Raw genomic sequence first — 115,343 nt, 5'->3', positions numbered from 1 at the left:
GCTGGAAGTGCTGCGCCAGAACGTCAAACCGCTCGGTTCGCCCATCACGTACCGTCCGGCCGTCTACCCCGACGCGCACGCGCAGGCCATGCCGGTCAGCGCCTACCAGCCGGGCGGCCCGGCCGACCGCGAGATCCGCCGCGCGGCCGACGAACTCGCCGCCGTACTCAACCTGAAGGTGGCCCGGGCATGACCCGCCGCAAGAGCGCCGTCGGCGCCCTGAACGGCATCGTGGCGAACATCGCCGCAGCCGACGCGGGCAGCGTCGCGCCCGAACAGCGCCTGCCCGTCGAGAGCATCCGCGTGAACGCCCACGTGCAGCCGCGCCGCGACTTCGCGGACGACGCGCACCGGACCCTCACCCAGAGCGTCACGGAGCGCGGCATCCTGCAGCCGCTACTCGTCCGCCCCCTCAAGGCCGGCGGGTACGAACTCGTGGCCGGCGAACGCCGACTCCGCGCCGCTGTCGCCAGCGGCCTGACGGACGTGCCGGTCGTCATCCGCGAGATGAGCGACGACGCTGCGCGCGAGGCCGCCCTCATCGAGAACCTGATGCGCGAGGACCTGAACGTCGTGGACGAACTCGACGCGACGCTCGTCCTGATCGCGGGCCGCCTGAACCTCACGCCGGACGCCGTGCCGGGCCGCCTGCAGGCCCTGCGCCGCCCCACCGAGGACGACGCGGCAGACCTCGCCGTGCTCGAGACCCTGTTCACGCAGCTCGGCAGCGGCACCTGGACGTCCTTCGCGAAGAACAAGCTCCGCATTCTCGGCTGGCCGCAGGATGTGCTGGCCGCGATGCGTTCCGGCGGCCTCCCCTACTACCTCGCCGGACAGATCGCCACCGCTGAGCCCGCGCTGCGCCAGGAACTGCTGCAGATGCACCAGGACGGCCGCTCACGCGCGGAGCTGCTCGCGCACCTGCGGGCAGGCCGCACCGGGACCGCACAGCCAGCTCGGATGAAGCGCCTCGGGCAGACGCTCTCCTCGGACCGCTGGTACGCGCGTCTGGCGGCAGATGAGCAGCGCGCCGTACAGGACTGGCTGGCCTCCGCTCCCGGCGTGATCCGCAGCCTGCTCGCCCCCGAGGTCAGCGACACCTGAAGCTCCACTCCAGATCCGTCCGGGGCGTGCTTTGATCAAAGCACGCCCCGCTCACGTTGGGGATCTGAACAGCGACGGAGACTGCAGTCTCGGGGCGCCTCTCCCGAATCTCGCTGTGCTTTGATCAAAGCACGCTTCGGCGATGGGATTGGTCGGGATGGAACCATGCTCGAAAATCCAGATGTGCCTGAATGCACCGAATGCCGTGCTTTGATCAAAACACAGGCTGTTGTGGCGTCCGGTCCAGAGGTTGATCCAGACGGGCAACAGTGCATTTGCAGAAAGACGGTGGCTGCGCCGATCAGAACGGATAGTCCGGAGTCTGCGCTTTGATCAAAGCACATCCAGCCTTCTGTCGCTGAGGCGATTCGAGACGTCGGACCCTGTACCGCCTTATGCCTGGAGACTCCGCGCGAGTGTCCCCCTGACCATGTGCTTTGATCAAAGCACGAAAACTGAGGCCCGCCATGAACAGGCTATCTACGGTTCGAGCAGAGCCGCGCACAGGTCAAAAAGGATGCGCTCCGTGTGCTTTGAACAAAGCACATACGCTGCCAGCCCCAGTGGTCGGGTGGTGTACTGGCCTGAAAAATCCTCCGGCATGCCTGTGCAGGCCTCGTTCCTGCCTGTGCTTTGATCAAAGCACGCTTGATGGACTCGGCTGGGCTGCCGGGTCGCCGCGCCTCTGGGACGCATGAAGGCCTGCCGGGCACCGGATACCTTAGCCTGAGGCATGACACACGCCCACAGCATCTCCTCGCCATCAGAAGTCCTGCACGACCGGGACGCGTCCCTGCTCGAACACGCCATGCGCGGCCTGGGTGGTCGGCAGGCGCAGAACGTGCTGCTGCTGCACGGCGACCGCCTGATCGCGAACAGGCCTGAACTGCTGGACGCCTTTCAGGTGACGCGCTTCGTGCCGCACCCCGTCACCGGGGAGTACCGCTTCGCGTCCGGGGCGCAGCTGGCGGAGGGCGGGCTGGCCTCGCTGCTGGGCGGGCTGTCGCGGCTGTTCACGCCCCATCAGGGCCCGGACACGGACGGGAAGCGCGGGGTGCAGGTCGAGTGCCGCCCCGAGAAGAGCGGACCGTACCGCCGGGTGTTCAGTCGGCCCGGGTACAGCTTCCAGTCGGCGCGCGTGTACCTGCCGGGCGAGGCGGCAGGAGAGATGCACGAGGAGAAGGCCGCCGGGAAGGGCGACACCGCCTTCATCTACATGGGCGGCTGGGGCGGCAAGGGCGGCGCGGTCGACGCGGGCTTCCAGCACGGGCACGCGGGCGGCGGGCCGCAGGACGACTGGGCTCCGTTCTTTCTGGTGCAGCAGGTGGGCGCGGCGAGTGCCGTGACCGTCTCTGACCAGAAGCAGAGCGGCGGGAGCCCCTGGCGGCTGCTGCCGTCGAGCGAGGCGGAACTGCATTTCTGGGTGTCTCAGGAGGGCGACGTGACGTACCTGAGCATGTTCGCGTCCGGCATGACCAGCGTGGACCGCACGCCCAGCACCCTGACGCTGCGCGCCCCGGTCGACGCGAGCTTCGGGTGGGACGCGGCAGGCGGCGACAACATCCTCAAGCGCATGACGACCATCGGGCAGAACTACGGGCAGGAACTGCTGTCGAGCGGGTCGTTCATGAAGGGGGTGCGCTGGATGGACAGCCGCGCCGGGACGAGCGAGGCGGGCGCGCACGCCTGGACGGCGGACGACACCGGTGGGTACTGCAGTTACCCGGACCCGAAAGCGCCGGAGGGCCAGCGGCAGGACGGGCAGGGGAGCGTGTGGACGGTGGAGTTCCGCGACCCCGCCAACGAGACCGACAGCGTGGTGATGAAGTGAAAGGCCGCGCCGCGATGCAGGCCCTGCTGCTGGCGGGCCTGACGCTGCTGCCGGTCCCGGCGACGGCGCAGGCGGCCCAGGGCCCAGCAGTGACGGGCCAGGGAACGGTGCTGCAGGGGCGGGCGCTGCTGCGCTTCGGGCCGCTGGTGTGGGTGTACGCCGCGCCGGGCCTCCCGGAACGCGTGAACGGGCGGACCGTGGTGCCGCTCGCGGAGACCTGCGACCTGCTGGGCCTGACCTGCATGGCAGAGGAGGCCGGGGCGGTGACGGTGAACGGCGTGCCGGTGACGCGTGCCCCGGGTGGCGGGACGGGCGCGCGGGTGGAACTGCGTGCGCTGGCGGCCGCCGCGCACCTGCCACTGACCTTCGACGCGGCGTCCGGTCTGGCGGTCCTCCCCCTGCCCGAGACGGGCGCGGCGCACGACCTCGCCGCGGCGCTGGAGGAGCGGAACGTGACGCTGTCCGCCACGGCGCCCCAGTCCCCCCTGACGGTAGGTCTGGGGGCAAGTGTGCTGGGTCGGCCGTACCGGAGCCTGTCCGTGACATTCAAAGGGGCAGGCGCCTCCCTCATGACGCTCGCGGCCCGCGTGAACGGTCAGGGCAGCACCCTGACAGGCGACGGGCTGGGGTCGTCGCCGGACGTGCAGCCGGGCGCGGCGGCCTGCAGCAGCACGGCCTGCACGGCGCTGGTGGACCGGGCCAGCAGCGTCGTGCTGGCCGTCATCCGTCCGCGCCCCTGACGCCGGGGCACAGCACTGCACGGGAGGGAGGGCCGCTCGACATGAGCGGCCCTCCCTCTGCTGTTTTGCCCTACCGTGCCAGAACTATTCGCCGTCCGCGTTCTCTGGTCAGCTGAGGACGGCGCGTTTGCGTTCCAGCAGGCCGGCGGCGCGTTCCGCGGCGGCCCGCACGAGGATGCCCATCTTGTGCGGGTTCGCTTCGAGGTCGAAGGGGAGGCGCAGCTCGCCGAGCGCTTCGCTGCAGGCCGGGCCGATGCTGGCGACCACCATGCCGCGCAGTGCCTGCCGCAGTTCGGTTTCCAGACCGAGTTGCCGCGCGCAGCTCAGGTAATGCACGGCCTGCGTGCCGCTCGACAGCAGCAGGACCTGGAATTCCCCGGCGACCGTGCCGCGCACCGCGGCTTCCAGCGGGCCGGGGTCTTCGGGGAAGGCGCAGCGGTACACGGGGACCGGGTAGGGGAGGGCGCCCTCTTCGTGCAGGGCGGTCGTCAGGGCAGGCGGGGTGCGCTCGCCGTACTCCAGGATGGTGATCTCCTGGCCGCTCAGCGTACGTTCCAGCAGGCTGTCCTGCACTTCGCGGTACGTGTGTGGGCGGGCGGCCGTCTGCGGCGTGAACCCCATCGCCTTGAGGACCTGGGTGGGTTTGGTGCCGCGCGACAGGATCGGCAGGGTACTCAGGGTGTCATACACGTCGGGGGCGTACTTCTTGAGGTCCAGCAGGAACAGGCGCGTGCCGATGCCGGTCATGCACACCAGCACCTGCCGGTCCGGGTGATTCCGTACGCGCTCCGCGAAGGCTTCGAGGCGTTCGGAGATGTCCTGCTTGTCCTCGCGCATGCTGGGGGCGGTGGTGGCGATCCCGCCGTACTTGGTGATGAGGGTGGCCATTTCCGTGCCGCGCCGGGTTTCCAGGGACAGTACCTTCAGTCCGCCGAACCAGTCCATTCGTCTCCTATCCAGACCCGCGTGCCGGGCAGGTCGTTCTCGACCCGGACCCGGTAGGTGGGGACGCGCACGCTGGCGTCCGAGAGGCAGACGCCGCTCTCCAGGTCGAAGGTGTGCTTGAGCAGGGGGGAGGCGACCTTGAAGCGCTCCTGTCCGTCCACAGTGTAGCTGCCGGTCAGGCCGCGTGAGAGGACGTTGGCGTTCGTGAAGGGGTCGAGGTTGGACAGGGCGAAGACGCGTCCCGCGACGCGGAACACGGCGATCTGCTTTCCGCCGACGAGGGCGCACACGCCGCTGCCCGGCAGGATGTCGCCGAGCGCGCAGACGCACGTCCAGTGCAGTTCGGGGGTAGAGGCGGAGGTGGTGGAGGTGCTGATTTGCGTCATGTGGGCTCCTGATGGTGCACGGGGCGGGGGATCGTCAGTCGTTGGCGATCATGGGGAGGGGCGTCATTTCATGCGAGGGGGCGGGGCGCGGCTGCTGGCGTTCCGTGACCCACTGGATGGCGGGATCGGTGTCGTCGCTGTTCACGAAGTGCCGGAAGCGCGTGAGGCGGCTCTTGTCAGCCAGCGTCTCCTGCCACTCGCAGGCGTACGTGTCGATGTGGTAGCGCATGGCGGCCTCCAGTTCGTCGGCCAGCCCGAGCGTGTCGTGGATGATCACGTCGCGCAGGTGGTCGATGCCGCCGTCCATCTTTTCGAGCCAGGTGCTGGTGCGCTGCAGGCGGTCGGCCGTCCGCACGTAGTACATCAGGAAGCGGTCGAGGTAGCGCGTCACCGTTTCCTCGTCGAGGTCCTGTGCGAGGAGCTGCGCGTGCCGGGGCGTGACGCCGCCGTTGCCGCCCACGTACAGGTTCCAGCCGTGCTCGGTGGCGATCAGGCCGAAGTCCTTGCTCTGCGCTTCGGCGCACTCGCGGGTGCAGCCGGACACACCCGCCTTGAACTTGTGGGGGCTTCTGAGGCCGCGGTAGCGCAGTTCGAGGTTCACAGCGAGGGTGGTGCTGTCCTGCACGCCGTAGCGGCACCAGGTGCTGCCGACGCAGCTCTTCACGGTCCGCAGGCTCTTGCCGTAGGCGTGGCCGCTCTCGAATCCGGCGGCGATCAGTTCGCTCCAGATGCCGGGCAGCTGGTCGAGGCGCGCGCCGAGCAGGTCGATGCGCTGCCCGCCGGTGATCTTGCAGTACAGGCCGTACTTCTCGGCGACCTGCCCGAGCGCCACGAGTTTGGCGGGCGTGATCTCGCCGCCGGGGACGCGCGGGACGACGCTGTAGGTGCCGTTCTTCTGGATGTTGGCGAGGTAGGCGTCGTTGGTGTCCTGCAGGGGCGCGAGGGCGGGGTTCAGGACGTACTCGTTGTGCTGCGTGGCGAGGATGCTGGCGACGGCGGGTTTGCAGATCTCGCAGCCCTGGCCGCGCCCGTGCGCATGGAGCACGTCGTCCCAGCTGCGGTGGCCTCTCACGCGGATCAGGTCGAAGAGTTCCTGGCGGGTGTACGGGTAGTGCTCGCAGAGGCTGAGGTCGACCGTCTGTCCGAGCAGGGTGAGCTGCGCGTTGAGGATGTCGCGGACGTTGGGGAGGCAGCCGCCGCAGCCGGTCCCGGCGCGCGTGCAGGCCTTGAGTGCGGCGACGTCGTGCGCGCCGCCCTGCACCGCGGCGCACAGCGCGTCGTGGCGCACGCCTTCGCAGCTGCACACGGTTGGGTTGGCGCTGAGGGGCGCGTGTCCGGCTGCAGCCGGGACGATCAGGCTGGCGGCCGGGACGTTGAGCGTCTCGCCGTCCCGGGCGAGGCTGGCGAGGTCACCGTACTGGCTGGTGTCGCCGACGAGCACGCCGCCCAGCAGGCGGTTGTCGTGGCTGAGCACCAGTTTCTTGTAGGTGCCGGCCACGTTGTCGTGCATGGCGATCTCACGCGCGCCTTCTGTGCGGGCGAAGGCGTCCCCGAAGGAGCCGACGTCCACGCCGAGCAGTTTGAGTTTGGTGCTCATGTCGGCGCCCTGGAAGGTGACGGTGTCGTCGCCGAGGATGCTGGCGGCGGCGACGCGGGCCATGGTGTAGCCGGGCGCGACGAGGCCGTAGATGCGGCCCGCGTGCAGGGCGCACTCGCCGACGGCGTACACGTGGGGGTCGGAGGTGCGGCAGTGGTCGTCGATCATGATGCCGCCACGCTCGCCGACCATGAGGCCCATCGTGCGGGCGAGGTCGTCGCGTGGGCGGATGCCGGCGGAGAAGACGAGCATGTCGGTGAGGAGTTCCTGTCCGTCAGCGAACTTCAGGCCGCGCAGGCGGCCGCGTTCGTCGAGCAGCAGTTCCTGCGTGGCGGCGGACGTGAGGACGCGGATGCCCATCTCCTCGATGAAGCGTTTCAGCAGGGCGCCGCCGGCGTCGTCGATCTGGGCGGGCATGAGGCGCGGCGCGAACTCCACCACGCTGGCTTCCAGGCCGAGTTTCTGCAGGGCGGCGGCGGCTTCCAGGCCGAGCAGGCCGCCGCCGATCACGGTGCCGCTCCTGGCGGTGGCGGCGTGGCGCTTCATGGCGTCGAGGTCGTCGAGGGTGCGGTACACGAAGATGCCGGGCGCGCCACTGTTCGCGAGGGGCGGTACGAAGGGGACGCTGCCGGTCGCGAGGACCAGGGTGTCGTACGTGACGGTATGCGTGGCGGTGCGGACGGTGCGTGTTTCGCGGTTGACGTGCTCGGCCCGGCCGTGCAGCCAGGTGACGCCGCGTTCACGGTAGGCGTCCCGGGTGGTGAGGGACAGGTCGGGGCGGGGGTCGTCGAAGTGGTGGCTGAGCTGGACGCGGTCGTAGGCGACGTGGCGTTCCTCGCTGATGACGGTGATCTTCAGGTCCGGCTGGCGGGCGTGGAGGTCTTCGGTGAGGCGGTGGCCGACCATGCCGTTGCCGATGATGACGATGTGCTGCATGTGCGCTCCTGTCGGGGTGGGGTTCCTGTCGTGCGGTGGGGGTGAGGGTTTCGGTCCGGAGGGTGAGGTCCGGTGTGTAGGTCCATCATGACCAGATGATGCACGGTGTCAAGACCAACGCGGATAATTTGCATATTCTGGCCGAAATAATCTGGACAACTTCATAAAATCGTGCAGGTCGTCGAGATTTTCGGTGACAAAATACACGCGTTGCCCTTGACAAGCTCCCGGCGTTCGCTCAGGGTGAAAGACGTGAGCAAGACCGTACGCACCACCTGCCCCTACTGCGCCGTCCAGTGCAACTTCGACCTGCACCTGGAGGACGGACTGGCGGTCAAGATCACGCCCACCAAGGAATGTGCCGTGGCCGGCGGCACCGTCTGCAAGAAGGGGCTCGCGTCCCTGTCCGACCTGCGTCACAAAGACCGCCTCACCTCCCCGCTGCTCCGCGTCAACGGCGAACTTCGCCCCGTCAGCTGGCAGGAAGCGCTGGACGCGTTCGCCGCACGCGTCGGCCCGCTGCTCGACTCGGACCCGGCGCAGCTCGGCGTCTTCGGCAGCGGCGCCCTCACCAACGAGAAGACCTACCTGCTCGGCAAGCTCGCACGCGTGGGGTTCGGCACGCCGAACATCGACTACAACGGCCGCTTCTGCATGAGCAGTGCCGCCACCGCCATGAACCGCAGCTTCGGCCTGGACCGGGGCCTGGGCTTCCCGCTCGCCGACATCGCCAAGTCCGACCTGATCCTGCTGTTCGGTGCGAACGTCGCCGAGACGCTCCCGCCCGTCATGCAGTACCTCAAGGCCGCGAAGGACCGTGGCGCGCGCATCGTCAACATCGACCCGCGTGCCACGCCGGGCCTCGCGCAGGTGCAGCTCAGCCCGCTGCCCGGCACCGACCACCTCATCGCGGGCCTGCTGCTCAACCTGTTGAACGGCTGGGGCCGCCTGCGGCCCAGCGCGCCCGCCGACGGCACGGACGAGGTGCTGGCCGCCGTGCAGGACCTCACCCTGAACGGCGTGGCCGAGAGCTGCGGCGTGGACGCCGCCGACCTGCTGCGCCTCGCCCGCTCCTACGCGCAGGCGCACCTGCCGCTCATCCTGAGCGGGCGCGGCCCGGAACAGCAGGTCAACGGTACCGACACCGTCAGCAGCCTGATCAATCTCGCGTTCCTGTCCGGGCACTTCGGGCGGCCCGGCGGCGGGTACGGCACCCTGACCGGGCAGGGCAACGGGCAGGGCGGCCGCGAACACGGTCAGAAGAACGACCAGCTGCCCGGCTACCGTCACCTGAAGGACCCGGCCGACCGTCAGTTCATGGCGGACTTCTGGGGCGTGCCCGAGACGGGCCTGCCCGGAGTGGGCCTCAGCGCACAGGAACTGTTCCTGGCGTGCGGCGAGGAGGTTCGCGCCCTGATCGTCATCGGGAGCAACCCGGCCGTCAGTGCGCCCGGCGCGGCACGCGTCCGTGAACGCCTCGCCGCGCTCGACTTCCTCGTGGTGATCGACGTGCTGCCCTCCGAGACGGCCATGATGGCCGACCTGGTGCTGCCCGGCAGCATGTGGGCCGAGGAGGAGGGCACCACCACCAATCTCGAAGGTCGTGTGCAGCGCCGACGCCGCGCCATGACCGTCCCGGGCCTCGCCCGTGAGGACTGGCGGATCATGTGTGACCTCGCGCACGCCGCGGGGCGCGGCGAGAAGTTCACGTACCCGGACTTCGCGGCGCTGCAGGCGGAGTTCTTCGCCGCGACGCGGGGTGGACGCGCCGACTACAGCGGCCTGAGTGCCGCGCGACTCGACGTTCAGACCTACCAGTGGCCCGTCACGCACGACGCCCATCCCGGCACGCCCCACCCGTACTTCGCGCCGTACCGCACCCCCACCGGCCGCGCCCGCCTGCACCCGGTCGCCATGCAGACCCCGCCGCGCGCGGCCCTGACCCTCACGACCGGCCGGATCGCCGGGCAGTACCAGAGCGGCACGCAGACCCGCCGCAACCCCGGCCTGAAAGGCGTGGCGGACGTTCAGATGCACCCCGACACGGCCCGTGTACACGGCCTCATGCACGGCCAGCCGGTCGTCCTGAGCGGCCCGGACGGCGAGACGACCCTGCCCGCCAACGTCACGCCAAAGGTGCGGCCCGGCGTGGCCTTCGTCGCCTTCCACTGGCCGTTCAGTGCCAACGAACTCACGAGCGCCACCACCCTCGACCCTCACAGCCGCATGCCGGCCTTCAAGTCTGCCGTCCTGAACGCGAGCGCCACGTCCCGCGCCTCCAGTCCCGCCCTCAGCACCGCCAGCCCCCCCGGATCACAGGTCCGGACCGCGTACCGCAAGGAGCCCTCATGACCGTGCCCGCTCACCCCACCCAAGCCGCGTCTTCTGCCCGTATCGTGACCGCCTCGACCGCCGGGTTCACGCTGATGTTCGCCGTGTGGGTCATGTTCGCCATCATCGGCCTGCCCATGCGCAAGCAGTTTCACCTGAGCGACGCGCAGTTCACGCTGCTCACCGCCCTGCCCGTCCTGACGGGATCGCTGCTGCGCCTGCCCGGCGGCATGCTCGCCGACCGCTTCGGGGGCCGCCGTCCCTTCGTGCTGCTCACGGTGCTGTCGGCCCTGGCGTCCCTGGCGGTCGCCTACGCACCGGACTTCCGGACGCTGCTGTGGCTCGCGCCGCTCGTGGGGCTGTCCGGTGTGAGCTTCGCGGTCGGCAGCGCCTGGATCGCGCAGTGGGTCAACGGCGACCGGCGCGGCCTGGCCCTGGGGACCTTCGGGGCGGGCAACGCCGGGGCGAGCATCACCAAGCTCGCCGCTCCCCTCCTCATCGCGGTCGTCCCGCTCGGCGCGGCGGGCGGACTGCTGCCCGGCGGGTGGCGGGTGGTGCCGCTGCTGTTCAGCGTGCTGCTGCTCGCCTCGGCTGCCCTGATCTGGCGGTCCACGCCGGACGACCGCGCCCGGGCGCGCGCGCCCCGCCCCCTGAGCGCGTGGCTCAGCCCGCTGTGCCTCCCGCAGGTCTGGCGGTTCGGTCTGTACTACGTGGTGTTCTTCGGCGCGTATGTCGCCCTGAGCCTCTACCTCCCGAAGTACTACGTGGATCACTACCGCGTGGCGCTGCCGCAGGCGGGCCTGCTCACGGCGCTGTTCATCTTCCCGGCGAGCCTGCTGCGACCACTGGGCGGGTATCTCTCGGACCGCTTCGGGGCGCGCGGCACCACGATCGCCGCGTTCGCGGTGATGCTGCTCGCCCTGCTGCCCCTGGCCCTCACCGCTGAGTTCGCCCTCCTGCCGTTCCTGATGCTCACGCTGCTGCTGGGCGTCGGCATGGGGATCGGCAAGGCCAGCACCTACAAGCTCGTCAGCAACCACTACCCGCAGGAGATGGGCGTGGTGGGCGGCCTGGTCGGCCTGCTCGGCGGTCTGGGCGGCTTCTTCCTGCCGCTGATGTTCAGCGCCCTCAAAGGACAGACCGGGCTGATCCAGGCTGCACCGATGGTGCTGTTGCCGCTCACGGCCCTCAGCGCGGCCGTCTTCCTGACCGGAATGCTGCAGGTTCGTCGCCGCGAGACGGGCACCGCCGTGCTCCCCGCCGCATCCGACTGACCCCTCCACCGACGGCCTTTCCTTCTGTCCGCACACTCCCACCAAGCTGAGGTGCCCCCATGACCCAGACCACCCTGTCCCTGCCCGCCGCTGCCCCGACCACCCGTGCCGACGTCACGGCCCTGATCCTCACGGCCCGCCGCACACTCGGCCTGAGTTACACGGCCGTCGCGGAGATGCTCGGCACGCCGCGCGTCTGGACGACGGCCGCGCTGCTCGGCCAGCACCCTTTCCCGCAGGCGGTCGCCGCCCGCCTGTGCACGCTGCTCGACCTGCCCGCCGCGTGCGAGGTGATCCTGCAGGAAGTCCCGATGCGCGGGTCCTTCGAGACGCTCCCGCCCACCGATCCCACCGTGTACCGCCTGTACGAGGTGCTGCAGGTGTACGGCCCGGCCCTCAAGATGCTGATCCACGAGGACTTCGGGGACGGAATCATGAGCGCCATCAACTTCGACCTGCAGCTCGGCCGCATGCCCGGCGAGGACGGCGAGCGCGTACAGATCACGCTCACCGGCAAATTCCTTCCGTACAAGTGGTGACGCCGCTCACCTGACGCCCCCCGACCTTCATTCCCGTTCAGGAGCCCCCATGACGAAGCGCGCCCCCACTGCCGACACCACCGCCCTCCCCACCGCCCCTGCCGACACCGGCCGCCGCGCCTTCCTGAAGACGGCGGGCACCACGGCCGCCGCGACCGTCGCCGCGTCCAGCCTGCCGCGCGCCTTCGCGCAGAAAAAGGCCATCAACATCGGCTTCATTCCGCTCACCGACTGCGCCAGCATCGTGATGGCCGAAGAACTCGGGTACTTCAAGAAGTACGGCGTGGAGGTCAACGTCGTCAAGCAGGCGTCGTGGGCCGCCGTGCGCGACGGCCTGCTGTCCGGCGACCTGCACGCCTCGCACCTGCTGTACAGCCTGCCGCTCAGCGTGTACACCGGCGTGGGCGGCGCGCCCGGCAAGGAAATCCCCATCGCGATGGTCCTCGACAACAACGGTCAGGCGATCACGCTCTCCACCAGCCTCGCCGCCGCCGCCGGAACGGACCTCAAGAAGAGCGGCGCGGCCATCAACGCCATGATCGCCGCGAAGAAAGCTCCGACGCTGGCCGTCACCTTCCCCGGCGGCACGCACGACATCTGGATGCGCTACTGGCTCGCCGCGATGGGCGTCCCGCAGAGCAAGGTCGGCATCATCGTCGTGCCGCCCCCGCAGATGGTCGCGAACATGAAGGTCGGCAACATGGACGGCTTCTGCGTCGGCGAGCCCTGGGGCGGCGTGGCCGTCGATCAGGGCATCGGCTTCACGGCCCTCACCACCCAGCAGCTCTGGAAGAATCACCCCGAGAAGGTCCTCGGCCTGAACAAGGACTTCTCGGCCCGCACCGACGAGGTCAAGGCCGTCATGCGCGCCGTGCTGGACGCCTCCGCGTGGCTCGACAGCCTCCCCAACCGCCGCGCAGCCTCCAAGATCATCAGTGCCAGCCGGTACGTGAACGCGCCCGAGGACGTCATCCGCGACCGCCTGGAGGGCCGCTACCAGATGGGCGCCGGGCAGGGCACCCGGCAGTTCCTGGGCGACCAGATGATGTTCTCGCGCAGCGCGCAGACGAACGCGCCCCGCCACGCGCACGCCATCTGGTTCCTGGCGCAGTACGTGCGGTTCGGGCTGCTCAAGCAGGCGCCCGACTACCAGGCCGTCGCGAACAGGCTCCTCATGACGGACCTGTACGCGCAGGTCGCCAAGGAGGCGGGCCTGAAGGTCCCGGCGGACGACATGACGCCCTTCACCGTCACGCTCGACCACGCGAAGTTCGATCCGCGCAACCCGGCCGCGTACATCAAGGCCAACCCCATCCCCGTCTGAACCGGCCCCCGCCCAGTCACCGCCCCGCTTCCCGCCCGCCAGGAGACCCCATGACCACCAGACCCGCAGGCCGCACCGCCCAGCCGCAGCCCACCCCGCCCAGACCCGCCGCGCGCGTGCCCGCGCCGGTCCAGAACGCGCTGTACTTCCTGCTGAGCCTCGCCCTGCTCGTGCTCGTCTGGACGATGCTCACCGCGCTGCGCCGCGACCTGCCCAGCCCGGCGGTGATCGGCGCGTCCCTCGCGGAACTCTTCGCGCGCCCCTGGTACAACGACGGCCCGAACGACCAGGGCATCCTGAACCTGCTCCTCAGCAGCCTGACGCGCGTCTTCTCCGGCTTCGCCATCGGCGCCGTGATCGCCGTCCCGGTCGGCATCCTGATGGGCTCCGTCCCCGTCTTCCGCCGCATCCTCGACCCGGTCGTGCAGCTCATGCGGCCCGTGTCGCCGCTCGCGTGGTTCCCGATCGGCCTGACCCTCATGAGCAAGGCCGAGCCCGCCACGGTCTTCATCATCGCCATCACGGCCCTGTGGCCCACCATCATCAACACCAGTTTCGGCGTGAGCGGCCTGCCCGCCGACTACCGCAACGTGGCGCGCGTCTTCAACTTCTCGCCTGCCCAGTACGTGACGCGCGTGCTGCTGCCGTACGCGCTGCCGCACATCGTGACCGGCATGCGCATCAGTTTCGGCATCGCGTGGATGGTGATCGTCGCGGCCGAGATGCTGAGCGGCAAGAGCGGCATCGGCTTCTACGCCTGGGACGCCTGGAACGCCGGGAACCTCGCGCACGTCGTGTGCGCCATCCTGATCATCGGCGTGACCGGCTTCCTGTTCGACCAGCTCTTCAACCTCGTCCAGAAGAAGGTGTCGCATGCTTGAGACGCAGACCGTCACGCCCGCCCCCACCCTCACGCCCGCCCTGTCCGTGAGCGGCGTCCACAAGAACTTCGGGGCCTTCGTGGCGCTGGAAGGCGTGGACCTCGACATCTGGCCGGGCGAGTTCATCAGCATCATCGGGCACTCCGGCTGCGGCAAGAGCACCCTGCTGAACCTCGTGGCGGGCCTCGACCTGCCCAGCACCGGCCGCGTCAGCCTCTTCGGGCGCCCCATCGAGGGGCCGGGACCGGAACGCGCGATGGTCTTCCAGAACTACAGCCTCCTGCCGTGGCTCAGCGTCCGCCAGAACGTCCTCGATGCGGTGCGCGCCTCCGTGCCGCAGATGCCGCGCGGGCAGCGCGAAGCGGTCAGCGAACAGGTCCTGAAGATGGTGGGCCTCTGGACGCACCGCGACAAGAAGCCCGGCCACCTCAGCGGCGGGCAGCGCCAGCGGGTCGCCATCGCGCGCGCCTTCGCCGTCCAGCCGCGCGTGCTGCTGCTCGACGAGCCGTTCGGAGCGCTGGACGCCATCACCAAGAGCAATCTGCAGGACGAACTGCTGCAGATGTGGAGCGGCCCGGAGAGCGGCATCAGCAACGTCCTGATGGTCACGCACGATATCGACGAGGCCATCTACCTCAGTGACCGGATCGTCGTGATGAGCAACGGCCCGCGCGCCCACATTCACGAGGTCCTGAAGGTGGACCTGCCGCGCCCCCGCGAACGCGCGCAGCTCGTCACGGACCCCACGTACCTCGCCCTCAAGGCACACATGCTCGACCTGCTCGGCCGCGTCCTCGCGCACTGATCCGGCCTGGAGGCGCCGGAAGCGGACAGGCGTCCTCTCCTGCGGAGCTGGACCCGTCACGCGGAGCTGAACACTGACGTTCAGCTCCGCGTGATCTCATGCCGGGCTCGGCGCGTCTGCACAGGGTATCTGCGGCACCTTCCACCTTTACGCCTGAGCATTTGCTCAGATATACTGACGTCATGCCGACCTCCTCCTCACTGGAATACTTCGTGGAGAACATGGACTGCGCCAGCTGCGTCCAGAAGGTCGAACGGATGGTCGGCACGCTCCCCGGCACGGCCTCGGTCCACACCAGCTTCACCCGGCAGACCCTGAAACTGACCCTCGACGAGGCGCAGACCTCCCGCGAACGGCTCGAACAGAACCTCAAATCCATGGGCTACACGCCGACGCCGCTCGTTCAGGCGACGCCCGTCTCTGCCAGCACCCTCGACTACTTCGTCGAGAGCATGGACTGCGCCACCTGCGTCCGGAAGGTCGAGGGCATGGTGGGCGGTCTGCCCGGAGCGGCCGACATCCGGGCCAGCTTCAGCCGGCAGACCCTCACCCTCACGCTGGACGAGGCACTGACCCCCAGGAGCACGCTCGAAGGAAACCTGAAGGCGATGGGGTACACGCCGTCACCCCTCGTCACCCCCGGCACGCAGGCGGACGTCCAGGCTGCGCCCGTTCCGCGCAGACCCTGGTACGCCAGCAGTCAGGGCCGACTCGTGCTGATGTCCGGCGCGCTGCTGACCCTCGCCTTCATCTTCAGCTTCATCGAGCCGAAGTTCTCGCTCTACGGGTACGTCGCGGCCACCCTGCTCGGCACCTGGCCGCTGCTGAAGAAGGCCGTCGCCAGCGCCCGCTTCGGCGACCCGTTCAGCATCAACATGCTCGTCAGCCTCGCCGCCATCGGCGCGGTGCTGATCGGGCAGGCCGCCGAGGGCGCGGTGGTGGTGTTCTTCTTCGCCGTCGGCGAGCTGCTCGAAGGCGTCGCCGCAGGGAAGGCCCGTGCGGGCATCCAGGCCCTGACCGCGCTGGCCCCCAGGACCGCGCTGCTGCTCGAAGGCAAGCAGACGCGTGAAGTGCCGGCCGAATCCCTTCAGGTCGGGGACAGGGTGCAGGTCCGGCCCGGGGCACGCGTACCGGCCGACGGGCGCGTCGTGAAGGGCTCGTCCAGCCTCGACGACAGCCCGGTCACCGGCGAGAGCGTCCCGGTGCTCAGGACCGTCGGCGATCAGGTCTTCGCCGGCAGCATCAACACCGACGGCGTGCTGACCGTCCTGGTCGAGAAAACCGCCGCGGACAACACCATCGCCCGGATCATTCACATGGTCGAGGAGGCCGAAGCGAGCAGGGCGCCGACCGCCCGCTTCATCGACCGGTTCAGCCGCGTGTACACCCCGGGCGTGGTGGCCGTCTCCACCCTGGTCGCCGTCCTCCCCCCGCTCCTGTTGAACGGGGAGTGGCACACGTGGCTGTACAAGGGCATCGCCCTGCTGCTGATCGGCTGCCCGTGCGCGCTGGTCCTCAGCGTCCCGGCGGCCATCACCAGCGGCGTCAGTGCCGGAGCGCGCCGCGGCCTGCTGATCAAGGGCGGCGCGGCCCTCGAGACCCTCGGCAGCGTCAGGACGGTGGCCTTCGACAAGACCGGCACCCTGACGGCCGGCCGGCCGAGCGTCACGGACGTCACCGGGGTCACGGTGGACCGGGCCGAGGTGCTGCGGCTCGCGGCGGCGGTGGAGTCCGGCAGCGACCACCCGCTCGCGCGGGCGATCACCCGCGAGGCCAGGCGGCAGCAGCTGCCGGTCCCCGAGGCGACGGACGCCCAGGCCCTGCCGGGGAAGGCCGTCAGCGCCACCGTCGAGGGCCGCGTCCTGAGCGTCTCCTCCCCGCGTCACGCGGCCAGCCGCACCACCCTGGACGCCGCCGTGCAGGCGCAGATCGACACGTCCGAAGCGCAGGGCCGCACGACCGTGCTGCTGATGGACGGCCCCTCCGTCCTGGGCGTGATCGCCATGCGCGACGAGGCCCGCGCCGACGCCCGCACCGCCGTCGCCCAGCTGAAGGCCATGGGGGTCCGGACCGTGATGCTGACCGGTGACAACGCCCGCACCGGGCAGGCCATCGCCGCCGAGCTGGGGGTGGACGTTCAGGCCGAACTGCTGCCCGAGGACAAACTCCGCGTCGTCGCGGACCTGCGCGCGCACGGCCGCGTGGCGATGGTCGGCGACGGCATCAACGACGCGCCCGCCCTCGCCCGGTCGGACGTGGGCATCGCGATGGGCGGCGGCACCGACGTGGCCCTCGAAACGGCGGACGCGGCCCTGCTGCGTGAACAGGTGATGGGCGTGCCGGACCTGATCGGCCTGTCGCGCGCCACCATGAGCAACATCCGCCTGAACATCGCGTTCGCCCTCGGCCTGAAGGCCATTTTCCTGATCACCACGCTGCTCGGGTACACCAACCTCTGGATGGCTGTCCTGGCCGACACCGGCGCCACCGCCATCGTCACCGCCAACGCCCTGCGGCTGCTCGCGTGGACACCCGGGACGGGCGCGCCGGCGACGGCCCGGGCCGTCCGGGAGCCTGTGCATGCGTGAGCCGGGTCGTTCGTGAGCGCGCCCCTGACGCAGATCTTCTCGCTGACCCTGAATCCGGTGGCGGCCACCATCCTGGGCGGCGTGGTCGCCGGTGACCGCGTGCCGGGAGAGAAGCTGCACAGTTTCGTGCAGCACTTCGCGGCCGGCGTGGTCTTCGCCGTGGTGGCCGGGGAACTGCTGCCGGAGATCACCGGAGAACACCGGCCGCTCGGCATGGTGATCGGCTTCGCGCTCGGGGTGCTGGCGCTGCTCGCGGTGCGGCAGTTCGCGCAGGGCCTGGAACGCCGGGAAGGGCGGGAGCGGCCTGATCGCCGCCGCGGGGATCGACGTGTTCATCGACGGCCTGCTGACCGTGGCGCTGACGCTGGAACTGCTGTTCCTGGGCATGTCGGTGGCCTCCAGTTTCGGGGAGTCCGGCGCGGGTCGGCGGCGCACGGTCCTGACGGTGACGGGCCTGAGCGGCGCGGTCATCGAGGCGGCCCTGCTGTACCTCGTCACGGAAGAACTGCTCACCGAGGCGCACGAGGTCAAGGAGACGCCCCTGATCACGGCCGCCTTCTTCGCGGGATTCGTCCTGCTGTACCTGATCGAAGCCTGCACCTGAAGGCGGTCTCACCATGACTCACGACCACACGGCCCACACGCACGCCGGGCACTCGCACGGCCACTCGCACGCCCCCGCTGATTTCGGGCGGGCCTTCATCATCGGGATCCTGCTGAACACCCTCTTCGTGCTGTTCGAGGTGGTGTACGGCACCCTCGCGAAATCGCTGGCGCTGGTGGCCGACGCCGGGCACAACGCCTCCGACGTGCTGGGCCTGCTGCTGGCCTGGGTGGCGTACCTCGCCGCACGGCGCCGCCCCACGCGGCGGCACACGTACGGCTTCCGGCGCAGCAGCATCCTGGCGTCGCTGACCAACGCGGTGCTGCTCCTGATCGCGCTGGGCGTGATCATCTGGGAGGCGATCCACCGCTTCGCCGAGCCCGCCCCGGTCGCGGGCGGCACGGTCATCTGGGTGGCGACGCTCGGCATCGCCATCAACGGCGTCACCGCGTACCTGTTCGCCTCCGGACGCAAGGGGGACCTGAACCTGCGCGGCGCGTACCAGCACATGTTCGCGGACGCCCTGGTGTCGGCGGGCGTGGTGGTGGCCGGCATCGTGATCCTGTTCACCGGCTGGAACTGGCTCGACCCGGTGGTCAGTCTCGCGCTGGCGGCCGTGATCCTGTACGGCACGTGGGGTCTGCTGCGCGAATCGCTGGATCTGGCGCTGGACGCCGTGCCGGAAGGCGTCGACCTGAACGAGGTGCAGGCGTTCCTGACGGCGCAGCCGGGCGTGACCGGCGTGCACGACCTGCACGTCTGGGGCATGAGCACCACCGAGACAGCGCTGACGGTGCACCTGGTGGTCCCGGACGGACTGCCGGACGAGGGGCTGCAGCACCTGCGGCACGAACTGCACGAGCGGTTCGGCGTGGAGCATGCCACGGTGCAGACCGAACAGGGCCGCGTCCCCTGCGACCTGCTTCCCGACGAGGTGGTGTGATGGGCGTCCCCGACGATGCCCCGGACATCGGCTATCCTCGGGACGTGATTCTCGCTTCTCAAGAAGACGCCTGTGAGGTGAGCTGCGTTCATCCGGAGGCGGTTCAGCACGCCAGGCGGGCGATGCCGGACGATCTGTCGGTGGAGCAGGCCAGCGCCCTCCTCAAGGCGGTATCCGACCCGACCCGGCTGCGCCTGCTGAGCGCCCTGAACACCGGCGAACTGTGCGTCTGCGACCTCGCCGCCGTGGTCGGCATCAGCGAGAGTGCCGTCAGCCACCAGCTGCGCCTGCTGCGCGCCCACCGGCTCGTCACCTTCCGCAAGGAAGGCCGCATCGCGTACTACCGCCTCCTCGACCAGCACGTCACGGTCCTCATCGGCAGTGCGCTTGACCATGCCCGCGAGTGAATGAACCGGGCTGATACGATTTTGAGCTGAACGTTTGGAGTTCAGCCGAGCGAAGCGAGCACCAACAAGTACGGTTTGGAGGAGATGGAAGCGGGCAGGCGTCCTGCAGGGCGTCCGTTCTGCCCAAGAAGGGATGTCGGCGTTGTTTCCGTCATCCCTGGAATCGGACCAGTTCCGGATGAGACGCGGCCAGAACGGCATGCCCCAGTCCCTCGCCGTGCGTCAGGGTGGGAAGAGTCGTGACCCTCAGCGGGCGGCCCTGAAGCGACTCGCGGTTCAGCGGGTGAGGGCGTAGGGAATGACGTGCGGTCGCCCGGTGTCCGGGTCGCTGAGCAGGTGCGCCTTCAGGCCGAACACGTCACGCAGCATGTCGTGCGTCAGCACGTCCGTGGACGGGCCGTGCGCGTAGATCTCGCCGCCTTTCAGGGCGATCAGGTGGTCGCTGTAGCGGGCTGCCTGGTTCAGGTCGTGCAGGACCATCACGACGGTCTTGCCCTGCTCGCGGTTGAGGCGCTGCGCGAGGTGCAGCACCTCCAGCTGGTGCGCCGGGTCGAGGTACGTGGTCGGCTCGTCGAGCAGCAGGATGTCCGTCTGCTGCGCGAGGCTCATGGCGATCCACGCGCGTTGCCGCTGCCCGCCGCTCAGGTCGTCGAGGGTGCGGCCCGCGAAGACGCGCATGCCGGTCTGGTCGAGCGCCCACGCGACGGCGGCGCGGTCCTCGGGGCGGCGCACCGGGAAGCGGCCCTGGTGCGGGTGGCGGCCGAACCACACGAGTTCCTCGACGCTCAGGCCTTCCGGCGCGACCGGTCCCTGCGGGAGGATCGCGAGGCGGCGGGCGATGTCGCGGGCGGGCAGGGTGTGCAGCGCCTGCCCGTCCAGCAGGACGCTCCCGCGCCCTGGTGGGAGCAGGCGGGCGAGGGCGCGCAGCAGGGTGCTCTTGCCGCAGCCGTTCGGGCCGATGATGGACGTGACCTGCCCGGCGGGAATGTGCAGGTTCAGGTCGGGGATGATGACGGTCTGCCCGTACCCGAGCCGCAGGTCGCGGGTCGAGAGGGGCGAGGGCTGTCCGCTTTCTGCGGGGTCTTGGGGGTGGGGGCCGGTCATGGGGTTCGCCTCAGAAGGTACAGGAAGTACGGTGCGCCGACCAGCGTGGTGAGCAGGCCGGCCGGGACGTCCAGCGGGGGGAGCAGGGTGCGGCCGAGCGTGTCGGCCGTCAGGACGAGCAGCGCGCCGAGCAGCATGGACACCGGCATGGTGCGGGCGTGCCGGGCGCCCACCAGGAGGCGCGCGACGTGCGGGGCGAGCAGGCCCACGAACCCGAGGATGCCCGCGCCGGTCACGGCGGCGCCCGCCAGCGCGACGCCCACGCCCAGCGCGAGGAGCCGGGACGGCTGGACGCGCGTGCCGAGGCTGGTGGCGAGGTCCTCGCCGAGGCTCAGCACGTCGAGGGTCCGGTGCAGGATCAGCGCGGCGGGCAGCAGCACGGCCGCCCACGGCAGCAGGCGCACGGCGCGGTCCGCGTCCGCGCCGTACACGGTGCCGGTCAGGAAGGTCAGGGCGCTGCTCAGGCCGTCCGGCGCGCGCACCAGCACGAGCTGCTGCGCCGCTCCGAGCGCGGCAGCGACCGCGACGCCCACCAGCGCGAGCCGCACCGGGTGCAGTCGCCCGCCGCCTTCCCGTGCGAGCAGCAATACCAGCCCGAAGCCGCCCCACGCGCCGGCCAGGGCCGCCCACGGCAGACCGCCCGCCGGCGCCTGGGGCCACGCGAGCAGGAACACGGTCGCGGCGAGGCCCGCGCCCGCCCCGACGCCGATCAGGTCCGGGGACGCGAGCGGGTTGCGGATCACGCCCTGCATGACCGTGCCGGACGCGGCGAACATCGCGCCGCACAGCAGCGCGACCACCACGCGCGGCGCGCGCAGGTCCAGCACCAGCTGCCGCGTCAGGGCGTCCCCGCCGCCCAGCAGGACCCGGACCACGTCCCCGGCCGGAGTGCGGACGGCCCCCAGGCCGAGGGCCAGCACGCCCAGCGCGGCGCACAGGGCCAGCAGGGCCGCGCCGATCAACAGGGCGCGCCGCGCCGTGAAGCGGGGCCGGACCGGGAGGGCCGCCGTCACGGCTGGTACTTGAAGGGGCCGTTCGGCGCGGCGTCCTGCAGGAAGCGGCTCTGAATGGTCTGCGCGATCATCAGTTTCAGGGCGGTCGGGCCGCGCCCGCGTGTCCAGTCGTCCCGGTCGAAGGTGTACACCCGGCCGCGCTGCACGGCGCTCAGCTTCTGCCACAGCGGGTTCCTGGCCCAGGTGTCGGTGATGGGCTTCTCGTCGGGGGCGGTGAACAGCACCAGCGTCTGCGGGTCGAGGGCCACGAGTCCTTCGAGGCTCGTCTCGTACTGCGTCTGGCCGTCCCGGACCGGCACGGCGTTGCGGCGCCCGACCGCCTCGAGGAAGCTGCCCGCGAAGCTGCCCTGCGTGTGCACCGTGAAGGAGGTGGGCGTGACGACGCCCGCCACGAAGGTCGGCGCGTTCTTCTTCGTGAAGGCGCGGGCCTTCTGGATCAGGCTCTTCTGGTCGGCGAGCAGCTGCCGGGCGGCAGCCTCGCGGCCCACGAGTCGCCCGATCTGCAGGGTCTGGTCGTTCAGTTCGTCGAGGTTCGCGCGGCGGCTGGCGAACACGCCGGTCGGCGCGAGCCGCGAGAAGCTGGCGGCGCTGTCCTTGTGAATGAGGGCGTCCGCGAGGATCAGGTCCGGCCGGGCGGCCGCGATGGTCTCCAGGCTCGGCTGAGCGCGGCTTCCGGCCTGCGGGATGCCGCTCACCTTGCCGCGCAGGTACGGGGGCGCACCTCGGTCGCCGCCCTGCGTGCCGAGCGCGGCCGCGACGGGCCGCACGCCCAGCGCGAGCAGGGTGTCCACGAAGGAGTATTCGAGCGCCACGACGCGGCGGGCGGGGGAGGGGAGGGTCAGGGCGCCGCGCTCGGTCTGCGCGGTGACGGCCGCGGCCGTCACGCTGCCGAGGGCCGCGACGAGAAGGGCGGAAACGAGGCGGGAGGAATTTCTGGGCATGGTTGAAGTCCTTGATGGGGGTGAGGGGATCAGTCGCGGCGTCCGGCACGGCGGGCGACGAGGACGAAGAAGGGCGCGCCGACCGCCGCGACCAGCACCCCGACCGGCGTCTCGGCGGGCCGGTCGATGAGGCGGGCGGCGGTGTCGGCGAGCGTCAGGAAGGCCGCGCCGAGCAGCGCGGAGAGCGGGACGCTCAGGCGGTGGTCCGCGCCGATCAGGGCGCGGGCGGCGTGCGGGACGATCAGGCCGATGAAGCCGATGGGGCCGCACACGCTGACGGACCCGGCGGCGAGCAGCACGCCGAGGAACGTGACGATCATCCGGTCGCGTCCGGTCCGCGCGCCGAGGCTGCGGGCGACGTCCTCACCGAGCGTGAGGACGTTCACGCGCGGGGCGACCAGCAGGGCGAGCAGCAGGCCGCCCGCGAGCCACGGCGCGATCTGCGCGAGCTGCGCCCAGGTGCGCCCGGCGAGCGAGCCGGACAGCGCGAACAGGGCGCCCTGCGCGCGGTCCTCGAAGAGGAGCTGCACGGTGCGCGTGGCCGCCCCCGCCAGGGACGCGACCGCCACGCCCGCCAGCGCGAGCCGCAGCGGGGTCACGCCCACCGTGCGCGCCGCGCCGTAGGCGGCCAGGGCGGCCAGCACGCCGCCCAGGAACGCGGCGGGCACGAACAGCGCGGCGGGCGCGGCCGGGTAGAACACCACCATGATCAGCAGGGCGAGCGCGCCGCCCGCCTCGACGCCCAGCACGCCCGGGTCGGCGAGCGGGTTGCGGGTCACGCCCTGCAGCAGCAGGCCCGACACGCCGAGCGCGGCGCCCGCCAGGACGGCGACCAGGGTGCGCGGCAGGCGCAGCGTGTGGATCACGAGGCTGTTCGTGCTGTCGTCCGGGCGCAGCAGCAGGCGCGCCGCTTCCGGCAGTGGAATGTCGCTCGCTCCGAGCGCGAGCGACACCAGCACGCACAGCAGGAGGACGGCGGCCGAGAGCGGCAGCAGCAGGGCCGCGGCCGCCCGCGGGCGCACGGCGGTCATGGGCCGCTCCTGGCGGCGTCCGGCTGCAACTGCTCGACCGGTCCGAGCCGATACTGCGGCACGCGCGAGCGGGCGGCGTCGTGGCTGGAGCCGCGCAGGTGCAGGTCCGGCGCGGCCGTCACGGTTGCCCGGTAGGTGGCCGGGTCACCGCTCCCGTCCCCCGGTGCGCCGACGTGCAGGGTGACGCGCGTGCCGTCCGGGGCGGCGGTCAGGGTGGCGCGGCGTTCGCGGTCCAGCCACGACCAGCCGTGCTGCAGCAGCAGGTGTCGGTCGAGGACCTGCGCGAGCGGCGGGAGGCCCGCGAAGCCACGCAGGTGCCGTGCGGCGTGCTCGGGCGGCACCTCGCGCCGGGCGACCTGCACGGCCAGTTCCGGCGTCAGGTGCGCCCACAGCAGCCCAGCGGGCAGGTCCACGGCCGTCGCGGCGAAGCGGTGACCGCCGAAGTGCCCGGTGCGCCACGCGCGCACGCCCGCGTCCTGCAGCGCACGGTACACGGGAATCCCGGCTCGGCCGCACGCGGCGTCCACCGTGCCGTGCGTGCAGACGTGCAGGTCCGGGCCGGGCACGGCGGGCGGCCGCGCCCAGTCCCGCAGGTTCGCCGGGTCGATCAGGGTGTCGTGCAGACCGCGCGCCCACTCGCTCTGAGGCCACGTGCTCAGGTAGTCCTGCCGGACGTAGCCGCCGCCCGCCAGCGTGTAGTGCCGCACGCGCAGCGGCCCGCCGGGCGTGACGGGCGCACTCATCAGCAGCCCGAAGCCCGCGCCGCTCGCCTCGACCCGCTCGCGCAGCGCGGCGAACACGTCCCGCTGCGCGGGCGTCCAGGCGTCCGCGTCGCGCACGCGCGCCCAGACGGGGACGTCGAGTTCCAGCACCGTCACCTCCGCCCAGTGCGGCGCGGTCCCGATGGGGTCCTCGCCCGCGGCGATCGACTCCGCGGAGCACAGCGGCAGGCGGGTCACGCCTCCGGCGTCCTGGCCACGCGCGGGGCCGCCGTGCCGCCGTCAGCGGCGCTCCGTGAGGACGGCGTCCCGGTTGTGGTGGAGCAGGTCACTTCACCTTCTCCAGGATGACTTTGGTGAGGCCGCTGCTGTCGCGGATGGACACGAGCGGACCGGCCCAGGGGCTGTTGGGTTCCTGGGTGTACAGCACGGTCTGGTCCTTGAGGCGCTGGCCGACGGCGCTCTTCAGGAAGTCCTGTGCGCCGTTGTACTGCCCGCCGGGTGGGAACACGATCACCAGGGTGTCCTTCGGGAGGGCGAGGAGTGCCTCGTCGCTCACGACGCCGCCCACGCCGAGCGTGCTGGCGTCGGACTTCATGCCGTCCCGGAAGCCGAGGGCGCGCACGTCCTCGATCAGGCGCGTCTTGGTGTACAGGTAGGTGCCGCCGCCCTTGAAGGGCGAGACGACCACGGCCTTCGGGTACTTGCGGAACACGCCGGCAGCCTGCAGGGCGCGGCCGTTCGTGCGGTTGGTGTCGGCGACCTGCCGGATGACGTTCTCAGCCTGCTGCTGCCGTCCGAAGATACGGGCGAGGTCGCGCAGGCCCTTGCGCCAGTAGCCGCTGTCCTGTTCGCTGTACCCGAGGGTGGGCGCGATGCGGCTGAGCTGCGGGTAGTTGCCGTTGCCCTGCCAGGTGGCGCGGACGATCAGGTCGGGTTTCAGGGCCAGGATCGTTTCGAGGTTCGGCTGCGTCCAGTTGCCCACGAAGGTGGCGTGGCTCAGGTCGCCGCGGGCGAGGAAGGTGCCCCGGATACGTTCGGGTTTCACGTGGCCGTCCGGGGTGAGGTCGGCGGGCGTGAGGACGGCGCTGCCGAGGCCCACCAGGCGGTCACTGACGCCCAGGGCGTAGATCCAGCCGAGGGCTTCCTCGTCGAGAACGATGACGCGTCTGGGGTCGCGGCGGACCTGGGCGCTGCCCTCGTCGTGCTGGACCGTGAGGGTGGCGGCGGGGCGCGGGCTGGTCTGGGCGGCGCCGAGGCCGCTGAGCAGGGCGGCGGTGAGGAGCAGGGAGCGATTCACCCGGCCAAGTTAAATAAACCTAGCGGAATAGTCAAGTATTGGCGTCCGTCTCTCGGGACGGCGAGGCGGTTCCGGCAACGCCGGAACCGCCACCGGCACCCGTTCTTCGCCACCCGGCGCCGGTGAAGACGCCCGTGCGGCCATCCCCGGTGCAGTCACCGCGGCTTCACGTGCGGCCGGGAGAGAGCGGACAGCCGTGCGCCACGGTCGACCCCGCAGGTGACCGTGGCGCACGGCTGGTTTCGTGGTGACGTGGAGCGTGCTTAGATCTCGAAACCTTCGGGAAGCTGCGGTGCCCTCAGGCAGAGGATCGTGAAGGCGAGCAGGCAGACGAGGTTGAACAGGACCAGGCCGGACAGTATTTGTGAGTGCATTGTGAACCTCGTGTGACTCAATATTAACACAGCAGCGGGGTCCGTTCAAGGGGCAGATCTTCATGAATTGCCGTCTCATACGCTCTCCGTCCGGTTCCGGAGAAGACGGCCCCCCCCGCCGGGCAGACGGGCACCCATGACCGGCACCGCGCCGCAGGAGGGAACGCCCGCACGCATCCATATCCTCCAGACCGGAGCTGTCGGTCCCCCTGGCGCTCGGCTCAATCCGGGATCAGCTCAACTGGGTCCCACACGCCGGCCCCCCGCCCCGCTCCCGCCCGTCCGTCTCCACGGCACGGTCCTCCCCGCACCGTGCATCACGAAACGCCCCACGTCCCTCAGCGGACCGGTGTGTTCACCGACAGCAACTCCAGCGGGAACGCCTCCGGTGCGACCGGCCGACCCAGCAGATACCCCTGCAGCACCTCACAGCCGATCCCGCGCAGGAACTCCGCCTGCGCCTGCGTCTCCACCCCTTCTGCCGTGACGCTCAGGTGCAGGCTGTGCGCGAGCGCCACCACGGACCGCACGATGTTCTCCCCGGTGCTGCCTCGCCCATCCGGATGGAGGTCCAGATTCGTCATGAACGACCGGTCGATCTTCAGGCCCGTGAACGGGAAACGCTGCAGGTACGACAGGCTGCTGTACCCCGTCCCGAAATCGTCGAGGTCCAGCTCGATCTCCAGTTCCCGCAGGCGCATCAGGACGTCCTGCGCGTCCGGCACGTCCATCAGCAGGCTCTCCGTCACCTCCAGCACCAGCGTGCCGGGCCGGATGCCGCTCTCCTCGACGATCGCCTGAACGTCCTGGACGAGGTCATTGTTCCGGAACTGCCGCGCGCTGAGGTTCACGCTGACCGTCAGGTGCGGGTACTGCCGCTGCCACAGGGCGAGCTGCCGCGTCGCCTCACGCAGCACCCACCGCCCGATCTGCACGATCAGACCGCTGTGCTCCGCCATGGGAATGAACACTGCCGGAGGCACGACGCCCTGCACCGGATGCAGCCACGACAGCAGCGCCTCCGCACCCACCAGCCGCGAAGCGGCATTGAAGGTCGGCTGATACGTCACCCGCAACTCACCGCGGTCCAGCGCGCGGTACAGGTCCGCCTCGAGGTGCAACTCCGTCACGCTGTCTCCGCCCCGCTCATCGAACAGCGTCACCGTCTGCCCGCTGCGTTTCGCCTGATACATCGCCACGTCCGCCTGCCGCAGCAGGTCCACGCCGGTCAGTGCGTCCTCCGGATACAGTGCCAGGCCCAGACTGCCGCGCACGAACACCTCCCGGCCGCCGAGCAGGAACGGCGACTCGAAGATCCGCTGCAGCTGCCGGACCGCGCCCGCCCTCACCTGATCCCGCTCCCCGTGGAACGACAGCAGCAGCGTGAACTCGTCGCCGCCCATTCGGGCCACCACGTCCTCCTCCCGGAACATCGAACGCAGGCGGGACGCCACCTGTTGCAGCAGGTCGTCCCCGGCGTCGTGGCCGAGCGTGTCGTTGATGCCCTTGAAGCGGTCGAGGTCCAGCAGGCCCACCGCGAAGCGGTGCCCGTCGCGCTGCGCGCGCTGCACCTCCTGCGTCAGCAGCGCCTGGAACTGCGAGCGGTTCGGGAGGCCCGTCAGCGGATCGAACAGGGCCAGGTGCTGCAGTTCACGCTGCGCGCGGTCCCGCTCCAGGATCAGGCTCGTGAGGTGCGCCGCGTCCCCGATCAGGCGGCGTTCCTCGGCCCCCGGCGCTCGGCCCTCCGGGACGTACACCGCGATGGCACCGGTCGGCTGCTCGTGCGGACCGTGCGTCGGGACCGTCCAGATGCCCTGCACGCCCAGTGCCTGGAAGGCGTCGCAGTACCGGACCGGGCCGGGGTAATCGTGGATCTCGGTCACGATCACCGGCGCGTTGCGCTGCATCGCCAGGCCGATACTGCCGCCCTCCGCGCCCGTCCGGAACGGCTCCAGCGTCCGCAGCTGATTCAGCAGGTCACGCGAGCGGACGTCCGACGCGAGCACCATCACCTCCTCTCCGACCCGCGCGGCCACCACGGCACTCGCCCCCTGCACCTGCGTCGTCACCATGCGGCACACGGCGTCCAGCACGTCAGAGAAGGCGCGTCCCTGCACGGCCATCTCCAGCACGGCGCGCGTGTCGAGCGCGACCGTCTCGGCCCACACCTCCGCGTTCGCGTCGCGCAGCATCACCATCCAGGTCGTCCTGCTTCCCGAACGGCTCACGACACTGAAGGTCAGGTCCGTCCACATGAGCTGCCCGTCCCGGCGACGCAACTGCATGCGCTGAGCGGTGATGGTTCCCGCCATCACACGCTCCGCGACGTCCCTCAGTTCGGCGGGCGTCATGGTCGCCTCGATCAGGAAGATCGGGTGGCGTCCCACCACCTCCGGCGACCCGAAGCCCGTCAGGCGCGTGAACGACGGATTGACGTAGATACACGACGCCTCCCGCGTCCGCAGGTCCAGGTCACACAGCAGGATGCCGTCCTGCGCGTGATTCACCGACTGCTCCATCATCTTCAGGCGCTCGTCCATGCGGCGCTGCGCCGTCACGTCCCGGATCAGGCCGATCCAGCGGTCCGGCATGTCCGCGAACGGCATCAGGCGGATCTCCAGCACGCGCGCGTCCCCCTTCGGTCCGGCCGGCCGCGGGAAGTCCAGCGTCACGCTCTGCCGTTCGCGCAGCGCCGACTGACACGCCTGCCACAGTTCGGAATTGCCTGTCAGGTCCGGTGACAGCTGCAGCGGCCGTCCCACGATCTCCCCGGCCGGGATGCCTGTCCGTTCGGTGAACGCCGCATTCACGTACCGGACGATCATGCTCTCTGGCGTCGGGCCGAGCACGTCGATCAGGATGATCGAATCGCTCGCGTGCCCGGCCACGCCGCGCAGCATCTGCATGGTGTCCGTCTCGGCGCGGGCGCGCGTGAAGTCCTGCACGACGTGACGGTGCCCGGCGACGATCCCGTCCTGCAGGACCGGGACGGCCGTGCGCCGCACTGTCAGGACCCGCCCGTCCCGGCGCAGGTGCGTCTCCTCCGGCACGCCGCCCGGCGTGGTGTGCAGGTGCGTGACGAGCGACCACAACGGCTGCCCCACATGCGCGCCCGTCAGGCCGTACAGGGTCGCCGCAGCACGGTTGAACCCCGTCAGGGTGCCGGCCGTGTCCGTGCTGAGCACCGCGTCCGACAGCGCGTCCAGCAGGGCGAGATCAGCCGCGATCACCGCCCACCTCCCTGCCGTCCTGTGCCGGACACCGCCCTGCCGGGAGCGTTCGTACCGGCGACCCGGGAGACGAGGGCGGCCCTCGCCGCGCAGGAGACGTTCATGCTCCCAGAATCATACGCGAGCCTCCCGCCCGGGCGCGTCACGACGTCCTCCTGCCCCGCACCGGGACAACGCACGCGCACCCCACCGGTCTCGAAGACAACGATCACGAGCACTCCTCACGGACCGGGCGGATACGGCGCCCGGCCGACACCTTCACTCTAGAGCGCCGCCCGTCACAGGTCTCTCACCCCTGCCTTCACGAGGCTGTGAAGCCTGCCGCGGCGACCGCTCCGCCGTTCCCTCCTGCATTCGTACCGCAGGGCAAGCTGCGCCTCCGGTCCCCGACCTCCCCGCGACCGGGCCGCACCCTCTACACTGCCCTGCATGCTGCGTTCCGTGCTGCTGTTCGCCCTGGCAGGCCTCGCCGAGATCGGAGGCGGCTACCTGATGTGGCTGTGGCTGCGCGAGGGGCGCCCCGTCTGGGTGGGCGCGGTCGGCGCGCTCATGCTCGTGCTGTACGGCGTCCTCCCGACCCTGCAGGCGCAGAGCCTCGACTTCGCGCGCACGTACGCCGCGTACGGCGGGCTGTTCATCGTGTTCTCGCTGCTGTGGGGCCGGGTGGTGGACGGCCACGTGCCGGACGCGCCGAGCCTGTGGGGTGCCCTTCTCGCCCTGGTGGGCGCGGCCGTCATCGCGTACTGGCCCCGCTGAACCCGGCCGGGCGACCGGCCGTGCGTTCAGTCACCGGCGGCTCCGCCCCCCGTCCGCGGCTCGCCCTGCCGCACGCCCTCCGTCCCGAGCCGGACCGTCCCGAGCCGTTCGAGCTTGCCCCAGCCGACCGTCCCGCCACGCAGCGCGGCCAGCGTCGCCCGGATCGCCACGACGTACAGCAGCTGCCGGTAGAAGAACCGCTGCAGCGGCAGCCACAGCAGCAGACTCCAGCGCTCGCCCGGCTCCAGCGCGAACGCCAGCACCCCCGCGAACAGGTCCACCCCCACGAACAGCAGGTAAAAGGCCAGCACGTGACCGCTCATGCCGGGCGAATCCGGATGGAACCTCGCCTGCTGAACGTTCCACGCCGTGCTGATCAGCATCGCCGCGTCCAGCAGGGCACTCACCAGCGGCAGCACCACCTGGAACACCAGCACGTTCGGCAGCGTCACGAACGCCAGACGCCGCTGCCCGGCCCGCACCGCGCCCCGCTGCTTCCACGTGGCCTGCAGGATGCCGTACATCCAGCGGAACCGCTGCTTCAGGAAACCGCGCACCGTCTGCGGCGCTTCCGTGAACGCCACGGCCCGCTGCTCGTACGTGACGCGCCACCCCGCCGCCAGGACCCGCAGGGTCAGGTCCGCGTCCTCGGCGAGCGTGTCGGTGGCGAAGCCGCCCACCTCCAGCAGCACGTCCCGGCGCCACGCGCCGATCGCGCCCGGCACGACCGACACGCTGTTCAGCAGGGCCAGCGCGCGCCGCTCCACGTTCTGCGCCGTGATGTACTCCAGCGCCTGCCAGCGCGTCAGGAGGTTCACGCGGTTCCCGACCTTGGCGTTCCCGGCCACCGCGGCAACCGAGCCGTCCGCGAAGGGCCGCGTCAGGGCCGCCAGGGCGCCCGGCGCGAGCTGCGTGTCCGCGTCGATCACGACCACCACGTCCGTCCGCGCGAGCCGCAGCCCGTGGTTCAGGGCGCTGGCCTTCCCGCCGTTCGGAACGCGGTGCACCTCCACCTGCGGGTGCGTGCCGTACGCGTCCAGCGCCACCTGCGCCGTCCTGTCGCTGCTGCCGTCGTCGATCACGAGGACCCGCACCTGCGAAGCGTCGCCCTGCGTAAGGAGGCTCGCCACGGTCGCCAGGATCACGCGTTCCTCGTTGAAGGCCGGGACGAGCACCGTGACCGGCACGAGGAACGCCGCCACACCCGGCGCGTCCCTGTCCTGTCGTCCGCGCCCGGCGGCCTCCAGCAGGCCCAGCACGCTGATGAACGCCAGCCGCAGGCAGCTGAGCACGATGCCCGTCACGAACAGCGCCGCGAGCAGCACCCCGAACGCCGTGACGAGCCCGAACCCGAAGCCGCCCGCCCGCGTCAGCCACGCACCGACGCCGGTGGTGGGCGGCATCACCTGCTCGCGCGACAGGCCCGCCAGGGCCGACACCGTCACCAGCCGGTACCCGTGGGCGCGCAGCTCACGGATGATGCGCGGCAGGGCCGCCACCGTCTGCGCGCGGTTCCCGCCCGCGTCGTGCAGCAGCACCACCTGACCCGCCCCGTCCTGCACCTGCTGCAGCACGGCCCGCACGATCGCGTCCGTGCCGGGCTTCGCCCAGTCCTCCGGGTCGACGCCCATCCCGACCGTCGTGTACCCCAGGGCGCTCGCCTGCTGCAGCACGCGCGCCTGCTCCGGCGTGGCCGGCTCCACGTCCTCCGCGAACGGCGGCCGGACGAGCAGCGTGCCGCGCCCCAGCTCGCTCTGCAGCAGGCGCTGCGTCGCGTCCAGCTCCAGCCGCACCTGGGTGGGGGAGACCATGCTGAGGTTCGGGTGCGTGAACGAGTGCGAGCCGACCTCATGCCCCGCGCGACCTCCTGACGCACCAGGCCCGGGTACTGCTGCGCCTGCAGGCCCACCACGAAGAACGTCGCGGGCGCCTGCGCGGCATGCAGGATGTCCAGCAGCTTCGGCGTCCAGGTGGGGTCCGGACCGTCGTCGAAGGTGATGGCGATGTCCCTGGGGTGCGTGCTCCCCCAGCGGCCGATCACGAAGGGACTCGCGGGACGCACCGTGCGCTCGCCCGTCACGAGGCCCCGCCCCGCCTCGAAGGTCAGGGCGCGCAGCCCGTCGCGCGGCTGCGACACCACCCGCAGCAGCTCGCCACGGCCACGGTACGCGAGGTCATACCCGTACGGCAGCGGCCGCAGGGCGCCCACCACGTCCTGCCCGAGCAGGCCGGGCGTGCCGAGCGCCGTTCTGTTCAGCACCCTCCACACGCGCGGATCCTCGGTCCCCATCCGCCACAGCGCCACCTGATTCACCCCGAGCCGCCGCGCCGCCTGCACCGAATCGAAGGTGCTGACCGCGTCCAGGTACCACACCGTGTGCGCCCCGTCTGCCGCGCGGTACGTGTACGTCGGGTTGAGGCTCCCCGCGTCCAGGTGCGGCGACACGCCCGCCGACTGCGCCTGCGTGACCGCGTCCTGGTACGACAGGGTGCTGCCGCCGTGCGCGCCCCAGTCGTACCCGTAATTGCCGACGTCCAGCACCACCTCGCCCGCGGGCAGCTGCGCCAGCCGGGCCTGCAGGGTGTCCTGCAGCCAGCCCTGCGCGGCGACCGGGCCGGGCGCGCCGCCGTCATCGTGCTCGTCGTACGCCATCAGGTGCACGCGGTCTACGGCCGCTCCCAGCTGCGCGTACGGGTAGTTGTCGTCGTCCAGCGGGAGCGCCACGTTCAGCCGCCACCCGTTCGCCCGCGTGCGCGCATGCAGTTCATGCAGGAACGCCACGTACTGCGGCTGCACGTCCGCCGGCACCTGCTCGAAGTCGATCATCAGGCCCGCCCCGCCCACCTGCCGCACGTACCGCAGGAGGTGATCCTCCAGCGCCCGCCGCTCGTCCACACTGCGCAGCATCCGCGCGAGCGGGGCACTCTGCCACGCCTGCGTCCGGTTGTCGTAGTTGTTCACGAGCGGCACGAGCCGCACCCCGCGCCCCGGCTGGGCGTGCAGGAACGCGAGCAGGTTCGCGGTCTTCACCGGATCGTCCGGGAGGAGCCCCGCGTCCGTGAAGTGCAGCGCTTCCGGGTCGAGTTCCGTCAGGGACGAGAGGTGCTGCCGGAGGGAACTGAAACTGTTGTCGTCCCAGTTCACGTAGAAGCCCGTCACCTCCGGCGCGCCCCGCGTCCCGTGCGCCGCCGGGAGAGCCGGGGCGAACGCTGCCACGGGCGTGCCCGGATGCACGCGCTCCATGAACGTGCGCCGTTCCTGCGCGGGCGCCGTGTCGAGCAGCGCCAGTCCCGGCAGGGCAGGCCTGAACGCCACGCTCACGCCCAGCCCCGCCAGCAGCAGCCCCACCACGCCCGCACACACCAGCAGCACCAGCCGCAGGGTGCGCCATCGCCGACCGCCGGGGTCCGCGAACACGAAGGACACAGGCTCGGCAGACGGCACGGGATCAGGTCGGCGCTCGAACGTCATGCGCGGAAGGTAGGCCCCGAAGGTAAAGCCGCGCTAAAGCGCCGGACGACACCGGCAGCCCGTCCGCCCAACGTGAGTGACAGATGACCTGACAGGGTGAAGAAATGAAGATATCTTTAGAATCGCAGCTTTATTGCCTGTCACTCTCCACGCCACGCGAGGTCGCCGTTGAAGAACATCCTGTCCACCCTCCTCCCCGTCACCGCAGGCCTGGCGCTCCTCGCCGCCTGCGGCCCCACCGCCGCACCCACCACCCCCACCGTCACCCCCGCCCCCGGACTCGGCGCACTGTACGCCATCACCTTCCAGGGCGTCACCGACAAGGCCCCCACCGTCAGGGCCAGCAGCGTCGGCCAGCACCTCGGCACGCAGGGCCTCGTGGCCGGCCCCGCCACGCTCACCGTCAGCAGCGCCCCCATCGCCACGTCCGCCTTCACGGACCCCGCCACCCGAACCCGGCACATCCAGGCGACCTTCCAGGTCACCAACACCACCGCCGCCACCCTCGACAACCTCGTCTTCCTGCCGACCGTCACCACCGACACCGACGCCGACCCCGGCAACAACGGCGCCCCACCCACCATCACCGGCACCCCCTTCCAGTCGGTGCAGTACTTCGACGGCAGCGACGCGGCCGCCCGCGCCACCACACTCGCCCCGGAACGCGCACGGATCCTCAATGCCGCCACCGGCACCAGCAGCGACGACCCCGGCAGCAACCCCTTCCTCACCGGCCTCGACGCCACCGGCATCACGCCCACCCCGCCCGCCGGACTGAGCGCCGCCGTACAGAACCAGGGCTGGCAGGTCTCCCCGTCACTCGCGCCCGGCCAGAGCACCACCGTCACCTTCTCCGTGAGCGAGCAGGGCATCGACCTCAGCAACCCCAAAGCCAACCCCTACAACTTCACGCTGCTCGTCACGGCCGCGCAGGACGACCCCTCCACCGCCGCAAGCGGCACGGCCGTCAACCCCGGCAGCATCCGCGGCACCCTGAACGACTCCGCCGTGTACGGCGGCAGCCTCAGGCTCGTGAACGGCGTCAGCTTGCCCCGCAGCCAGTTCGGGGCGCAGACCGTCATCGGGACGGCCGGCGCCGTGAATCTTCCGGTCACGGACGTGCCGCCCTCCGCGGACCTGACGCTCGCCGTCCCGCCCGCCGGTGACCCCTGCAAGTACAGCGGCACCGTCAGCGACTCCAGAGCCCTGTTCGCCCTGTACGCCGGACTGCTCGCCTCGAGTGCCGACGGCGACCCGGTCGCGACCGTGCAGGAAACGATCGTCAGCCACGCCAAGGTGAACGGCGCCATCGTCGCCCGCGTGTACAACCCAGGCCGGGAGACCCTGGTGCTGCAGGCCAAGGTCAGCTGCTCCAACCGCCCCCTCACCACCGACTACGACCTGCACCTCAAGCCCGGTTGGAACGCCATCGAGATCAGCGGCACCAACCAGGCGCAGGTCATGAAGGACCTCGACCCGCTCGCCCGCAGCGTCCTGACCCTCACGCGCCGCCCCCCCGGCGTCACCGCCACCCTCACCGACAACTCCACCATCACCCTGCACCCCGGCGAGCGCGTCACCCGGAACGCCCGCTTCCTGCAGGTCGGCGCGTACAGCGGCACCGTCACGCTCGGCACGAACGTCCCCGGTGTCACCGTGGAACCCTCCACCATCACCCTCGGCCGCCTCGGCACGCAGGCGCTCTCCACGCCCATCACCTTCATCGCCGCGCCGGACGCGCCCGCCCACACCTGGTACACCTTCACGGACGCCCTCACCGTCAGCGACACGGGCGGCACGGTCCTCGGGAGCACACCCATCAACGTGGATCTCAGCGTGCCCGGCGTGTACGCAACCCTCAATACTTCCGATCTGATGCTGCCTCAGGGTGGAACGACGACTGTATACGTGACCCTATACGGTACGCACGGCCAGAACGGTCCAGTCATTGTCAGCCTTTCCGGCTTGCCGCGAGGCGTGACCGCGACACCGCAGACGGTCCAGGTGAGTGGCCCCCCAGGAAACGCCCTGGCGAGCCTGCAGGTCACGGCCACTGCGGACGCGCCCACCGGGCCCAGCACCATCACACTGCAGACTGACCGGCCGAACAGCGCTTCCTCCTTCACCACTGCCACGCTGGTTGTCACGTCTTCTAACCCTTGAACCGAAGAACTTCCTTCCTGCCCTCCCGGAGAGACACTCTTGAACATCCGCCGATCCCTTCTCGCCAGTCTCGGCCTGCCGCTGCTGCTGGCCGCATGCTCGACCCCTCCGACTCCCACGGCGACCAGGCCGACCCCAGCGACCCAGCCGGGCAGTGAAGTTCACGCTGCCGGACCGCTGTACGAGGTTGCCTTCCAGTCGGTGGGCGCCGACACGCCCGCCGTGAAAGCGCAGACGCTGACGCCCTCCCGCATGACTGCCCAAGGCCTCGTGAACGCGCCCGACGAGGCGATCGCCATCACGCCCACGCCGATAAGCGTGGCGTCGTTCACGGACCGCGTGCGCAAGGTGCGGCACGTGGAGGCGACCTTCCAGGTCACCAACACCACGGCGGCCACCCTGAGCAACCTGTACTTCCTGCCGACCGTCACGGCCGACACGGACGGCGACCCCAGCAACAACGCGTCCACGCCCACCATCGCGGGCACCCCGTACCGCGCCCTGACGTACTTCGACGGCAGCGACGCCTCCGCGAAGGCCGCGAGCCTGCAGGCCACCTCGGGCGAGACCCTCGACCCGGCCACCGGTGAAATCACTTACACCGGGAACATCTACCGCTCTGACCTCGACGTGAGCGGTGTGGTGCCGGTCCCCCCGGCGGGCCTGAGCGCCACGGTGCAGAACGCCGGGTGGCGGGTCGCGCTCGCGCTCGCACCGGGTGAGCACACCACCGTCACGCTCGGCGTCGACATCGAGGGCATCGACCCGGACAGCCCGAAATCCGACGTGTACAACTTCCGCCTGGTGTTCACGCCCGTCCAGGACGACCCGGCGCTGACCGCGACGGGTTCCGTTCCGGACGCCACGCGTATCCGGGGCCGCGTGACCGACACGGCGCTGTACGGCGGTCGGGCGACGTTCGGTTCGCTGTACACCGCGCCGGGCTTCGACATCGGTGCGGCCGGAGAGGTGGACTACGCGCTGCCCGCCGTGCCTGCCGCTTCGGATTTCACGCGGGTTATCATGCCGAGCAACTACTTCTCGTTCGGGTGCTCCTTCTCCGGCACGATCTCCGACTCCGACGCCGAGATCGCGGTGTACGACGCCCTGCGGACCACAGGCGTGCAGGGCGACCCGATCGGGACGCTGCAGGAATCCATCGTGGCCGGGGGGCGTCGTTCCACGTCCAGGGTCGCGCACGTCTACGCCAAGGCGCCGGTCGACATTGAAGGCAACGTCTGGTGCTTCGGGAACACCTACTACTCCGTTCACCTCAAAGCAGGCTGGAACGCCGTGGAGGTCTTCGGGTCGAACGTCTACGACCTGAACAGCGGGGCCCGCAGTGTCCTCACGGCGGTACGCAACGCCGCTGGCGTGAGTGCCTCCGTCACGGACACCAGTACCATCGTCCTGCATCCCGGCGAGCGCGTGACCCGCAACGTGAAGTTCCTGCAGCTCGGCGGGTACAGCGGCACGGTGCGCCTCTCCACCACGGTTCCCGGCGTGACGGTCGAGCCGTCCACCGTGAACCTCGCGAGCCTCGGCACGCAGGGCCTGCGCGCGCAGGCGCTCAGCACGCCACTCACGTTCGTCGCGGCCGCAGACGCGCCCGACCACCCTTACTTCCTGTCCTCCGATGCGCTGGTCCTCAAGGACGGCAACGACGCGCCGCTCGGGCAGATGCCGCTCTCGCTGCAGGTGCTGACCCCCAGCGTCAGCCTGTCCTCGTACGGGACACCCTTGCCCGTCAACGTCGCACTGGGCGATTCGGGCAGTGTCACGCTCAGCCTGTACAGCGTGAACGGCCTCAACGGCCCGGTCACGGTGGGTGTGAGCGGCCTGCCGACGGGCGTGACGGTCCCCCCGCAGACGGTGCAGGTCACGTCCAGCGGCCCGACCACCGTGACGCTGCCCCTGCAGGTGGCGGCGGACGCAATGGTCGGAGCTTCGAAGGTCACGTTCACGTTCAGCGTCCCCCTCTCCCAGTTCTCCTACCCTCAGGCCGCGTCGTTTACCCTGAACGTCCTGCCGAAACGCACGGCACTCCCCGTCAACAACGGCGTGTATCCTGCCGCGAACGGACTGTGGGTCCGGACCACCAGTCCGTACAGTGGTACGCAGACCTTGACGTTCACGCGCTACGTGAATGGCGTGGCAGCCGCCAGCTTCACGCTCGACACGATTCAGGACTACCGGATCATATGGACGGTCCTGTCTGCCCCTTCGGGTGACCTGATCGCCTACGGTGGTCCGGACGGACAGCGCCTCCGGACGTACCACGACGACGGCAGCATGCAGGAGACGGTGTACGCGGAGAGCCTCACTGCTGCCTCCGGCCCGGTGATCGACGCGCAGGGCCGCTTCTGGTACGCCCAGAACCCGGCGGGCAGTCTGGTCCACACCAACCCGGACGGGACCGTCACGGTGGTGGACGCCACCCGCGACTACCGTTCCCTCACCTGGACGGTCAGCACGGACGGCCGGCGCATCGTGGCGTCCCAGTACACCGGAGTGGCGTATCTGATCGACACGGCGGCCGATTCGGTCACGCCTGTGGGCGGCAACTACGGGCGGTACGGGGCAGTGTATGCCAATGACGGCACCGGCTGGTTCTGGGATTACGGCACGCTGCGTCAGGCGCTCCCGGACGGCAGCACCCGTACCCCGGTCATCACGCTGCCGTACATCGACTCGCTGATCGGGTTTGACGCCGTCCAGCCCGGAGTCCTCTGGGCGAAGACGTCGAATACCGTGGTCCGGATCGACGTGAATGCCCTGACGAGCAGAGCAGTCAATCTCGGGACGGGTTTCGACTCCACGGTCCTCAACCGGCAGGGCGGTGTGGACGTGATCTTCTCGTCTCCGACCCCTGCGACTTCGCACCTCGACTGAGCTACATCATGCCAACACGGCCGCCCCGGTGAAGGGCGGCCGTGTTCGTTTGAGCTCAGGTTCAGCGTGGTTGTGCCGATGTCAGGGGAGGGTGTTTCCGGCGGCGAGCAGGATGCCGTACCAGTCCTCGCGGGAGAGCTGCACGTCGGCGGCGCGCACGCAGTCGCGCAGGCGGTCGGGGTTGGTGGTGCCGGTGACGGGCTGCATGTGCGCCGGGTGGCGCAGCAGCCACGCGATGGCGATGGTGGTGTTGCTGACGCCGTGACGGGCGGCGACCTCGTCGATCTTGGCGTTCAGTTCCGGGAACTTGGGATGGTCGAGGAACACGCCCTCGAAGAAGCCGAACTGGAAGGGCGACCACGGCTGGATGGTGATGTCGTGCAGGCGGCAGTAGTCGAGGATGCCGCCGTCGCGGTCGACGGCCTCTGCGTTTTCCATGTTGACGTTGAAGCCGCGCGTGATCATGGTGGCGTTGGTGATGCTGAGCTGCAGCTGGTTCGCGACGAGCGGCTGGCGCACGCTGCGTTTCAGGAGTTCGATCTGCATGGGCGTCTGGTTGGAGACGCCGAAGTGCCGGACCTTGCCGCTGCGCTCCAGTTCGTCGAAGGCGGCGGCGACCTCGTCGGGTTCCACGAGCGCGTCGGGGCGGTGCAGGAGGAGCACGTCGAGGTAGTCGGTGCGCAGGCGTTCAAGGATGCCGTCCACGGACGCGAGGATGTGTTCCTTGCTGAAGTCGAACATGCCTTTGCGGATGCCGCACTTGCTCTGCAGGATGAGCTTCTCGCGGGTGCTGGCGGACATGCCGACGGCGTCGGCGAAGATGCGTTCGCATTCGCCGCCGCCGTAGATGTCGGCGTGGTCGAAGAAGTTCGCGCCGACGTCGAGGGCGGACTGCACGAAGCGTTCCGCGTCGGTGCGGCTGAGCGAGTCGAGGCGCATGCAGCCGACGGCGACGACGGGGACCTGCAGGTCACTGGAACCGAGTTTCATGGTCTTCATGGGTGCTCCTCGCCGGTGGTCGGCGCTGGTGGGGTGTGGTGGTGGTGGGCCTGTGACAGGGTCCGTATTGGACCATACGCCTCCTGGCACCGCAAGGTGGGGGTGGTGCCGGGAGGAATTCCGAGTTGGCCCATAGGTTTGCTTATTGAGAATTGTTCCTGATAAGCTCCGTTCATGACCGCGCCCCAGCCCCGACCCGGCACCACCCAGGGCCTCCCGCAGGCCAACGTCACCCCCGAAAGCGCTCCCAGCCACACGGACGACCAGAGCTTCATCCTCCAGAAGATCCAGCCCGCCCTGCTCGGCCTGATGGACGGCTCCGTCAGCACCCTCGCCCCGATCTTCGCGACCGCCGGCCTGACCGGAAAACCCCTCGATGCCTTCTACGTCGGCCTTGCCGCCAGCGTCGGCGCGGGCATCAGCATGGGTCTCGCCGAAGCGCTCAGCGACGACGGCGTCGTCTCCGGACGCGGCCACCCCACCGTGCGCGGCATCATCACCGGCATCGCCACCATCCTCGGCGGCATGCTCCACACCCTCCCGTTCCTGCTCCCCGACCTGCGGACCGCCCTGATGCTCGCGTACATCGTCGTGCTCATCGAACTGATCCTGATCAGCTTCATCAAGTACCGCTACATGCGCAGCCCGCTCGTACAGACCGTCCTGCAGGTCGTGGTGGGCGGAGCCGTCGTGTTCGGCGTGGGCGTCTGGCTCGGCAGGCTCGGCGCGGCAGGCTGAACCTCCCCCGCCCGGCGCCTTCCGCAGCGTGCTGCGCCGCCCGCGAGGCCCTGAAGGTCCGGCGAGCCCGGCCACGGTCGACAGTTCCTGGTCGGAACGCGCGGGCGGGCATACTGTGCAGGATGAACGGCGAGGGGAGAGGGTGGACTTGGAGCTGGGCGTGGTCGGCAGTGGCCGTGCCGCTCGTGGCGATGCTGCCGCTCGCGCACGGGTGGGCGGGCGACCAGTCGCTCCTGAACGCACTGGCGACCGGGCACAGCACGCCGGGCACGCTGCTGGCGGTGCTCGTCACGAACCTCGGCAGCCCTCAGGTGGTGCTGCTGCTCGCGGTGCTGCTGGCAGCCGTCCTGTGGTGGCGCGGGCGTCGCCGCTGGGCCGTGGTGCTGCTCGTGAACGTGCTGCTGGTGAGCGCCGCGAACGAGGCCGTGAAGCAGGTGGTGCGGCGGCCTGTGGCGCAGGTGCAGGGTCAGACGGTCCGTACCGCGCGGCAGGCCCACATCCGCGAGCACCTCACCGTGCAGTCGCCGCCCCTGCCGCGCACCGTGTACGCCTTCCCGAGCGGTCACGCGGCCGGATCGTCCGCACTGCTGCTCAGCGTGGCGGCATTCGGGTGGCGCTCGCCGCGCCGCTGGTGGTGGGCGTCCGGTGCAGCTGCACTCGTCCTGCTGGTCGGGTGGAGTCGCGTGTACCTCGGCGCGCACTACCCGACGGACGTCCTGGCGGGGTGGTGCCTGGGCACGGCGACCACCGCCGCGACCCTCCTCACGCTGCGCGGTGTCGCCCGGAACCGGGACTGACGCGGCATTACCGGGCCGGTCCGGCGGGCGTACGGGTGTCCTGACGGCCGAGCGGGGACTGCCGCAGGTGAGGCCAGCGCCGCACCATCAGCAGGTGCAGGCCGGTCACCCACGCCACGCTGGCCGTCCATCCGGCGAGCACGTCCGACGGGTAGTGCACCCCCAGGTAGTTGCGGCTCACGCCGACCGCCACGGCCCACAGCGTCCCGAGGATGGTGGCGGGCCACCCGGCGCGAGACCTCCAGAAGATCAGGGCGATCGCCGCACCGAAGGCGGCGTTCGCCATGGCGTGCCCGCTGGGGAAACTGAAGCCGGGTTCCGCCAGCACCGACAGGAGTTCGTCGGGGCGGGGCCGCCGGAACACGACCTTCGCGGCGACGTTCAGCAGGGTGGCGCCGCTCACGCTCAGGACCAGGAACCACGCGTGCGGGCGTCCGCCCACCCGCGCGAGACCCCACGCGATGGCCAGCACGACGAACGGCAGGACCGCCGTGCCGCCCACCACGCCGAGCGTCTCGGCCACGCGCGTCAGGGCAGGCGTCCGGTGATTCGCGTACAGGTTCAGGACCGCCTGATCCCAGCCGAAGCCGCCCTCGCGGAAGACCTCGTGCACGAGGTGCGCGAACAGCCCGAGCGGCACGAGCACCAGCGCCAGGAGCGTGAGAAGGGCGCGCCAGTGCGTGCGCACGAAGGGCAGGAGGTCGTCGCGGGTACGGGAAAGCATCCCTCATTGAACGCCGCGCACCCCTGCGAAACCGGCAGGTGCGGCGTACGAAAACCTTTAGGTCCGGCAGTTCTTCAGGGCAGGGCGATCGCGGTGGGCGGCGCGGGCCGCGCGAGCAGGAAGCCCTGCACGTGCGTGCAGTCGCAGCCGAGCAGGAACTCCAGTTCCGGCTGCACCTCCACGCCCTCCGCCACCACCTGGAAGCCCAGCTCCAGCCCGAGCCGGACGGCGTTTCGCAGCAGGACCTGCTTGGTGTGGTCGAGGTGCACGCCCTGCACGAACTGCCGGTCGAGCTTCAGGATGTCGATCGGGAGGCGGTTCAGCACCGCGAGGCTGGAGTGCCCGGTGCCGAAATCGTCGAGTGCGACCCGCACCCCCAGGCGTTTCAGGTGCTGCAGGTGCCGGGTCACGTTCGGCAGGTCGTTCACGGCGACGGCCTCCGTCACTTCGATCGTCAGGTGGTGCGCGGCGACGCCCGCGCGTTCCAGCGCGTCCCGGACCTCCTCCGGGAAGGTCGCGTGGTGCAGCTGCGAGGCGCTCACGTTGACGTTCACGCTGACCGGGTGGGTGGCCGCACTGTTCCATTCGCGCACCTGCCGCAGCGCCTCTCGCAGCACGTACTGTCCGAGCGTCCGGATCAGGCCGGTGCTTTCCGCCACGGGAATGAACTCGGCGGGGCTGACCACGCCAAGTTCCTCGTCCGTCCAGCGCAGCAGGGCCTCCAGCGAGGTGATCCGGCCGTTCTGCAGGCAGGTGACCGGCTGGTAATGCACGTGCAGGCGTTCCTGGGCGATGGCGGTCTGCAGGTGCGTCTCGATCCGGTCGCGGCGGTGCCGTGACGCCGCGAGGTCCGGCGTGAACCGCTGCCAGTGGCCGTCCAGGCCGGACCGTCCCTGCTGCAGGGCGAGGTCCGCGTGCCGCAGCAGTTCGCCGGGCGTGAAGCCGTCCTGCGGGTGTAGCACGAACCCCGCCCGGAAGGTGGGCGTGACGTCCACCCCGGCCGCCTCGTAAGGCAGTGCGAGCGCGCCCAGCAGGGCGCAGGTCAGCTGTTCCGCGTGCCCCTCGTCACGCACCGGGTGCAGCACCACGAACTCGTGCCCGGACAGGTGCGCGACCGTCCCGTTCGGCGCCAGATGCGCCTGGATGCGCCGCGCGACCTTTTGCACCAGCGTCTCCGCGACCTGCTGCCCGTGCCGGTCCGAAATGCGTTTGAAGCGCTCGATGCAGACGAGCAGCAGCATCGTCTGGCCCTGCGCGTCCTGCAGGCACAGCTGCTCCAGCAGGACCTGCAGGGCCCGGCGGTTCGGAAGGCCGGTCAGCGGGTCCTGCATGGCCTGCGCCCGTAACTGCGCCTGCAGGTGATGCCTCGCGGTGATGTCCACGAACGACACGACCGCGCCCCGTCCCGTCTGGTCCACCACGAGCGGCGTGGCGTTGATCGACACCACGATCCGCCGACCGTCCGGGCGGACGTACATCGCCTCGATGTCCCGCACCGACTGCCCGGCCCGGATGGCGCTCGCGACCGGGTAGGCGTGCATCGGGAGGGGGAGGCCGTGCACGTCCATCAGCCCCCAGCGGTCATCGAAGGCGCCGGGCAGGTCGCCGTCCCGCTCCACGCCCGCGATGCGCCGAGCGGCCGCGTTGGCGCGCAGCATCCGTCCCGCCGGGTCGAACAGCAGCACGCCCTCCTCCAGCACCTCCAGCATGGTGTCGGCCTGCAGTTCGCTGCGCTGCAGCTGCGCTCCCCGCAGGTCCGGCAGCAGGTCGCGGCTGGCATTCAGGAGGTCCGCCAGGACCGCAGCGTCCGGCAGGCCGTGCGGGACGTTCAGGGCCACGAGGGCCAGCAGTTCGCCCTGCACGTCGACCGGCAGCATCAGCACCGGTCCCAGCTGCGCGGTCAGCGTGCGGTCCAGGCGGCTGCCCGGCGGCAGCTCGCCGCGCATGGCGTCTGACAGCAGGAAGGGCCGCGCGGTCCGGACGGCCGCCGTGAGTTCGCTGCCCGGCAGCAGCGTGAAGTGCCGCAGACGCTGCAGCAGCCCCGGCGACACGTTCCGGCTGGACAGGATCTCGAACGGCCCGCCCACCCGGACGGGCGCGGCGATGAGCCCCCGGACCGCACCGGACAGGTCCACCATCCGGTCGAGCACCCGGAAGTAGGTCGCGGCAGCGTCACCGTCCTGGGCAGGAGGGGCGACGCTGGAGGTGGAGGATCGGTGCATCGGGTCTCCGGAGAACGGTGGGTCTGGACGGCCGGGAAGGGAAACGCACCATCGTCTTTGGAACTGTCGCCGAGTTTAGCGGAAGGGGACCTGTCCCTCCCGTACAGCGTGCTTATGCAATGTTCAGGAAGTGTAGCCTTGGATACGGAGTTTCACTCGCGCGACTCAGAAGCTCTTCTCGACGACCGCGGCGGCCGTGCTCGAAACGGCGTCCTCGGCGCCCGGCCGGCGCGTCGCGATGAGCGTGAAGAGCGCCTCCAGCACCAGCATCTCGCTGATCTTGCTGGCGACCGACCCGCCCGCCAGCGGTCCCTCCGGGCGGGCGGAATGCAGCACCACGCCCGCCAGGGCCGTGACCGGACTCAGCGGACGCTGCGTGACCGCGATGGTGTGCAGGTGACGCTCGCAGGCGATCCGCAGGACGTGCACCGTGTCGATGGTGCTGCCGGACCGGGTGATACCGATCACGGCGCCGTCCGCCGGGAGGGTCGCGGCGAGCATCGCGGCGAGGTGCGGATCGGCCGTCGTGGTGACGTTCAGCCCGAGCCGCAGCAGCTTGTACGCGTAGTCCTGCGCCGTCACGCCGCTCGCGCCCTGCCCCGTCACGAGCACCTGCGACGCGCCCGAGAGCGCCTCTGCCGCCCGTTCGAGCGCCTGCGGGTCGAGAACCTTGAGGGTGTCGGTCACCGCGCCGTGCGCGAGCTGTGCGCTGCGCGCGAGGATGCCGTGCGCGCTGACGGGGTCGCCGTCCTCCTGCGGCGTGACGGCGAGGTCGGCGGCCAGCGCGAGCTTGAAGTCCTGGAAGCCCTTGAAGCCCAGCTCGCGGCACAGGCGGATCACGCTCGCCTCGCCCGCGTGGGCCGCGAGGGACAGTTCCGTCACGCTCTGCAGCAGCACGCCCTGCGGGTGTTCCAGGATGCGCGCACCGATGCGGGCAAGGGCGGGCGGCAGGCGGTCCTGGGCGCGCAGCCGCACGAGCGCGCCGCCCTGCGCGGGGTTCAGGACGGCTCCCACGCCCAGAGGGCCGCGCCGATCAGTCCGGCGTCCCCACCCAGCTCAGCGGCCCTCACCTCCGGCCGGTACCGGGCGGGGAAGGCCCCGAGGGCCTCGCGGACCTGGTGCAGGTACTCGGGGCGCAGGCCGACGCTGCCGCCCAGCGCGACGCGCGTCACGCCCAGCAGGGCCGCCGCGTCCGCGCAGCGCCACGCGACCAGCGCCGCGCTGCGCTGCACGATCGCCGCGCCCGCCGGGTCGCCCAGCAGGGCCGCGTCCGCGAGTTCCCGCGCGCCCGGCAGGCCCAGCCGGGTGGCCGCCCGGCCCAGGGCCGTGCCGCTCGCCTGGTGCTCCAGCGCCGCGAGCGTTCCCACGCCAGTCAGCGTGACCGGCTCCGGACTCACTCCTCCGTCCTCGTCCCAGGGAGGAAGCGGCAGGTACGTGAACCCGAGTTCGGCGTCCAGGCCGTTCGCGGCCAGGTGCAGCCGCCCGCCCAGCACCAGGCCCGCGCCGACGCCGGTGCTGACCGTCACGAACATGAACTCGCTCACGCCGCGCCCCGCGCCCGCCCGCGCCTCCCCCCACGCGGCCGCCCGCGCGTCGTTCAGCACGCGGGCCGGCAGGCCCAGCGCCGACGTGATCCGCGGCGCGAGCGGCACGTCCGTCCACCCGGGAAACGTCGCGACGGCCGTCGCGGTCACGTGCCCGTCCGTCACGGCGCCCGCACACGCCACCCCCACCGCGTCCGCCCGGCCCGCCAGCGGCGCGGCAAGCGCCACGGCGGCGGCCAGCACGGCGTCCGGTGTGGCCGGCCTGGGCGTGACGACCTGCGCGCGCTCCAGCACCACCGCGCCGTCCACCAGGGCCACGCGCGTGCCGGTCCCGCCGATGTCGAAACTCAGGACCGGCATCACGTCACCTCCAGCGGGAACACGCCCGTGAAGAGGCGCGGCCACGCCAGGTGCGGCTCCCCCCACCCGAGCGCGTGCCCGCTCCCCGCGAAGTGCCGCTCCCACAGCGCCCGCGCGAGCGGCGTGATCCGCGCCCGCAGCTGCGTTTCAGCCTCGCCGCGCTGCTCCCCCAGGTCGAACGGGGAAGGGTCGCGCAACTGTGCGCGCACCTCCGGACGCACGAACGACTGGTACAGCGCGTCGTCCACCATCCGCGCGAACACCGCCTCCAGCTGAGCGCGCCGCCGCTCCGGGCCACGCGCGAGCGCCGCGAGACGACCGAAGGCGATCGCCGACCCGAGCGTGTTCCCGGCCGTGTTCCACGCCGCGTACCCGCTCAGCTGCGCGAGCGGCACCGCGTCCAGCAGCGTCCACAGGCGGCGCTCCGCGCCGTTCGGGTACGCGATGTCCGCGACGCTCACCGCGCGCCCCGCCGCGAGATCGTCCCGCAGGTCGTCCACGAAGGCCGGCAGGTGCCGCGCGGGCGTGTCCACCACCGCGAGGTCCGGCTGCCGGTTCGCCTGCCGCTCGCCGGGCGTGTTCACGGCCAGCACGAACTCCGCGTCCTCCGGCCGGGCGACGGGACGGCAGTGCGCGGCCCGCAGGTGCGCCCGCACGAGCTCTCCCGCCGGGCGGTCCTCGTAGATCAGGCCCGCGCCCGCGCCGAGTGTGCCGCTGTACCGCACGAACACCCGCGACGGCCCCGGCAGCAGGGCGCGTGCCATCAGGGTGGCGGGCACCTCGTCCGCGCCGGGGTAGATGTCGAACCTCTCCCACACGCCGAGCGCGTCCGCGCGGCCTTCCAGCGCGCGGCGGTCGTGCGCGGCCAGCCCGTACTCGCTCGTGTCGTCGAGCGTCAGGCACAGGTGCGCGAGCGTCCCGCGCGCCAGCAGGTCCAGCGCCGCGACGTGCAGCGCGTGATTGCGGGCCCGCGTGCCCACCCAGTCGGTCAGCACGTCCGGCGGGACGGCCGCGCGCGCCCCGTCCAGAGCGGCACGCTCCATGTCCCCGTGCCGCGCGTGCCGGTCGAAGGCCGCGCTGTACGCCCGCAGGGCCGCGCCCCACTCGCCGTAGTACGGCTTCTCCTCGTGCGGGTCGTTGTCGTGCGCGACGCGCACCACCACCCCGAACGCCAGGATCCGCAGCGCCGGATGCGCCGCGTGCAGGCGCTCCAGCAGCGTCAGGCGTTCCAGCACCGCCTCCAGGGCGTCGTTCACACGCCGGGCCGGGATCATCCCGCCGAGCGTCAGCGTCTCCAGGCACACGATCAGCACGTCCGCCGAGCCCGCCTCCCGCTCCAGCCACGCGGCCAGCGCGCGCACATCGCCCGGCGTGTGAAAGGACGGCAGCGCCTCCGGCGGCGGCGTCCGCACCTCCGCGCCCGCCAGCGCGCCCAGCTGCACCGGGTGCGACAGGGTCGGCGGGCGCGTGTCCGGCGGGACGAGCAGCACCCGCGTCATACGTTCGCTCCCAGCGCCCGCAACTCCACGCGCAGGCGGGCAGCGTCCACGGCCTTCACGTTCCCGCCGTGCTCCCGCGCCGCCGTCGCCGCCGCGAGCCCCGCCGCCTCCCCCATGCTGTGGCAGTTCTGCTGCACCCGGATCGCGGACTGCGCCTCGAACGTCGCGCTCGCCGTGCGGCCCGGCACGAGCAGGTTCGTGACGCCAATCGGCAGCATCGCCCGGAACGGAATCTCGTGAAAGGTGTCCTTCCGGAAGTACGGCGCGTCGCCCGTCGTGGTGTGCTGCAGCTTCTCCCGCGACCGGACCGTGTGAATGTCCACCGGGTAATGGTTGCGGCACACGGCGTCCGGGAAGGTCCGGCACTCCAGGATGTCGTCCAGCGTCAGCACGTACTCACCCCGGATGCGGCGCGACTCGCGCACCCCCACCATCGGCGCGTACGCCGCGAGGTACGCGTCCTCACAGCCGGGCAGGAACGCGCGGCAGAACGCCAGCAGCCGCTCCACGCCCTCCCGGCCGTCCACCTGCGCGTCACTCAGGTGCCACGGGTCCGCCCCGTCGTTCAGGTCCGCGCGAATCCGCGGACAGTTGAAGCTCAGCTCCCCCGGACGGCCCGGCATGCTGAACGCCTGGAAGTAATCCCCGTCGCGCTCCAGCAGCACGCCGCGCGCCACCGCCTCCCGGAACAGCGGCTCCAGACGGCTGCCCTTCTCCCACACCATCCAGAAATGCAGGAACGCCGCGTCCGAACTGCCCTGCCCCAGCGGCCCCAGGAAATCGTTCAGGCGCGCCAGGTTCACGCCCGCCAGCGTGAACCGCAGACTCATCGCCTGATGCACGCCGTCCTCGTCGCCCGCCATGAACGGCACGCCCGCCGCCACCGCGAGGTCCGCGTCGCCCGTCGCGTCCACGAACACGTCCGCCCGCAACTCCTGCAGGCCGCCCTTGTTGTGCACGATCACGCCGCTCAGCCGCTCGCCGTCCAGCATGGGCGCCACGACGTGCGTGTGGTACAGCACCCGTGCGCCCGCCTCCAGCAGCATCCGTTCCAGCACGTACTTCATGCCTTCCGGGTTGAACCAGTTGTCGTTCCCGTTCGGGTCGACGGCCCCGTCGCCGCGCGCGATCATGCGGCGCTTCAGGTCGTCGGTCAGGCCCCGGTTGAGGTTCACGCCGCTGCTCACGTTGCGCATCAGCGGCGTCACCTGCGCGTTCGTGCCGCTGCCGCCCACGCTGCCGAACGCCTCCACCACCAGCGTCCGCGCGCCCGCCCGCGCGGCCGACACGCCCGCGAACACCCCGGCCGTCCCGCCGCCCGCCACGATCACGTCCCAGCGCTCCCCCGGCACGGCGACCGGCAGCGGCACCATCCGCGACTCGCCGCTCACGCCTCCCCCAGGGACCGCTCGTGCTCCCTCAGGTACGCGCCGAGCGCCGCGCGCGTCAGCCAGTCGAAGTCCTCCGGCGTGCCCGCCAGCCGGGCCGGCAGGGCGCGCCGGTCCACCCACGTGTGCCCGCCCGCCTCGTCGCCATGCGTCGTCAGCGTGCCCTGCGCCTCCACCCGGAAGTAGAAGCCGACGCTGTCCACCGGCCCGCGCGTCGTCTGATACACGAAGGCAGGCTTCAGGCACTCCACGCTCGCCTCGTCCGAATCGGTCACATGACGCCCGGGATCATCCAGCACCCGCGTGACGCTCAGGCCCGTCTCCTCCTGCACCTCGCGCGCCAGGGCCGCCAGGATGCCCTCGAACGGGTCGAACTGCCCGCCCGGGAACTCCCAGCGTTCCGGGGGCTTCTGGCGCCGCTGCAGCAGCACCTGCGTGCGCCCCTCGTGCAGACGCTCGATGATCGCGCGGGCGTTCACGTAGAACCGCTGACCGGCGGACATCAGCCTTTCACCGCGCCTTCCAGGCCCCGCATGAAGTACCGCTGCCCGAACAGGAACACCACCAGGATCGGCAGGACGGTCAGCACGGCGCCCGCCATCACGGCGCGCGAGTTCGTGCTGAACTGCCCGCTCAGGTTCAGCAGGCCCGCCGACAGCGGCAGCATCTGCCCGTCGAGTGGCAGGATGCGCGCCCACAGGAAACTGTTCCAGAACGCCACGAACTCCAGGATCGCGAACGCCACGATGGTCGGCAGGGCCAGCGGCAGCATCACGCGCCGCCAGATCGTCAGTTCCCGCGCGCCGTCGATGCGGGCCGCCTCGATCAGCTCCTGCGGAATCCCGAGGTACGCCTGACGGATCAGGAAGAGGCCCACGATGCTCGACAGGCTCGGCAGCACGATCGCCGCGTACCCGCTCACGGTGTTCAGCGCGTCCCCGAACGGCCCGCCGTGCACCTGCAGCAGCCCCAGCTTGATGGTCGTCACGTAGTTCACGATCAGGCCCGCCTCGTTCGGCAGGACCATCAGGGTCAGGATCCCGATGAATACCGCGTCCCGTCCCGGGAACCGCATCTTCGCGAGCGGGTACGCCGCCAGCGCCGCCAGCGCCACGCTGCCGCCCACGCCCGCCGCGCAGATCACGAGGCTGTTCACCACCATCCGCCAGAACGGCACCGTCGTGCCCGTGAACACCGCCGCGTAGTTCCGCAGGCTCAGGCTGCCGGGCAGCAGTTTGGCGTCGTAGATGTTGCCGGTGTTCTCCAGACTGGTGATGAACGTCCAGTAGAACGGGTACAGCGTGATGACGGCGATCACGCCCAGCACCAGGTACGCCGCGGCGTTCCCGAGGCGCGTGCGGCGCGCCCGGCGGCGCTTCAGGTCGCTCGCGCTCGGCGCGGCCCGGACAGGGGAAGAGGAAGTGGTCATGCGTCGCTCCGTCCGCCGCGCGTGAGGCGGAAATTGATGGCCCCGAAGATCAGGCTGATGACCGCGATCACCAGGCCCGCCGCGGCGGCGTACCCGTACTGGAAGTCCTGGAAGGCCTTGGCGTACGTGAAGAACAGGGCCGTGTACGTGCTGCCGACCGGCCCGCCGGACGTCATGACGTACACCTCCTCGAAGACCTTGATGGCGCTGATGGTGCTCAGCAGGCTGCACACGAGCACGGTGGGACGCAGGGCGGGCAGCGTCACGTGCCAGAACACCTGCAGGCGCGTCGCGCCGTCCATCTCGGCCGCCTCCTCCTGGTCCTTCGGAACGCCCTGCAGGCCCGCGAGGTACAGCACCATGTAGTACCCGATGCCCTTCCAGAGCGTCACGAACATTACGGCATACAGGGCCTTGCCGGGGTCGTTCAGCAGGCTGTGCGGTTCCTTCATGAGGCCCAGGTGCTGCAGCACGAAGGTGACGGGACCGTCCTGCTGGTACATCCACGTCCAGATGAGGCCCACCACCGCGAAGCTCGTCACGACCGGCACGTAGTACGCGGTGCGGAAGAACCCGATGCCCGGCAGGGGCCGGTTCACCAGCATCGCGAGCCCGATGGACGCGAGCTGCAGGACCGGCACGACCATCAGGTACTTCAGGCTGTTCACGACGCCGCTCCAGAACTGGTCGTCGTGCAGCAGCCGCTGGAAGTTCGCGAGGCCCACGAAGCGCGGCGGGCTGATCACGTTGTACTCCGTGAACGCCAGGTACGTGCCGAACAGCACCGGCCACGTGTGGTACACGGCGAGCAGCACCAGGAACGGCAGCATGAACGCGTACGCGAGTGCCGTGGTGCGCGCCGTGACGCGCCGCGACGTGCCGCCGCTCCGGACGGGTGCGGCCGCCTCGCGTGGAGCGCGGGCGCGCGTCACTTCGCGGCTCCCGTCAGGGTGAGGCCCAGCACGGCGAGTGCCGCGCCCGTCCCCTCGCTCACGAAGGTCACGCTGCGCACCGGGCGTTCCGGGTGCGGGTTCGTCCACGTCAGGGTGGTGAGGTTCACGGCGAGGCCGTCCCGGGTGCTGCCGCTCCAGGCGGGCGCGGGGATCATGCTGCTCGCCTGCGCGTCCGTCCAGGCGCGCACGTGCCGTCCGTACTGGATGGGCTGCGTGACGCTGCTGCCGTCCTCGTACGTGAGGACGTACCGTCCGACGGTGTCGCGGTCTGCGGGCGTCGTCCACGGCGTGGCGTGCAGGACGTTCAGGGCCGTGAAGGTCCGGTGCAGCGGCACCTCGACCTGCACGGGCAGGGACTGCACGTTCGCGCGCGTGCCGCGCAGCATGACGGCGCCGCTCACGAGGTACCGCGTGTCGCCCAGGCGCACGTCGCCGGTCGGGACGGCCGACAGGTCCGTGCCCGCGCCCTTCCCGATCCAGCCCTTGCCGTCCGGGTCGCGCAGGGCGCGCGTCACGTAAGGGGTCAGGTCCACGAGTGTGCCTGCCTGCGCGCGGTACGGTTCCGGGCGGTACAGGTCACGGTACGTGGCCTCGGCGGGGGAGGGGAGGGCCGCACCGGGATTCCAGGCGGCCTGCGCGCCGCGCACGTACGCGACGCCCTGCGCGGCCGCGCCGTCCCACACGCTGGGATTCCCGAAGTACCCGGTCCAGCGCGTCTGGATGTACCCGGCGTTCGCGCTCTGCGCGCTGCGGCCCATGGCTTCCGGGTTGCCGGGTTCCGCCCACGCGGCGCCCAGCACCGGGAACCCGAGCGCCGAGATGCTCTGCAGCGCCGGGTACGCGGGTGCGGGCAGGTAATTCCAGTACGCGACCTGCAGGTCCTTCGGGAGGCGGGCGGGCAGCGTGGCGGCGAGCGCGTCGCTGAACGCCACGTCGTGCCAGATCATGGTGCCGACCCCCATCCCGGCGAGCGCGTCGTGCAGGCGCACGGTGTCGTCCACGTACAGCTGCTCGAAGCCGACAGCGGCGCCGTTCGGGCGGGCGGGGAACCGGTCGCGGTTGCGGACCTCGTCATGCCCGATGTGCACGACCTTCGGGCGGAACACCTCCACCGCTTCCTTCAGGACCGGCAGGATCACGCGGGAGTACGTCTCGGGGTTCAGGGTGTCGTAGGCGTAGTTCGCCTGCCCCTGCGGGTCCTGCAGCAGGTCGAGGTTCCGGCCGTTCCCGAACATCCAGCCGACGTGCGACAGCGTCTCGATGAGCGGAATGACTTCCAGGCCGTGCGTCCGCGCGAGGTCCGCGACGCGGGCCGCTTCGGCCTTCGTGGCGCCCTGCGGGTTCGCGTACCCGCCCGCCTTCGCGGCGTCCCACTGCACGTAGTCGCTCATGACGAGCACCGCGTTGTACTTCAGCCGTGCCAGGAGCGGGATGAGGGCGTCGTTCACGCCGCTGCTCGCGTCGAGGTAGATCATGGCGACGCGGCGTTTCACGGCGGGCGCGTCCTGAATGCGGGCGTAACGGACGCCGCCCGCCGTGAGGAGCTGCGCGAGCGTCTGCGCGCCGTGGTACGCGCCCGCCGGGTCCGCGCCGATCATCGTGGCGCCCGCCGCGTCCACGGTCAGGGCGTAGCTCCCCGGCGCGTCCGGCTGCAGGCCCGCCGCCTGCGCCTGCGCGGCGAGGGCCGGGTCGGCGCGCGTGCCGATCACGATGCGCGGCGACGCACCGGCCGCGGCGGCCTTGAGGTCCTGCAGGGTCAGGCCGAGCCGCGTCTGCCATTCCTGCCGCAGGTCACGGGCCGCCCACGCCAGTTCCGGCGCGTCGCCGCGCACCTCCAGGCGCAGGCCGTCCAGCGGGAGCAGCCCCGCCGGGTAGGTGGCGCGCGTGGGGGTGGGCGTCACGGTGGTCGGCGGGGCGTGCACCACCGCGTCCGGGACGGACGTGAAGGCCGCGCCCTGCGCGCCCGACGGGGGCGTGAGCAGCAGCGCGGTGAGGACGGTCAGCAGGGTTCGGCGCATTCGGACTCCAGGGAACGGGGTGGGGGTGCGGCGACCGGGCGGGGAGGCGGCACGCTCGCCCCTCCCCGCCCGGCCAGCCGGGACGGCGGGTCAGAGGCTGGCGTTCCAGGCCTTCACGATGTCGTCCAGCGCGGCCTTGCTGGTCTTCTGCCCGGCCATCGCGGCCTCGATGTTGTCCTTGAAGACCTTGAAGAGGCGGCTGGAGTCCGGCACGACCACCGTCAGGTCGCGCGCCTTGCTGAGTTCCACGCTGCTCACGAGGCGGCCCTGGTCGATGGCGTTCGTGCCGCCCGTCTTGAAGAAGGGGTCCACGCTGGCGCGCACGGTGCTGGGGAAGGTCGTCTTCGTGACCTTGCTGAACGCCAGCTGGTTCAGGTCGTTCGTGATGAAGGTCGCGAACTTCTGGCTGAGCGCGCGGTCCTGCACACCCTTGGGGATGCTCATGCCCATCAGCGGCGTGTGGATGACGTTCCCGGCGATGTTGATGGGGTACGGCGCGACGCGCGTCACGTCGTACACGGCCTTGTTGTCGTTCGCGACGCGCAGGATGAACTGCGGGCCGGTGATCAGCATGGCGAGCTTCCCGGCGCTGTACAGTTCCGTGGCCGCCGTGAAGCCGCGCCGCATGGTGTCCTCGGGAATGTAGCCCTTCCGGTACAGGTCCACGTACTGCTGCAGCAGCGCGACGTGCCTGTCGCTGTTGAACACCGCCTGCGAGCCGTCCTTGCTGAGGATGGGGAGGCCCGCTTCCTGGAAGACGTTCAGGAAGTTGGTGCCGTTGATGTTCGGCATGAAGCCGTACAGGCCGGTCTTGTCCTTGATCTGTTTCGCGGCCGCCATCAGCGTCTGGATGGTGCGGGGCGGGTTGGCGGGGTCCAGGCCCGCCTTGCGGAAGATGTCGGCGTTGTACGCCACGACCTTCGGCGCCCAGTACCACGGCACGCCGTACACCTTGTTGCCGAAGCTGAAGGTGCCGAGCGCCTTGGCGAAGTACGTCTTGCTGCCCGCGCCGAGGTCCATCGCTTCGAGCGCGCCCTGCTGGTACAGCTTGACGGTCTGGTCGCTCGAGAGGTTCACGACGGCGGGCGGGCGTCCGGCCGCGACGGCGGCGAGGAGCTTCTGCTCGATGGCGGCCTGCGGCACGTCCACCCACTTCACGCTCACGCCGGGGTTGGCCTTCTCGAAGGCGTTGGCGACGCGGTTCATCTCGTCGTTGAAGAGCGGCGCGAGGCTGATCGTCCAGAACTCCACGACCTTCTGGGCGTGGGCGGCGCTGCCGGACAGCAGGAGGGCGGTCATCAGGATCTTCTTCATGGGGACTCCAGGGATGGGTGTGGGAACGGCACCGGGCCGGTGAAGGATGGACGGAGGATCAGGGCGTGTACGAGGCCGGTTCGGCCGTGAGGCCCGGCAGGAGCGCGTGGTCCGGCCCGGCGGCCGTGCCGAGCGCGTCCGCGTACCAGCGGGTGACATGGTCGGGCCGGGTGATGGCTGACCCGACCACCACCGCGAACGCGCCGCAGGCCTGCGCCTGCAGGGCGTCCTGCACTGTCTTGACGCGCCCCTCCGCCACGAACGGCAGGCCGCGGGCATGCAGGGCGCGCATGAGCGCGAAGTCCGGCGCCTCCTGCTGCGGGCTGTGTGGCGTGTAACCGCTCATGGTGGTACCGACCGTGTCCGCGCCGAGGTCCAGGGCGTGCTCGGCCTCGTCCTCGGTGCTGATGTCGGCCATGACCTGCAGGCCCGCGTCGTGCGCGGCGCGGATCAGGTCCACGAGCGGTTCGGGCCGCGTGAGGCGCGTGGCGTCCACCGCGACGATGTCCGCGCCCGCCCCGGCGACCTCGCGCACCTCGCGGGTGGTGGCGGTGATGAAGGCGTCCACGCCCGCGTGCCGGGTTTTGGTGAGACCGATGATGGGGAGCGCCGTCAGGGCGCGCGCGGCGCGGATGTCGTCCGCGCCGCGGACGCGCAGGCCGCCCGCCCCGCCGGTCAGGACGGCGCGGCATAGGGCGGCGATGATGGCCGTGTCGCGCAGGACGCTGTCGTCGTCCGCCTGGACCGACACGATCAGCTGTCCCTGCAGGCGCGCGAGCGGTGTGGGTGCGGGTGGCTGGGCGCTGGGGGGTGGGGTGGGCACGGGGTCCTCCTGCGTCCGGAAGGTGAGGCATGGATGGCGGTGTGGAGTGCCACTCCAGATTTGACTTCTCGGGTAGAGAAATCCTACATTCGGGGGGCAACACTGTCAATCCCGTCACGATTGCCGAGCGCACCGCACCGGCACGCCCGCTCCACCCCAGGAGTCCCCGATGACCATTCACGCCGGCCAGCTCGTCATGGTGGACCTCCCCGGCCCCACCCTCGACGACGACACCGCCCAGTACCTGCAGGACCACCACATCCGCTCCGTGTGCCTGTTCGGCAAGAACGTCGAGAACGAAACGCAGCTGCGCGCCCTGTGCCACGAGCTGCGGCGCGTGATGGGCCCCCACGCCCTCATCGCCATCGACCACGAGGGCGGCGCGATCCTCCGCACGCCCTTCTGGCCCGCCCCGCCCAGCGCCATGGCCCTCGGCGCCGCCGACGACCCCGCCCTCACCCGCGACGTGCACCACGCCCTCGCCAGGCAACTGCGGTCCGTGGGCATCAACTGGAACTTCGCGCCCGTCATGGACGTCAACGTGCAGAGCGAGAACCCCGTCATCGGCGTGCGCGCCTTCGGCGCCGACCCCGCCCTCGTCACGCGCCACGCGCTCGCCGCCGTGGACGGCCAGACCGCCGAGGGCGTCGCTTCGTGCGTCAAGCACTTCCCCGGCCACGGCGACACCCGCCAGGACAGCCACCTCGCCCTCCCGCGCGTGGAACGCTCCCGCGAGGAGCTCGAAACGACCGAGTTCGCGCCGTTCCGCGCCGCCGCCCAGGCGGGCGTGCCCGCCTTCATGACGGCCCACATCGTGTACCCGGCCCTCGACGCGCAGCACCCCGCCACCCTCAGCCGCGCCATCCTGACGGGCCTGCTGCGCGCCGAGTGGGGCTACGACGGCGTGATCGTCACGGACAGCATGGGCATGCGCGCCATCGACGACCACTACGGGCGCGGCGAGGCCGCCGTCCTCAGCCTCGCGGCCGGCGCCGACCTCGTGATGGCCCTCGGCCGCCGCGACGCGCAGCTCGCCACCCTCCAGAGCGTCACCGCCGCCATTCAGGACGGCACCCTCCCGCACGACGCCCTGCGCTCCAGCGTCACGCGCCTCGAGACGCTCGCCCGGACCTTCCCCGCGCACGCCGCCCCCGACGCCCGGCACGGCAGCGACCCCGCCCTCTTCCGCACCGCCTGGGCGCGCGGGCTGACCACTGTCGGCCCGGCCACGCCCCCCGCGCCCGGCAGCGCCGTCACGCTCGTCGCCCGCCGCGAGGAAGCGCGCGAGAACGTCAGCGAGGCCGGACTGCCCGCCCGCGCGCTCGCCCGCACCCTCGCCAGCCTCTACGACCTGCAGACCTTCGAGTACGACGACGCGCACACCCTCGACTGGGACGCCCTGCGCGCCGAGGGCCGCACCGTGCTGCTCGCCACCGCCGGACGCCACCGTCAGGCAGGCCTGCACGGCGCGCGCCCGCACCTGCACCTTTGCCTGTACAACGCGTACAGTGTCCTTGACGTGGACGCGCCCGCCCTCGTCAGCTACGGCACGCCACCCGAAGCGCTCGGCGCCGTGACCGGCTGGCTGCGCGGCGAGACGCCTGCCACCGCCCACCTGCCCTACGACCGCCACCGCCCGGGAGAGACGACCGCCGAAAAGCGCCCGCGTCCTCCGTCAACCTGACGAGCGAAACAAGGCCCCGACCGAACACCCGAAGCGCAGCGCCGATACCCGCTCCACGGCACCATCCTCACGGATGCGGCGCGGAACTGAACGCCCGGAGGTCGGCCGAGCGGAACACCAGACCGCCCCCGGCTGAAAGCGCCGGAAAGGACGCCCCGAACGAGACGGAAGCGGGCAGGCGCCTGCCCGGCGCCGAGCGGTCCACGCCGGGAGGCTGGAACCAGCGCCGACACCCCTGAAACCAGATCGACACCGGACCGGGGACCGGCTGCGAGACGGGCGACCGTCACCTGCCCGGCGTGAGCCGGAGTTCTCCGAGCTTCAGCTCAGGTGCGTCGGCGCCGAGTCGGACGCGCTGCCGAACGCCGGCCTCACCGGACTCCCCGTACAGGCCGTTGCTGTTGCGGTCCTCGCCAGCCGTCAGATCGAATGTTCCGGAGGGCAGGAACGCCTCGAACGCCCCGTCGGTCCGGACTTCGGCGGTGTAGACGTTGCCGTCGTCCCTGCGGAACGCCATGCCGTACCCGGCAGAGATTGCGGGCGCGTCCAGTGCCGCGCGCGGGTTGATCATCCCGAATCCGTAGAACGGGTCGCGTCCGGGCGTTCCGAGGTCGGTCGCGGTCTGTTCGATGCGCTCGGTCGCCTGAACCGCGCTGCCCGTCACGCCCTTCGCCAGCAGGAGGGCCGTGAGGACCGACACCTGCGGGGTCGCCTGAGACGTGCCGATCATGGTGGAGTACACCGGCAGGTTCCGCTCGTAGTCCCAGTCTGTCGAGAGGATGTCGTCCGGAAAGGGCGCGTCGTTGAAGCGCGAACCGTTGAAGTACGTCTTCCCGGACGCCAGGTCCGACGCACCCCCGCCGGGCGCGCTGAGTCGCACGGCCGAGTAATGGCTGCTGAACGAGGAATGCGCCACCTGCCCGCCGTGCGTCAGGGTCACGGCCCCGACCGCGACCGCGTCCGGGCACGCCGCAGGGTAATGGACGCGCTCGTCCCCGGTATTGCCGGCCGCGGCAATCACCGCGGTCCCCCGCTCGCGCGCTGCATGAATAGCGCCGCACAGGGGCGCGGCCGTCTGCTCGTCCATGGGTCCGCCCAGGCTCAGGTTGATGACCTGCGCCGGATTCGGGTTCGCGTACACGCGTCCCTCGACCTCGGTCGGAATGCCGGCCGCGTACAGAACGGCATTCGTGACGGTGGCGACGTCGCTCTGGCCCCGCGCGTCAATGGCGCGCACCGGCAGCAGACGGACCGGCGCGCGGTACGCCGCTCCGGCGACGCCCCGGTCGCTGCACGCGCCGCACGGCGCCTCGAAACGGTTCCAGCCTGCCGCCATGATGCCCGCGACATGCGTCCCGTGACTCCCACGGGTGCGCCCGAAGAAGTCGGGGTCGGTCGGGTCCGTGTCGGGTCCGTCACCGTCGTCCGACGCGCCTGCGGGCAGCAGATCGAGTGCTCCCTCGATACCGGTGAGCAGCGCGGCACCGAGGTCCGGGTGATCGTACCGGACGCCGGAATCGATCACGGCGATCACGGCGCTGTGCGTGTACGTCCCGCTCTCCATGTCCCGCCAGACGGCCGGGTACCCGAGGGTCCTGAAGTGCCACTGGTTCGCGTAGAAGGGGTCGGCGGGCTCCATCGGCAGGGCCGTGACCGGATCGCCGAGCTCGTGGAGCGCGGCGTTCGCGGTGACGGTGATCCCCCCGAACGCCGCGCTCAGCGCCGCCCGTTCACGCCCGTCCAGCGTGGGGCCGTCCATCACCACGCTGGACGGCCCCAGACGCGAGAAGGACGCGCCGCGCAGGCGCAGCGCGGTGAGGGCCTGCATACCGGAAGATCCACGGGCCGCCCTGACGAAGGCGTCGGCGTCGGCGACACTGCCAAAGGACAGAATCTGGCTGTCCGCCGGGCCCGTGTCCGGGACGTCCGGACGGCGCTGCAACTGAACGTCCTGCCCGCTGCTCTGCGGAGAGATCGTTCCGGACACCCGGTAGAACGAGAAGCTGACGTCCCATTTCGCCTTGCCGCTGCTGCGGCCGTCGCTCGCGGCCCAGTACATGTCCACCGTGCCCTGCACGTTCGCCTGACGTGTGGCGTGATCGGCCACCCTGTCGCGGTCGACACGCAGGGTCAACCGGTCCGGCGTGTCGGTCCGGTCGATCCTGAGCCATGAAGGAGTGGTCAGGGCACGCCAGGCGTACCCGGCTGGGAGGTCGAGCGTGACCGCTTCCTTCGCACCGAACCCGATGGTGGCGTTCGTGAGGAATTGCCGGGATTCGTCCGGGGACGAGGGCGCGCTGCAGGCGGTGAGGCACGCGGAGATCAGGAGCAGGGGGCGGAGATCAAGTCGCTTCATGGGGCTCACCTTTCTGGAAATGGGGACTGTGTTCCCGTTATACGGGCAGGTGCTTAAAGGGCCACGAGGGCCGGGTAGACCGGAATGGGGGGCAGGCTGCTGCACCGCGGGATTCGTGCAGGCGGAGGCCAGGGTTCAGGCTGCCGCACCTGAACCCTGGCCTCCGCCGGGTGAACCTCCGGTTACTTGATGGAGTAGAGGAACGATTCCGTTCCGGTCACCTTGATGTAGGAGACGCCCTTCCAGCTCACGAGCTTCTCCACGTAGTTCGAGAAGGTGCCCGAGTTGGCGCTGTACGTGAAGCTCCCAATCAGCTTCTGCTGAGCGTCATAGGCTTCGTACGTGCCGGATCCGGCCAGCTTGATCGCCGTGACGTTGAAGAGCTTGTCGGCCCCGAGGGCGCTGCGGATGTAGGACGGCGTTTGGTTCAGTTCCAGCACCACGATGCCGGGGGGAGAGAACTGTTCCCAGTTCTTGAGGGCATAGATCTGCGGGGACGTGAAGGTCAGGTTGCCGACGGTCGTGCTCGTTCCCATGTTCACCCGGGCCTTGGGAGTCGTCGCGGGGATCAGCGCGTCGAAGGCGATGTTGACGTCGTGGGCGGGCGGGGTCGGCGCGATCACGATCGAGGCGTTCTGGTTCGTCTTGACCCCGAGTTCGTCGCTGACGTACGCCGACACCGTGTACGGGCCGTCCGCGGCGAACTTGAAGTCCGCGAAGCACCTGCCGTTTTCTGGTACCTTGGAGACGTTGACGGTGTACTGCACTGCACTGGAGTACCAGCCGACCTTCTCGCAGGTCAGGGTCTCGTTCACGTCGGCGACCGTGGCGTAGGCCCGGACGAGGTTCTCCTTCGCGGACCACTTGGGCGCCTCGAGGGCGACGGTGGGCGCGGAGTTCCGGACGACGATCTTGAGGGACTGGTCGGCCTTGCGGTCGAACACGCCGGACGCGAGGCGGGCGCTGGAGTTCACGGTCATCTGGCGGCCGACCGTCGAGGCCGGGAACGTGAAGGTCTTCGTACCATCGGCCGTTCCGGCGGTGGGCGCGGCGCTGTCCAGGCTCCAGTCGTACAGGTAGGAGGCGTTCGGGTCCTTGTTGTCGATGACGTTCCGGAAGAGGGCCGTGCCGTAATCGACGGCCAGCGGCTCCTCGTCGGAGGGGTTCTCGATGAACGTGCCCGCCGAGCTGTACTGGATCTTCGTCTGCAGCGGCACGGAGAACGTCCCGGAGTTCGAGTAGAGGCAGCCCGAGTACACTTCCTTGGACGCGCCGTTGACCTTGAACGACTTGACGACCAGGTCCAGCTCGAAGGGATTGATGCCGACGTTGGCCTTCTGGCAGATCTGCGTCTTCCAGGTGCCGGCGGAACCGTTCACCGTGAAGTAAGCTTCCGGACCGAACTCGCCTTCCGCGAAGATGCCGTACTTGCCGTACAGGTCAGCGGTGTACCGGCCGACCAGTTTCGCCTTCGCGTACGCCTCGGCGTTGAGGGCGTAATTCTGCGTAAAGTTGTTGGTCAGCTCGTTGATCGGCACGAACGACTGGCTGCGGGAGCTGTCGTAGTCGATGCCCAACTTGTAGGACAGCGAGTGCTTCAGTTCGTACTTCGCCTGCCCCTTGAAGCCGCCTTCGAGGTTCAGGTACACCTCCAGCTTGTGGATGATCACGATCGGCACAGGACCGGCCTGCGCGACGATCGGCTTGAAGTTGATGGTGCCGAGCAGCGTCTTCTTCAGGAACTTCTGGTTGACCTTGCCTTCCAGTTTGACGTTGGCGCTCTCGCTCACCTGGGCATAGGACTTGATCTTGATGCTCGGGGTGATGTTCGAGAGGAGATTCGATGCGGAATTGTACACGCCGCTGGCAAAGTTGCCTAACGTTTTCCCGACGTTGACTGCAAGTTTCCCGATACTACTTCCAGTACTCGCCACAGCGTTGCCGAATTTTTTGAGACCTTTGCCAATACTCCCAAAAAGCCCCGCAGACTTCAGCTGTCCGTTCTCGTTCAGGGCCAGACCCTGCAGCGTGTACGTTCCGTTCGTGCTCGCCTGCAGGCCCAGGGCGCTGACACCGAGCTCGTACGTCAGTTTCGGTTTCGCGACGGTCACGGTGCCCTTCGCGGTCAGGTAGTTGTTCTTGTCCTTGCGGTCTCCGAGCAGCAGCTCGTCGAAGGAGTACTCGACCAGGTTGTCGCCGGTCGCCGCCTGCATGGTGACGCCTTCTGCCGTCTTGGACGCGGCGAAATCGATGTTGGCAGCGGTCGGGTCGGTGACGTTCTTGATGTCCGCCTCGGTGAAGACCTTCGAGAGGTCCGCTTCCTTGAACAGCACCTCGACCGCCCCGCCGACCGTGTTGACGGCCGTGGCCTCCAGCAGCATGCCTTCCGGCGCGACCCCGTCGATGGGACCGGACGTGATGACGCTGCCGACCTTCAGGGACTTGGCGAAGTCCGACGTGCCCTGCATCAGCAGGCGGCCCGCCGTCTTGTCGTACGAGATGACAGCCGGGTAGAGGGCCGCCGGCAGGGTGAGCACGTTGTCGCTCGCCAGGACCACCTGCGGGTCGCCCGCGACGGGCGGCACGTCCAGACACTCGAAGGAGATCTTCTGCGTCTTGACCTGGTTCGTCTCCTTGATCGTCACCTCGACGTTCTTCTCGACGAGTCCGGCCTTGTCCTGGCATTTGGCGTAGTAGGCGATCTCGGTGCTGACGCCGGCGGGCAGGACCGTGTTGTAGTCGATCATGTCGCCGACGAACAGGTAACCGTCCCCGGTGTTCTCCGGCTGGCGGATCGTGATGTTCATGGGCGCGTTCGTCTCGTTCTTGAAGTTGAGCACGCCGACGCCCGGCTGACGCGTCTCGAGCGTGTTGCCGCTCAGGTCGCCGGTGATGCTGATGCTGCGGTCCACGCCGACCGGTTCCTGGACCTTCGGGGCACCCTGCGCCATCGTCAGCATCATCGAGGCGGCGTAGGGGTCGCCTTTCGGTCCTTTCTGCCGGTCCATCGGGATGTCGAGGCCGAAGGTCGCCGTGAAGACGTCACCTTTCTTCAGCACGTCGACGCCCGGCTTCCAGCCGGAGTCGGCGTAGGGGTTGGCGCTCGTGAAGCCGGGCGGGAGGTTGAAGGTCAGTCCGGACAGGTCGAGGCCGACCGCGTAGGGGGTCGCGTCGAGGTTGGTCTCGACCTTCAGCGTACCGGTGTTGAAGAACTTGGCGCGGCCGATCGTCATGGCCGTCGCCTTCTCGCTGGCGGGGCTGCCGTCGTAGTACTTGACGCTGCTGAACGGCGTGCCGTCGATCGTGCCGAGGGCGGTATCGCTGCTGCTCACGTTGACCGGCACCAGCACGGGCGCCGTGATGTCCTGATCGCCGTTGTACGTGAATTCGATGGTCGTGGCGACGTGCCGCCGTCCCGTCGTCTCGTCGGTGAAGGTCTGCACCGAGAGCACCTTCTGGGTCAGGTTGTTCGAGCCGTTCGAGATGCCCTGGCCGGTCACGGTTGCGGGCTGCAGCGACTGTACGGTGGCGGTCGCCTCCGAGTTGAGGTTCTGGAAGTTGATTTCGAGCAGGTCCGCCGGGCGATTTACGGTCGGGGCGGGCTTCTGCGGCGTGGCGGGCGACGTGGCGACGGGTGCGGGCGTGCTGGCCGTCTGTGGGTTCTGGCAGCCGCTGAGGAGGGCTGCGGTCAGGATCGCGCCGGTCAGGTGGATTCGTTTCGTATTCACGGTGTGACCTCGTGGCAGGGCGACGTGTCGTCTCGGAGTGGGCGCAGGGCTCTGGGTCCGGGGATGGTCAGAAGTCGTTTCTGGGGGTGAATCCGCTGCCTGGACCGATGGGGATGACGATGGGGGCGCTGAAGGCCTGCAGGGTGATCGACTGCCAGGCGCCCAGGTCGGTGACGGCCGGAGTGACGTAGCGCTGCTTCGTGACCTGCGGCGGTGCTGGGGTCGTGCAGATGGGTGAATTCATTCGTTCTCCTGAACGTGAGGGTGGTGATGTCCCGCCCGCGGGGCACCGACCTTCGCCGCACCGGTGTGCGGGTTGGTGGGTGGCGCGCTGGTGTGCGGCAAGGACCCTCGGAGCGGCATGATATGAGATCTGAATTAAATGACAGTGGAAAAGATGAACGATCAGCCCTGGCTCTTCTCATCTCCTGCGCCGTCCTGACCGGTCAACTTTGCCGAACGATCAGTCCGGTCCAGGGGGAATCCGATCGACACGGCTCAGGAAGCAGGGAAAGCTTGCCCAGGCCGTGCGCGAACCGGCACCCGTCACTGGGACAGCTCCGCAGAAGAGGACGACGGTCCAGCCCTACCGCCAGCCCGTCCTTCCTGACGCGTGCGGGCGGGTGGTGGCTGCGCGTCCCGAGGCTGGGAACGTCAGCTCAACGCCATATGCCCTACCGCACTCCACGTTCACGCCGTGGCCGCCTGCACCGGGCACGGCATGTCGTCAGTCGTCACGCGCAGACGCCGGTCAGTGCCGCGGCACTGTACAGGCGCACAGGGGAAAGGGCACTGCAGGACCCGTGGCATGACGAGGCCCGGGCACCCACGTCAACCTCCCGCCGGGGACTGCTGGCCTGCTGCACCCCGACGCGTCGGCTGGACGGACCGACGTCGACATCCATGAACGGCCCCGGACGTGCCGGGCCGCGCAGGATGAACCGGGTCGGGTGCCGAACGTGTGCGCCGACCCACCGGACGACCCCTGCGGAGCGCGGCGAGGCCGGTGGCCACATGCGCCCCACAGGGATTGGCCGCCGGTACGGTTCGTCATGCGCGCCGTGCTGCTGCGCCACGAACGAGAGGGTGAACGCCTCCAGCTCCTCAGATGTTCCGAGCGCGATGAAGCGCACGTCCGGCCAGTTCAGCTGCAACAGCGTGACCTCGTCCGGCTGCAGTGAAGGAGCGTCGAGGACGACGGTCTGCGTCGCAGACCTGTCCTGAACGAGCCGCCCGACCGAATCACTCAGGGCGCGCGCCGTCGTGCCGGGCCGGACGGCGAGGCGGTGGACGGGCAGCGCGTCGAGCTCAAGGGTGCGCGTCATCTCGCTCAGTGCGGCCGTCACCGTGGCGGCCGCGCCTTCCAGCCGGACGAACCCGCCGTCCAGCCACCACGCGAGCAGCGCCTGCCCGGCCGACGCGCCGTTCGGCGTCAGCCAGCCGTCCGTCAGGTCGGCGAGTTCCTGCCGGACCAGGCGCTCCACCTGCGTTCCACTGCCGCACAGGCACAGGAAGCGCGCCAGCGTCCGCGCGTCCGGCAGCGGAGCCCCAGGCACCTGCCAGGCCTGTTCGGTCAGCTGCGCCTGCCGGTCCGGGCAGCGTTGCGCCTCGTTCAGCAGGGCGTCCTGCCGCTGTCCGGCCAGCCGCTCACGCTGATCGAGCACCCAGCCCTCCAGTTCCGCCCCGACGTCCCGCAGGGGCACGTTGCCGAGAAAATCGGACTCGACGAGACCGCGCCGGAGCGCTGCGCCGCACGTCTCGCTCACCCGGACCGTACCGTCCTTCACCGTGAGACCGACCTTCCACTTCCTGAGCTTGCTCAGCGCGACGTTGAGGTTGTTCGCGGGCTGGTCCGAAGACGGCCAGAACAGACGGCCCAGATCACTTCTCGTCGCCTCCCCCTCGAGCAGCACGTAGGCCAGCATCAGCAGGGGCTTCGTCTCCCCCTGAACCCTGAAGGTCAGGAGGTCGGACGTCGTCTCGTGTGGAATGGGCGGCTGGGTGCTGAACATGACGTGGATTCCTGACATCCACCCTAACGATCCACTCATGGAGTCTCATGTCCATTCAGTCACGCCCTGTGGCCGGATGGCCAACCCGGTACTGTGCCCGCCGCACCGTCTGCGCCATCTGTCATTTCCGCCTGAGGCCGTCCATGTCACCCCTGCCCGGGCTACACTGACGCCCGTGGAAGGGCAAGGACACGACCTGCATCTGCTGCACATCACCGGTGATGAGCGGCGTTCGTTCGAGGAGAAACGCTGGATCTTCGTTTTTCTCACGCTGGCCCCGCTGATCGGGCTGACCGCGACGTACGCCGTGCAGCTCACGCAGCCGGTCCGTGAACCCTTCGTGATGTACTCGTACCCCGTCATGGCGCCCATCATGCTCGGCAGCATGCTCTGGAACCTGCTCGGCGGGTACAGTCGATTGGCAGAACGGATCACGGTGGTGTTGCTGGCCGTCCTGGCCGTCCTGCACAACCTCTCGTTCGCGCTGAAACCGACCCTGCCGGAATCCCCGTCCTTCGTGGGCAGCGCGTCGTACTGGACGCTCGTCCTGCATGCCTGCGTGATCCTGCTGCTGCTGCCGGTCCGTCAGGCCGGTCATCTGGTCGGCACTCTGTACCTGATCTGCGTGGCGCTGCCGTGGGTGCTGAACGCCGAGACCTTCACGCCGTACCTCGGGGCGATGATCCGCACGCAGGGCGCCACCTTCTCGGTCCTGCTGGCGATCCTGTGCCTGGCGTGGTACCGGCAACGCTACGTGGACCGCGCTCGGGAGGCCCTGATGCTCCGGCAACTGGCGATCAGTGACCTCTTCAGTTCCAGCGGCACGCAGGACAGTCACCGGCCCTGACGCCGGAACGGCGAATCCGGATCAGTCGCGCTCGAGGGGAAGGCAAAGGCGGAAGGTCGTCCATGGGTGATCAGAAACGCTGCGTTCGTAGGTGAGGGTGCCGCCGTACCGTTCCACGATGCGCCGGGCGAGGTACAGCCCGAAGCCGGTGCCGCTGCCGCGGGTGGACGTCCGGAAGCGTTTGAACAGGTGAGGGATCTGGGTGTCCGGCACGCCCGGCCCCTGATCCATCACTTCAATCAGGGCGTGCTGCCCGTCGCTCCTCAGGTGGACCCGCACGAAGAGACGCTCCGGGCTGAACTTCACGGCGTTCTCCAGCAGGTTCTGCACGGCGCGGCGCAGGTCGTAGGCGTGACCGAGCACGTGGCAGGACTGCAGGTGCAGCTCGAAGTGGATGCCACGCTCGCGGCCCCGCAACTGTACGTCGCCCACCACGCTGCGGATCACGCTCTCCAGGTCGATCGGAGTGCTGGGCTCGCCTGTCAGGTCACCGCTCTCGTACTCGGCGAGCAGCATCAACTGGTCCGAGACCGTCAGCAGGTCACGGTTTCCCTGCTGTGAGTGCTGCAGGAACAGGGCGAGGTCCGCGTTGAGCGGGCCGTACGCACCGCTCAGGGCCGCCTCGGCATGCAGGATGTTCGCGGTAATGGGGGTTCGCAGGTCGTGCGAGAAGGCGTACACGAGGTCGCGCAGCAGTTCGCGCTGCACGCGCACCTGCTCGAACAGAGCGAAGCGTTCGATCTGCATCTGCAGGACATGGGCCGCGTCCCCGATGAATGGCACAGGCGCGCTGGGCCGCGTGAGTTCCACCACCGTCTCCCCCTGCCCGGGCGGCGCGAAACGGACGTACACGTTGCCCTGCACATCACGCCACACGTCACCGGGCGCTGCAGGAACGGGGGCTGGCAGCCGCGCCTGTGAGAGGCGCAGTCCTGCCCGGCGGACCGGGGGGAGCGGCGTGATCAGCTGCTGCCGGGCGATCCACGCAGCGGCATTCTCGACGTGGTGTAGCCGGTGACCGTGTGCGCCGGACAGGTGAGCGAGCGTGCGCGCGGCCCGCTCGGTGGGGTGCGCCGTGCCGCTCTCGATGTCGGGCACGTTCAGGACCGGCACGTCCGGCGTGATCACCGCCTCCGCCCGCCGCGCCTGCCACGTCGCCCAGATACCGCTGAGCAGGACGAGAACCGTGACACCCATCCGCAGCAGCACCACGTCCGTGTCGGACCCGCTCCGCAGAATTTCGTAGAGTCCGGTGGCGACGCTGCCCATCACCGACAGGGCCGTGAGGCGCGCGGTGAGGCGCTCGGAGCGCGCGATGAGCGACGCGGCCAGCAGGGCCGGCAGTCCCAACGAGAGCGGCGTGTGGGCCGGGGTGAGCAGATCCCCGACGAGGACGCAGAACAGCGTGATGACGCCGGCCCGCCAGATCGGCACGTGATCCGGTCGCTCCAGCAGGCGGACGAGTTCTCGGGTGGCTGGGGTCATGTTGCGGCTCCGTTCCTTCAGATGAGTCCGGCACGGAAGGCCTTCACGGCCGCCTGCGTCCGGTCGTTCGCCTGGAGCTTTTCGAGGATGTCACCGATGTGCTTTTTCACCAGACCGACACTGATGTCGAGTGCCGACGCGATTTCCTTGTTGCCGCAGCCGTCCGCCACCAGACGCAGGATCGCCGTGTCCCGCTCCGTGAGGGGGGACAGGGCCGAACTGCCCTGCACCGTGTGCAGCAGGTGCTTCGCGCTCTCCGGGTCGAAGAACACGGCGCCCGTCGCGGCTGCCCGGACCGCCTGGAAGAGCACGTCGGGCGGTGCGGACTTCAGGCAGTACGCCACGGCCCCGGAGGCCAGCGCCGCGAAGATCTGATCCCGACGGTTCGACGCGGTCAGCATGATCACCTGCGTGCCCGGATGCGCGGCACGCACCTCGGTCGCGGCCTGAATGCCGTCCATGCCGGGCAGGTTGATGTCCATCAGGACCACGTCTACCGTGGAGCGCGGCAGCTGTTCCAGACCCTCCTCGGCGGTGCGCGCCTCCGCCACCACCCGGAAGTCCGGCTGGGCGCTCAGCAGGGCACGCAGGCCGAACCGGGTCAGGTCGTGATCCTCGACCAGTTGAATGCGGATGGGAAGTTCAGGGATGTCCATCAGGGGGTTCCTTTCCTGACTTGAGCAGGAAAGCATTCCGTTCTCAAGAAGAGGCCGGGTCCAGCCTGAGCGAGGACCACGGCCGCCATTGTAAGGTGCGGGACCTTAACGGTTCCGTCCCACTGCCCTCGCACGCACCAGCATCCTCGGTCGAGTCGGCATCAACCGCGCGCAGCGGTTCTGGTCGGCCCGGACACAGGTCTTTTAGGGCTGTCGCCTATCCTGGCGACGTGCCGCCCCAGTCTCCTTCCGCCGCTTCACGCCTGGTGACCCACCCGGGCCGACTCACCCTGGACGCGCTTCCCGAAATGCGTCATCTGAACCTCGAAGGATACGTGTATGGCCAGCTTCCCGCGCACCACGCGCTGCGCCAGCACCTGCGCCCGGCAGCGCTGCAGCAGGCCCTGCGCCATCAGGTGATCGCGCACGAACTGCGCGCCCTGCTGTGCGTCTGGACGGCCGAGGAGATTCCCGTCCTGCTCACCAAGGGCTTCGCCATGGCGGAATTCGAGTACCCGGAAGCCTCACAGCGGTACTACGGCGACGTCGACGTGGTGCTGCCCGACGATCCCGCCATCGTCACCCGCGCCGTGCACCTCGCGCTCGCGCACGGCTGGCGCACGGACGAGCACTACGCTGACCCCGGCCGCTGGACGCACGAGACGGCCCACCTCTTCAGTCCGAGCGGCCACGTCCGGCTCGACGTGCACCGCTTCGTCATCTCCTGGACGTCCGGACCGCAGCGGCACATCCGGCAGATCACCCGGTCCGTCTGGCAGGAGAGCGCCGTGCAGGAGTGGCGCGGCCTCCCGGTCCGCCGCCCGTCCCCCGTGGATCAGGCGGTCGTGACCCTGATCCTGGCGCGCACCTGGGGTGGAGACGCCGGAGGCCTGAAGGCTGCCGACTACACTGACCTCCAGCAGCTCCGGACGAACCACGGCCTCACCGTCCAGGCGCTGACGGACAGAGCAGACGCGTTCCGGGCCAGGCACACGGTCCGTGCCTTCCTGCGGGTGTGCGATCCCTGGCGCGGCGCGTTCACGCTCGGCGAACCCACGGCCCGCCGCACCCTGCTGCGCGGCCCCCTCCTCGACGGACGCTTCACGCTGGGCGACGTGTGGATGACCCGCCTGTGCGCCCTGCCGGACCGTGCGGCGCAGATGAACCGCGTGTTCCCGCACGTCCGGGCGGGCCTGCAGGACGCGCGGCGCGGGGACTCGCCCGGCAGCACGCCGCACGTGCGCCACGCCTCCTCACCCCTCCGTCATGCCGAGCGGTTGTCGCTCGAAGCGGCCGGACGCTGGCTGACAAGACTTCACCGTCCCTGGCGCCCGCTCGGCGCACTGCACCGCGAACGGGCGTACGTGACCTTCCGGATCCTCCGTGAAGCGGGTGACGACGTGGACCTCGTCCTCGGCCAGTCACCGCAGACCGGGCAGACCCGCGTGTGGATCGAGGACCGCCACGGCATTCCCGACTGGTACGGCGACCCGCGTCCCACCCGGAATTTCCGGGAAGTGAAGCGCTGGTCATCCCGGCCAGCACACCCGGACCCGCACCACCCCTGAAGGCGGGACGGTCACCGTGTGACCGGGACGCTCCCGGACAGGGCGGCCGTCACGTCGTCCAGCACGCTCTCCCGCGTGACCCCCACGGCATGGACCAGCGGCATCAGCCGCGCCACGCCACGCTGAGCGACATCCCGGGAACGCCCGGTCAGCGGCACGCCGCTCATCTCCCAGACCGCCCGGACCCTCCGGGCCGCCGTGAGTTCCTCGCCCGGTGCGAACAGAAAGAGCCGGTCCAGCCGCGCGTCCTGTTCGGAAGGCGGAAGTGGCAGCAGTCCCTTGCCCTTCGCGTCCCGCCCCACGAACCCGGCCCGGCCGGGTGGCGGGAACCGCGCGACGCTGTCGTCGAAGACCCTCAGGCACCGGTCCAGTCCGGCCACGCGACCACTGTCGACATGCCAGAACGTCCGGTCCTCCGCCACGACCCGGAACCCCCGGTTCCAGAGCCGCAGCACGGCGGTGCTCTTGCCGGCCCCGCTCACGCCGCTGATGGCCACGGCCCGGTCGTCTCGCGCCACGGTCGCGGCATGCAGCGGCAGCCAGCCGCCCGCGCGGTGGGCTTCCGTGAACGCCAGTGAGAAGAGCTCCAGGTGGGTCGAGGTCTGCCCGAGGAGGGCGTCTTCCACACGCAGTTCGGTGTGCCGCTCGCCGATCTCGGCCTGAAACAGGCCCGGCACCCAGAAGGCATTGTCGCGGTGGTGGACGTTCCAGGCTTCGGTCCCTGATCCCGGGAGCTGCACCTTCAGCCCTTCACGGCTGTCCGTCACGCGACCGACCGTGATCCGGAAGGTCCGGCCATCGTGGCCCGCACCGCTGCCGTTGCCCCCGAGATGCTGTTGCAGCAGCTGATCGACCGGTTCAGGCAGGTCGGAGATCACACGCGCGTCCAGCGAGGACCACCCGGCGTTCAAGACCGGCGTACCAGATCCCGCGCGGCGAGCTCACGGAGGAGGGCGTCCACATCCGCTTCCGCCTCCGCAGTCGTCACATCGAACGCGTCCGTCAGTGCTGCCACGAGCGCTTCGGCCGTGCCCGGAAGGGCACGCCAGATTACCCCTCCGGCCGCGTTGAGGCTGAACATCTCGCTCCTCAGGGGATGCAGCAGCACAAGTTCGTCGTCCAGATCGGTCACCAGTACGTCAGGATGGATGTTCCACACCGGAGCAGCCTAATGCAGGCGACTTAACCGTCCGGACTGGTGCCCGGACGAGGGGCCGTGCACGGCAGGGGAGAACGCCCGGTCGGGAGCAGTCTGCGGTGTTCGCCGCTGCGTTCAGGGCGGTGAGAGTGAAGGTGTAGAGTTCCGCGCCGTCGCTGCTGCTGGTGTGCGCGCTGAGCCGCCAGTTGCCCACCTGGACGGGAGCGAGTTCGAGTGGGCTCTGCGGGGCTGGGGCCGAGCGGGTGCAGTTCACGGTGACGGTGCTGGCCGTGACCGGGGTGCCGGTTCGGTCGAGGATGCAGACGGAGGACAGCGTCAGCCGGAGGGGAACGGTGGCGCGCGCGACCTGGGCCGGACCCGCCAGGAGGGCCGGCAGCAGCAGGGGCTTCATGCTTCCAGTGTCCGGGTGAACGCTGACGGCCCTGTCATGGCGCAGGCCCGTGAAGGTCCAGAGGTGCGGAGGGACGACCCGTGTTGAAACATCGTACGTCCTATGTTATCGTTCCTTCGTTCCCGCACCGACCTGCTGCCCGGCCCTGCCCGGCAGCCCACAACCCGCAGCTCACCTCCAGGGAGACCCGCATGTCTGTAGCCCCACCGCGCCCGCCGACCCCCGGTCCGGCGACGTCACACCCGTCGCCTGCCACCGCGACCGTCGCAGGCCACAGCCTCATCAAACGCTTCTCGAGCGTCACGGTGCTGCACGGCATCGACGTCGGCTTCCTGCCGGGCCGCATCCACACCCTGATGGGCGAGAACGGCGCCGGAAAATCCACCCTCTTCAAGGTGCTCTCCGGCATCCATCAGCCGGACGGCGGCCGCATCGAGGTCCTGGGTGTCCCCACCGTGCTCCGTACACCACGCGCCGCGCAGGCCCAGGGCATCTACCTCGTGCCGCAGGAACCGGCCCTGCTCGGGGAACTCACCGTCTGCGAGAACATGGGCCTCGGTCACCTGCCGACCACGGGCAGCTTTCCGCGCCGCGTCGACTGGAAACGCACCCGGGCCGAGGCGCAGTCGGTCCTCGACACCCTCGGCCTGAACCTCAGCCCGCAACTGCTCGCCCGCGACCTCAGCATCGCGCAGCAGCAGCTGGTCGAGTGCGCCAAAGCGCTGCTGCGCGGATGCCGCACCATCCTCTTCGACGAGCCGACCTCGCCACTCACCGTGCGTGAAGTGGACTTTCTGTTCGGCGTGATGGACCGTCTGCGCGGCGAGGGCTACACGCTCGGCTTCATCAGCCACCGGATGGACGAAGTCCTGCAGATCAGCGACGAGATCAGCGTCCTGCGGGACGGTGTGCTCGTCGAGACGCTGGCCCGCCCGCAATTCGACCGCAAACGCCTCGTCGACCAGATGGTGGGGCGCGACGTGACGGTCAGCCGCCGCCGCACCCCCATCCCGGCGACCGACCGCACCGAGCAGGCCGCGCCCGTCCTCGAAGTGCACGACCTGACAAGCGAACCGGCCTTCCGGAACGTGACCTTCCAGCTGCGGGCAGGTGAAGTGCTCGGCCTGGCCGGCCTGGTCGGTGCGGGCCGCACCGAGGTCGCCGAAGCGATCTTCGGGGTGCGCCCCAAGACCGGACGGGTCACGCTGCGCGGGCAGGACATCACGCCGCTCCGCGTGCAGGAGATCGTGCGGCAGGGACTGGTGTACGTCCCCGAAGACCGTGCCCGGCACGGCGCGATCCTGCCGATGTCACTCGCCGAGAACATCTCCGCCGGGGCGCTCGACTCGGTCCGGCACCGCCTTGGCTTCCTCGACCTCGCGCTGGAACGCCGCGTCGCCGAGGACCTCATCCGGCGCTTCGGGGTGCGCGCCCACAGTCCCGACCAGCCGATCCGGACCCTGTCCGGCGGCAATCAGCAGAAGGTGGTACTCGCCAAATGGATGAACACCCGGCCCACCGTCGCGATTCTCGACGAACCGACGCGCGGCGTGGACGTGGGCGCCAAGGAGGAAATCTATGACCTCATCGAAGGACTGGCCCGGGAGGGACTCGCGGTGATCGTGATCTCCTCCGACCTCGAAGAACTGCTGCGGCTCTCGGACCGGGTGCTGGCCCTGTACGAGGGCGACGTGGTGGCCGAACTCAGCGGCGACGACGTGACCGCCGACCGGGTGGGCCGCGCCTTCCTCGGTCACGCCGACCCGGACCCCGGCCAGACCCCCGAACCCCCCCTCGCCGCGACCGACGGCCGGATCAGCGCGTGAAGGCGCACCCCCTTCCGCTCGCCGGTCCGCCCCTCGCCCGCCCGCTCCCTGGCCCCGACTGGCGCCGGATCCTCACGTCCCGCGAACTGATCCTGATCGCCGCGACGCTGCTCGTGACGCTGCTGGCCGGCCTCGTCAACCACGACTTCCTCGCGGGCAGCAACCTGCGCTTCATGCTCCTCAACTCGGTGGTGCTGGGCCTGGTGGCGCTCGGGCAGACGCTCGTCATCATCACGCGGGGCATCGACCTCTCGGTCGCGCCGGTGCTGGGCCTCGCGGCGGTGGTGTCGGGACTGCTCGCCACCCGTCAGGGCCTGCCGCTGTGGGGGGCGGTGCTGCTGGTGCTTCTGCTGGGGGCCGTGCTCGGCCTCGTCAACGGCACCCTCGTGTCGCGCGTCAGCATTCCGCCCATCATCGTGACGCTCGGCACCTACAGCCTGTACGGCGGCCTGATCTTCCTGTACTCCGGCGGCGATCAGGTCAACTCGGTCCCGGACAGCTACGCGCACTTCGGCAACGGCGTCCTCGCCTCCTGGTTCCCCGTCCCCATCCCGATCCTGGTGCTGCTGCTGGTGACGCTGGCCGTCTGGTTCCTGCTCGGGCACCTGCCGTTCGGACGCAACATCCTCGCCATCGGCAACAATCCCGTCGCCGCGCACCACGCCGGAGTTCCGGTCCGCGCCACCCTCACCTCCGCGTACTTGATCGCCGGGACCCTCGCGGCCCTCGCCGGACTGATCTACGTCTGCTACACCGGTTCGGCGACCGCCACCACCGGCACCGGCGACCACTTCGAACTGCAGTCCATCGCGACCGTGCTCATCGGCGGGACGGCCGTCTCCGGCGGGCGCGGCAGCGTGCCCGGCACGGTGCTCGGCAGCACCTTCCTGAGCGTGATCCTCACGGCGCTGGTGTTCCTGCACGTTCCCGCCATCTGGTACTCGGCCGGTGAGGGCGTCATGATCCTGCTGGCCGTCACCAGCAGCGCCCTGAACCGCACGGGCCGCGGGCGGGCCGCGTGACCCGCTCCCTGCGCGAAGCGCCCGCCCCGGCCCGCCGCCGGGCACGGATCGGCGGCTGGGAGCTCGCCCTGGCGGCCCTGCTGCTGCTGCAACTGCTGGCGTTCTCGGCGCTGGTGCCGGGCTTCTTCGACGGGCTGGGCGGCCTGCTGAACGTCACCACCAACTTCCTGCCGTTCGGGCTGGTCGCGCTGGGCCTCGTGCCGGTCATCCTGACGGGCGGCATCGACCTCTCGGTCGGCGCGGTGGCCGGGTTCAGCGCGGTCCTGATGGCGGTCCTCTGGAAGCACTTCGGGCTGAGTCTCGGCGTGGCCGTACCGCTGGCCCTGCTGGCGGGCGCCCTGCTCGGCGGCGTGAACGGCCTGCTCATCACCCGCACCCGCACCGAGCCGCTCATCGTCACGCTCGCCACCAGCTTCGTCTTCACGAGCGTCACCACCGCCCTGGCCGGCGCCGAACCGCCCTCCGGCTTCCCCGACCGCTTCAACGCGCTCGGCACCGGCGCGCTCGGCGGCGTCCCGTACCAGCTGATCCTGTTCGCCGTGCTGGCCGTCGTGTTCAGCCTGCTCGTCACCCGCACCCGCTTCGGCCGCAGCGTCGTGATGGTCGGCCACAACCGCGACGCCAGCCGCTACTCCGGCATCGACGTGAACGCCACCCTCGCCTGGGTGTACGTCCTGAGCGGCGTCATGGCGGCCCTGGCGGGCGTGGTGCTGGCCGCGTACTACAGCGCCGTGCGCAGCGACATGGGCGACATCCTGCTGCTCAGCGCGCTGACCATGGTGGTGCTCGGCGGCATCAACATCTTCGGCGGCGAGGGCAGCGTACTCGGCGCGGTACTGGCCGTCCTGCTGCTCGGCTTCCTGCGCCAGGGTCTGCTGATCGCCGGGTTCTCCGACATGGTCACCACCATGGTGACGGGCGCGATCCTGCTCGTCGCCATCACCGCCAAGAACCTGCTGGCGGGCGGCAGCTTCACTGCCCGGCTGCAGGCACGCTTCCGCCCCGCGTCCACCGGTTCTCCCTCCCCACCGGAGAACGCCATGAAATAGCCACGTTCACCGCCCGCCGCTGTCCGCTTCCCGCCCCCACCCCCAGGAGTTCACCATGACCAAGCCATCCTGGAAGTCCGCCGTCCTGATCGCCACTTCCGCCCTCTGCGTCGGTGCCGCCCTGGCCGCCGCGCCCGACACCTCCAAACGCCTCAAGGTCGCCATGGTCCCCAAACTGCTCGGCCTGTCGGTCTTCAAGGCCAACGAGAAGGGCGCCATCGCCGCCGCGAAGGACCTGAACATCGACTTCCTGTACACCGCGCCCGTCACGGCCTCCGCGCAGGGCCAGGTGGAGATCTTCAACAGCCTGATCGCCCGCAAGTACGACGTCATCACCACCACCTCCAACAACCCCACCCAGCTCGCCCCCGCCCTGCGCCGCGCCATGAAGATGGGCATCAAGGTCGTGTCGTACGACTCGGACGTGTCCGCCGACGCCCGCGACTTCTTCATCCAGAACACCTCGTACCCCGAGATGGGCAAGGCCCTCGTCGACTCGGTCGCCAAGTACATCGCGCCCGACGCCGAAGTCGCGATCCTCTCCAGCACGCCCGACGCCACCATCCAGAACGAGTGGATCAAGGCCCTGACCGCCTACATGAAGACCGCCTACCCCAGGATGAAGATCGTCACCACCCAGTACGGGTACTCCAATCCCACCCAGTCGCTCACGGCAGGCGTGAACATCCTGCAGGCCAACAAGAACGTCAAGGCGATCATCGCGCCGGACGGCGGGGCCGAGGTCGGCGCGGCCGCCGCAGTCGAGAAGCTCGGCCTGACCGGCAAGGTCTTCGTGACCGGCTGCAGCAACCCCGACTCCATCCGCGCCTACGTCAAGAAAGACATCATCAAGGCCAGCCCCCTCTGGGACGAGGTCAAGGAAGGCATGCTCGTCATGCACGTCGCCCGCCTCGCCGCCAACAACGCCCTGCAGAAGAACGGCAGCTTCACGGCCGGCAGCCTGGGCAAGTTTGACGTGAAGGACGGCGTGATCGTCTTCAGCAAACCGCTGGTCTTCACCAAGGCCAACATCGACCAGTACCGGTTCTGAACCGGACGCGGTGCCGGGCCACCCCCCGGCCCGCACCCACGGACCCGCAACGACACTCTCCTCAAGGACGGAACCCCATGAAACGAATCATCATGACCGGCGGCAGCGGCAAGGCAGGCAAGTACGTGGTCCGCCACCTGCTCGACCACGGCTACCAGGTGCTCAACCTCGACAGTCAGAAACTCGACGAGCCGCGCGCCCGGACCGACATCACCGACATCACCGACTCCGGACAGGTCTTCAACGCCCTGACGAGCTACATGGGCACGCACGAGTTCGACCCGGATCAGCGCCCCGTCCGGCCCGACGCGGTCGTCCACTTCGCGGCCATCCCGCGCGTCCTGCTGCGGCCCGACAACGAACTCTTCCGGATCAACGCGATGGGCACCTACAACGTGATCGAGGCGGCCGTGAAACTCGGCATTCCCAAGGTGATCATCGCGTCCAGCGAGACCATCTACGGCACCACCTTCGCGTACGAGCACCGCGACCCGCTGTACTTCCCGCTCGACGAGGAATACCCGGTCGATCCGATGGACAGCTACGCCCTCTCCAAGGTCGTCAACGAGCGCACGGCGCGCGCCTTCTCGCTCCGGAACGGCACCGACATCTACGCCCTGCGGATCGGGAACGTGATCGAACCGCACGAGTACGCGCAGTTCCCGGACTTCTTCCGTGACCCCGGCTTCCGGAAACGCATCACCTGGAGCTACATCGACGCCCGCGACCTCGCGGAGATCACCCGGCTCGCCGTCGAGACGGACGGCCTCGGCTACCAGGTCTTCAACGCCGTCTCGGACGACACCTCCTCCGACCTGCCCACGAAGGAACTGCTGGCCCGCTACTACCCGGCCGTGCCGGTGAAGGGCGAACTGGGCGAGTACGAGACGCTGCTCTCCGGACGCAAGGTCCGCGAGGTGCTGGGCTTCCGGCAGGCGCACCACTGGCGGGATTACGTGGACCCGGTGCACCAGCCGGCCACGCAGGGAGAGGGCCGATGACCACCGAAACGCACCCGCAGCAGACGGTCGTGATCGTCCACACCGGCCCCGTGACGGTCGCCCCGCTCGCCGCGCAGGCCGCCGAACTCCTGCCCGGCGTGCGGATCGTGAACCTCGTCGACGACAGCCTCCTCAAGGACGTGATGGCCGCCGGTGGCGTCACGCCCGCCGTGAACAGCCGCATGCAGCAGTACTACCGGATCGGGCAGGAAATGGGCGCCACGGCGATCCTGAACGCCTGCTCGTCGGTCGGCGAGGTCGCGGACGCCGCCATGGACAGCCTGGACATCCCGCTCGTGAAGATCGACGTGGCGATGGCCGAGGCGGCCGTGTCGCGCGCCAGCCGCATCGGGGTGGCCGCCACCGTCGCCACCACCCTCGACCCCACCGTGCGCCTGATCGAGAAGACGGCCGCGCGCCTCGGCCGGGACGTGACCGTGGTCCGCAAACTGTGCGAGGGAGCCTTCGACGCGCTGCTGGCCGGTCACACCGACGAGCACGACCGGCTGGTGGGGGAGGGGCTGGCCGACCTGGCGTCACAGGTGGACGTGATCGTACTCGCTCAGGTTTCGATGGGCCGCGTGGCGGACGCGCTCGGCGACCGGATCGCGGTGCCGGTGCTCACCAGCCCCAGGCTCGGCATGGAACGGCTGGCCGGCGTCCTGAAAGGTCTGGAGGCGGCCTCGCCGGACGCGCCGCCCGTGTCGCCCGGCGCCGCGCCCGCACGATGAATCCGGCCGGTCACGCCAGCCCGGACGCCGCCGGAACGCTGAGCGGCACGCTCCCGTCCTGGCTCGCGCCACAGGCGACGGACCCCGCCCTGCTCGGCCAGCTGCGCAACGGCAACGGCCGCTGCCGACTGGTGGTGCTGGACGACGACCCGACCGGCATGCAGACGCTCTACGGGATACCGGTCGTGCTGCAGTGGCAGCAGGGCGAGATTCGCGCGGCCCTGCAGCAGGACTGGCCTGCCGTGTACATCCTCACCAACTCGCGCAGCATGGACGCCGCCACCGCCGCCGCGACCGTGCGCGACGTGATGCGCCGACTCGTCACGGCCGCGCAGGAACTCGGCCTGCAACTGCGCGTGGTGAGCCGCAGCGACTCCACCCTGCGCGGCCATTACCCACTCGAGACGGACGTCATGGCCGAGGAACTCTCGGACGTGCATCCAGTGGCCGGCACATTGCTCGTCCCGGCCTTCATCGAGGGGGGGCGCGTCACGCACGGCGGCGTCCACTACCTCATCGAGAACGGCACGCCCGTCCCCGTCGGGCAGACCGAGTACGCCCGCGACCCGGCCTTCCCGTACCGGGCGTCCAGCCTGCCGGACTGGGTGGAGGAAAAGACCGGAGGGCGCGTGCCCGCCGCGCAGGTCCCGGTCCTTCCCCTGCACCTGCTGCGGGAGGGCGGACCGACGGCCGTCGCCGCCTGGCTGCAGCGTCTGCCGGTCCCCTTCGTCGCGGCGGCCGACGCCGTCTGCCAGGGCGACCTGGAGGCCATCGCGCTCGGCGCCCGCCTCGCCGAGGCGGCGGGCGTGAACGTGCTGTTCCGCACGGCCGCCTCGATGGTCCGCGCGCTGGCCGGACTGGAGGACTGCGGCCCCCTGCCGCCCGCCCGTCTCACGTCCGCGCGCTCGCGGGCAGGCGGCCTGTGCGTCGTCGGATCCTTCGTCAGCCGCTCCTCCGAGCAGCTCACGCAGCTGCTGGCGCTGCCGGACGTGCACGCCACCGAACTCGACGTGGGACGGATCCTCGGCGGTGAAACGGCAGCCGAAGTCACGCGCGTCGCGGCCGAACTCAATGCGCAGCTCGGGCAGGGACGGCACGTGGTGCTGTACACCAGCCGTCAGCTGCACACCGGCCACTCGGCCGACCGCAGCCTCGACATCGGCCGACAGGTGTCCACCGCCCTCACGGACGCCGTGCGGCAGCTGAAGGTCGAACCCGGCTTCCTGATCGCCAAGGGCGGCATCACCTCCCACAATGTCGCCCTGCACGGCCTGAACGTGCACGTCGCACAGGTGCTCGGACAGGCGCTCGCAGGCGTGCCGGTCTGGACACTCGGGCCGGAGACGCCCTTCCCGGGCCTGCCATACATCGTCTTCCCGGGCAACGTCGGCGGACCTTCGAGCCTGGTCGAACTGTTCGCGGCCCTGCAGGCGCAGCGGCAGGCTACACCGGACGCGCCGTGACGGCCCATACCCACCACGGCAGCACAGTGCCGCTGTTCCGGACGGTGCTCACGGCGGCCCGCCAGGAGGGCCGCGCCGTGCTGGCCTTCAACTGCTACAACCTGGAATCCGTCTCGGCCGCCGTTCAGGTGGCCGCGCAGACCCGGCAGCCGGTGATCGTCGCGCACGGCGAGAAGTACCTCGAGAACATCGGCCTGCGGCCCATGCGTGCCCTCGTCACGGCGCTGGTGCAGGACGCCGGCTGCGAAGGGCGCGTGCTCCTCCACCTCGATCATGCCGCCAGCCCTGACCTCTGCCGGGAGGCCGCGCAGGCCGGGTACGACAGCGTCATGTACGACGGTTCGCACCTGCCCTACGCCGAAAACCTCGCCTTCACCGCGCAGGTCGTCCGGGACGCGCACGCCCTGGGGGTCGGTGTGGAGGCGGAACTCGGGGCGCTCGGCATCGGGGACGCCAGTCACGAGTTCGACAGCGGTCAAGAGGCCCTCACCGACCCTCGCCAGGCCAGGCATTTCGCAGCCGAGACGGGCCTGGACGCCCTCGCCGTCTCGGTCGGCACGGTGCACGGCCTGTACCGCAGCGCCCCCAGGCTCGATCTGCACCGGCTGCAGCAGATCGCTCACCTCGTCTCACGGCCACTGGTCCTGCATGGCGGCAGCGGCACTCCCACAGATGCGCTGCAGGCCGCCGTGCGGCTCGGCATCGCCAAGATCAACGTCAACACCGAGGTCGCCCTCGCCGGCACGGCCGCCCTGCTCGCCCACGCCCACGCACTCGGCCCGGCCCACGCGCATGCCGCCGCCCTCGGCCTCGCCGCGCAGGCGGGGATGACTGCCAGCATGCTGAGCTGCCTGCAGCAGGTGACATGGCCTGCCCAGGCCGTCCCGGCCCCACAACCGGGACGGCCTGGTCCGCTCTGAACGCTATGCTGCACGACAAGGACCCAGGCCCGCCACGCCGTACCAGCGCGAGGCGGCCCCGTGTTCACGGAGGAGAACTGTGCCCGCAGAACGCACCCCCCCGCCCGGGACGCCCCGGACGGTGAAGGAAAAGACCCGGCAGGTATCCGAGATCGTCGCCGACGACATCATCGCCTTCATCAAGCAGCAGGGCCTCAAGCGCGGCGACCGCCTCCCCACCGAGCCGGAACTGATGGAACGTTACGGCGTGAGCCGCACCGCGCTGCGCGAGGCGATCAAGGTCCTCGCGTCGTCCGGCGTCATCGAAGTCCGGCACGGCCACGGCACCTTCGTCCTCGAGACGCAGAGCCTGATCGTCACGCCGCCCCTCGACCTGGGCGCGCTCTTCACCCGGCAGACGTACATGGACGTCGCCGAAGCCCGCACCGCCATCGAATCCGAGGTCGCCAAGCTCGCCGCACAGCGCGCCACCGAGCAGGACCTGCAGGACCTCGAACGGCTCCACGCGCAGATGAAGAGCCTCCCCGAAGACGCGGCCTTCACCGACCACGACGTCCGCCTGCACCTGATGCTCGCGCGCATCGCCGGAAACGCCATCCTCCTGCAGATGATGGAAGTGCTGCGTCAGGCGCTCTCCGAATACATCTACCTGACCGTATCCCGCCTGCAGACCGTCGCGGACCTGCTGCGCGAGCACGAAGCCGTGATCAACGCCGTGCGGCGACGCGACCCGGAAGGCGCCCAGCTTGCCATGCGTCACCACGTGCAGAACGCCGCGAGGCGCCTGGAGCAGGTCCTCAACGTGGAGATCGAAGCCTGACGGGAACCGGCGGATCCCGGCGGCAGGTCATGGTCCGGAACACGACGAACGCTGGGCGGCCGCACGCGTTCCCCTGCGGTTCCCGGGAGTATTCTTGGCAAATGTCGAACCCGATGGCTTCCAGGTCCAGCGCCCGATGACCGGACCGCTCCAGATCTCCCAGGACGCCTTCGCTGCTTTCATGACGCTCAACGAGGCGGTCGGCACCGAGACGGACCTCTCCCTCCTCGCCGTGCGGGCCGTCAAGGTCCTGGATCTCTTCCTGCCGGGCCTGACCTCCACGTACTACAGCCGGGACGGAAACCTCTGGAACGCCATCGCCGTCGGGGCACACGTTCCGCCGGACCTCGCTGCCGTTGTGACTGAAGGGCTGCCGCTGGACACGCCCGCCTTCGCCCGCGCGGCCGAGGTGCACGGCCCGGTCTTCATCGACCGCTGGGACGTGCAGGCGCAGGAAGTGCCCGGCTCTGAAGACATCGGGGCCGGGGCCCTCTACCCGTACTTCCTGAACGGCGAGCCGTACGGCATGCTCACCACCGGCAGCCGCCGGGGCCGGGTCCTGACGGTCCAGGACCGCGAGCACTTCCTGGCGGTCGCGCGCAGCCTGGGACTCGCCATCGACCGGGCGCACCAGACGGCCCAGCTGCTGGAGCAGCGGCGCGAGGCGGACAGCCGCGCCCAGGCACTGGAGGCCTTCGCGCGTCTGAAGGCGGACCTGAACGTCCTGGGTGACCGGTACGCATTGATCCGCCGCGCGCAGGAGGTGGTGCTGTCCCTGCTGCCGGACGGGTACGCCGCGTACTTCGAGGCGGAGGACGGCCGCTGGCGCGTCCGGTCACAGGTGGGCGAAGCGCGCGGCGAGACGCTGCAGGCCGCCATCAACGACGGCTTCCCGGTCGGCGGGACGCCCACCCTCGACCTTCCCGCACAGACGCGCCAGCCGCACTTCATCGACCGGTACGACCAGGCCACCGACACCGACGCAGACGTCGGACCTCACCTGAAGGCCGCCGTGGTCCTCCCCGTGCTGCTGGACGGGAAGGTGATCGGGCTCTTCAACGTGCCGCTGTTCGAGACTCGGCGCTGGTCAACGGTGGACCGCGCGGTCCTCACCACCACCGTCCGCAGCCTGGAACTGGCACTGGAACGCGGACAGCAGGCCGAGCAGCTGCTGGCCCGCAACGCCGAACTGGAGGCCCGCACCCGCGCGCTCGAGGCGTTCGCGCAGCTGACCACCGACCTGAGCGTGCAGGTCGACCCGTACGCCCTGGTGCGCCGGGCGCAGGAGGTGGCCGTGTCGCTGCTCACGCCCGGGTACGCGCTGTACTACGAGCGCGACGGTGACCGCTGGCGCAGCCGGGTGCAGGTGGGCGACGTCGGTCACCCTGACCTGCAGGCGTTCATCGACGCCGGACCGCGCGTCGGCGAGACGCCCAGCGTCGACCGGCCCTGGACGACCGGTCAGGCGTACTACCAGGACGTGTACGCCCAGGGCAGCGACACCCCGCCCGAGATGGTCCGGCACGTCGGGGCGGCCGCGTCACTGCCGGTGATCCGCGACGGGCAGACGGTCGGGGTGTTCATCGCCGCGCTGTTCGACCAGCGACAGTGGACGTCCACGGACCGGGTCACGCTGGAAACAGTGGTCGGCAGCCTGGGTCTTGCGCTCGCCCGGTCCGTGCAGACACAGGCACTGGAAGGCGAACGGGCCGGCCTGGACGCCTTCGCGGCGTTCACCGAGGCGGTCGGCAGCGAAACCGACGTGGTCCGCCTCGCCCAGCAGGCCGTGAGGACCGTGAACACCGCCCTCGACGACGTCAGCATCGCCTACTACGAACTGGACGACGATCTCTGGAAGGTCCGCGCGTGGTCGGACGACGTCGATCCACGTACTGTCGCCGAGATGACCCGCGGGGTCCCCAGCGACGCGCCGATCTTCGCCGAGGCGCTCCAGTCCGGGACAGCCGTCTTCGAGAACGGCTGGGATGCCGCCGCCAATCACCTGTCGAGCGCGACGGCCTACGGCATGGCGGCCCTCCTGCCCCTGGTGGTCGGTGGTCAGTCACGCAGCATCCTCGCGGCCGGAATTCCGGCCGCGAGGGGCTGGACGACACGGGAACAGACGATCCTGCGGGCGGTGGCGCGCGGCCTGGCTCTCGCGCTGGAGCGTGCCGAGACAGCCCGGCAGCTCCGGGCGCAACGCGACGCCCTCGATGCCCGCACCGCCGATCTCGCCTCCGCGAACGAAGAACTCGAAGCCTTCACATACTCCGCTTCCCACGATCTGCGGACCCCGGTCCGGCACATCTTCGGCTTCACGGAACTCGCGCAGAAGGCGCTGCTGCAGACCCCTAACCCCCAGGCGGCCCGGCACATGGACATCGTCAAGCAGAGTGCCCTGCGCATGACGGCCCTGATCGACGGCATGCTGATGCTCTCCAGGGTCGGTCAGGAACAACTGCGGCCCGGCTGGGTGGATCTCGGACAGCTCGTCGTGCAGGCCCAGCGGGACGTGAATCTGGAGTTCGCCGAGCGTGCCGTGCAGTGGAGGCTCGGGCCGCTGCCGCGCGTCTGGGGCAGCCCTGACCTGTTGCAGCAGGTGATGACCAACCTGATCAGCAATGCCGTCAAGTACTCGGGCGAACGGCCTGTCGCGCAGGTTCGCGTCTGGACGGAGGAGAACGCTGCCGAATGGACCGTCTCGGTGCAGGACAACGGCGTGGGATTTCCGTCCGCCTATGCCAGTCGGCTGTTCGGGGTGTTCCAGCGTCTCCACAATGAGAAGGACTTCGGCGGGACCGGCGTAGGCCTCGCCACCGTCCGGCGTATCGTCCAGAAACACGGTGGCCGCGTCTTCGCCGAAAGCACGGGCAGCACCGGCGCGACCTTCGGCTTCACTCTCCCGAAACCCCCGGGTCACTGATACGGTTTTGAGGAGGTGGAAGGGATGTCGGTGCTTTTCCATGCATCCCTGAAATCGGATCAAAACCGTACTTGTTGATACTCGCTTCGCTCGGCTGACCTCCAAAAGTGCAGCTCAAAACAGTACGAGGTGTTGAGAAGATGGACGTGGACAGGCGTCCGGCAGGGCGTATCGTCGTAAACGGACTCGTCTGGCCACGCCACACTTCCCACGCTGCTCAACGAGGGATGTCGCTGATCCTCCCAGTTGTCGCGGACAAGCCTGGAAAGGCGTGCCCGCCTCCCTGGAAATCGGATCAGTACCGGCGCAGCACCTGCTGCTGGGTCGCCTGTTTCTCGATCACTTCCTGAATGGTCGTCAACCCCTCAAGATCCAGGGGCTGCGGCAGTGGACCCGCGAAATCCAGCAGCCGTCCGTGCAGCCAGATCTCCAGCCACGCCATGCCCGAGTCCAGCGGTTCGGCACTGGACGTGAGGCCTTCCGGGACGCGCCACACGAACTGGCACCCACGCTCCTGAAGTGCGTCGATCCGCACCTGAAGTTCCGGGTCGAAGGTGGAGAGCCAGGCCGTCATAGGACCAGCGTACCGAGGGACCTTCCCGGTCGTACGAGCACAGCACCAACCGGACTTCACGGGCCGATCAGCGATTCTTTAGAACGCTCCCAGCCCCGCCCTTCGGGGTGGAAGGGCGGGGCGTGACCTGTGCCGCGGCACCGGGTTGGTCGGGGCAGACCGGGCCAGCCGGACACGCCTGGCCGGTGCGCTGCGTTCGGGCACGGGACAGCAGGTCTTCGGGCGTTCAGTGGGCCGACTCCGCTGCGGGTGCGCCGGGTTTGTCGTGCACGGCCAGCCGCGCCAGCAGGGCTGCGGACGCGTCGTTCAGCCCGACCAGCGCGACGGGCACCCCCTGCCGCCTGTACTTCAGCATCACCCGGTCGACGGCGTCCACGGCCGAAGCGTCCCAGAGGTGGGCGTGCGTCAGGTCGATCTCCACCGGCCGGCCCGGGTCGGCCGGACCGAACTGCTGCAGGAAAGCCTGAACGCTCACGAAGAACAGCGGGCCGCGCACGCGGTACACGCGGGTGCCGTCGGCGCGGTCCTCGGGCGTCACGGCGGACGTCGCGGAGACCTTGCGGGCGAAGAGAAGGGCGCTCAGCACCACGCCGACGAGCACGCCGAGGGCGAGGTCCTTCGTGGCGACGGTCACGGCGACCGTCGAGAGCATCACGAGCGTCTCGCTCTTCGGGTGCGTGCGCAGCTGCGCGAGGCTGCGCCAGTCGAAGGTGCTGACGCTGACCACGATCATCACGGCGACCAGGGCCGCCATGGGGATCCGGACCAGCAGCGGCTGCAGCAGCAGGATCAGCACCAGCAGGAAGGCGCCTGCCACGAAGGTGGAGAGGCGGCCGCGCCCGCCGTTGTTGACGTTGATCATGCTCTGCCCGATCATCGCGCAGCCGGCCATGCCGCCGAACACGCCCGTCACGATGTTGGCGACGCCCTGCCCGCGCGACTCGGCGTTCTTGTCGCTGCCGGTGTCGGTCCGGTCGTCGATCAGCTGCGCGGTGAGGAGGCTCTCGATCAGGCCCACCACGGCCAGCGTGAGCGACACCGGCAGGATGACGGCGAGCGTGTGCAGGTCCAGCGGCACCTGCGGGATGTGAAAGACCGGCAGGGCGGTGGGCAGCGCGCCCATGTCCCCGACCGTCTTCACGTCCGCATGCGTGACGACGGCCGCCCCTGTGAGCGCGACGATGGCGACCAGGGCGCTCGGGACGGCCCGGAAGATGCGCGGCAGCAGCACGATGATCGCCAGCCCCGCCGCCACCATCAGGTACATCTGCCAGTTGGCCCCCACGAACTGCGGGAGTTGCGCCAGGAAGATCAGGATGGCGAGCGCGTTCACGAAACCCGTCATGACGCTGCGCGGCACAAACTTCAGGGCGCGGGCGAGCTTCGCCCAGCCGATCAGCACCTGCATGACGCCGGTCAGGACGGTCGCCGCGAACAGGTACTCCAGCCCGTGATCCTTGACGAGGGTGATCATCAACAGGGCCATCGCGCCGGTCGCGGCACTGATCATGCCGGGGCGCCCGCCGACGAAGGCCGTCACCAGGGCGATGATGAAGGACGCGTACAGGCCCACCTGCGGGGAAACGCCCGCGATGAGGGAGAAGGCAATCGCTTCCGGGATCAGGGCCAGGGCCACCACGATGCCGGAAAGCACGTCTTTCCTGGGATTGAGCAGCCACTCGCGGCGGTACTGCCGGAAGGTGTCGGGTCGGGGGGTGGGGGAGACGGTCATGTGCACCTCTTGGGGGTGCCGGGATCACCACCTGCAGCGGCACGGGGGTGCTGGCAGGGCAGTCCGCGACCTGGATCGGTCGCCTTGTCGGGATGGGGTGATCATCAGGGGCGTCTCTCGTGGGACGCCGCACCTGCGGCCCACCGAGTATGCCGCACTCTGCCGCACGGGGCAAGTCGAATGCGTATTCGGGTCAGCGCAGGAGCCGGGTCACGCGGATCAGGTCGGCGGCGGAGAGCGGCTGTCCCTGCTGCTGGCAGCGTTCGAGGTACTGCATGAGCACGGCGTCGCCGGTGGAATCCAGGGCACTGCGGATGCCGGCCAGCAGCGTCAGGATCTCCTGGCAGTCGCGGTTCTCGTCCACCATCCGGTGCAGGCCCCGGACCTGTCCTTCGAGGCGGCGCAGACGGTTGAGGATCTTCTGTTTCTCGGCTGCCTCGGGGGTGGACGTCCCGGGCTGGATATCGGTCTGGCTGAGGTCACTCATCACGTCTCCTTATACCCCCCTGGGGTATTTGACTTCATCTTGCGCCGGGGGCTAGGGTCGAGTCAACGGGCACCGGCACCCCACCGGCACCCTCAGGAGACCCATGTACTTCAAACGCATCTATGACACCGATCTGGCCCAGGCGAGCTACATCGTCGGCTGCCAGAAGAACGGCACCGCCATCGTCATCGACCCCACCCGCGACACCGAGCAGTACCTGACCCTGGCGCGGCAGGAGGGCCTCAAGATCACGCACGTCACCGAGACGCACATCCACGCCGATTACCTGTCCGGCGGCCGTGAACTGGCCGCCCAGACCGGCGCGGCCCTGCTGCTCAGCGACGAGGGCGGCCCCGACTGGAGCTACGCCTTCCCGCACGAGAGCCTGCACCACGGCTCGGTCATCACGCTCGGCAACATCACGCTCAACGTGCTGCACACCCCCGGTCACACGCCCGAGCACCTGTCCTTCCTGATCACCGACGGCGCCCGCGGCACCGAACCCGGCATCCTGCTCACCGGTGACTTCGTGTTCGTGGGCGACCTGGGCCGCCCCGACCTGCTCGACGAGGCGGCGGGCGGCATCGACACCCGCTTCGAGGGCGCGAGACAGATGTTCGCCTCACTGAGGGACCAGTTCCTGACCCTGCCGGACTTCGTGCAGGTCTGGCCCGGACACGGCTCCGGCAGCGCCTGCGGCAAGGCGCTCGGCGCGGTCGAGAGCACCACCGTCGGGTACGAGCGGGCGCTGAGCTGGTGGGCGCCACTCGTGCAGGCGAACGACGAGGCGGCCTTCGTTGACGAACTTCTCTCGGGTCAGCCGGACGCGCCCGCGTACTTCGGTCGGATGAAGACCCAGAACAAGGCGGGACCGGCCCTGCTGGGCGCCGTCAGGGCCCTGGACCAACTCTCCACCCTTCAGGTGCAGCAGGCCCTGGAAGGCGGCGTGAGACTCCTCGACACCCGTCCCCGCGACGACTACCGGCAGGGCGCAGTGCCCGGCTCCATTCACCTGCCCGCCGGGAAGACCTTCGAAACCTGGGCTGGCTGGCTGCTCGATCCGCAGAACGACTACGTCCTGTTCGCACGGGACGCCGAGCAAGCTGAATCGCTCCGCCGACGCCTGTGGATGGTCGGCGTGGACCGCGTGCAGGGCTTCGCCGGCTCCTTCGAGGGACTGGCTCTGGAAGCGCAGGAGGCCGTGCCGTTCACGGAGATCCCGGACCTCGCGCACGCCTGCGTCCTCGACGTGCGGGCGAAGAGCGAGTACGCGGCCGGGCACCTGCCGAACGCGCACCAGCTTCACGCGGGCCGCCTGATGACGCACCTGGCCGACCTGCCCCGTGACCGACCCCTCGTGGTGCACTGCCAGGGCGGGGCGAGGAGTGCGGCCGCCGTGAGCCTGCTCCGCGCCGAGGGCTTCGGCAACGTCACCGAACTCGCAGGCGGCTATGAAGCCTGGGCCCGCGCCCAGACCGTGGACGCCTGAGATGCTCAGATGGCTCAGGGGACTGCTGGGAGGGGGTGCTGACGGCGTCAACGTCTCGCCCACCGAGGCACATGAACTGACCAGTGGCGGCGCTCTGCTGCTCGACGTGCGTTCGAAAGGGGAGAGGCAGGCCACCCTGATCCCCGGCAGCAGGCACGTCCCGCTCGAACAGCTCGCCGGGCAGCTCAAGCAGCTTCCGAAGGACCGCGTGATCGTCTGCCAGTGCGCCAGTGGACACCGCTCCGGCATTGCGGCGCGGCAGCTGCGCGCAGAGGGCTTCGACGCCCGCAGCCTGTCGGGCGGCATCACCGCATGGAAGAACGCCGGTCTTCCCGTCAGGAAGGGATGATGCAGGACATCTTCGCGAACGAAGTGGGCCGGTGGCAGGGGCGCGGCGCGCTCGTCATCGACGTGCGTGAACCGGCGGAGTACGCCGCTGGACACCTGCCCGGAGCAGTCAATCTGCCGCTCGCCAGCCTGACGCTGACCACGGAAATCAGCGCCTCACCGCTGATCGTCGTCTGCGCCAGCGGTGGCCGCAGCGCCCGCGCCGCCGGCCTGCTCACACGGGCCGGACACCCCGAGGTCGCCAACCTGCTCGGCGGCACCCTGGGCTGGCTGAGGGAGAACCGCCCGGTCGAGTTCTCGGACGCTGATGACCGGCACTGAACCCGGCGGTCTGGCGTGACCCTCACGATCCTGGGCGCCCTGCTGATCGGACTGTCGCTCGGGCTGCTCGGCTCGGGCGGCTCCATCCTGACTGTGCCTGTCCTGGTGTACCTCGTCGGTGAGTCCGGCAAGCTCGCCATCGTCGAGAGCCTCGCCGTCGTGGGCCTGATCGCCCTGGTCGGTGCCGCACCCCACCTCAGGAAACGCTGTATCGACGCCCGAGCCGTCCTGCTGTTCGGCATTCCCGGCCTGCTCGGCACCTCACTCGGGACCCTGCTCAGCCACCGGATGCCCGCCGCCGTACAGCTGCTGATCTTCGCCGTGGTCATGCTGATCGCCGCCGTGCGGATGTTCAGACCCATGCCGGAACACCTTGGCTCCCGGCCCCGCGCGTGGTGGCAGGTGACGCTGGCCGGACTGGGCGTCGGCGTGCTGACCGGCGTGGTCGGCGTGGGAGGCGGCTTCCTGATCCTGCCCGCTCTGGTGCTGCTGCTTGGACTGAGCATGGCCCGCGCAGTCGGTACCAGCCTCGTGATCATCGCCATGAACTCCGCGCTGGGCTTCGCCATGCACGTGACCGGACAGGCCACGCCACTGCACTGGCCGGTCATCGGCCTGATCGCCGGGATCGGCATCCTGGGCAGCCTCGCGGGCGCTCAGCTCTCCAGCCGATGCTCACCCCTGCTGCTGCGCCGCTCATTCGCGGGCTTCCTGGTGCTGCTCGGCGGCTACATCCTCCTCACCAGCCTGCCGCACGCCCTGCATGGAAGTGTTCAGCGTGCTGCAGCGGTGCAGACCTCCACACTGGTGAACCGCCCATGACCGACCTTCTGACCTCTCCCTGGCCCTGGTATGTCGGCGGCCCGCTGATCGGGCTGATGGTGCCGCTGCTGCTGCTCGGCAACAAGACCTTCGGCATCAGCGCCAACCTCCGGCACGCCTGCGCCATCCTGCTGCCCGACGCCGCCAAACCCGCCTTCTTCCGCTACGACTGGCGCAAGGAACGCTGGAACCTGATGTTCGCCGCTGGACTGGTGCTGGGCGGCCTGCTGGCCGGACTGGTGTTCGCCAACCCCCACGCGACCCACCTCAGCAGCCGGGCCGTTCAGTCCCTGCATGACCTCGGAGTCTCCCTGCGGCCCGGACTGCTCCCGCCAGAACTGCTCGACCTGCACCGCCCGGTCGTGTGGCTGATCCTGTCGCTCTCCGGTCTGCTGGTGGGCTTCGGTACGCGCTACGGGGGCGGCTGCACCAGCGGGCACGCCATCACCGGGCTCAGCATGCGGCAGTTCCCGAGTCTGGTGGCCACCGTCAGTTTCTTCGCGGGCGGCATCCTGAGCGCCAACTTCGTCCTGCCGCTGCTGCTGAAGTAGCCCGGCGACCCACTTCCAGAGGACCCTCACCTTGACGTACAGCCCGACCACTTCCGTACGACGGACCCGTTCCCTTCCCGCCGCTCTCTCTCTCCTCGCCTATCTGCTGGCCGGCACCTTCTTCGGCGTGGTCCTCGTGAAGAGCGAGGCGGCCAGCTGGTACCGCATTCAGGAGATGTTCCGCTTCCAATCCTTCCACATGTACGGCCTGATCGGCTCGGCCGTCCTGACCGGCCTGCCCACCACCTGGCTGCTCAGGCGCTTCCAGACCCGTTCGCTGACGGGCCAGACCATTCAAATCCAGTCCAAGGATCCCGGCCTGCCCCGGTACGTGCTCGGCGGCCTGATCTTCGGGCTCGGCTGGGGGCTGGCAGGCGTCTGTCCCGGCCCGGTCTTCACCCTGCTCGGCAGCGGCGTGTGGGCCATGCTGATCGTGTTGTTCTTCGCTCTGCTCGGCACCTGGCTGTACGGCGTGCTCCGCGACCGCCTGCCGCACTGACCGCCCTGCCGCCCCCGGCGCTGGAGGAACCTTGAACACCGACCTGCACGACCACTGGAACACCGTCTATCTGACCAAGTCCGCCGACACCCTCAGCTGGTATCAGGCCGAGCCGCACCTGAGTCTGGAGTTGATCGCTGGCGCGCAGCTGAACCCGGACGACGCCATCATCGACGTGGGCGCAGGAGCCTCGGCACTGGCCGACGCCCTGCTCCGGCGCGGGGCACGCGACCTGACCCTGCTGGACCTCTCCGAGCAGGCGCTCGCCGTGACACGCTCCCGCCTGGGAAGCGCGCCGCAGGTACGGTACCTGAGTGCCGACCTCCTGAACGCCGACCTGCCACAGAGCCACTACGCGCTCTGGCATGACCGTGCCGTGTTCCATTTCCTGACTGACGAGGCCGACCGTGCCCGCTACGTGCACCAGGCCAGCCGTGCCGTCCGGCCAGGCGGCACACTGGTGCTCGGCACGTTCGCCCCAGACGGCCCGAAACGCTGCAGCGGACTCGAAGCGCGGCAGTACGGTCCCGAACAGCTGGGGGGGATCTTCGCTCCCACCTTCCACCTGACGGCGGCCCGGCACGAACAGCACCTGACGCCCGGCGGTCAGGTGCAGACCTTCACCTTCGTCGTGCTGAACCGCCTGCTCTGAACGCTGCACCCGAACTGTGGCGAAATCTGAAGTTCAGGTATCAGATATAATCGCAGACGATATTGCCTGACCAGACTCTGGTATGCTCGGCAGGTGCGCGTCAATCCGGAATCCCTGATCACCTTCAGTGCCGTGGCGGAACTCGGCAGTGTCAGCAAGGCTGCAGAATTCCTGAACCTCAGCCAGCCGGCCGTGTCCGGACAGCTGCGCGCACTGGCCGACGCTGTCGGCGCGCCACTCTACACCCGGCATTCGCGCGGCGTCGTGATCACCGCCGACGGACTCGACCTCCTCCCGCACGCTCAGGCAGTCGCCCGCAGCATGCGCCGCGTCAGTGACCTGGCTCACCAGAACCGCCACCACCTGAAGAAACACGTGCGGCTCGGCGTCTCCTGGACGCTCGCCGCAAGGGCCGTGCATCTCGCCGCGCGGTACTCGGACGACACCCTCAAAGTCAGCCTGCATTCCGACCACACGCCCAGGCTGATCCAGCAGGTCGCGGAAGGCGAACTCGACGCGACCCTGGCCGTGGACGCCTCGCACGCCCTGCCGGACGGACTGGAGGCACGGCGCTTCTCCAGCGAGGACCTGCGCCTGATCGTCCCGCACGATCACCGGCTGGCCGGACAGGGCTACGTGCCTCTGAGCACCCTGCAGGGCGAAACGCTGCTGTGGCCCATGCCCGAATCCTCGGTGCGCCGCCGCGCTGCCCGCCTCCTGCAGGTGAGCGGCATCACTCCACGGCACGAACTGGAACTCGGCAGTTTTCTGGCCCTCAGGGCCGCACTCATGGACGGCGTGGGCGTCGCCATCCTGCCCGGCAGCATGGTTCGCCCGGAACTCGCGACCGGACTCGTCAGCAGCGTCGGACTTGAAGCCAACGACATCACACTCGGGTACCACGTGGTGTCCGCGCCGCTCTCCATGCTGTCCGGTCCGGTCCGTGAAGTGCTCGGCGCCGTGTGATCCGGATCATGGGTTTGATCCGATGACAGGGATGCCCGAAAGTGCACCGGCATCCCTCCCTGGGCAGATCAGGGCCCCTGACTGGCACAGCTGCGCAGGAGAGGACGCTTGCCCGCTTCTTGGGCAGAACGGACGCCCTACAGGACGCCTGCCCGCTTCCATCTCCTCCAGGCCGGACGTGTTGGTGCCTGCGGCCGGGCGGCGGCTCCGCGTTCAGCTCAATTCGGTCTGACGCACCGCCCCGGCGTGAACGATCAGGCGCGTTCGGCCGTGTTCAGGCGTCGGTCCAGCCCTCGACGGACACGCCCCCGAACACCGCCTGCCGTAATCCCGCCGAGAAGAAGTCCGGTCCCGGCGAGCTGACCCGGTCCAGCGTCTCAAGCTGTGAGGGGGTCAGGTGGACGTCCAGGGCCGCGAGGCTGTCCTGCAGCTGCGGCAGGGTCCGCGCGCCGACGAGGGTGGAGGAGACGCCCGGCTGCGCCAGCGTCCAGGCCAGGGCCACCCGGGCGGGGGAGTGCCCGACCTCCACCGCGACCGTGCGCAGGGTGTCCAGGATCTGCCAGTTGCGTTCGGTGAACTTGGTGAACGGTCCCTGGAAGGGGTTGCTGCCGCTCAGCCGGCCCTGCGGGCGGGTGAGATCGTCCCGGCTGTATTTCCCGGTCAGGAAGCCGCCTGCCAGCGGACTCCACGGCATCAGGCCCTGGCCGCCGTCCCGGGCGCTGGGGCGGTGCTCGGCTTCCAGCTGACGGGCCACCAGCGAGTACTCCAGCTGCACGGCGACGGGGCCGGGCACCCGGTCGGCCTGGGCCAGTGCGGCCATCTTGGTGGCGTACCATGCGGGCATGTCGGACAGGCCGAAGTAGCGGATCCGTCCGGAACGGACCAGGTCTCCCAGGGTCTGCAGGACCTCCTCGACGGGCGTGACCATGTCGTAGACGTGCAGCCAGTAGAGGTCGACGTACTCCGTCTGGAGGCGCTTCAGGGAGCCCTCCAGGGCCGCGTGGATGTGTTTGCGTCCGTTGCCGCCCGCATGGGGATTGCCACGCTGGGCGCTGAAGCCGAACTTGGTGGACAGCACCACCCGGTCGCGCACACCATGCTCGGCGATGAACTGACCGACGAGTTCCTCGCTGCGGCCGCCCGAGTACACGTCGGCGGTGTCGATGACGTTGCCGCCCGCGTCCAGGTAGGCGCCGAGGATCTGTCTGGAGACCTCGTCGGTGGCGCCCCATCCTGCCGCGCCGAAGGTCATGGTGCCGAGGGCCAGCGGGCTGACGATCAGGCCGGAGCGGCCCAGCGTGCGGTGATCGGTGAGCTTCACCGTGTCTCCAGCTGCGCTGAGGGCCTCGGGGACGTGAACGCCGGGGTCCGGGGAGAGCGGTTCAGAACCGGAGCCTGGCGCTGTTCATGCCGCCGTCGACGTCGAGGATGCTGCCGTGGACGAAGGCGGCCTCCGGCGAGACCAGGAACCGCACGGCGTAGGCGATGTCCACCGGGCGGACGGGACGACCGGAAACCGTCCCGGCCGTCATGGCGTCCAGGGCGGCACCGAAGGCCGCGTTGCCCGGCGTGAGGGTCGCCCCGGGGGCCACGGTGTTGACGCGCACGCCGCGCGGGCCGTACTCGGCGGCCCAGTTGCGGGTCAGCTGCTCGATGGCGGCTTTCGACGCGGTGTACATCGCGCCGCTGGACGTTCCGACGCGGCCCATCCAGGAGCCGATGTTCACGATGTGCCCCTGGCCCCGTTCGGCCATCCCCGGCGCGATCTCGGCCACGAGCACGTGCGGCGCGCGGATGTTGACGTTCAGGATCGCGTCCAGGTCAGGGTCGCCGAGTGCTTCGGTGGCGGTCACGGGGTAGACGCCCGCGTTGTTGACGAGGAGGTCCACCCGGCCGCCGAGGGCAGCGGTGGCCTGACGTGCGAAGGCCCGGAGGTCGCCGGTGGTGCCGGTCAGGTCGGCCGCCACGGCCACGGCCAGACCGCCCGTCCGGGTGATGGCGTCCACCACCTGTCGGGAGCGGCGGGCGTCGCGGCCGCTGACGACCACGTGGGCGCCGGATGCGGCGAGCACCCGGGCGATGGCCTCGCCGATGCCGCTGCTGGAGCCGGTGACGATGGCGTTGATCCCGGTCAGACGGCTGTCGGTGGGGAGGGTGTCGAGGAGTTCGGCGTTGGTCTGCAGGTTGGACATGGGGACCCTCCGGGGCAGGCGCGGACGCCGTGGTCTTGCGCCTCTTAAAGCAGTTGCGTTTTACAACCAGTTGAACCTTATCCTGACCGGTGCAACAATGCAAGCAGTGAAGGCAACGGTGAACGAACCCCACACACAGGACCACCCCAGATCCGGCTGCCCCGTCAGTCTCGGACTCGACATCTTCGGGGACCGCTGGACACTCCTGATCATCCGCGACCTCATGTTCAGCGGCAAACGCCACTACCGCGAGATGCTCGCCTCCGACGAACACATCTCCACCAACATCCTGGCCGACCGACTCAAACTCCTGCTGGCCGAAGGCATCATCACGAAGGCCGCAGACCCCGGACACCAGCAGAAAGTCATCTACAGCCTGACCGAGAAAGGCGTCGCCCTGCTGCCCGTCCTGATGGCGATCAGCGAATGGAGCCACCAGTACCGCCCGGTCGGCGAACCCTACCGGCAGGCAGACGGACCGCCGCCATTCGCCGCTGCAGCGACCTGGTCACAGGAAATGGAACAGGTGCGGCGCGTCCACCTCACCCTGGACCAGCCGTGAAACGCTGACCCCCACCACCGCCGCACTCATGCAGCCCCGTGAAGAGCGGTTCCCTCCCCATGCATCCACTACCCCCATGCATCCACTACGCTCAGTGGATGCGCGTCAACCCGGCGTACCTCATCACCTTCAGCGCGGTGGTGGAGCTCTGCAGCGTCAGCAAGGCAGAGGAAGAGACTCGCACGGCATCGTCCTGAATGCCGACGGGCCCGAACTCCTCCCGCCCGCCCAGGCAATTTCCCGCACCATGAGGCGCGTGAATGACCTGGCCGTGGAAAAGCGTCACCAGCTGAAGAAACACGTGCGGCTCGGTGGGTCCTGGATGCTCGCTGCGCGGGCCCTGCCTCTGGCCGCCCATTTTTCGTACGGTTTTGAGCTGAACTCCTGGAGTACAGCCGAGCGACAAGGGCGCCAACAAGTACGGTTCGGAGGAGATGGAAGCGGGCAGGCGTCCTGTAGGGCGTCCGTTCTGCCCAAGAAGCGGGCAGGCGTCCTCTCCTGCGGAGCTGTCCCAGTCATGGGCGCTGATCTGCCCAGGAAGGAATGTGCCGTTCCCGGCATCCCTGGAATCGGATCAACACCGTATCAGCAGGTCCCCTGAAGGTCAGCCTGCACTCCGACTACACTCCCAGACTGATTCAGCTGATCGTCCCGCACGATCACCGTCTCGTCGGGCAGAGCGACGTGACCCTGAACGTGCTGCAGGACGAGACGCTGCTGTGGCTGATACCGGAATCCTCAGTGCGTCGCCGCGTCGCCCGGCTCCTGCAGGTGAGCGGTACCACCCCACAGCGCGAACTGGAACTCGGCAGTTTCCTGACCCCCAGGGCCGCTCTGCAGGACGGGCTGGGCGTGGCCGTCCTGCCCGTCGGCATGGTCAGGTCCGAACTCGGTGCCGGGTTCGTCGGCAGCGCCGGACTTGAAGCCAACACCATCACGCCCGGGGACCAGGTGGTGTCGGCGCCGCTCGCGACGTTGTCCGCCTCGGTCCGCGAGGTCCTCGGCGCCGTGCGATTCGGATCAGGTATTCGCCGGTCCGCGCGCACCGTCCGGCCCGTACGTGAGCAGCATCACGCCCCCGCCCATCTCCCGCGAGGAGAGGAGACGCAGCGGCACCCGGTCCCCATCCGCGAAGAGCCGTTTTCCGCTCCCGAGGGCCAGCGGGTACACCAGCAGGCGCAGTTCGTCGACCAGGCCGTGCCGCAGGAGCGTCTGAGCGAGGGTGGCGCTTCCGTACGTGAGCAGGTCGCCGCCGTCCTCCCGTTTCAGGGCCTGGACGGCCCCCGCTACGTCGCCCGTCAGCGGTGTGGCATTCCATTCCAGGGCCGTCAGGGTGGTGGTCGCGACGTACTTCGGGAGGGCGTTCATCCGCTCCCCGAACGTCCCCGTGCCGGTCGCCGAGGGCCAGTAACGGGCGAAGCCGTCGTACGTCACGCGCCCCAGCAGCAGCGCGCCACAGCTGAAGAGTTCCTCTCGCTTGAACGGCCCGATGTCCGGCCCGTCATATCCCTGCTGCCACGCGGTGGAGTCCTCCATCACGCCGTCCAGGGTCAGGAATTCCGTCACGATCACTCTGCGCATCTTCGCTTCTCCCGAGGCAGTACGGTGGTGTCCGTCCCCCATCCCCGTTCTGAACCTCGATCCCCTCACGGAGATCCGCCTGTCGGGACGCCTGCCCGCGCCTCCGCCGGTGCCGAGAGTATGCCATGCCCGTGAGACGTGCGGTCAGGGACGCCCTGTATCGCTGTTCACCTCCAGTCCCTCCAGCGTCATGAGACGGGCCACCACGTCCGGTGACTGTGGGCGGCCCGTCAGGTACCCCTGCGCGATGTGGCACCCCAGGGACCGCAGGGCACTCAGCTGCGCCGGGGTCTCCACGCCCTCGACCACGATCGGCAGCTGCAGGCTGCGCGCCAGGGCCATCAGGGCCTCGATCACCTGCCAGGAGGCGGGGTCGTCCGTGACGTTCGCGAGCATCGACCGGTCAAGCTTCAGTTCGTGCAGCGGGAGCCGCATCAGCGACGCGAACGACGACTGGCCCGCCCCGAAGTCGTCCAGCGACAGCCGCACGCCCAGTTCACGCAGGCGGCCGAGCTGACGGGCGGCCAGTACCGGATCGCGGATCGTGAGCCGTTCCGTCAGTTCGAGTTTCAGCAACTGCGGCGGCAGGCTGTGCAGTGCGAGCGTGGTCGCCACCACGTCCGGGAAATCCTCACGGTTCAGCTGCACCGGCGAGACGTTGACGGCCACCGGCACCGTGAGTCGCCACAAGGCCGCCTGACGGCACGCTTCATCCAGCACCCACGCGCCGAGCGGCACGATCAGCCCTGTGTCCTCGGCCAGCGGAATGAACTCGTCCGGCGGCACGCTGCCCCGCTCGGCGTCCACCCAGCGGGCCAGGGCTTCCAGGCCAACCACCTGCCCGCTGCACACGTCGACCTGCGGCTGGTACTGCAGCGTCAGGGTTTCAGCTTCGATGGCGGCCCGCAGCCGCAATTCGAGCTGCAGACGCTCCTGCGCCGCCGAGTCCATCGCCGCCGCGAAGAACCGGAACGCGTTCTTGCCGGCCCCCTTCGCCTCGTACATGGCGAGGTCTGCCTGCCGCAGCAGGTCTTCGACTCCCGTGCCGTCCTGCGGTGCGACACTGATGCCGACACTGCACCCGACCGTCACGTCCAGGCCTGCCACGCGCAACGGCGCGGTCACGGCCTCCTGCACCCGGAGCGCGACGCGCGCGGCATGGTGCGCGCTCCCCAGGTCCGGCACCACCAGCACGAACTCGTCCCCGCCCACGCGCGCCACCGTGTCGCTGGGCCGCAACGTACTCTGCACGCGCGCCGCCACCTGCCGCAGCAGCTCATCTCCCGCCGCATGTCCGAGCGTGTCGTTCACGCGTTTGAAGTCGTCCAGATCGACGAACATCACCGCGAGCTGTGTCCTGTGCCGCTGCGCCCGTGCCAGTTCCTGCCGGAGGCGGTCCGTGAGCAGCACCCGGTTCGGCAGGCCCGTCAACGCGTCGTGCCGCGCGTCGTGCGCGAGGCGCTCGTTGAGGGCGAGCAACTGCGTTTCCGTTCTCTTGCGTTCCGTGATGTCCCGGTCGATGCCGAGCACGAGTTCACGGCCGCCCAGCACGAGGAGCCGCGAGGTGCTCTCTATCGGGAAGACCCTGCCGTCCCTGCGCCGGTGCGTGCCTTCCCCTTTGGCCGTGTGGCCCTGGGTGCGGATCCATTCCAGCAGCGCGGGTCCCTCGCGGGCCATCAGGTCGTCCTCGTGCAGCACGTCGATGGACTGCCCGACGAGGTCGCTGCGCCGAAAGCCGTTCATGTCCGCGAAAGCCACATTGCACTCCACGATGCGCCACGGCATGCTGCTGTCGTGTGGATCGATCAGTACCACGCCGTCCCCGGAGTGGTCGAACAGCGCCCGGAAGCGCTCCTCGCTCTCCTGCAGTGCCAGCCGGGCGAGGCGTTCTCCCGTCACGTCGACGCCCGTCGCGACCAGCAGTTCGATCTCGCCGTCCCCGCCGAGCAGGTGCGTGGTCTGCCAGTCGATGTACCGCCGCTCCCCCTGCGGCGTCATCCAGTAGTTCTGGTACGTGCCGATCGGGGAACCCGGCGCCATGCCGGCGTACACGGTTTCCGCGCGGGCCGCCTCAGCCTCGTCGAGCACCAGCGGCCACAGCAGCTGCCCGGTCACGTCCGCCTCGCGGTGCCCGGTCAGCCGTTCGCAGGCCGCGTTGAACCGCATGATGCGTCCAGCGCGGTCAAGGACCACGATCAGGGCCGCAGAGACGTCGAAGGCCGCCTCGGCGACGTCGTGCCGCGACAACGGTCCCGCGGGTCGCTGCCGGGCGTTCCGTTGTTGTTCTCCCTCGCCGGTGACCATGCTTCAGGCTAGGTGTGCGGGCCTGACACGGGCGTCACAGCCACACTCACAGCAAGGCCAGATGAATGTTCTTCGGGGCAAGTCCAGCACCGCACCACGGACGGGCGCACGGGTCCGGACAGGTCACCCCCCCGGGCCGTCAGTGCCAGCCGAGGGCGTTCAGGATCACCAGCAGACCGAGGCCCGCGACCAGCGTCCACAGCACGTTCCGGGTGCGCCACGCCACGGCTGCCGCGACCACGCCCGCGAGCAGCCTCGGACCGAGGGGTGCGAACGTCTGCGTGCCGGGCGTGAAGAGCAGGTCCGGCACGATCAGTGCCGCCAGCACGGCCGCCGGGACCAGGCCCAGCAGCGCCGTCAGACCTTCCGGCAGGCGGCGGTCACGCAGCAGCACCAGCGACGACGCCCGCAGCGCCAGACTCACGACCCCCACCCCCACGATCAGCAGCCAGACCGTCACACCCGCCTCCCGGCCCGGCGCTGCACGGCGGCGCCCACGGCGATGCCGCACACGGCACCCAGGATCAGGTTCAGCCGGAACGGCAGGCCGTGCGCGGCCACCGCGGCCGCAGCCGACACCAGGGCCGCCGTCACCTGCGGCCGGGCACGCAGGACCGGCATGAGCAGCGCGATGAACGACAGCGGCACCGCGAACTCCAGCGGCCAGCTTGCCGGAATGCGGGCGCCCAGCAGCGCCCCTGCCGCCGTCCCGGCCTGCCACGTCACCCACATCAGCGCGGACGCCCCGGCGTAATACCGGACCGGGTCGCCCTCCGTGCCGGGACGGCCGACCGTGAGCGCGTACGACTGGTCCGTCAGGGCGTACGCGAGCGGCCAGCGCCGCACGAGCGGCACCCCACCGAAGATCGGCAGGAGCGACGCGGAATACATCGCGAACCGCAGGTTCACGATCAGGGTCGCCAGGACGATCAGCGGGGTCGGCGAGTGCCCCGTGAACATCTGCGCGGCGATCAGCTGCGCCGACCCCGCGTACCCGATCAGCGAGAAGGCGATGGACTGCAGCGGCGTGAACCCGGCCTGCACGGCCGCGATGCCCGCCACCATGCTGAACGGCACCACGCCCGGAATGAGCGGCACGAAGGCGCGCATCCCGCGCCGGAACGCCCCGCCCGCAGCGGTGGGCAGGGTCATACCGCCCGCAGCGGCAGGCCCACGTGACGCGCGCGGCGGACCTGCACCTGCCTCAGATGTGGCGTACCGCTCCCTTCGCCGCGCTGGTCGTCATGCTGGCGTAGGCACGCAGGGCGGCCGTCACCTTGCGGGGCCGCGCCTCGGCCGGTCGCCAGCCGAGCGCGTCCTGCCGCTCCCGGCGCGCGGCGAGCTCGGCGTCAGTCACCGCGAGATGGATGCGGCGCGCGGGAATGTCGATCTCGATGGTGTCCCCGGTCTGCACGAGGCCGATCGTCCCGCCCTCCGCCGCCTCCGGCGACACGTGCCCGATCGACAGGCCCGACGAGCCGCCGCTGAACCGGCCGTCCGTGACGAGCGCGCAGGCCTTCCCGAGCCCCCTGGACTTCAGGTAACTGGTGGGGTACAGCATCTCCTGCATGCCGGGACCGCCGCGCGGCCCCTCGTAGCGGATCAGGACGACCTCGCCCGCCGTGACGCTCCCGTCCAGGATGGCGTCCACGGCGGCGTCCTGAGACTCGAAGACGCGGGCCGTACCCGTGAACTTCAGGATGCTGTCGTCCACCCCGGCCGTCTTGACGATGCAGCCGTCCTCGGCGAGGTTGCCGTACAGCACGGCGAGCCCGCCGTCCTGCGAGAAGGCGTGCTCTGCGCTGCGGATCACCCCCTTCTCGCGGTCGAGGTCCAGCGCCGTGTACCGCCGCGCCTGCGAGAACGCGAGCTGCGTGGGCACGCCGCCCGGCGCGGCCCGGTAGAAGGTGTGCGTCGCCTCGTCCTGCGTGCGGGACACGTCCCAGCGCTCCAGCGCCTCCTGCAGGCTCCCGGCGTGGACACTGTGCACGTCCCGGTTCAGCAGACCCGCCGCGTCCAGCTGCCCGAGGATCGCCATGATGCCGCCCGCGCGGTGCACGTCCTCCATGTGCACGTCGCTCCTGGCGGGCGCGACCTTGCACAGCACCGGCACGCGGCGCGACAGGCGGTCGATGTCCTCCATCGTGAAGGCCACGCCCGCCTCGTGAGCGGCGGCCAGCAGGTGCAGCACCGTGTTCGTGCTGCCGCCCATGGCGATGTCGAGCGTCATGGCGTTCTCGAAGGCCTGGAAGGTCGCGATACGGCGCGGCAGGACGGCCTCCTCGTCGCCCTCGTAGTACCGTTTCGCGAGGTCCACGATCACCCGCCCGGCCTGCCTGAACAGCGCCTGCCGGTCCGCGTGCGTGGCGAGCACCGACCCGTTCCCCGGCAGCGACAGGCCGAGCGCCTCGGTCAGGCAGTTCATGCTGTTCGCCGTGAACATGCCCGAGCACGACCCGCAGGTCGGACAGGCGCCGCGCTCCACCGCGCCGAGGTCCTCGTCGCTCACGGCGTCGTCGGCGGCCATCACCATCGCGTCCACCAGGTCCAGCGAGTGCAGGGTGTCCTTCAGCAGCACCTTCCCGGCCTCCATCGGGCCGCCCGACACGAACACCACCGGGATGTTCAGGCGCAGCGCCGCCATCAGCATGCCGGGCGTGATCTTGTCGCAGTTGCTGATGCACACCATCGCGTCCGCGCAGTGCGCGTTCACCATGTACTCCACGCTGTCGGCGATCAGTTCACGGCTCGGCAGGGAGTACAGCATCCCGTCGTGCCCCATCGCGATCCCGTCGTCCACGGCGATGGTGTTGAACTCCTTCGCCACGCCGCCTGCCGCTTCGATCTCTCGCGCCACCAGCTGCCCGAGGTCCTTGAGGTGCACGTGGCCCGGCACGAACTGCGTGAACGAGTTCACCACCGCGATGATCGGCTTCTGGAAGTCCCCCTCCTGCATGCCCGTCGCCCGCCACAGGGCGCGCGCGCCCGCCATGTTGCGGCCTTCGGTCGTCGTTCTCGAACGGTACGTCGGCATAATGCCTCCGATTGTGCGCCACACGAGCCGCAGACAGCCCACGCCGGGGTAGACGTCTGGATGAGGACCATCTGTGCGGTGTCCGGCAAGCCACGGACGTCCCCAGGTCAGAGCGTCAGGTCGATGCGTGGGGGGAGCGCGTCCCCCTGGGCGGCGCGCTGCGCAGCGGCGGGGACCTGCGCCAGCGAACGCGGCCGTGTCCGGCCCGGCAGGGCAGACAGGGCGAAGGCCGTCAGCATCGTGCCGGGAATGGCCGTCAGGTGACTGTCGTACAGGCCGGTGAACAGCAGCACCGGCAGCGCCGAGAACCACGCGAGGTTCCCCAGCCCCGGCCCCCGCACCAGCACGCTGCCGGACAGCACCAGCAGGTACAGGCCCAGGCCGACCGTGCCGAGTTCCGACAGCATCTGGAAGTAGTCGCTGTGCGCGTAATTCACGAAGAGCTGCTGGACGTTCTGACCGGCCGGCCGGGCGGGTTTGCGGTACTGCTGGAATTCCGTCACGAACTGCCCGACACCTGCGCCCTGCACAGGATGGGCGTCCCACATGGCGTGCCCGAAGCTGTGAATGTCGCGGCGGACCGCCAGAAAATTCTCGAAGTTCTGGCTGCGGATCCCGATGCGGGCCTTGTAGTCGTTGAAGGTCTGCTGTCCGGCAGGCGTCACGAACAGGTACGCGCCGTACAGGACACCCCCGGCCAGGGCCAGGGTGAGGGTCAGGCCCGCCCACCAGCGTTTCCGCCAGATCCACACGAGCAGCGGCAGGGCACCCGCGAGCATCACGGCGGGAATGCTGCTGCCGTCCGTCTGCAGGTTGGTGTACTGCACGCCCACCTGCAGTGCGGCCAGGGGCAGCACCCACAGCGGCGTGAGCCAGCCGCGCGGGCGGACGAAGAGGACGGCGCTGCTCGCGAGGGCCGCGACGGGAATCAGGTACCCGCTGTAGTGGCTGGGGTGGAAGTACGGTCCCGTCAGGTACTTGTCCGGCACGCCGGAGATGGTCTGCGCGCCGGGCACGGTGATGCCGCGCTGCTGCAGCAGGGCGATCACGACGGCGGCCGCGCCGGTGAGCAGCATCGTGACGGTGACCACGCCGCGCCGGGCGGGGGTGCTGCACAGCAGGTGCAGGCTGACGGCCGTGCCGATCACGGCCGTCCACACGCCCGCCCAGCGCTGCGCTTCGAGCGGGTACGGGGCCCAGGTGGTGCTCGCCCAGACCCAGCCGAGCAGGAGCAGGGCCCCGATCAGCCATACGGGATTCCGGACCGGGAGCGAGCCGCGCACGAGCAGGCTCGCCAGCGTCAGGAGCGCCGTGACGCAGCCGAGGACCGTGAGGCCCATCATGCCGGTCCCGAAGGTGCTGCCCTCGTAGAGCGGCGCCCACACGATGGTCAGGAGGGCCGCTGTGAGCGCCAGCCCGTCGAGGAGGCGGTGCAGGACCTTCACGGCTGCCTGCCGGTCGCGGGAACGCCGCGCGCGCACTCCGGGTTCGGGAGGAGCCGCTGGCAGGTGGCGTACGCGCTGGCCGCGTCCGGCAGGCGTCCCAGCGCGACGAGGTACCGGGCGCGTTCCAGCCAGAACCCGGCGTTGTTCGGGTCGCGGTCGAGCGCGTCCTGCAGGAGCGGCAGGGCTTCGGCGTAACGGAGTTTCACGGCGTACATCCTCGCGTGCTCGTACGCCGGGAGCGGCCAGTGCGGGTTGAGGGTTCCGGCCCGCCGGAAGGCCGCGTCGGCCTGCGCCTGCCACGCGGGAGTGTTGCGGAAGATCCACAGGCTGCGGTCCACCTTCGCGAGGGCGAGCTGCAGTTTCGCGTCACCCGGCAGCATTCGCGCGGCGCGCGTAAGGGTGGCCTCGGCCAGTTCGAGGTCGAGGCTCTTCGCCTGCACGTCTGCGAGCTGCGCGAGGGACTGCGCCTGACGGTCACGGACGGTGAAGACGCACACCCACACCAGCGGCACGGCCAGCAGCAGCGCGAGCAGGCGTACGGTCCAGCGCAGTGCAGCGGACGGGGGAGACGGAACGGGAGAGGCGGTCACGGCAGCGTCGGGGATGGTCACGGGTCAGGCACCAAGAAGACACCGACCGCGAGACGCACGGTCGGTGGAAGAGGTCAGGAAGGCTGGAGAGAGAGACGGACGAACGCTCCTGCGCTCAGCTGCCGCCGCCGCGTGCCGTGACGGGCGACTGGGCCGCCGCCGCGACGGTGTTCACGGCCGCCACGATGGTCGGGTCGGACGCGGCCGCCGCGAACGACTGCGGGGTGAGCGTGCCGAGCTCCGGGTGCGCCGCGATGAAGCCCTGCGCGGCCGCGTCCGTGAGGGTCTTGCCGGTCGTGGACTGCACGAAAGCCTGCACCGCCAGCACAGGCGACACCGCCGCGTTGGCGTTCGTGACGAGGGCCGCCATGAGGGTGGGCGTCAGCCCAAGCTTCTTGCTCATGAGGGTGAAGGCCGGGGACTTCGCGAAGGCGGCCGGGTTGCGCTGGATCGCGACGATCTGCGCGGGGGTCAGCACGACCCCCTTGGCCTTCGCGAGCGTGATGATGACCTGCGATCCGGTCAGCGGGGCCTGGGCAGGCTGGGCCATGACGATGGTGGGGGCGGTGAACGCGGCGAGCGCGGTCAGGGAGAGGGCAGTGTTACGCATGATGGACCTCCAGGACCTCAAAACTGAGAAGGATGATAGCACACCCTGCCCCCTCCAGGCGGGCGATTTCTGCACATTTTCCGCCGTTCACGACACGCTGGCGGCCATCCACATGAATATTCACACGGCCGCCAGAATATGTCAGGCGCGGCCTGCAGGTTCGGGACCCGGCCCGCGCACAGGAACGCGTCCCCCACCTGCCAGCAGACGCCGTCCGGGAGGACCCGGCGTCCTGCGGGGGGGGGCACCCAAGGACACGGCCGCAGGCGTTCAGGAATGCGCAGGCAGCGGCACGACGCGGTTGCGGCCGAGGTGCTTGGCGCGGTACAGCGCCTGATCCGCACGGTCCACGACGCTCCCGAGCTCCACCTCGTTCGGTCCGGCCTGCGTCACCCCCACCGACACCGTCACCGTCAGACCGGTGCTGTCGGGCGCCATGACCGCCATCTCCTGCACCGCCGACCGCAGCGCCTCGGCCCGCGCCTGCGCGGCTTCCGCGCCGCAGTTCGGGAGCAGCATCACGAACTCCTCCCCGCCGTACCGGCACGCCACGTCCTCCTCCCGGAACTGCTGCCCCATCACGTGTCCCAGCCGCCGCAGTACCATGTCGCCCACCGCGTGCCCATGCACGTCGTTGAAGGTCTTGAAGTGATCCACGTCCAGCATCACCACGCTCAGCGGCCAGCCCTGCCGCCGCGCCCGCGCCAGTTCACGCGCGCCCGTCTCCTCGAAATACCGCCGGTTGTACAGGCCTGTCAGCGGGTCCCGGACGCTCTGATGCTGCAGCGTCTCCTTGAGCCGCAGGTTCGCGAGCGCCAGCGACACCCGGTCCGCGAACCGTTGCGCGAGCGCCTGACCGTCCCGCAGCGCCGCCGTGTCCGGGAAGTGCAGCGTCACCACACCCAGCGTCTCACCCTGCGCGCTGAGCGGCAGGCACAGCGACGCCCGGTCCGTGTGGTCGTGCGCGCAACGCGGCACGTGCAGGTCCGGCGCGGCCGCGTGCGCCGCCCCGAGCCGCGACGCCCAGCACTCCTCCGGCAGCCACGTCCCGCCCGCCTCGCCGCACCCCCACGCGGCGAAGCGGTCCAGCACGTTCCGGGACGCCGCGAGCAGCGACACGCTCCCCCCCGTGGGAAACAGGGCCGGCGCGACCCGCGTGATGACGTCCGCCGCCTCGCGCGGCCCCTCGCAGGCCTGCATGAACACGCCCAGCTGCCCGAGGTGCAGCAGTTCGGCCGTGCTGGCCTGCACCATCGCCTCCACACGCGATTCCAGCGTCCGCTGCAGGGACCGCTGCTCCTGCAGGTTGCGTTCCAGCGAAGCCGTCATGTCGTTGAAGTGCGCGGCGATCACGCTCAGCTCGTCATCCCCCTGCACGGGAATGCGGACGCTGAGGTCGCCCGCCTGCACGCGCGTGGTGGCCTCCAGCAGCGGCACGGTCAGTCGCCGCACCCGCCGCAGCATCAGGACGGCCAGCACCGCGCCCAGCACGGCGATGAGCGGCAGGCCGATCAGCACCGCCCAGCGGGCCGCCGTGACCCGCTGCTGCGCCGTGCCCTGCCGCCCCGCGAGCAGCCCGTCCTCCACGTCCACCAGCGACTGCGCGAGCGCGAGATTCTCCTGCAGCTGCTGTGCCAGGGTGCCCTGCGGCGGCAGACGGAACAGCCGGTCGCGCCACACCTGCAGGCGCCGCTGCTGCGGAGGGTTGTCCTGCACCAGGGCTGAGGTGCGCTGCCAGGTGCGGGTGAAGGCTTCCCGGTCGGCGGCGCTGCGGGTGATGAGCCACTGCCGTTCCAGGGTCTGCAGGGTCCGCACCCCGTTGATGACGTCCTGCGTGTGCCGCACCTCCAGGGCACTCTGCCGGGCAGCCTGAAAGGCCGGGAGGCTGAAGGCGGCCACCGCGACGATCGCGAGGACCGGCAGCAGGAACCCCACCAGGAGCTGACGCTCCAACGACTGACGCGCAGGCATAGACGCCCAGCGTACCGGAAGCCTGCACGAAGAGTGCGACTCCACCTGCAGAAAAGTGTGCCGCAGCCTACTGGACAGCCGGTGTCCGGCAGACCGTGCCGGAGAGCGGCGCAACGCCTCGCGTCACTTCAGGTCCAGTGGCAGCCAGTACTCGCACTGATGGTCGGCCGCGAACCCGGTGCTTTCCTGCACGCCAGTGGGCGTGAAGACCTGCACGTTGCCGCGCGCCGCGTCGAAGGCCTGCCAGCCACTCCCTGCACCGTTCGGGTTGCCGGTCTTCACGAAGGCCATCCACGCGCCGCTGAAGGCGTCCGACAGGGTCCGCTGGGCGGGCGTGAACCGGGCCGTGTCAGCCAGCCCGGCGATGGAGGTCTGGAAGGCATACACGAGCGAGCTGGAGTGAGGCGAACCGAGCCCCGGCAGGTCGACCGGGGTCTTGAGGACGGTGACGGCCTGCGGGTCGTTGAACTCGAAGGCGTACACGGGAACGTACTGTGAGACCGCCTGATTCACGCGCAGCGCCGTGCAGCTGAACACGGCGTCCGTGAACAGGGTCGCGAACGCCAGGGCCGGCGTCCCGTAGCGGCGGTACGGGTAGCGGGCCAGGGTCCGGCTGGTGTTCAGCAGCCCGACCGTCAGACCGGTTCCGCCCCAGTACAGCAGCGGCGTCACTGGCTTCCCGTCAGGGGACGCCACCTGAATGAAGAGCCGTCCCTCGTCGTGCGTGGTGCCGTTCAGGACCGGCACCCGGTTGAACTGCCCGCTGCCGAACGCGTCACGCAGCTGCAGCGGCAGATCGGCACTCAGGTACACGGGAGACCAGACCTGCGCGCTGGTGGGCCGCAGGCCCGGCACCTTGAGCGCCAGCAGCTTCTGCAGGTCGAGGGTGCGCAGGCACGCGAGGTCCGTGGCCTTGCAGCCGAGCGCGCCCACAGCCCGGGTGTTGCGGGCCTCCGCCTGCGCGAGCGTGACCGCGTTGCCTGGACTGGTGCACAGTCCACTCTGAATGATCGCGCCCCGGAACAGCCCCGCCGACTGCGGCGACGCGAGGTGCGCGCAGACACTCATGCCGCCCGCCGATTCCCCCGCCAGCGTGACCTTCGCCGGGTCCCCTCCGAAGGCCGCGATGTTCGACTGCACCCAGCGCAGGGCCGCCTGCTGGTCCTGCAGGCCGTAATTGCCGGACGACCCGCCCCCTTCGGCGCTCAGGGCGGGCAGTGACAGCCACCCGAGCGCCCCCAGCCGGTAGTTCACCGTGACCACCACGACACCGTACTTCCGGGCCAGCTCCGCACCGTTGTAGATGCCGCCCGACCCAGTGATGAACGACCCGCCGTGAATCCAGGTCATCACCGGCAACCGGCTCTGCGGCGTCACGCCTGCCGGGGTGTACACGTTCAGGGTCAGGCAGTCCTCCTTACCCCGGACGGTGCCGGGCGTCTCCCCGGGCAGGGCGAACAGCGCGATCACGGTCTGCGGGCACTGACTGCCGACCTGCGCGGCGTCACGCGGCGTCGTCCACGGTGCGGCCGGCTGAGGCGACTTCCAGCGCAGCGCGCCGACCGGCGGGGCCGCGTATGGAATGCCCAGGAAGCTGCGCACCTGCGACTGACGGCCCACCACCGGGCCGTGATCCGTCTGGACGGTGACAGGCTCAGGCGGCAGGGCCGTGCCCTGGGCAGCAGCAAGACCGGTGAACAGGGCGGCGGACAGCAGGGCATGAACCACCGGAAACCTCTTCATCAGGGAAACCTCCGTGTCTCCAGTGTGCCGCAGCATGCTGGCCCGGCAGGGCAGGCAGCGGCATCGGTGAAGGCCGGGTAAAGACGCATGTTGAACGCGCGCGAGTCAGCTCCCCCGTCCCATGCCCCCCGGACCCTCTTCTCCCGTTTTCCCCTCGCGCGTGGAGTAGACCACGCCGCACAGTGGAGCCATGACCTCCCAGGACGCCCGCCTCTGGAACCGTTCTTTCCTGCTCTGGTGGCTCGGCTCGGCGCAGAGCGCGCTCGGCACGGCCCTCGCCGGGATCGCCACCAGCTTCCTGGTGCTGCACCAGACCGGCAGCGCCGGCAAGATGGGCGTGAACCTCGCGCTCGCCCTGCTCCCGAGTCTGCTCTCGCCGCTGTTCGGGACGCTGGTGGACCGCCTGCCGCTGCGCCTCCCGCTCATGGCCGGGAACGTCCTGCGCGGCGCGCTGCAGCTCACGGTCGGCGTGCTCGCCCTGCGCGGGCACGTCCCGCTCGAACTGATCTACGCCGCTTCCTTCCTGACGGGGATGATCGGGGCGTTCTACACGCCCGCCAGCATGGGCGTCCTGCCGCGCCTCGTGCGGCGCGAGCACCTGCAGCGCGCCACCGGCCTCATGCAGGGCAGCACGCAGGTCATGCAGCTTGCCGGGACGGTCGGCGGCGGCGTCCTCGTCGGCCTGCTCGGCAGTGCGCCTGCCCTGCTGATCGACGGGACCACCTTCATGCTCTTCGCGGTCCTCACCCTGCTGATCCGGCTGCCCGCCCGTGGCAGCGTGCCGTCCGGTGAGACCTTCTGGGCGTCGTTCACCTCCGGATTCCGGTACGCGCTCAGCAGTCCCGTCACGCTGGGCCTGCCGCTCATGGCCTTCATCCTGAACGCGGCCTTCGCGCCGCTGGAGATGCTGCTGCCCGCACGCATGACGGCCCTCGGTGCGGGCGCGCAGGGCTTCGGGCTGTTCTTCGGCCTGCTGCTCGCCGGGCTCGCCACCGGCAGCTTCGGCATGTCCGCCCTCGGGCACCGCGTGGACGCGCGCACCCTCAGCGTGCCCGCCTACGTGACGATGGGCGCCGTCGTCCTGCTGCTCAGCTTCACGCGCGCCCCGCTGCAGATGTACGTCCTCGCGTTCACGATGGGCGTCGCGAACGCCGTCCTCAACCTGTCCATCACCGTGATCTTCCAGCGGCGCGTCGCGCCCGAATACTACGGCCGGGTCGGCAGCCTGCTCGGGATGGTCAGCACGGCCGGCATGCCGCTCGCGATGCTTGTCCTCGCCCCCGTCGCCGACCGGGTCTCCGTACAGCTGGTCTTCGGTGTGGCGGGCGTCCTCACCCTCCTCGCGTCTGGCGTGTGGGCGATCCTGCTGCGCGCCGACCGGCCCGCCGAAGCGCCCGCCACCCTCCCCGCCTGACCCTGGGCACGGCTTCCACCGGGGCGGCTTCACAGGCAGCTCACGAAGTTCAGGCACCGGTGGCCCGTCCATCAGCTTCGCCGCCTACCCTGACGGCATGGTGAAGTACCAGGCCAGCGCCCACTACATGGATTCCGACGACGTCATGGCGGTCGTCGGACTGTTCCGCTCTCAGATGGAAGCACGGCGCGCCTGCCAGCGACACGCCCGGCAGATCCTCGAATTCCGCACCCGCCCAGCCGGCATCTGGAAAGCGCAGGGCCCCAAGTACTGGTACGAGATCGTCCGCATCGAACAGGAGCACACCTGAACGCCCGTGACGCCGGAACGCGGCGCTCTCCCTGCAGACGCCACGGTACCGGTCCGGTGAACAGGGTCCCCGGTGCTGCTTCCCGCATCTCCCGTGTCTCCTTCAGGCCGCGTGTGGCCGGTCTCGCCTCCTGAGGAAGGGGAGGACACGGCCGGCCTTGATAAAGCCTCCGGTGAGACTCCTGTGACGCGCCCCTCCGTAGCATGAACGGGCGACGGGACGCCGGGGGCCTGCCGCCGTGCAGGAGGCACGTCCCAGATGAGCGCTGAAACCACTGCCCTGCCTGTCGTTCCGCAGCTGCCGAGTGCGGCAGAGGACGAACGTCTCGCGGAACTGTACCGGTACGGCATCCTCGACACGCTGCCGGAGGAAGCCTTCGACCGGGCGTGCCGGGTGGCCGCGCTGCATTTCGGCGTGCCGCTCGCGTACGTCGGCCTGATGGACCGCGACCGGCAGTACTTCAAGGCGTGCTACGGCGCGGACGAACGTGAAATGGACCGCCGCCTGACATTCTGCGCGTACGTGATCGCGTCCGGCGAACCGCTGGTGGTGGAGGACCTGACACTGGACGTGCGCTTCCGCCCGCTGCCGCTCGTGACGGACGGCCTGAAGCTGCGCTTCTATGCGGGCGCGCCGCTCGTCACGCCGACCGGATCGGTGATCGGGACGCTGTGCGTCATGGACACCGTGCCGCGCACCTTCAGCGACGCGGACACGCGCATGCTGTCGGACCTCGCGGCGGGCGTGGTGAGCGAACTGGAACTCCGTGCCCTGCGACGGCGGCAGGCGTGCGACGAGACGCTGCTGGAACAGGTGTCGGACGCCGTGATCGGCACGGACGTGGACGGGCACCTCCAGTACTACAACGGAGCGGCCGCGGCCCTGTACGGCTTCACGGCCGCCGACGTGGCGCGCCCCCTCACGGAACTGTTCACCTCAACGTCCAGCCTGCGGCCCCTGCTGCCGTCGGAGGTTGCGGACGGACTGAACGAGGAGGTGCACGTGCGGCGCGACGGGCGTCAACTGACCGTGCAGCGCCTCGTCGTGCCGGTCACGGCGGCAGACGGACGGGTCCTCGGGTACCAGTGTGCGGTGCGCGACGTGACGCGCCTGAGAGCGGACACCGCGACCCTGCAACTCCTCGAGGGTGTGACACGCGACTCGGCAGACGCCGTCATGATCCTCGACGCGGCTGGCACGGCCCCGGAGGACCTGCGGGTCGTGTACGTGAACGACGCGTTCGAGCGGCTCGCCGGTCAGTCGCGAACGGACGTGGTCGGGAGGGTGCCCGCCCATCATGCGCGCCTGATGCACGATCCGGAGCGCGCCGCACCCTTCCTGAACGCCATACGGAACCGTGAGACGGTGACGATGGATCTGCCGGGACCGTCCCGGCCGGACGGTCGCCCGCTGACGCTGGAAGTGCGCCTGATGCCGCAGTCGGGACCGCAGCACCGCTGGATGGTGCTGATGCGCGACGTGACCGAGGCGCGCACCAACGAGCAGCGCCTGCGGCTGATGGAGCGTGCCGTGGACCGTGCCGGGGACGGCGTGATGCTCTGTCGGCGCGATTCCCGCACGCACGAGATCCGGATCACGTACGTCAACCAGGCCTTCACCCGCCTGAGCGGGTACCGGACAGACGAAGTGCTGGGCCTCGACCCGAACGTCCTGCTGCTCGGCGCGCACGGCGAGACGCACCTGCAGGAGGTGTACGCCCGCCTCGCGCGCGGCGAGCAGGCCGAGTCGAGACTCCTGAACACCCGCAAGGACGGCAGCCTCACGTGGCTCGACGTGTCGTTCAGCGAGGTGGAACGCACGCCGGACCACACCACCTGGATGGTCACGCAGCGCGACGCGAACCAGGAGGTCTGGACCGAGATCACGGAACGCGAGACGCGCGCCGTGCTGGAGATGTCCGTGCAGGACCGCGCGCTGGAGGACGTGCTGAGCGGCGTGTGCCACCTCGTCGTCACGCGTCTCCCACACGTGACCGTCTCCATCGCCACGCGTGAGGACGACGGGACGCTGCTCGTGCAGGCGAGCGACTCGCGGGCCGGCACGGTCGCGCTGCTGCAGAAGCTCCGCATGGTCGGCCCGCTGCGGGTCGGCCCGCAGGACGGAACGTTCGGGTACGTCGTCACGCACGGCGAGGCGCTGTTCCTGACGGACCTGCAGGCGTACCCGGGCCCTCACCGATACCGGCAGGCCCTCCAGCAGGAGGGCATTCGGGGGATCTGGACGCTCCCCATCCTGGGGCGGCAGGGGCAGACGGCAGGTGCCATCAACGTGTTCGTGCCGGAGGGCCGCCTCCCGAACCCCGAAGAGCTCCACCTGATCGAGGACGCCGCGCGCCTGTGCAGCCTGATCCTCGTGCGGCACCGCACGCAGCGGGAACTCCAGCACCTGGCGCTGTTCGACCCGCTGACCGGCCTCCCGAACCGCGCGCAGTTCCAGACGCTGCTCACACAGACCATTCAACGCGCGCAGCGCGAAGGGCAGCGCTTCGCGGTGGGTCTGCTGGACCTCGACCGGTTCAAGGGCATCAACGACACCCTCGGGCATGATGCCGGAGACGACCTGCTGCAGCAGGTGGCGGTCCGCCTTCAGGAGGCCTTCCGTGAGGAGGACGTCGTGGCACGCATGGGCGGCGACGAATTCACGCTGATCCTGCCGTGCCGCAGCCTGCGCACGGACTTCACGGCCGGCATCCAGCGCCAGATCGAACGGGTGTTTCAGGCGCCGTTCCAGCTTCACGGACGTGAAGTGTTCATCCGTGGCAGCCTGGGGCTCTCCCTGTACCCGGAAGACGCCCTGAGCGCCACCGACCTGCTGCGGCAGGCAGACGTCGCCATGTACCACGGCAAACGCAGCGGCGTGCCGGTCGTGCTGTACGACGCGGGCAGCGCCACCGCCAGCGGCGACCCGGGCCTCGAAGCGGACCTGTACCGCGCGCTGGAACGCGGCGAACTGCAGGTCCACTACCAGCCGATCTTCGGCCCGACCCTGGAACGCGTCGGCGCGGAAGCCCTGCTGCGCTGGCAGCACCCGCGACACGGCAGCATCCCGCCTTCCGTCTTCATCCCCCTCGCCGAGAGCAGCGGCCTGATCGTCCCCATCGGCGACTGGGTGCTGCGCGAGGCGACCCGGCAGCTGAACGCCTGGCACGCCACGCAGCCGCATCTGACGGTCAGCGTGAACCTCAGCGCGCGGCAATTCCGGAACCGTGACCTGGTACGGGACGTGGCCGACATCCTCCGCGCGAACGGCACGCCGCCCCACCGGGTGGTGCTGGAAGTCACCGAGAGCCTGCTGATGGACGTGCCGGACGCCGAGTGCGTCATGCGGGACCTGCGGCAGCTCGGCGTGCAACTGGACCTCGACGATTTCGGCACCGGATACAGCAGCCTGTCGTACCTGCAGCGCTTCCCGTTCACGGGCCTGAAGATCGACCGGTCCTTCCTGAGCAACCTCGGCCTGGAGGCCGGTGCGGACGGTCCCGGCGCGAATATCGTGCGGTCGGTGGTGGCGCTCGCGCACAGCCTGAATCTCACCGTCACGGCAGAAGGGGTGGAGACGCCCGCCCAGCTGAAGTTCCTGCAGGGCATCGGCTGCGAGCACCTGCAGGGCTACCACCTCGGTCGTCCTGCACGGCCCGCCCCCCTGCCTTGATCCGGTGTTGAGCTGAACTCCTGGCGTTCAGCCGAGCGGCACGCGAGGCCGCCGCCCGGCCGCGAGTCCGACAGCGCAGCTTTGAGGCGATGGAAGCGGGCAGGCGTCCCGCAGGGCGTGTCGTCGTGACCGGACGCTGAATACGCCACGCTGTCCGTTCTGCACGAGAAGGAATGCCTTCGCTGTTCCCGGCATCCCTGGAATCGGATCAGGACCGGATCAGCGACCGAAGGTCAGGTTCAGGCTCAGGGCGCCCTGCCGCACCTGCACGGCGTCCACGCTGAACCCCAGGTCCAGCGCACGATTGAGGGCCGCGTCGTCACTGAAGATCAGCAGCGTACCCGTCCCGCCCTGAGCGCGCGACAGCGTGCCCGAGTGCACCGGGTAGCGGCGCCGCAGCTCGTTCACGGACAGCACGCCGGGCGTCGCCACCAGCGACTGCGTGTCGCAGTAGCACACCAGACGCTTCATCGAACCGTACGCGGTACACGGCCCGGTCTGCGGGCACGTCACGAAGTACGTCTCCGCGCCCACGTGTCCCGCACCCGCCAAGCCGAGCGCCGTCACGAGGGCGAGCGCCGCCCGGGTCGGCTTGCGCACAGGACCGTCGCGGCGGGAAATGAGGACGAGGGGAGCCGGGATGCGGGCGCTGCGTGAACCGTTGTTCATGGTGTTCCTCCTGCCTGCACCGTAGGGTGCGGGGCGTTATGTTGGCGTTTCAGTGCTGGGGTGCCGCTCCGCGTCCTGCGCGCCGCGGCCCGATCGGAATTCCGCGAGGGCCGCCGTGAAGGCCGCGATGCCGGACGGGTGCTCCTCGCGTTCCGCGGCCTCCAGGCCCTGCGTGGCGTACCGCAGGCCGGCTGCCGCGTCGCCCTGCCCGCGCGTCACGTCGACCAGACCGAGCAGCGTGTGCTGGATCAGCCGGAACTGCTGCGACGCCAGCGCGTGCCCGAGCGCCACCTCCAGCGCCGAGCGCGCCGCGTCCCGGTCGCCCGCGAGCAGGTGCAGGTCCGACGCGTTCACGTGCGCGGCCACCAGGCCCTGCACCCGCCCGAGCGCGTGGAAGGTCTCGGCAGCCCGCGCGGCGTGCTGCAGGCCCCCGGGGGCGTCCCGCTGCTCGTACGCCACGGCCGCGAGCGTGGTGTGCAGGTTCGCGGCCAGCAGGCTCCCCGGCTCGGCCTCCGCGAGGGCCGCCGTGAGGACCGCGTGCGCCTGTGCGTGCCGACCCAGTTCGAGCAGCACCGAGCCCCGCTCGTGCTGCAGCAGGCCACGCTCGGGGCCAGGCTCGCCCTCCGCCCAGGCCTCCGTGAGCGCGAGCGCCGCTTCCAGTTCGCCCTCCCGGATGAGCAGGTGCGTGCGCTCCAGGGCGAGCCGCAGGTCCTCGCCCGGCACGCGCGCCTCCCGCTGCAGGGTGTCCGCGGCGTCCAGCTCGTCCCGCCACGCGCCCAGCTGCGCGAGCGCCTGCCAGTGCCGCCCGCGCTGCCGGTGCAGCGCGAGACGGTCTGCTGCGCCGGGTGTGCAGGCCAGGGCGCGTTCCAGCGCGTGCAGCGCCTCCCGGTGCGCCCACAGCGCTCCCGCTGCCTCGGCGGCCTGCAGCCACAGCGGCCCGGCTATGGTCCGTTCCCCCGCGCCCTCCCAGTGCCGCGCGCGTTCCGCCGGCGGGACGGCCTGCAGGCCCTTCACCTGCAGCCGGTCCAGATGCCGGGCCAGCCGCAGGTGCACCTCCCTCGCGCGGTCCGGGGCA

At 70.1% G+C, this 115,343-nt stretch carries 93 protein-coding genes and 2 pseudogenes (2 of these 95 only partly in view); 45 read left to right on the top strand and 50 right to left on the bottom strand.

The genetic code is table 11. From position 1 onward, the window contains the following. The 4 genes from IEY33_RS10985 to IEY33_RS10970 all read left to right on the top strand — a co-directional run. Window positions 1-193: the 3' portion of a ParA family protein gene (locus IEY33_RS10985; protein ID WP_188963309.1), read on the top strand. 569 nt of this gene lie to the left of the window's left edge; 193 of the gene's 762 nt are visible here — the last part of the coding sequence; its start codon lies beyond the left edge, outside the window; its stop codon occupies window positions 191-193. Continuing rightward, window positions 190-1,104 (top strand): ParB/RepB/Spo0J family partition protein, encoded by a 915-nt coding sequence (locus IEY33_RS10980; protein ID WP_188963308.1) that lies wholly within the window; start codon window positions 190-192, stop codon window positions 1,102-1,104. Before IEY33_RS10985 ends, IEY33_RS10980 begins: the two co-directional genes overlap by 4 nt. A 733-nt stretch (window positions 1,105-1,837) precedes the next feature. Next, on the top strand, window positions 1,838-2,935 hold the full coding sequence (locus tag IEY33_RS10975; RefSeq protein ID WP_188963307.1) for a hypothetical protein: 1,098 nt from the start codon (window positions 1,838-1,840) through the stop codon (window positions 2,933-2,935). After that, complete coding sequence (locus tag IEY33_RS10970) at window positions 2,932-3,675, top strand: hypothetical protein (RefSeq protein WP_188963306.1); 744 nt, start codon at window positions 2,932-2,934, stop codon at window positions 3,673-3,675. Before IEY33_RS10975 ends, IEY33_RS10970 begins: the two co-directional genes overlap by 4 nt. Before the next feature lie 108 nt (window positions 3,676-3,783). Here the strand turns inward: IEY33_RS10970 and IEY33_RS10965 are convergent, their stop codons facing one another. The 3 genes from IEY33_RS10965 to nirB are packed head-to-tail and all read right to left on the bottom strand — an operon-like array spanning window position 3,784 to window position 7,539. Next, window positions 3,784-4,620, bottom strand: coding sequence for a uroporphyrinogen-III synthase (locus tag IEY33_RS10965; RefSeq protein ID WP_188963305.1), 837 nt, complete (start codon window positions 4,618-4,620; stop codon window positions 3,784-3,786). Next, the gene (gene nirD / locus IEY33_RS10960; protein ID WP_188963304.1) at window positions 4,599-5,006 is read right to left on the bottom strand and encodes a nitrite reductase small subunit NirD; all 408 of its coding nucleotides are present in this window, start codon (window positions 5,004-5,006) and stop codon (window positions 4,599-4,601) included. Before nirD ends, IEY33_RS10965 begins: the two co-directional genes overlap by 22 nt. A gap of 34 nt (window positions 5,007-5,040) precedes the next feature. Beyond that, window positions 5,041-7,539 carry a nitrite reductase large subunit NirB gene (nirB, locus tag IEY33_RS10955; protein ID WP_188963303.1) on the bottom strand — a complete coding sequence of 833 codons (2,499 nt, stop codon included), beginning with the start codon at window positions 7,537-7,539 and terminating at the stop codon, window positions 5,041-5,043. A gap of 252 nt (window positions 7,540-7,791) precedes the next feature. Here nirB and IEY33_RS10950 point away from each other — a divergent pair, with 252 nt between their 5' ends. From IEY33_RS10950 to IEY33_RS10905, 10 genes are all read left to right on the top strand, one after another. Then, the gene (locus IEY33_RS10950; protein ID WP_229670943.1) at window positions 7,792-9,891 is read left to right on the top strand and encodes a molybdopterin oxidoreductase family protein; all 2,100 of its coding nucleotides are present in this window, start codon (window positions 7,792-7,794) and stop codon (window positions 9,889-9,891) included. Continuing rightward, a complete protein-coding gene (locus IEY33_RS10945; RefSeq protein ID WP_188963301.1) occupies window positions 9,888-11,144 on the top strand; it encodes an MFS transporter in 1,257 nt (418 codons plus the stop codon). Before IEY33_RS10950 ends, IEY33_RS10945 begins: the two co-directional genes overlap by 4 nt. A gap of 59 nt (window positions 11,145-11,203) precedes the next feature. Then, entirely contained in the window at window positions 11,204-11,683 is a 480-nt protein-coding gene (gene cynS / locus IEY33_RS10940; RefSeq protein ID WP_188963300.1) for a cyanase, read from the top strand. Between the two features lie 49 nt (window positions 11,684-11,732). After that, a complete protein-coding gene (locus tag IEY33_RS10935; RefSeq protein WP_188963299.1) occupies window positions 11,733-13,007 on the top strand; it encodes a CmpA/NrtA family ABC transporter substrate-binding protein in 1,275 nt (424 codons plus the stop codon). Window positions 13,008-13,057: 50 nt separating this feature from the next. After that, the gene (gene ntrB, locus IEY33_RS10930) at window positions 13,058-13,888 is read left to right on the top strand and encodes a nitrate ABC transporter permease (protein WP_188963298.1); all 831 of its coding nucleotides are present in this window, start codon (window positions 13,058-13,060) and stop codon (window positions 13,886-13,888) included. Continuing rightward, window positions 13,881-14,693 carry an ABC transporter ATP-binding protein gene (locus IEY33_RS10925; RefSeq protein ID WP_188963297.1) on the top strand — a complete coding sequence of 271 codons (813 nt, stop codon included), beginning with the start codon at window positions 13,881-13,883 and terminating at the stop codon, window positions 14,691-14,693. The genes ntrB and IEY33_RS10925 overlap by 8 nt, the downstream gene beginning before the upstream one ends. 182 nt (window positions 14,694-14,875) lie before the next feature. After that, on the top strand, window positions 14,876-17,281 hold the full coding sequence (locus tag IEY33_RS10920) for a heavy metal translocating P-type ATPase (protein ID WP_188963296.1): 2,406 nt from the start codon (window positions 14,876-14,878) through the stop codon (window positions 17,279-17,281). Between the two features lie 328 nt (window positions 17,282-17,609). Beyond that, a complete protein-coding gene (locus IEY33_RS19285; protein ID WP_229670942.1) occupies window positions 17,610-17,885 on the top strand; it encodes a hypothetical protein in 276 nt (91 codons plus the stop codon). Between the two features lie 13 nt (window positions 17,886-17,898). Next, a complete protein-coding gene (locus IEY33_RS10910; RefSeq protein WP_188963295.1) occupies window positions 17,899-18,828 on the top strand; it encodes a cation diffusion facilitator family transporter in 930 nt (309 codons plus the stop codon). Beyond that, a complete protein-coding gene (locus tag IEY33_RS10905) occupies window positions 18,828-19,235 on the top strand; it encodes an ArsR/SmtB family transcription factor (protein ID WP_229670941.1) in 408 nt (135 codons plus the stop codon). Before IEY33_RS10910 ends, IEY33_RS10905 begins: the two co-directional genes overlap by 1 nt. Window positions 19,236-19,511: 276 nt before the next feature. Here the strand turns inward: IEY33_RS10905 and IEY33_RS10900 are convergent, their stop codons facing one another. From IEY33_RS10900 to IEY33_RS10870, 7 genes are all read right to left on the bottom strand, one after another. Continuing rightward, window positions 19,512-20,339 (bottom strand): ABC transporter ATP-binding protein, encoded by an 828-nt coding sequence (locus IEY33_RS10900; protein WP_188963293.1) that lies wholly within the window; start codon window positions 20,337-20,339, stop codon window positions 19,512-19,514. Next, window positions 20,336-21,352, bottom strand: coding sequence for a FecCD family ABC transporter permease (locus tag IEY33_RS10895; protein ID WP_373288051.1), 1,017 nt, complete (start codon window positions 21,350-21,352; stop codon window positions 20,336-20,338). Before IEY33_RS10895 ends, IEY33_RS10900 begins: the two co-directional genes overlap by 4 nt. Continuing rightward, window positions 21,349-22,293: an ABC transporter substrate-binding protein gene (locus IEY33_RS10890; RefSeq protein ID WP_188963292.1), complete on the bottom strand. Its 945-nt coding sequence runs from the start codon at window positions 22,291-22,293 to the stop codon at window positions 21,349-21,351. Before IEY33_RS10890 ends, IEY33_RS10895 begins: the two co-directional genes overlap by 4 nt. 29 nt (window positions 22,294-22,322) lie before the next feature. Further along, entirely contained in the window at window positions 22,323-23,324 is a 1,002-nt protein-coding gene (locus IEY33_RS10885; protein WP_188963291.1) for a FecCD family ABC transporter permease, read from the bottom strand. Further along, on the bottom strand, window positions 23,321-24,283 hold the full coding sequence (locus IEY33_RS10880) for a sucrase ferredoxin (protein ID WP_188963290.1): 963 nt from the start codon (window positions 24,281-24,283) through the stop codon (window positions 23,321-23,323). The genes IEY33_RS10885 and IEY33_RS10880 overlap by 4 nt, the downstream gene beginning before the upstream one ends. An 88-nt stretch (window positions 24,284-24,371) precedes the next feature. After that, complete coding sequence (locus IEY33_RS10875) at window positions 24,372-25,343, bottom strand: ABC transporter substrate-binding protein (RefSeq protein WP_188963289.1); 972 nt, start codon at window positions 25,341-25,343, stop codon at window positions 24,372-24,374. A gap of 712 nt (window positions 25,344-26,055) precedes the next feature. Further along, window positions 26,056-28,947: a bifunctional diguanylate cyclase/phosphodiesterase gene (locus IEY33_RS10870; protein ID WP_188963288.1), complete on the bottom strand. Its 2,892-nt coding sequence runs from the start codon at window positions 28,945-28,947 to the stop codon at window positions 26,056-26,058. Window positions 28,948-29,376: 429 nt separating this feature from the next. Here IEY33_RS10870 and IEY33_RS10865 point away from each other — a divergent pair, with 429 nt between their 5' ends. Continuing rightward, on the top strand, window positions 29,377-29,703 hold the full coding sequence (locus IEY33_RS10865) for a YnfA family protein (protein WP_188963287.1): 327 nt from the start codon (window positions 29,377-29,379) through the stop codon (window positions 29,701-29,703). 29 nt (window positions 29,704-29,732) lie between these two features. On the opposite strand, the pseudogene IEY33_RS19585 reads toward IEY33_RS10865, so the two are convergent. Then, window positions 29,733-33,095: pseudogene (locus tag IEY33_RS19585) on the bottom strand (polysaccharide deacetylase family protein); the annotation flags it as partial. Window positions 33,096-33,343: 248 nt separating this feature from the next. Here IEY33_RS19585 and IEY33_RS10855 point away from each other — a divergent pair. Both IEY33_RS10855 and IEY33_RS10850 read left to right on the top strand, forming a co-directional pair. Beyond that, on the top strand, window positions 33,344-35,338 hold the full coding sequence (locus IEY33_RS10855; protein ID WP_188963285.1) for a hypothetical protein: 1,995 nt from the start codon (window positions 33,344-33,346) through the stop codon (window positions 35,336-35,338). A gap of 252 nt (window positions 35,339-35,590) precedes the next feature. Beyond that, window positions 35,591-38,230, top strand: a complete 2,640-nt coding sequence (locus IEY33_RS10850; RefSeq protein WP_188963284.1) for an SMP-30/gluconolactonase/LRE family protein — start codon at window positions 35,591-35,593, stop codon at window positions 38,228-38,230. Between the two features lie 81 nt (window positions 38,231-38,311). On the opposite strand, the gene IEY33_RS10845 is transcribed toward IEY33_RS10850, so the two are convergent. Beyond that, window positions 38,312-39,229 carry an aldo/keto reductase gene (locus IEY33_RS10845; RefSeq protein WP_188963283.1) on the bottom strand — a complete coding sequence of 306 codons (918 nt, stop codon included), beginning with the start codon at window positions 39,227-39,229 and terminating at the stop codon, window positions 38,312-38,314. Between the two features lie 174 nt (window positions 39,230-39,403). Here IEY33_RS10845 and IEY33_RS10840 point away from each other — a divergent pair, with 174 nt between their 5' ends. Together IEY33_RS10840 and IEY33_RS10835 are read left to right on the top strand one after the other, a co-directional pair. Next, window positions 39,404-39,967 (top strand): VIT1/CCC1 transporter family protein, encoded by a 564-nt coding sequence (locus IEY33_RS10840; protein WP_188963282.1) that lies wholly within the window; start codon window positions 39,404-39,406, stop codon window positions 39,965-39,967. 122 nt (window positions 39,968-40,089) lie between these two features. Further along, the gene (locus tag IEY33_RS10835) at window positions 40,090-40,764 is read left to right on the top strand and encodes a phosphatase PAP2 family protein (RefSeq protein WP_188963281.1); all 675 of its coding nucleotides are present in this window, start codon (window positions 40,090-40,092) and stop codon (window positions 40,762-40,764) included. A 7-nt stretch (window positions 40,765-40,771) separates the two neighbouring features. On the opposite strand, the gene IEY33_RS10830 is transcribed toward IEY33_RS10835, so the two are convergent. From IEY33_RS10830 to IEY33_RS10775, 12 genes are all read right to left on the bottom strand, one after another. After that, the gene (locus IEY33_RS10830; RefSeq protein ID WP_188963280.1) at window positions 40,772-41,488 is read right to left on the bottom strand and encodes a phosphatase PAP2 family protein; all 717 of its coding nucleotides are present in this window, start codon (window positions 41,486-41,488) and stop codon (window positions 40,772-40,774) included. A gap of 74 nt (window positions 41,489-41,562) precedes the next feature. Next, entirely contained in the window at window positions 41,563-43,710 is a 2,148-nt protein-coding gene (locus tag IEY33_RS10825; RefSeq protein ID WP_188963279.1) for a putative bifunctional diguanylate cyclase/phosphodiesterase, read from the bottom strand. 165 nt (window positions 43,711-43,875) lie between these two features. Further along, window positions 43,876-44,724: a MurR/RpiR family transcriptional regulator gene (locus IEY33_RS10820; RefSeq protein WP_188963278.1), complete on the bottom strand. Its 849-nt coding sequence runs from the start codon at window positions 44,722-44,724 to the stop codon at window positions 43,876-43,878. Continuing rightward, a complete protein-coding gene (locus IEY33_RS10815) occupies window positions 44,709-45,614 on the bottom strand; it encodes an ROK family protein (RefSeq protein ID WP_188963339.1) in 906 nt (301 codons plus the stop codon). The genes IEY33_RS10820 and IEY33_RS10815 overlap by 16 nt, the downstream gene beginning before the upstream one ends. Next, window positions 45,614-47,113 carry a DUF4127 family protein gene (locus IEY33_RS10810; protein ID WP_188963277.1) on the bottom strand — a complete coding sequence of 500 codons (1,500 nt, stop codon included), beginning with the start codon at window positions 47,111-47,113 and terminating at the stop codon, window positions 45,614-45,616. Before IEY33_RS10810 ends, IEY33_RS10815 begins: the two co-directional genes overlap by 1 nt. Further along, entirely contained in the window at window positions 47,110-48,504 is a 1,395-nt protein-coding gene (locus IEY33_RS10805; protein ID WP_229670940.1) for an FAD-dependent oxidoreductase, read from the bottom strand. Before IEY33_RS10805 ends, IEY33_RS10810 begins: the two co-directional genes overlap by 4 nt. After that, window positions 48,501-49,004, bottom strand: coding sequence for an NUDIX domain-containing protein (locus IEY33_RS10800; RefSeq protein ID WP_188963276.1), 504 nt, complete (start codon window positions 49,002-49,004; stop codon window positions 48,501-48,503). The genes IEY33_RS10805 and IEY33_RS10800 overlap by 4 nt, the downstream gene beginning before the upstream one ends. Beyond that, window positions 49,004-49,930, bottom strand: a complete 927-nt coding sequence (locus IEY33_RS10795; RefSeq protein WP_188963275.1) for a carbohydrate ABC transporter permease — start codon at window positions 49,928-49,930, stop codon at window positions 49,004-49,006. Before IEY33_RS10795 ends, IEY33_RS10800 begins: the two co-directional genes overlap by 1 nt. After that, window positions 49,927-50,760 (bottom strand): carbohydrate ABC transporter permease, encoded by an 834-nt coding sequence (locus IEY33_RS10790; protein ID WP_188963337.1) that lies wholly within the window; start codon window positions 50,758-50,760, stop codon window positions 49,927-49,929. The genes IEY33_RS10795 and IEY33_RS10790 overlap by 4 nt, the downstream gene beginning before the upstream one ends. A gap of 98 nt (window positions 50,761-50,858) precedes the next feature. Next, window positions 50,859-52,901, bottom strand: a complete 2,043-nt coding sequence (locus IEY33_RS10785; RefSeq protein ID WP_188963274.1) for a glycoside hydrolase family 20 zincin-like fold domain-containing protein — start codon at window positions 52,899-52,901, stop codon at window positions 50,859-50,861. A 90-nt stretch (window positions 52,902-52,991) separates the two neighbouring features. Continuing rightward, a complete protein-coding gene (locus IEY33_RS10780) occupies window positions 52,992-54,215 on the bottom strand; it encodes an ABC transporter substrate-binding protein (protein WP_188963273.1) in 1,224 nt (407 codons plus the stop codon). Between the two features lie 58 nt (window positions 54,216-54,273). Further along, on the bottom strand, window positions 54,274-55,038 hold the full coding sequence (locus IEY33_RS10775; RefSeq protein WP_188963272.1) for an N-acetylmannosamine-6-phosphate 2-epimerase: 765 nt from the start codon (window positions 55,036-55,038) through the stop codon (window positions 54,274-54,276). A gap of 169 nt (window positions 55,039-55,207) precedes the next feature. Here IEY33_RS10775 and nagZ point away from each other — a divergent pair, with 169 nt between their 5' ends. Then, window positions 55,208-56,722: a beta-N-acetylhexosaminidase gene (gene nagZ, locus IEY33_RS10770; protein WP_229670939.1), complete on the top strand. Its 1,515-nt coding sequence runs from the start codon at window positions 55,208-55,210 to the stop codon at window positions 56,720-56,722. Window positions 56,723-57,008: 286 nt separating this feature from the next. On the opposite strand, the gene IEY33_RS10765 is transcribed toward nagZ, so the two are convergent. From IEY33_RS10765 to IEY33_RS10750, 4 genes are all read right to left on the bottom strand, one after another. Beyond that, window positions 57,009-59,078: a S8 family serine peptidase gene (locus IEY33_RS10765; RefSeq protein WP_188963271.1), complete on the bottom strand. Its 2,070-nt coding sequence runs from the start codon at window positions 59,076-59,078 to the stop codon at window positions 57,009-57,011. 182 nt (window positions 59,079-59,260) lie between these two features. Then, window positions 59,261-62,806, bottom strand: coding sequence for a hypothetical protein (locus IEY33_RS10760; RefSeq protein WP_188963270.1), 3,546 nt, complete (start codon window positions 62,804-62,806; stop codon window positions 59,261-59,263). Between the two features lie 67 nt (window positions 62,807-62,873). Next, a complete protein-coding gene (locus tag IEY33_RS10755; RefSeq protein ID WP_188963269.1) occupies window positions 62,874-63,050 on the bottom strand; it encodes a hypothetical protein in 177 nt (58 codons plus the stop codon). Between the two features lie 490 nt (window positions 63,051-63,540). Further along, complete coding sequence (locus IEY33_RS10750; RefSeq protein ID WP_188963268.1) at window positions 63,541-64,818, bottom strand: hypothetical protein; 1,278 nt, start codon at window positions 64,816-64,818, stop codon at window positions 63,541-63,543. A 175-nt stretch (window positions 64,819-64,993) separates the two neighbouring features. Here IEY33_RS10750 and IEY33_RS10745 point away from each other — a divergent pair, with 175 nt between their 5' ends. After that, on the top strand, window positions 64,994-65,665 hold the full coding sequence (locus tag IEY33_RS10745) for a hypothetical protein (protein WP_188963267.1): 672 nt from the start codon (window positions 64,994-64,996) through the stop codon (window positions 65,663-65,665). A 21-nt stretch (window positions 65,666-65,686) separates the two neighbouring features. Here IEY33_RS10745 and IEY33_RS10740 read toward each other — a convergent pair whose 3' ends face one another. Together IEY33_RS10740 and IEY33_RS10735 are read right to left on the bottom strand one after the other, a co-directional pair. Continuing rightward, complete coding sequence (locus tag IEY33_RS10740) at window positions 65,687-67,150, bottom strand: sensor histidine kinase (protein ID WP_188963266.1); 1,464 nt, start codon at window positions 67,148-67,150, stop codon at window positions 65,687-65,689. Between the two features lie 17 nt (window positions 67,151-67,167). After that, window positions 67,168-67,806, bottom strand: a complete 639-nt coding sequence (locus tag IEY33_RS10735) for a response regulator (RefSeq protein WP_306415612.1) — start codon at window positions 67,804-67,806, stop codon at window positions 67,168-67,170. Window positions 67,807-68,036: 230 nt separating this feature from the next. Here IEY33_RS10735 and IEY33_RS10730 point away from each other — a divergent pair, with 230 nt between their 5' ends. Beyond that, window positions 68,037-69,374 carry a nucleotidyltransferase family protein gene (locus IEY33_RS10730; RefSeq protein ID WP_188963265.1) on the top strand — a complete coding sequence of 446 codons (1,338 nt, stop codon included), beginning with the start codon at window positions 68,037-68,039 and terminating at the stop codon, window positions 69,372-69,374. A gap of 11 nt (window positions 69,375-69,385) precedes the next feature. Here IEY33_RS10730 and IEY33_RS10725 read toward each other — a convergent pair whose 3' ends face one another. The 3 genes from IEY33_RS10725 to IEY33_RS10715 are packed head-to-tail and all read right to left on the bottom strand — an operon-like array spanning window position 69,386 to window position 70,924. Beyond that, window positions 69,386-70,252 (bottom strand): hypothetical protein, encoded by an 867-nt coding sequence (locus IEY33_RS10725; RefSeq protein ID WP_188963264.1) that lies wholly within the window; start codon window positions 70,250-70,252, stop codon window positions 69,386-69,388. Between the two features lie 29 nt (window positions 70,253-70,281). Continuing rightward, window positions 70,282-70,506, bottom strand: a complete 225-nt coding sequence (locus IEY33_RS10720; protein WP_229670938.1) for a PqqD family protein — start codon at window positions 70,504-70,506, stop codon at window positions 70,282-70,284. Between the two features lie 7 nt (window positions 70,507-70,513). Then, the gene (locus IEY33_RS10715; protein ID WP_188963262.1) at window positions 70,514-70,924 is read right to left on the bottom strand and encodes a hypothetical protein; all 411 of its coding nucleotides are present in this window, start codon (window positions 70,922-70,924) and stop codon (window positions 70,514-70,516) included. 191 nt (window positions 70,925-71,115) lie between these two features. Here IEY33_RS10715 and IEY33_RS10710 point away from each other — a divergent pair, with 191 nt between their 5' ends. From IEY33_RS10710 to IEY33_RS10665, 10 genes are all read left to right on the top strand, one after another. Beyond that, a complete protein-coding gene (locus IEY33_RS10710; RefSeq protein WP_188963261.1) occupies window positions 71,116-72,750 on the top strand; it encodes a sugar ABC transporter ATP-binding protein in 1,635 nt (544 codons plus the stop codon). Continuing rightward, window positions 72,747-73,772 carry an ABC transporter permease gene (locus IEY33_RS10705; protein WP_188963260.1) on the top strand — a complete coding sequence of 342 codons (1,026 nt, stop codon included), beginning with the start codon at window positions 72,747-72,749 and terminating at the stop codon, window positions 73,770-73,772. Before IEY33_RS10710 ends, IEY33_RS10705 begins: the two co-directional genes overlap by 4 nt. After that, window positions 73,769-74,821 carry an ABC transporter permease gene (locus IEY33_RS10700; protein ID WP_188963259.1) on the top strand — a complete coding sequence of 351 codons (1,053 nt, stop codon included), beginning with the start codon at window positions 73,769-73,771 and terminating at the stop codon, window positions 74,819-74,821. Before IEY33_RS10705 ends, IEY33_RS10700 begins: the two co-directional genes overlap by 4 nt. Before the next feature lie 55 nt (window positions 74,822-74,876). Continuing rightward, on the top strand, window positions 74,877-75,872 hold the full coding sequence (locus IEY33_RS10695) for an autoinducer 2 ABC transporter substrate-binding protein (RefSeq protein WP_188963258.1): 996 nt from the start codon (window positions 74,877-74,879) through the stop codon (window positions 75,870-75,872). Between the two features lie 77 nt (window positions 75,873-75,949). Then, a complete protein-coding gene (locus IEY33_RS10690; protein WP_188963257.1) occupies window positions 75,950-76,873 on the top strand; it encodes an NAD-dependent epimerase/dehydratase family protein in 924 nt (307 codons plus the stop codon). After that, window positions 76,870-77,604, top strand: a complete 735-nt coding sequence (locus IEY33_RS10685; protein ID WP_229670937.1) for an aspartate/glutamate racemase family protein — start codon at window positions 76,870-76,872, stop codon at window positions 77,602-77,604. Before IEY33_RS10690 ends, IEY33_RS10685 begins: the two co-directional genes overlap by 4 nt. Then, the gene (locus tag IEY33_RS10680) at window positions 77,601-79,067 is read left to right on the top strand and encodes a four-carbon acid sugar kinase family protein (protein WP_188963256.1); all 1,467 of its coding nucleotides are present in this window, start codon (window positions 77,601-77,603) and stop codon (window positions 79,065-79,067) included. The genes IEY33_RS10685 and IEY33_RS10680 overlap by 4 nt, the downstream gene beginning before the upstream one ends. Continuing rightward, window positions 79,064-79,987 (top strand): class II fructose-bisphosphate aldolase, encoded by a 924-nt coding sequence (locus tag IEY33_RS10675; RefSeq protein ID WP_188963255.1) that lies wholly within the window; start codon window positions 79,064-79,066, stop codon window positions 79,985-79,987. Before IEY33_RS10680 ends, IEY33_RS10675 begins: the two co-directional genes overlap by 4 nt. A gap of 121 nt (window positions 79,988-80,108) precedes the next feature. After that, window positions 80,109-80,807: a FadR/GntR family transcriptional regulator gene (locus tag IEY33_RS10670; RefSeq protein ID WP_188963254.1), complete on the top strand. Its 699-nt coding sequence runs from the start codon at window positions 80,109-80,111 to the stop codon at window positions 80,805-80,807. Between the two features lie 181 nt (window positions 80,808-80,988). Continuing rightward, window positions 80,989-83,730, top strand: coding sequence for a GAF domain-containing protein (locus IEY33_RS10665; RefSeq protein WP_188963253.1), 2,742 nt, complete (start codon window positions 80,989-80,991; stop codon window positions 83,728-83,730). Between the two features lie 295 nt (window positions 83,731-84,025). Here IEY33_RS10665 and IEY33_RS10660 read toward each other — a convergent pair whose 3' ends face one another. The 3 genes from IEY33_RS10660 to IEY33_RS10650 all read right to left on the bottom strand — a co-directional run bounded on the left by IEY33_RS10660 (window position 84,026) and on the right by IEY33_RS10650 (window position 86,523). Further along, complete coding sequence (locus tag IEY33_RS10660) at window positions 84,026-84,304, bottom strand: hypothetical protein (protein WP_188963252.1); 279 nt, start codon at window positions 84,302-84,304, stop codon at window positions 84,026-84,028. 226 nt (window positions 84,305-84,530) lie between these two features. Continuing rightward, entirely contained in the window at window positions 84,531-86,036 is a 1,506-nt protein-coding gene (locus IEY33_RS10655) for a SulP family inorganic anion transporter (RefSeq protein WP_188963251.1), read from the bottom strand. 193 nt (window positions 86,037-86,229) lie between these two features. Further along, window positions 86,230-86,523 (bottom strand): metal-sensitive transcriptional regulator, encoded by a 294-nt coding sequence (locus IEY33_RS10650; protein ID WP_188963250.1) that lies wholly within the window; start codon window positions 86,521-86,523, stop codon window positions 86,230-86,232. 103 nt (window positions 86,524-86,626) lie between these two features. Here IEY33_RS10650 and IEY33_RS10645 point away from each other — a divergent pair, with 103 nt between their 5' ends. From IEY33_RS10645 to IEY33_RS10610, 8 genes are all read left to right on the top strand, one after another. After that, window positions 86,627-88,012: an MBL fold metallo-hydrolase gene (locus tag IEY33_RS10645; RefSeq protein WP_188963249.1), complete on the top strand. Its 1,386-nt coding sequence runs from the start codon at window positions 86,627-86,629 to the stop codon at window positions 88,010-88,012. 1 nt (window position 88,013) lies between these two features. After that, the gene (locus tag IEY33_RS10640; protein WP_188963248.1) at window positions 88,014-88,361 is read left to right on the top strand and encodes a rhodanese-like domain-containing protein; all 348 of its coding nucleotides are present in this window, start codon (window positions 88,014-88,016) and stop codon (window positions 88,359-88,361) included. Continuing rightward, entirely contained in the window at window positions 88,358-88,681 is a 324-nt protein-coding gene (locus IEY33_RS10635) for a rhodanese-like domain-containing protein (protein WP_188963247.1), read from the top strand. Before IEY33_RS10640 ends, IEY33_RS10635 begins: the two co-directional genes overlap by 4 nt. Window positions 88,682-88,696: 15 nt before the next feature. Next, window positions 88,697-89,503, top strand: a complete 807-nt coding sequence (locus IEY33_RS10630; RefSeq protein WP_188963246.1) for a sulfite exporter TauE/SafE family protein — start codon at window positions 88,697-88,699, stop codon at window positions 89,501-89,503. Then, window positions 89,500-90,054 (top strand): YeeE/YedE family protein, encoded by a 555-nt coding sequence (locus IEY33_RS10625; RefSeq protein WP_188963245.1) that lies wholly within the window; start codon window positions 89,500-89,502, stop codon window positions 90,052-90,054. Before IEY33_RS10630 ends, IEY33_RS10625 begins: the two co-directional genes overlap by 4 nt. Window positions 90,055-90,085: 31 nt before the next feature. Next, a complete protein-coding gene (locus IEY33_RS10620) occupies window positions 90,086-90,553 on the top strand; it encodes a DUF6691 family protein (RefSeq protein WP_229670936.1) in 468 nt (155 codons plus the stop codon). Between the two features lie 31 nt (window positions 90,554-90,584). Further along, window positions 90,585-91,205 (top strand): class I SAM-dependent methyltransferase, encoded by a 621-nt coding sequence (locus IEY33_RS10615; RefSeq protein ID WP_229670935.1) that lies wholly within the window; start codon window positions 90,585-90,587, stop codon window positions 91,203-91,205. 93 nt (window positions 91,206-91,298) lie between these two features. Next, window positions 91,299-92,171: a LysR family transcriptional regulator gene (locus tag IEY33_RS10610; RefSeq protein WP_188963244.1), complete on the top strand. Its 873-nt coding sequence runs from the start codon at window positions 91,299-91,301 to the stop codon at window positions 92,169-92,171. 274 nt (window positions 92,172-92,445) lie between these two features. Here IEY33_RS10610 and IEY33_RS10605 read toward each other — a convergent pair whose 3' ends face one another. Then, window positions 92,446-93,492 carry an aldo/keto reductase gene (locus tag IEY33_RS10605; protein WP_188963243.1) on the bottom strand — a complete coding sequence of 349 codons (1,047 nt, stop codon included), beginning with the start codon at window positions 93,490-93,492 and terminating at the stop codon, window positions 92,446-92,448. Window positions 93,493-93,553: 61 nt separating this feature from the next. Further along, entirely contained in the window at window positions 93,554-94,363 is an 810-nt protein-coding gene (locus tag IEY33_RS10600) for an SDR family NAD(P)-dependent oxidoreductase (protein WP_229670934.1), read from the bottom strand. A 118-nt stretch (window positions 94,364-94,481) separates the two neighbouring features. Between IEY33_RS10600 and IEY33_RS10595 the strand changes: the two genes are divergently transcribed. Together IEY33_RS10595 and IEY33_RS19560 are read left to right on the top strand one after the other, a co-directional pair. Further along, complete coding sequence (locus IEY33_RS10595) at window positions 94,482-94,925, top strand: winged helix-turn-helix transcriptional regulator (RefSeq protein WP_229670933.1); 444 nt, start codon at window positions 94,482-94,484, stop codon at window positions 94,923-94,925. 543 nt (window positions 94,926-95,468) lie between these two features. Beyond that, window positions 95,469-95,921 (top strand): annotated as a pseudogene (locus tag IEY33_RS19560) (substrate-binding domain-containing protein); the annotation flags it as partial. A 24-nt stretch (window positions 95,922-95,945) separates the two neighbouring features. Here the strand turns inward: IEY33_RS19560 and IEY33_RS10585 are convergent. The 10 genes from IEY33_RS10585 to IEY33_RS10540 all read right to left on the bottom strand — a co-directional run bounded on the left by IEY33_RS10585 (window position 95,946) and on the right by IEY33_RS10540 (window position 108,203). Continuing rightward, window positions 95,946-96,506, bottom strand: coding sequence for a dihydrofolate reductase family protein (locus IEY33_RS10585; protein ID WP_188963241.1), 561 nt, complete (start codon window positions 96,504-96,506; stop codon window positions 95,946-95,948). A 144-nt stretch (window positions 96,507-96,650) separates the two neighbouring features. Continuing rightward, a complete protein-coding gene (locus IEY33_RS10580) occupies window positions 96,651-98,753 on the bottom strand; it encodes a putative bifunctional diguanylate cyclase/phosphodiesterase (RefSeq protein WP_188963240.1) in 2,103 nt (700 codons plus the stop codon). A 196-nt stretch (window positions 98,754-98,949) separates the two neighbouring features. Continuing rightward, complete coding sequence (locus IEY33_RS10575; RefSeq protein ID WP_188963239.1) at window positions 98,950-99,270, bottom strand: AzlD domain-containing protein; 321 nt, start codon at window positions 99,268-99,270, stop codon at window positions 98,950-98,952. Next, entirely contained in the window at window positions 99,267-99,962 is a 696-nt protein-coding gene (locus tag IEY33_RS10570; RefSeq protein WP_188963238.1) for an AzlC family ABC transporter permease, read from the bottom strand. The genes IEY33_RS10575 and IEY33_RS10570 overlap by 4 nt, the downstream gene beginning before the upstream one ends. Before the next feature lie 52 nt (window positions 99,963-100,014). Further along, entirely contained in the window at window positions 100,015-101,844 is a 1,830-nt protein-coding gene (gene ilvD / locus IEY33_RS10565) for a dihydroxy-acid dehydratase (RefSeq protein WP_188963237.1), read from the bottom strand. A 107-nt stretch (window positions 101,845-101,951) separates the two neighbouring features. Then, window positions 101,952-103,289: an O-antigen ligase family protein gene (locus tag IEY33_RS10560; protein ID WP_188963236.1), complete on the bottom strand. Its 1,338-nt coding sequence runs from the start codon at window positions 103,287-103,289 to the stop codon at window positions 101,952-101,954. Beyond that, window positions 103,286-103,900, bottom strand: a complete 615-nt coding sequence (locus IEY33_RS10555) for a tetratricopeptide repeat protein (protein ID WP_188963235.1) — start codon at window positions 103,898-103,900, stop codon at window positions 103,286-103,288. Before IEY33_RS10555 ends, IEY33_RS10560 begins: the two co-directional genes overlap by 4 nt. A 94-nt stretch (window positions 103,901-103,994) precedes the next feature. Next, the gene (locus tag IEY33_RS10550) at window positions 103,995-104,489 is read right to left on the bottom strand and encodes a hypothetical protein (protein ID WP_188963234.1); all 495 of its coding nucleotides are present in this window, start codon (window positions 104,487-104,489) and stop codon (window positions 103,995-103,997) included. Between the two features lie 270 nt (window positions 104,490-104,759). Further along, window positions 104,760-106,460 (bottom strand): diguanylate cyclase, encoded by a 1,701-nt coding sequence (locus tag IEY33_RS10545; protein ID WP_188963233.1) that lies wholly within the window; start codon window positions 106,458-106,460, stop codon window positions 104,760-104,762. A 123-nt stretch (window positions 106,461-106,583) separates the two neighbouring features. Beyond that, entirely contained in the window at window positions 106,584-108,203 is a 1,620-nt protein-coding gene (locus IEY33_RS10540; RefSeq protein WP_188963231.1) for a carboxylesterase/lipase family protein, read from the bottom strand. 190 nt (window positions 108,204-108,393) lie between these two features. Between IEY33_RS10540 and IEY33_RS10535 the strand changes: the two genes are divergently transcribed. From IEY33_RS10535 to IEY33_RS10525, 3 genes are all read left to right on the top strand, one after another. Further along, window positions 108,394-109,617, top strand: coding sequence for an MFS transporter (locus IEY33_RS10535; RefSeq protein ID WP_188963228.1), 1,224 nt, complete (start codon window positions 108,394-108,396; stop codon window positions 109,615-109,617). 97 nt (window positions 109,618-109,714) lie between these two features. Next, a complete protein-coding gene (locus IEY33_RS10530; RefSeq protein ID WP_188963224.1) occupies window positions 109,715-109,927 on the top strand; it encodes a hypothetical protein in 213 nt (70 codons plus the stop codon). Between the two features lie 258 nt (window positions 109,928-110,185). Then, a complete protein-coding gene (locus tag IEY33_RS10525) occupies window positions 110,186-113,599 on the top strand; it encodes a bifunctional diguanylate cyclase/phosphodiesterase (protein WP_188963223.1) in 3,414 nt (1,137 codons plus the stop codon). A 219-nt stretch (window positions 113,600-113,818) separates the two neighbouring features. Here the strand turns inward: IEY33_RS10525 and IEY33_RS10520 are convergent, their stop codons facing one another. Further along, on the bottom strand, window positions 113,819-114,268 hold the full coding sequence (locus tag IEY33_RS10520; RefSeq protein WP_188963220.1) for a hypothetical protein: 450 nt from the start codon (window positions 114,266-114,268) through the stop codon (window positions 113,819-113,821). Window positions 114,269-114,304: 36 nt separating this feature from the next. Further along, window positions 114,305-115,343, bottom strand: the end of a protein-coding gene (locus tag IEY33_RS10515; RefSeq protein ID WP_188963218.1) for an ATP-binding protein. Its footprint extends 1,832 nt past the window's final position; the window shows 1,039 of its 2,871 coding nt (coding positions 1,833-2,871); its start codon lies beyond the right edge, outside the window; it ends in the stop codon at window positions 114,305-114,307.

The sequence above is a fragment of the Deinococcus aquiradiocola genome, from assembly GCF_014646915.1.
GTDB lineage: Bacteria > Deinococcota > Deinococci > Deinococcales > Deinococcaceae > Deinococcus > Deinococcus aquiradiocola.
This window is presented reverse-complemented; position numbering and strand designations above follow the sequence as displayed.

What these genes read in the sequence shown, in the direction of transcription:
- IEY33_RS10535 (WP_188963228.1), top strand. Translation starts at nt 108,394, where the DNA reads ATGACCTCCCAGGACGCCCGCCTCTGGAACCGTTCTTTCCTGCTCTGG.
- IEY33_RS10945 (WP_188963301.1), top strand. Translation starts at nt 9,888, where the DNA reads ATGACCGTGCCCGCTCACCCCACCCAAGCCGCGTCTTCTGCCCGTATC.
- IEY33_RS10905 (WP_229670941.1), top strand. Translation starts at nt 18,828, where the DNA reads ATGGGCGTCCCCGACGATGCCCCGGACATCGGCTATCCTCGGGACGTG.
- IEY33_RS10785 (WP_188963274.1), bottom strand. Translation starts at nt 52,901, where the DNA reads ATGCGCCGAACCCTGCTGACCGTCCTCACCGCGCTGCTGCTCACGCCC.
- IEY33_RS10695 (WP_188963258.1), top strand. Translation starts at nt 74,877, where the DNA reads ATGACCAAGCCATCCTGGAAGTCCGCCGTCCTGATCGCCACTTCCGCC.
- IEY33_RS10655 (WP_188963251.1), bottom strand. Translation starts at nt 86,036, where the DNA reads ATGACCGTCTCCCCCACCCCCCGACCCGACACCTTCCGGCAGTACCGC.
- IEY33_RS10935 (WP_188963299.1), top strand. Translation starts at nt 11,733, where the DNA reads ATGACGAAGCGCGCCCCCACTGCCGACACCACCGCCCTCCCCACCGCC.
- IEY33_RS10925 (WP_188963297.1), top strand. Translation starts at nt 13,881, where the DNA reads ATGCTTGAGACGCAGACCGTCACGCCCGCCCCCACCCTCACGCCCGCC.
- IEY33_RS10965 (WP_188963305.1), bottom strand. Translation starts at nt 4,620, where the DNA reads ATGGACTGGTTCGGCGGACTGAAGGTACTGTCCCTGGAAACCCGGCGC.
- nirB (WP_188963303.1), bottom strand. Translation starts at nt 7,539, where the DNA reads ATGCAGCACATCGTCATCATCGGCAACGGCATGGTCGGCCACCGCCTC.
- IEY33_RS10865 (WP_188963287.1), top strand. Translation starts at nt 29,377, where the DNA reads ATGCTGCGTTCCGTGCTGCTGTTCGCCCTGGCAGGCCTCGCCGAGATC.
- IEY33_RS10790 (WP_188963337.1), bottom strand. Translation starts at nt 50,760, where the DNA reads ATGCTGCCGTTCCTGGTGCTGCTCGCCGTGTACCACACGTGGCCGGTG.
- IEY33_RS10520 (WP_188963220.1), bottom strand. Translation starts at nt 114,268, where the DNA reads ATGAACAACGGTTCACGCAGCGCCCGCATCCCGGCTCCCCTCGTCCTC.
- IEY33_RS10780 (WP_188963273.1), bottom strand. Translation starts at nt 54,215, where the DNA reads ATGAAGAAGATCCTGATGACCGCCCTCCTGCTGTCCGGCAGCGCCGCC.
- ilvD (WP_188963237.1), bottom strand. Translation starts at nt 101,844, where the DNA reads ATGCCGACGTACCGTTCGAGAACGACGACCGAAGGCCGCAACATGGCG.
- IEY33_RS10920 (WP_188963296.1), top strand. Translation starts at nt 14,876, where the DNA reads ATGCCGACCTCCTCCTCACTGGAATACTTCGTGGAGAACATGGACTGC.
- IEY33_RS10795 (WP_188963275.1), bottom strand. Translation starts at nt 49,930, where the DNA reads ATGACCACTTCCTCTTCCCCTGTCCGGGCCGCGCCGAGCGCGAGCGAC.
- IEY33_RS10645 (WP_188963249.1), top strand. Translation starts at nt 86,627, where the DNA reads ATGTACTTCAAACGCATCTATGACACCGATCTGGCCCAGGCGAGCTAC.
- IEY33_RS10910 (WP_188963295.1), top strand. Translation starts at nt 17,899, where the DNA reads ATGACTCACGACCACACGGCCCACACGCACGCCGGGCACTCGCACGGC.
- IEY33_RS10845 (WP_188963283.1), bottom strand. Translation starts at nt 39,229, where the DNA reads ATGAAGACCATGAAACTCGGTTCCAGTGACCTGCAGGTCCCCGTCGTC.
- IEY33_RS10660 (WP_188963252.1), bottom strand. Translation starts at nt 84,304, where the DNA reads ATGACGGCCTGGCTCTCCACCTTCGACCCGGAACTTCAGGTGCGGATC.
- IEY33_RS10680 (WP_188963256.1), top strand. Translation starts at nt 77,601, where the DNA reads ATGAATCCGGCCGGTCACGCCAGCCCGGACGCCGCCGGAACGCTGAGC.
- IEY33_RS10840 (WP_188963282.1), top strand. Translation starts at nt 39,404, where the DNA reads ATGACCGCGCCCCAGCCCCGACCCGGCACCACCCAGGGCCTCCCGCAG.
- IEY33_RS10800 (WP_188963276.1), bottom strand. Translation starts at nt 49,004, where the DNA reads ATGTCCGCCGGTCAGCGGTTCTACGTGAACGCCCGCGCGATCATCGAG.
- IEY33_RS10635 (WP_188963247.1), top strand. Translation starts at nt 88,358, where the DNA reads ATGATGCAGGACATCTTCGCGAACGAAGTGGGCCGGTGGCAGGGGCGC.
- IEY33_RS10825 (WP_188963279.1), bottom strand. Translation starts at nt 43,710, where the DNA reads ATGCACCGATCCTCCACCTCCAGCGTCGCCCCTCCTGCCCAGGACGGT.
- IEY33_RS10755 (WP_188963269.1), bottom strand. Translation starts at nt 63,050, where the DNA reads ATGAATTCACCCATCTGCACGACCCCAGCACCGCCGCAGGTCACGAAG.
- IEY33_RS10690 (WP_188963257.1), top strand. Translation starts at nt 75,950, where the DNA reads ATGAAACGAATCATCATGACCGGCGGCAGCGGCAAGGCAGGCAAGTAC.
- IEY33_RS10545 (WP_188963233.1), bottom strand. Translation starts at nt 106,460, where the DNA reads ATGCCTGCGCGTCAGTCGTTGGAGCGTCAGCTCCTGGTGGGGTTCCTG.
- IEY33_RS10540 (WP_188963231.1), bottom strand. Translation starts at nt 108,203, where the DNA reads ATGAAGAGGTTTCCGGTGGTTCATGCCCTGCTGTCCGCCGCCCTGTTC.
- nirD (WP_188963304.1), bottom strand. Translation starts at nt 5,006, where the DNA reads ATGACGCAAATCAGCACCTCCACCACCTCCGCCTCTACCCCCGAACTG.
- IEY33_RS10550 (WP_188963234.1), bottom strand. Translation starts at nt 104,489, where the DNA reads ATGCGTAACACTGCCCTCTCCCTGACCGCGCTCGCCGCGTTCACCGCC.
- IEY33_RS10650 (WP_188963250.1), bottom strand. Translation starts at nt 86,523, where the DNA reads ATGAGTGACCTCAGCCAGACCGATATCCAGCCCGGGACGTCCACCCCC.
- ntrB (WP_188963298.1), top strand. Translation starts at nt 13,058, where the DNA reads ATGACCACCAGACCCGCAGGCCGCACCGCCCAGCCGCAGCCCACCCCG.
- IEY33_RS10665 (WP_188963253.1), top strand. Translation starts at nt 80,989, where the DNA reads ATGACGCTCAACGAGGCGGTCGGCACCGAGACGGACCTCTCCCTCCTC.
- IEY33_RS10585 (WP_188963241.1), bottom strand. Translation starts at nt 96,506, where the DNA reads ATGCGCAGAGTGATCGTGACGGAATTCCTGACCCTGGACGGCGTGATG.
- IEY33_RS10525 (WP_188963223.1), top strand. Translation starts at nt 110,186, where the DNA reads ATGAGCGCTGAAACCACTGCCCTGCCTGTCGTTCCGCAGCTGCCGAGT.
- nagZ (WP_229670939.1), top strand. Translation starts at nt 55,208, where the DNA reads ATGACCATTCACGCCGGCCAGCTCGTCATGGTGGACCTCCCCGGCCCC.
- IEY33_RS10890 (WP_188963292.1), bottom strand. Translation starts at nt 22,293, where the DNA reads ATGCCCAGAAATTCCTCCCGCCTCGTTTCCGCCCTTCTCGTCGCGGCC.
- IEY33_RS10975 (WP_188963307.1), top strand. Translation starts at nt 1,838, where the DNA reads ATGACACACGCCCACAGCATCTCCTCGCCATCAGAAGTCCTGCACGAC.
- IEY33_RS10850 (WP_188963284.1), top strand. Translation starts at nt 35,591, where the DNA reads ATGACTGCCCAAGGCCTCGTGAACGCGCCCGACGAGGCGATCGCCATC.
- IEY33_RS10715 (WP_188963262.1), bottom strand. Translation starts at nt 70,924, where the DNA reads ATGAAGCCCCTGCTGCTGCCGGCCCTCCTGGCGGGTCCGGCCCAGGTC.
- IEY33_RS10685 (WP_229670937.1), top strand. Translation starts at nt 76,870, where the DNA reads ATGACCACCGAAACGCACCCGCAGCAGACGGTCGTGATCGTCCACACC.
- IEY33_RS10900 (WP_188963293.1), bottom strand. Translation starts at nt 20,339, where the DNA reads ATGACCGGCCCCCACCCCCAAGACCCCGCAGAAAGCGGACAGCCCTCG.
- IEY33_RS10740 (WP_188963266.1), bottom strand. Translation starts at nt 67,150, where the DNA reads ATGACCCCAGCCACCCGAGAACTCGTCCGCCTGCTGGAGCGACCGGAT.
- cynS (WP_188963300.1), top strand. Translation starts at nt 11,204, where the DNA reads ATGACCCAGACCACCCTGTCCCTGCCCGCCGCTGCCCCGACCACCCGT.
- IEY33_RS10810 (WP_188963277.1), bottom strand. Translation starts at nt 47,113, where the DNA reads ATGACGCGGGTGCTGCTCGTCCCGCCGGACACGCGCCCGCCGACCCTG.
- IEY33_RS10980 (WP_188963308.1), top strand. Translation starts at nt 190, where the DNA reads ATGACCCGCCGCAAGAGCGCCGTCGGCGCCCTGAACGGCATCGTGGCG.
- IEY33_RS10710 (WP_188963261.1), top strand. Translation starts at nt 71,116, where the DNA reads ATGTCTGTAGCCCCACCGCGCCCGCCGACCCCCGGTCCGGCGACGTCA.
- IEY33_RS10735 (WP_306415612.1), bottom strand. Translation starts at nt 67,806, where the DNA reads ATGGACATCCCTGAACTTCCCATCCGCATTCAACTGGTCGAGGATCAC.
- IEY33_RS10835 (WP_188963281.1), top strand. Translation starts at nt 40,090, where the DNA reads ATGAACGGCGAGGGGAGAGGGTGGACTTGGAGCTGGGCGTGGTCGGCA.
- IEY33_RS10625 (WP_188963245.1), top strand. Translation starts at nt 89,500, where the DNA reads ATGACCGACCTTCTGACCTCTCCCTGGCCCTGGTATGTCGGCGGCCCG.
- IEY33_RS10530 (WP_188963224.1), top strand. Translation starts at nt 109,715, where the DNA reads ATGGTGAAGTACCAGGCCAGCGCCCACTACATGGATTCCGACGACGTC.
- IEY33_RS10815 (WP_188963339.1), bottom strand. Translation starts at nt 45,614, where the DNA reads ATGCCGGTCCTGAGTTTCGACATCGGCGGGACCGGCACGCGCGTGGCC.
- IEY33_RS10570 (WP_188963238.1), bottom strand. Translation starts at nt 99,962, where the DNA reads ATGACCCTGCCCACCGCTGCGGGCGGGGCGTTCCGGCGCGGGATGCGC.
- IEY33_RS10830 (WP_188963280.1), bottom strand. Translation starts at nt 41,488, where the DNA reads ATGCTTTCCCGTACCCGCGACGACCTCCTGCCCTTCGTGCGCACGCAC.
- IEY33_RS10885 (WP_188963291.1), bottom strand. Translation starts at nt 23,324, where the DNA reads ATGACCGCCGTGCGCCCGCGGGCGGCCGCGGCCCTGCTGCTGCCGCTC.
- IEY33_RS10765 (WP_188963271.1), bottom strand. Translation starts at nt 59,078, where the DNA reads ATGAAGCGACTTGATCTCCGCCCCCTGCTCCTGATCTCCGCGTGCCTC.
- IEY33_RS10640 (WP_188963248.1), top strand. Translation starts at nt 88,014, where the DNA reads ATGCTCAGATGGCTCAGGGGACTGCTGGGAGGGGGTGCTGACGGCGTC.
- IEY33_RS10750 (WP_188963268.1), bottom strand. Translation starts at nt 64,818, where the DNA reads ATGTTCAGCACCCAGCCGCCCATTCCACACGAGACGACGTCCGACCTC.
- IEY33_RS10600 (WP_229670934.1), bottom strand. Translation starts at nt 94,363, where the DNA reads ATGTCCAACCTGCAGACCAACGCCGAACTCCTCGACACCCTCCCCACC.